The organism is Streptomyces sp. NBC_00885 (genome assembly GCF_045207475.1).
GTDB lineage: Bacteria > Actinomycetota > Actinomycetes > Streptomycetales > Streptomycetaceae > Streptomyces.
On the sequence record NZ_CP108796.1, the window covers coordinates 3739328 to 3854670 of the forward strand.

Sequence of the window (115343 nt, forward strand, 5' to 3'; positions counted from 1 at the left end):
TGCGGGTCGGTTGGCTTCGACCCGTTGTCGCAAGGTAGGCGGGCACCAGGCGCCTGCTGCCGCGTCGGCTCGTCATGCCGGTGTGCCGGAGTCCCGGGCCTGTGAGGTCATGACCTTGTCCCCGAGGGTCGCGACCTGGATCTGCATGTGGTGCGCGACGATCCCCATGTCGACCTCCCGCTCGGCGAACACGGCGAGGACGGTGTTCTCGCCTGCCGGCATCGCGAATACGAAGCCCGATGTCGTGTCGATGACGATCTGTCGCAGCTGGGTGCCTGCATCAGCCGACAGCGAGATGGCCACCGTGCGGGCCGCGCCCTGGAGAGCGGACATCATCGCCGAAGCGCCCTCCCTGGCCTCCCGGCCAAGACTCGGGGAGGCGCCTTGGACCAAGCCGTCGGCAGACAGCACGAGTGCGTGAACGATCTTCGGCAGGACGAGAAGAGGCTCCAGCACCCAGGACATGTCCTTGCTCACGGGGCGCTTGGCGGTAGTCATTGGTGAGTCCCTTCACTGTGGTCGAGGTGGACGGCTGCGCGGCCCGACGCAGTGCCGGCCTGGAAGGCGCTCCACGTCGCCTCCGCCTCCTCCGGCGTACGCGCGGGCTCCGGTGGAGCCGCGGGGGCATCAGCGGTGGGTTGGGGATGACGTCGGCGACGGCGAGGCAATTCGCCGTCAGCCGTATCGGCTGCGGGCTGTGGAGCTTGAAGCGGGGTCCCGGCGGCCGCCGGAGCGGCTGTACGAGGCAGCGGCGCCATCGCTGACATGGGATGGGCCTGCTCATCGAGCAGCGTCAGCAGATGGGCGGGGATGAACACGACGGCGCGTACCCCGCCATACGGTGCTGGCTTGTCGACGGATACGGAGAAGCTGTACTTCTGCGTCAAGCGGCCGATGGTGGCGAACCCGGACCGCGGTGGGTCACCGAGCGTCGTCAGCAGAATGGCCTGCTGCCCGGTCAGCAGGCGGGTGGCGAACTCGACCTCGTCCGGGTGCATGCCCACCCCGGCGTCATCGATGACGACACACACCCCGGCCTGGACCTGGTGGAGGCTGACGTCGATGGACAACGAGCCGTGGGAATGGTGGACGGCGTTGGCGAGAAGCTCGGCCACGGCGATCGCGACGGGCTCAACGGCTCGGGCCACCACGGCGACCGGATTGGTCAGCTGACTGGTGACCTGGACCCGGTGGTAGCCGCGGATGCGGGACTGGGCGCCGATGACAACGTCACCCAGATGCGAATCCGCCCGGGTCAACCCTGGCCACGCCCCGCACAGCACGCCGGTCGCCTGAATACGACGCAAGTTCTGCTCGTTGAGATGATCCAGCTCAAGGAGCTCTCCCGCGATGTCCGGGCTGTCGTAGTGGTGCTGCATCGCGGCGATCTTCGACTGGATCTGGTAGCTCTGAGCCTGGATGACCGTGGTTGCACCCCGCATGACGGTCTGCGCTGCCTCGTCCACACGCTGCCGCTCAGCAGCGACGGCCTGGGCCAACTGGTCCATGACGCCCCGATGAGCCACGTCGATCCCCGTACCGGCGAACGCAGGGTGAAGGAGACCGGGAATCGGGATATGTCGGTGAGCAAGGTGAGTGACCAGGGCGGGCAGCCGGTCCTGGACCAGATGCTGGGTCTCCTCTTCCAGCGCCAGTCGGCGGTCCTCCAGACGCGCCTGCCGCTGGAGGGCGGTGTTGCGTTCCCGCCGCAGACTCACTGCCAAGCGGCGGGCTCGGACGAGGAGCGGTGCAGCGACGAGAGTGGAGGCGGTCGCACCCACGGCCAGGACCGTGGGGAGTGCGTCCGGTATCGAGCTCATCAAGGGTCCTCAGTAGGGGGAAGGGAGTACAGGGGCCGCGTGCAGCGCGGAGGCAGGACGGGCGTCGCGTTGGGCTTCTGCCTCAGCGACTTGTCTAGAATTTGATCCCGCTGATCATTCGGGCCACGCTCGTCGTCGCCTCCGAGATCGTCGGCGCGATCGACGAGCTGGCCAGGTAGAAGCCCAGGAGGAGACACACGATCGCTGGCCCCGGCTTCAAGGACTTGCTCCGGATCAGCACGACGACGATGACGGCGAGAAGTACGACCGCGGAGATGCTCAGCGACATCAGGCCACCCTGCTTCCGCAGAAGACCGCATACCTTGCAGATCGTGCGAGGGCGAGATGATGGTGGAGATCGGCGCTGTCGGTGACGTCGTATGCAACTTCAGGCGGCAGCAGCCATACGCGACAGCAGTTGCTTCGAGACCCCTGCTGCCAGGGCGGGTCACATTCCACCGTGCTGGGCCGGCACGACGTCTGAGGAGCCTGCCACCGCTGGGCTGTGTGTGCCTCGACCGGGATGTGAATGCGCAGATGGGCCAGACAGCACGCCGCAGGGCCAACCATCCGCTCGGTCCTGCGTATTTCCTCCAGCGCGCGGAGGCCAATGCCGAGTCCTGCCTGCACGACGTCCACATTTCGAAGGTGCAGGAGCCCGTCGAAGTGTGGGTGCTCCAAAAGCTGTAAGTTCCAGGGCAATTCGGTGCCTGCGAGGGACATGAGGGCTCCGTGGAAGGACTGCGGGAACGGGGCGTGAGGAGGTCTGGTCGGGCCAGGCGAGGGTGTTCTGGCGGCTCCGAGTTACGGGAGCGATGTGTTGATGGACTGAGTCCGTGCGGGCCCAGAATCAGCCGACGGATGGACTGCCGAGGATTGCGGGTCCGCCCTACGCGGATGCTGCCTCCGCTGGCCCCTGACGCTCTCGGCGCGCCTTGCTCAAAGCCCTTCGCAGTGCCGCGGGTTGGGTGAGCAACCTTGGGGTGCTGGGCAGCTTGTGCCAGTGAAGTCCGGGGGGTTCAGTCTTGTCCGCCTGCGGAACAAGGACGTGACACTTCGTCCCCAGGGCAACGGTTCCAGGCTCGGTCCAGTCCGCAGCGGTCCCCGAGGGTACGAGGAAGTAGAGACGGGGCTCCGGGCCTTCAGGCTCGAGAATTACAGGGCCGATCGGATCGCCGGCATCGGTGAGGATCTCCATCGCTCGGAGGCCGGTGGCCTCGACTGCGCGAATGGCGTCCCACCACATGCCTGTGGCACACAGGTCGGGTTCATCACCGATGGGCATCCATCGGGGCAGAGGGGCGGATGCTCTCGGGTCGGCATCGGGCATCATGCGAATGGTCTCCCCACAACTGGTTGTGAGAAGACCATTTCATTCTGCAAGCTCCGTGAGCGGACAGACTGTACGTGGGATTCCTCAGCGAAACCCCTTGACGTATCGTCAGGCCGTGGTAAATCCCGCCCAACTCCCGAACGTGGAAAGTTCGTTGGAGGGGTGCGTCTCCAGACGCAATAGGGCGGAGGTCGTCTCACGGACCGATGGATGGAACCTGACGTGATTCGGTGCCACCTTGCGCGCCCGCTGAAGGTCGGCGAAGGCTCCTGTCCTGTCCCCTACGGTGAGCTTCGCCGAAGCCACATCGATGAAGTGGTGGCTTGACCGTTCGCCAACGGTCACAGCAGGCGGCATCCACTCCCCGCCAGAGGAAGGCCCCCACTCTGCAAGCCGTGCCAGGGCCTGCTCCGTGTCGCCCATGTCGATCATCGCGTGCACTTCATGGATGCGGATGTTCGTCGGCCCGAAGGAGGTCTCGTAGGCGAGGGAATCGCGGTTGCCGGCGAACCTGGCCACATCTTTGGATTCCTGCAGGTAGGCATTGGCTCGGTCCGCGTTGTTCTCCCGCGCCTCCACCACGGCGAGCTTCAGGAGGAGAGCGCCGTCAACCGCGAGAGCGTCGTCGGTGAAGGAGCGTTCGGGCTGGAGCCGCTCCAGCTCCCCCCTCAGGGCCAGGAGCTTGCGGCGCGCGGGGGAGTAGGCGCCTTGGCGAAGCATGGCGCCCGCAACCAGGTAGCCGGCAGTGATCTGCATCAGAGGGTCACGTGAACGGTCGGCGGCCCACCGCACTCGCTCCAGCGCGGTATTGGACAGGTCATGGTGGCCCATCTTGTGCGCGAGAGAGTTCACGGCGCGGTAGGCGCGGGCCAGGTGCCAGAAGGCCTTGGTCTGATCACCGTTGCGACCCTCGAGAGCGAGGTGCGTCAACTCAGTGATGATGGGCGGCAAGAGCGGCCCCATGGGGGCATAGCGTGCGTCTCGCCGCAGGGCGGATACCTGGTCGACCTCGGAGGCGAGGACGGGGAGGGAGCGCGGCCTGATCTCCGCCTCGTCGGGGGTGTCGTAGCAGAGCATGATCCGCCGCAGCTCGGGGATTACGGCGTGGACGCCGTCCTCGGCCTCGGGTTCGCCGTAGTACGGCTGCCCTGTGAGTACTTCGGGGCCGAAGTGCAGTGCCTTCGCGAGCGCCAGGATCAGCGATGGCGAAGCCTTCCGCGCGCCAGACTCCAACTTTTGGAGGTAGCTGGGTGATATTGCAACCTTCTGTGCCAGTTGGGCGGCAGAGAGCTTCCGTGTCCTGCGAGCGATACGGAGACGGTCTCCCAGCGTCAGGTTTTCACTCATCGGTGGATCGGTCCCTTCGCGATGAAGCACTCGGATCAGAGTACGGATAATGTCTGAGCCTGCGCCCCTGGTCGCCAACTGTTAACAGTGCCGATGGCATCGCGACCGCGGCGTGAAGCTGTAGAACGGGCCGGAGATTCCCCGCGGCTCCCCCTAAGGCCTCTGACCGGGTGGCTGAAGTGCGGCATATTGTGACGATGCGGGCGTAGGGTGAGTAGGAGTATCGCTCTCTGGTCAAGAGGTGCGCGACGAACTACCTACGGACAGATTGTCCGCGTGGTTCTTTCAGGTGCTTGAAACCCGTGTTTGCCCCTCGGTTGCAGACGGTAGCCAAGTGCCTGCATCACATCATCGACAGGTGTGGAACCACGTACTCTCGCGGCCACAGGGCGCTGCCGCCCTTGTCGAAGGCAAGGAGTCAGGAGTGGCTGAAGCCGAACGGTCCCTCGTGCTGTGGGACATCGACCGCACGCTGCTGTACGTCGGCGAGATCGATCGGCAGGTCTACCGCGAGACCTTTGCAGAGATCGTCGGGTACCCGGTCGAGCATCTGCCGGCCCCCGGCACGGGCGTCACGATGCCCCTGGCTATCCGTGCGATGCTCATGGACAACGGCGTTCCTGAAGGCCGGGTGCCGGAGCTGCTGCCTCTCATGATCGAGCTTCTGCCGAAGCGACTGGCTGCGCACACGGCAGACCTTCGGCAACAGGGAAAGCTCATGCCAGGAGCTGTCGCTGCTCTGAGGGCGGTACGGGACCGGGCAGATCTCGTACCGACCGTGGTCACCGGAAATCTCAAGGCAAACGCCGTGTTGAAGCTCGGAGCCTTCGACCTCGAGTCGTTCGTGGATACCGAGATCGGCGGGTACGCGTCCGATGACTACCATCGCCCTTCACTCGTCGGCATCGCGCAGAAGAGAGCACAGGCCAAGTACGGCGTCTCCTTCGGCCACTCCAACTCAGTGATCATCGGAGACTCGTTGGAAGATGTACGTACCGGCAGGGACGGAGGCGACGTCCCCGTCATCGGCATCGCATCCGGTACCACGTCAGCAGCGGAACTCGAACGAGCCGGCGCGGACGTCGTTCTTCGGACTCTGGAAGACGTTGAGGGGCTGGAGACCGCGATCACGGAGCTCCTCTCCTAACCGGTGGCAGTCACCAGCTGGACGATCTCCTGAGCGCAGCCCCACGACAGCGTGACGCCGGAACCGCCATGGCCGTAGTTGTGGAGCACCGGGACTCCATCACCGCGGCTGTCTGCCTCGACTCGCACCGCGGAGCGTGTTGGCCGTGCTCCGACTCGGGACGCGACGACAGGAGCCTTCGCCAGCCGAGGTTCGACTGCTGCGCACCGCTCGACGATCGCCCTTGCCGCGACGGGATCCTCCCGGAGACTCGCCTCGCCGTCGATCGCTGTGCCCCCGAGAACCACCGTCTCGCCGTGCGGGTAAATGCAGACGAGATCGGGCGACAGACCCGTGTCCTCGGAGAAGAACTCCGTGATGCCGGGATTCTTCACGACCACGTGCTCGCCGCGAATTGGTCGCACACTGTCATCCGCGGCGAGCTCGCCAGCGCCCAGCCCGGCGCAGTTCACGATCACGGACCCGTCGTCGATCTCGTCGAGCGAACTGACGAACTGCCGCTGCATCGTGCCTCCTGCCTCCCGGAACCGCTGCAGCAGGTACTGGAGGTAGACGGGCATGTCGATGAGAGGAACCGTGAAGCGATAGCCGCCCTCGAACCCGGTCGGCAGTTCGCCAGGAGAGCACTTACGGAAGTCGGGCAGCAAAGTGCTCCACTCCGGGGCGGTCACCGCGTTCCGGGCAGCTTCGACGCCGCTGACCATCCGAACGCCGGTCGCAGGGTCGCCTGACAGCCCTCGAAAGACGTCGAGAGAGACAAGGCTCCACCGACGCACCTTCGACCACGGTTCAACCAGGTAAGGGCCCCACATTGCGCCCGCGGCCACCGACGTCGGGCCGGGAATCTCTGCTGCCACCAGGTGTACGGGCAAGCCTGCTTCGAGGAGTGCCACCCCTGTCGTCAGGCCCGTGACGCCTCCGCCAACAATGACGATCTTGCCGGTTGTGGTCATGCTCCGACCGTATCCGGAGGCCCCGCGGCCGAACCCGCGTATTTCGCCAGTTGCTCCTCGAGCTCGGGCAGGAGAGTGCCGACGTGTGGGTTTCTCTGCTTGCGACGCAGTTCGACAGCCAGTTGCCGAAGGAGCGCGGCACTCCGGGGCGAGCGCACGGTCGCGAGCCTGGAAGCAGCCGTTCTGGCGATGTCGCAGGCCCGTTCCAGTTCGCCTGAGGCGCTGTACCCCAGGGCGAGCCATGCCCCTTCGAAGAGCGCCCTGCGTTGGCTTGGGTCTCCTCTCTCTGCGCCGTGCGCTCCTGTCTCCAGAAGTGCCTCTCCCCGGCGCACGAAACTCCGACCGACGGAGCGGCCTCCCTGGTACAGAGCAGAGCGACCCAAGCCGATCAACGAGTATCCAGCCTGGCACTCCAGGTGGTTGGGAGTCAGGAAGTACATCCACCGGGGCTCGAGTTCGGTATCCGACCGCTGCTCGATCAACTCACGGGCCAGTCCGCTTGTCCGCTCGAAGTCCACGCTACGGCCGGCCGTCGCATACCCGTGGGCCAGGCGCGAGAGCACCGAAGCACGCACACCCGCGGTCCCTCCCTCGCTCGCGCGACGGGCGGCCTCGCCCAGGGCGATCGCGTCGGCAGGATGCTGGCGGGTAGCCGCCTGGAAGGACATGTCGGCCAGGATGTGGGCGCACAGCGCACGGTCGTTGACCTGGTGAGCAGCGCGCAGTGCGGTGACGAAGTACCGCTGAGCGAGACCGTGGTCTGCCGAGTCGAAGGCCATCCAACCGGCGAGCTGTCCGATCTCGGCCAAGGCGCGAATGAGTCGCGTGGTGGCTGTGTCCGAGTGAGCACCTTCGTGTAGCAGGAGACCGACTGCTCTGAACTGGGCTCCGACGTAGGGAAGATGACGAGCACCGCCGTTCTCGTCGTCGAGAAGCTGCAGCAGGGGGAGGTTCTGCTCGACCTGGGTGACGAGCGGGTCTGCATGTCCTTCGTCGGCGATTCTCGGGCCGAACGCCCCGCGGCCGGCCGTTCCGTCCAGGTAGTGGGAAACCGCAGCGAGCAGTCCGGACCCCGAGATGGCCAGAAAGCGGCGTCGATCGAGCAACCCACCGAGCACCCAGTCCTCCACAATGCGACCGAGCCCTTGGACGTTCCAGGAGTGTCCCAGGCTCGCATCTGCGGCTATAAACATGGGCGCATCTGCTGCTTTGCCCTGCCAGAGCTGTTCGACGGAGATGACGCGGCCCCTTTCCTGCGACAGGACGTACGCCGCCATCGCCGGCAGGGGAGAACGAGGAACGCCCCCCGCGTCCCGCCAGTGGTACGGCGCGGACTCGGCGACGGTCCCCACCCCGAACACGCGGTTCAGCTTGCGTGCAAGCAACTTGGGGGTCCAGCCGAGTTCGTCCAGACAGACCGACAGGACCTCGTTGCGCCTCTCGGGTGCCTTCGGCATGCCGTACCACTCCTGGACTGTCCTACTCGCGGTCCGTACCTCGCGCTCAGGCATTCCCAGGCTTCACCAAGATCGTGCAACACCCTTGCTAGTTGACCCAGTTGACCGATCTATCGCCTCCTCTGGCCACCGGTGTGTCCGGTGTTCTGGAAGTCGAGCGGGTCGACCGTCGGGGCCCAGGACTGAGGAGCGTGTCGTGAAAGCTCGGGCCCAGGAACGGAAGCGCCGCGGGGATGGCCAAGGTACGTCTCGATCGATCCCTGCTGACGTAAATCCACCGCCCGAAAACGTCCGCGTCCGTCAACTCGCCATCAGACAAACCCTGTTGACGTCAAGGGTCCGTCGTCGAATTCCTACGGACAGTTTGTCCGCTCGCCGCGCTCGCCCAGTGGAATCGTCTCTTCACGCTCCGTCGCACAGAGCTTCCGATGGACCACACCACGCACACGCGATCCAGGCAACTCCCCCTGCCCTAGCCACCGCTCCCGCACTGGAGGCGTCCCCTCATGGCAGCCCATCAACCCAGTTCACAGCGCGTGATTCACGTTCCGACCGGCGATGCGATCCCCCTCCAGCGGCAAAGCAGCACAGGGGAAGTCGTCAGGCCGGCGTTAGGCACGACTCAGCCGAAGATCGCCGTCGCGCTGCATGACGGCTACTACGGCTGCACGTCGGGCACGGGCTTCAGCAACCGCGCGTTCCTCGACGTACTCACGCGGACACTGCCCCCGGGACGCCTCCTGATCACGCCCGTTCACATTCCACGCTCCGACCCCAGCTACGACCCGGCATGGGTGGCGGAGACGGAGAGGATCGTGCAGCGAGCCGAGGCCGAGGTCGTTCCGGTTCCAGGCGGTCGCGCGGCGACTGCTGCCGTCGCAGGCTGCGAATCCCTGTGTGAGCGCGTGATGGAAGTCGCTCGGGACCGCCTTGCTCGTACGCCTATGGCTCAACTGATCGGCCTGGACATCCCCTTCCTCGGTCTCGGGCTGCATCGAGGCACCGACGATCCGTTCGGTCTCCTTCTCGTGCCCCGGTCAACGAGCGAACTCGCCTCGCCCGAGGACCGACGGCGTATCCGCTGGGAACACAGGGGGCTGGCCACAGGTGTGAGCGGCGGCGCGCGCGTCGCTGCCATCTCGCACCACATGCGCGGCCACCTTGAGCAGGTCTACGACGTCCCGCGGCACGCAGTCGTCGACCTCCCCAACGGCCTGCTCCTGAGTGACCACGAAGACCTCCCCTTTGCTCCGCTGCCGCCACGAGCCAGAGCGGGCTTCCTGCTGGCCATGGGCCGGGCAGTGGAGTGCAAGGGCTTCGAAGACCTGCTGGAAGCCCTCCGCCTCCTCGATGTGCAGGGGACACGGCTGCCGCACCTTGTGCTGGCAGCCACGACGCACACGGAAGATCTCACCGACTACCAGCGACAGCTCCAGGCGATGGTCCGTGACTACGCGATCGACGCAACGTTTCTGCCGCGGTTCTCGCCCCTGTACCGCTCGTGGCTGCGCAGCCCAGCTCTCCGTGCCGTGGTGGTGCCCTCCCGTGCCGAGCCGTTCGGGAGGATCCCTCTCGAAGCATTCGCCTCGGGGGCGGCGCCGGTGATCGCGACGCGGGCGGGCGGACTCACGGAGACCGTCGTCGACGGGGTAACCGGATTCACGGCAGAGGCCCGTGACCCCATGGACCTCGCTCGTGCGGTCAGCCAGGCCCTTCACATCAGCAGCGGAGAGCGTGAGCAGATGCGTGCTCGCAGCAGGGCTCTGCTCATGGCGCGGCACGACTACGAGGCCACGATCCGCTCCTACCTGCGCCAGTACACCCCTTGGGCAATGGCCCTCAGCGCCGCTGAGAGGAGTTGAGCGTGACAACCACCGTGCTTGTCTCCCTCAACTCGCCGTACGGCTTCTGGCAGTTCTCCAACCGACATGCGGAACAACTACGGTCCGCGTTCCCCAGCGTCCGCTTCCGCCTCGCCGAGGAGCACGACGTCCCTGTCGAGATCCACGCCGCAGATGTCTATTTCGGCTGGGCCTTCGACACGGAATGGCTGAAACCCCCGACACGGCTGCGCTGGACGGCCACCCCGTCCGCCGGCGTCGATCACTGGCCGGTGGCCACGCTCCAAGCTGCGGGCATCATGCTCACCCGCGGGTACGGCTACCACGGTCAACCGATGACAGAGCACGCGATCGGCCTGCTCCTCGGCTTCTCGCGTGGCCTGTTCGAGAGCAGCAGACTTCAAATCCGGTCCGTCTGGTGGAAGGACGACCTCGCCGGCAGCTTCTTTGACCTGTACGGACAAACCCTCACGATCGTCGGCTGCGGCTGTGTCGGCATCCGCCTCGCCGAGGTCGCACAGGCCCTCGGCATGCACGTCATCGGCGTGCGACGCGAACCCCCTCGCTCCGAACCCGGCGGGATCGAATGGGTGCCTGCGCATCGTGTTCACGAAGCACTCCCGCGCTCGCGCGCCGTCGTCAACCTGCTCCCCGCAACCGAGAAGACGCGCGGGTTCTTCGATGAGACCACCTTCAAGGCATGCGGTCCTGGGGCGGTCTTCATCAACCTTGGGCGGGCCAGCACCGTCGACCATGACGCGCTCCTGGGCGCACTCGACAGAGGCCATCTCGCCGGCGCCGCCCTCGACGTCCAGCCGCACAAGCCGCCTGCGCTCGACGATCGGCTCCGCCATCATCCGCGGATCGTGCTCACGCCGAAGAGCGCGGTCTTCAGCCACGCGTACATGGACCAGGCGGTCGCCTTCTTCCGCGACAACTTTCGGCTTTTCCTGGCTGACCAGCCCCTCAACGGCGCTGTCACCCCAAGCAACGGAGGGTCACATGACCACTGAGCGGCATCTGTCCAAGGCCGACCTGTTGCGGCAGTTCGCCGAGACCGGCCGGAACCACCCCTACCTGGCGTTCACCCTGAATTCGATCTGCAATCTCGACTGCGTCTTCTGTAAGCCGCGGTGCATGCCCGACTACGGACACAAGGACAAGACGCTCACCGTCTCCGACTACGCGGGCATCGCGAACGAAGCCGGGCTCTGGGGCATCCGCAAGGCGCACTGCTCGGGCGGCGAGCCGACACTGCGCGCGGACATCATCGACATCATCGGGGCGCTCTCCGACGGACTCGGCGACAACGCGACCGTCGGTATGACCAGCCACGGCAACCTGCGCCGCGGCCTGACCGTGGACGCGCTGCACGATGCCGGGCTCACGTACCTGAACATTAGCCTGCACAGCCTTGATCCCTCACGATCCTCCGAGATCATGGGCGGCGGCGATCCGCGCGTCTCCCGTGCCACGATCGACCGAGCACTCGAACTCGGCCTCAAGGTCAAGATCAACTGCGTGCTTCAGCGGTCCTACCTGGACGACGCCTTTGATGTCGCCGAACTCGCCAAGCAACTCCCCATTGCCGTCCGGCTGATCGAGCTGCAGCGCATCGGACCGGCGGAGGCGCTGTTCCCCACCGAGTTCGTGCCCGAAGCGGAGGTCCGCGAACACCTCCACACCTGGTTCGAGAAGGCCGGCGAGATCTCCCGAACCGAGCTGGGCGTGCGAAGCCCGGGACGATACCTGCAGCCGCCCGGCTGGGCCGGCTCCATCGGGTTCATCTCCAACTCCTCCTGCGCCACCTGCTCCGACGCCAACCGCATCAAGATCACACCCACCGGCATCGCCCGGCCCTGCATCCTCCACAACCGCGACATCCCCCTGAAACCTGGCTTTATTCACCAGTAGTGCCGTCGGTTGTTCACGGGTTTGGGAGGCACCCAGATCCACGGTCGGGTGATGTTCACGAGTTTTGACAGCGCTGAGGTACTTGCCAGGGCAGCATCGGGATGCTCCTGGTGAAAGGTCCTGGTCATGCCGCAGATGTCCAAGGTCGAGCTGTACGCGGCGATCCGGCGTGATCACCGTGCCGGCATGAAGATGCGCGAGCTTGAGCGCAAGTACAACGTGTCGTGGCGGACCGTGAAGAAGGCCGTGGACTCGGTCTGGCCAGAGCCGAGGAAGAAGCTGCCGCCGCGGCCGACCGCGCTGGATCCGTACAAGCCGGTGATCGACGAGATGCTGCTGACAGACCTCGACGCACCGCGCAAGCAGCGCCACACGATCACCCGGATCTTCCACCGGCTCGTCGAGGAGCACAGCGCCGACGTGTCCTACCAGATGGTCCGACGCTACGTCTCCGACCGGAAGCCGGAGATCCTCGCGGCCTCGGGCAAGGCTCCGGTGGAAGCGTTCGTGCCGCAGACCCACCTGCCGGGCCACGAGGCGGAGGTCGACTTCGGCGACGTGACGGTGCGCCTGGCCGGCGAGCTGGTGACCTGTTACCTGTTCTCGCTTCGCCTGTCCTACTCCGGCAAGGCCGTCCACCGGGTCTTCGCCTCCTGCGGTCAGGAAGCCTTCTTCGAAGGACACGTGCACGCGCTTCGCACGCTGGGCGGTGTTCCCCGGACCAAGATCCGCTACGACAACCTGAAGTCGGCCGTCGCCCAGGTGCTGGGACTGAGTCGGGCCCGGGTGGAGACCGACCGGTGGATCGCTTTCCGCTCGCACTTCAACATCGAGAGCTTCTACTGCCGCCCCGGCATCGAAGGCGCCCATGAGAAAGGCGGCGTCGAAGGAATGATCGGCTACTTCCGCCGCAACCACTTCACGCCGGTTCCGGAAGTCGACTCCCTGGCCGAGCTGAACGAGATGGTCGACCAGTGGGACCTGCATGACGGGCGCCGGAGGATCGGCTCGCGGCCTCGGACCGTTGACGAGTACTTCGCCGTCGAGCAGCCGCTGCTGATGCCGTTGCCTCAGGAGCCCTTCGAGACGGGCCGGCTGTTCACGCCGCGGGTTGACCGCTACAGCCAGATCAATGTCCGGACCAATCGCTACTCGGTCCCGACCCGCCTGATCGGCAAGCGGGTGCGGGTCGTTCTGCACGCCTCTCACCTGGTGGTTTACGACCGGAACGTGGAAGTTGCCCGGCACGAGAGGCTGATCGCGAAGGGCGGCTGCCGCCTGGACCTGGACCACTACCTTGAAGCCCTTATCCGCAAGCCCGGCGCGTTCCCCGGTGCCACGGCCCTCGAACAGGCCCGGTCAGCGGGCAAATTCACTCCGGTCCACGACGCCTGGTGGGCCCAGGCCCGCAAGATCCACGGCGAGCGGGACGGCACTCGGGCGCTGATCGAGGTCCTGCTGTTGAACCGGCACCTCTCCCACGAACACGTCGTCGCGGGCCTGGCTACCGCCCTGCGGGCCGGCGCCCTGACCGCCGACGCTGTCGCACTGGAGGCCCGCAAGGCTGCTCAGGCGGAGGACGAGCCGATCGTGGGTTCCTCCGTCCCGGGGCTGCCCGGCGAGACGCCGGCGACCGTTACGTCGTTGCACGAGTGGCGCCTCGCACACCTCCCGCCGGACACCCGACCGATGCCGTCGGTGACCCCCTATGACCAACTGCTCCGACGCCGCCGCACCAGCGGCGGCGACCGCCATGAGGGAGAAGCACAGTGACCACTCTGCCCCGCCAGCGAGGCTTGACCGAGCAGGCCGCCGACGCCGCGATCGACACCGCCTGCCGCCTGCTGCGGCTCCCGTCGATCCGCAACGAGTTCAACGAGATCGCCGACCGGGCGGTCAAGGACCAGATGACCTACCGCGGCTTCCTCGCCGAACTGCTGATGACCGAGTGCGACGACCGGGCCCGTCGCCGTTCGGAACGGCGAATCAAGGCAGCCGGCTTCCCGCGGGAGAAGTCCCTGCGTGCCTTCGACTTCGATGCCAACCCGAACATCGACGCCGCTACGATCCACACGCTGGCCAGCTGTGAATGGATCAAGAAGAGCCAGCCCCTCTGCCTGATCGGCGACTCCGGAACCGGCAAGTCGCACATGCTCATCGCCCTGGGCACCGAGGCGGCCATGAAGGGCTACCGCGTCCGTTACACGCTCGCCACGAAGCTGGTGAACGAGCTGGTCGAGGCCGCCGACGAGAAGCAGCTGAACAAGACCATTGCCCGCTACGGCCGCGTCGACCTGCTCTGCATCGACGAACTCGGCTACATGGAGCTCGACCGCCACGGCGCCGAACTCCTCTTCCAAGTGCTGACCGAGCGCGAGGAGAAGAACAGCGTCGCCATCGCCTCCAACGAGTCGTTCGGCGGCTGGACCAAGACCTTTACCGATCCACGCCTCTGTGCGGCCATCGTCGACCGCCTCACGTTCAACGGCACGATCATCGAGACCGGCACCGACTCCTACCGACTCGCCAGCACGCGCGCACGCACTGAGCATGCCGAGGCTGGCTGATCTCGTTCCGAAGCTCCGGGCGAGAATCAAGGCCAAGACCGCTGACGAAGGTGAGAAGGCCGTGAGGCACGCGTTGAACCTATGGCGTCAAGAACTCGGAGAAGTTCCCGACTCGGTCTGGCAACAGACCGAACTCCGCGTGCTGATCCTTGCCGACAACGGACTCACGGCCCTCCCACCGGAGATCGAACGACTGCACCGACTGACGACCCTGGACCTGGGCCACAACGCGCTCACGTCGATTCCCGACGAGCTGGGCAGGCTGACGGAGCTCAGCGACTGCCTCTACTTGCACGACAACCAACTGTCACGGATTCCGGACGCCGTGGGAAGGCTGACCAGGCTGCGATACCTCAACATCGGCGAGAACTCGCTCACGACCCTCCCCGAGGCCATAGGGGGGATGACCAGCCTCATCGAGTTCAGGGCACAGCACAACCGGCTGACCACGTTGCCCGACTCCATCGGCCGGCTCCGCAACCTGCGTGAGCTCTGGCTCCGAGGAAACACGATCGAGCATCTCCCGCCGTCAACTGCTGAACTGCACGAACTTCGTCACCTGGACCTGCGCGAGAACTCCGTGGCGGAGCTGCCGCCGTCACTGGCCAGCCTGCCGCGGCTGCGTCAGATCGACCTGCGGACCAACCGCCTCAGCCACTTGCCGGGCTGGCTCACTCTGCTTCCATCGCTGGAGAAGCTCGATCTGCGATGGAACGACATCGATCCGTCCCTCCCGCTGCTGACCGAACTCGAGCGACGGGGATGCGTCGTCTTGGCATGAGCAAGACGACACGCGATCTCACAGCAGTGCCGTCATTTCTCGTGAACATCCACGAGCAGGTTGATCATCAAGTGCTGCTGAAACTCGCCGACAAACGCTGCTGCTGAAGATGAACGAAGCCAGAAACCACACCTCGCGGACGGCACCATGGCCGACGCCTATGCCCACCTCTTCCGCGCCATGCTCGAACGCAACAGCAACGAAGCCTGGCAGGGCTTCCACTACGTCGACTACGACCTGCGCTGGGACCGACTCGAGCGGCCGCAAGGCGTGCCCGTCCTTCCCCTGCTGCCCGTGGCCAGCAGTACGGGCGGGGGCTGCTCGCTTCGCCGACCCGGAGGGGAGACCGAGTGACCACGGTCCGCCCCACCTCGTCGTACACGCAGCTCGGCGTCGTCTACGCCGAGCAGATGGCCACCCAAGGTGTCGCAGCAAGCATGCTCACGCACAAGTGGCAGGCCGGCGACCTCATCGCACCGCACTCGGACATCGACATCCGCGTCATCCTCGACCGAGCCCCCGACTCGTGGTGGGAGTGGAACGAGCAGCTGGCCGCTGCCCATCACCAGGCGGTACTCCTGGACCCGACCCACAGCCGACTGCTTGAACATCCGCCCGGATTCGCGTTCACCGCCAGTGAACTCGACCGGAACCTCGTCTCGCCGGCTGAAATCTCCACCTGGAGCCTGGCCACAGGCAACGCGACCACGCTCCAGCGGTGGAAGTCCCGTGCGCAGATGATGCCGTGGAGCCGTGCGGACGAGAGGTTCTATCGCGGGATCCTCGACGCACGGATCGGAGGCCGCTACGAGCTCGACAAGGACAGTACCGACAACGTCCACCACGACCTCGACGGCTACCGAAGGCACTGCGTCGCCTGGCACTACGTGGCGCCGTGCTGGTTCGCGTCCGCAGCCCTCGCCACGCGTACCCGCTGCCCCGGAAAGACCGCAGCCCTCAACCAGTGGCATCCCGGCGAACTCGAATCCCATGCTGAGGAGTTCCTCCGCTTGTCCACTGCCACCTCAGATCCAAGTCCTTCTCCCGCTCAGGTACTGCGTACAGCCCACGTCACTGTGGACGCCGTGCTCCGCCGCACACCGCCCCCCAGGCCGCTGCCCGAACCGCCGGGCACGAACACGGCAGCCTGGACCACCGCCGCGGGCATGCTCCGCGTACGCGTCGCGCGCTGGATCTACTACCTGACCCCTCCACCCGAGGCCGCGACCGGATACCTGATCGCCCGCGAGGAGAAGGAACTCCGCTCGGCACGGAAGACCCTGACCCGCCTCGCCGAACGAACCTCCGGTGATGACGCGCTGCTCCTGAAGGCCATGACGGCACTCCTGCCGCCAGGCCCGACCACGGCAAGCGCCCTTCGCGACCTTCTCGCCCTATGGAGTCGTCAGCGATCCGTCGTCGAAGACTTCCTTTCCGCCCACTCCGCGTGACCAAAGGGGGCTTTCCCATGGCGTCGTCCTCCGTGCTGCCCGTTACGCAAAGGACTCTCAAGACCGCGAAGATCAAGATCACAACCAAGTGCAACCGCCGCTGCGACTTCTGCATCTTCGCCGAAGGCGGCCAGGGCGAGAACATGCCGCTGGACACGTTCAATCAGGTCCTCGACCGCCTTGAGCAGATCCCATTCCGGCAGCTGCACATCAACGGCGGCGAACCCACCGTCCACCGCGACTTCGGCCAGCTCAGCAGCCTGGCGCGTGACCATTTCCCCGACCAGATCATGGTGCTCGGCTCCAACGCGATCACCCTGGCCCGCAACGAGCGCCTCCTCGAGGCGACCCTCGCGCACTACGACCAGGTCCTCATCGGCTGCGACGAAGAACACGACAACTACGACGAAGTCCACGCCATCGTCCCCGTACTTCGTGAAGCCGGAAAGACGGTCGTCATCAACAGCGTGCTGGAGGCCATCGCCCCGGACCGCCTCCAGGAGCTGGCCGAGCTGTGCGGCGAGCACGGAGCCATCCACGTCACCAACCACGTCCACCACATCGACGTCGGCCAGCCGGCCAACGCTCTCGGCGGGCTCTGCGACCGCAACGTCGACCAACACCTCATGATCGAGGTCGACGGCGACTGCTACCGGTGCTTCAACGCCATGGCCAAGAACGACAGCGAGTTCACAGTCTGGGACGACGACTTCGCCACCAAGGTCTTCGCGCCGCGCCGCAAGCACTACGACTTCTGCCTGAAGTGCCACGAGTACAAGGACTCGGGTCTCCAGGTCGTCCCCGCTCCCGCCGTCCCCGCCCGACGCACGGCTTCTGTCTGACCATCCTCGGCCCGGAGGTCCCCATGTCCGCAGTGCTCGGCCTGAACTTCCATCACGACACTTCCGCCTGCCTCATCGTCGACGGGCGTATCTACGCCGCCGAGGAGGAGCGATGGAGCGGCATCAAGCACAACCGCGCCACACGCAAGGGCATCCTCACCACCCCCACCCACGCCCTCGACTGGTGCCTCGAATCCGCTGGCGTCGCCCTCGACGACATCGACCACGTGTGGACCCCGTCCATGCGGCCCGCCCCCCGACACGGATCGTGGGCATCCGCAGAACAGGCAGAACTCGCCGCCATGCTTCCAGGGGCGCTCGGGAAGCGACTGAAACTGATCTCCCACCACACAGCGCACGTGCTCTCCGGCTACCTGCTCTCCGGTGAAGAACGCGCAGCCGGGCTTGTGATCGACGCGGGTGGTTCCGCCCTCGGCGCGGACATCGCCACCGGGCGCGAACGGATCACCGGCTACTCCCTGAGCCCGGACAGCATCGACCGCATCCACCAGGTCATACCGACCATCGCCCCCGGCCCTTCCGGGCCCGCGCGCACCCACCCTTCACTCGGCCACTTCTACCGCAACCTCGCGCTGCGAGTGATCCCGCCGGGCAACGAGGCCGAGGGCAGCATGATGGCCCTGGCGGCATTCGGCGACCCGGACCGCTACTACAAGGAACTCCGCGACCTCGTCCATCTCGGTGACGCCGGGCATGTGCACATCGCGGCACCGTGGGGCTCATACAACCCCGACGCCCCACTGCAGGTCGAAGACGCCGTGTGGACCGCGCAGTCCGCCGACTCGAAGCCGCTGGACGCGCGCGCTGACCTGGCCGCGGCGGCACAGCGGGTCTTCGCCGAAGCAGTCGTTCACGTGGCCCGCTACCTGCGGCATCTCACGGCTGCCCGCACCCTGGTCTTCTCCGGCGGCTGCGCGCTGAACTCCCACCTCAACGGGACGCTCGCCGAAGAATCCGGCTTCGAGAACCTATTCGTCGCCCCAGCTCCACACGACGCCGGCACCGCGGTCGGCGCCGCCCTCTACGCCTGGAACTACGTCCTCGGGCAACCCCTCCTGCCGACACCTGAGGACGCCGACTGGGGCCCGCTCCCCGGCACCCTGCCCAGTGGCGCCCTTGCGCGCGGCTACCGCAGCGTGTCCGGCCTCGGCGACCGACTAGTCCCCACGGTCGCCTCGCTCCTCGCGGACCACCACATCGTCGGTTGGGTACAGGGCGGTATGGAGTTCGGGCCGAGGGCCCTCGGCCACCGCTCGATCCTCGCCCACCCCGGCAAGGAAGCCACGAAGACCCGGCTGAACGCCCTCAAGCAGCGAGCCGACTTCCGCCCGCTGGCGCCGTTGGCGCTCGCCGAGGAAGCCGGCGCCTGGTTCCTCGGAAACGCCGACCCGTTCATGAACCGCGTTGTACGTGCCCGGCACTGCAAGTACGACCGCATGCCCGCGGTGGTCCACCAAGACGGAACCGCCCGCCTGCAGACCGTGAGCCGCAGCCACTCGGGAGTCCGCCCGCTCCTGGAGGAGTTCCACCGGCTCACCGGCGTGCCCGTGCTCCTCAACACCTCCCTGAACTTCAAGGGGATCCCCATCCTCCGCACCGCCGAACAGGCCGTTGACGCCGCGGTCCAGCTCGGCCTCGACGCCCTGGCTGTCGAGGACACGCTGGTCCTAGCCCCGCACGTGCAGATCGACACAGTCCTGTCGGCCGCTTCCGGAACGGATCGCACATGACCAACACCTCCGCCGTGACGGACGAACTCGGCTTCAAGGACTGGCCGGAGCCCGAACGCGAGCGAGGCCGGCACGCCACGGCCCTCGCCGTAACGATCTACGCCGGTCATGTCCGAGACCAGGGCACGCCCTACATCAAGCACCCGCTGCGCGTCGTAACCATCCTGAGGAACGAACTCGGCGTCGCCGACCCCGACTTGCTCATCCTCGGCCTGCTGCACGACGCCTTGGAGATCTCCCCGTCGGCTGCGCCCCTCATCGAATCCGGCCTGGGCAGAGCCTTCGCACAGCGGCTGCGTTCCATGACCCCCGACCACCGGCTGGAGCGGCGCCCCAAGCAGCCCCAAGACGCAGACGCCTGGCACAGCAAGATCCAGGCCCTCGGGCCGGAAGAGCTGCTCGTCCGGCTCGCCGACCGCATCGACAACCTGCGCGACCTGCGGCACTCGCCGGACCCAGCCCGCCGGGCACGCTTCCTCGGCAGCCTGACCCGCACCTACCTGCCGCTCGCTGCGGAGTCCCGCGACATGAGTGCGCCACTGCGGGCTGCGTGCGAGTTGCTCACTGCCGAGCATCAGCAGCATGCGGAGGCGGAGGCGGCCACATGAAACCGGTCATCCACTCCATGTCGCCACAAGGCCGCACCGGAGGCCGGGTCTATCTCCGCATGATCCACGAGGTCACCGCCGACCGGATCGACTGGCGTACGGTGCCGGACTACAAACGGACCTACGCCGTCCGCCGAGGACGGAAGCTGCGCCATCTCGCCCGCCTCGGACCTCACATCCGCGACCTCAGGGCCGAGCCGGGCACGTTCCTCTGGGACGACCTCAGCATCCTGCTGTTCACGCCAGAAATGCGGGCCCGGACCGTCTTCGTCTTCCACCACTACGAACCGCTGCAGTTCGACTCCTGGCCGCTCGAACCGCTGCTGTGGCGCAGACTCTTCGCGGTCCTGGCCCAATGCCGCGCGGTCGTGTGTGTCGCCCCGTCCTGGGCGGCCTTCCTCCGGGCCCGCGGTGTGCGCAACGTCCAGGTGATCTACAACGCCTTCGACCTCACCGAGATCGACAAGGTACGCACCATGGACCCAGCCGACTGCAAGGCCCAGTTTGGTCTCCCAAGAGACGAGATCTCTGTGTACGCCGGCAAAGCCGTGCACTGGAAGGGCATCGACACGGTTGCCGCCGCTATCGAGGGCACGCCTGGACTCCACCTCGTGACGACCGGCAGTAACACCGTCGGCTCCCCGGGGCGCCACTTCGACCTGCCGCGCCCTCAGTACCTCGAGCTGCTGCGGGCCTGCGACGTCGGGGTCTTCACACCGCGTATGAAGGAAGGGTGGAGCCGGTGCGCCGCAGAGGCGCTGCTCCTCGGTGTGCCCTGCCTCATCCAGCCCATCGCCGGACTCGGTGACCTCGCGAACCTCAGCACACAGCCGTCCCCGGATCTGCATCGGCTGGCCCAACAGATACGGGAGCGGGCGGACACACCACCGGACGAGTCGAAGGCCGTGTACGAGACGCTGGCCCGCTTTGACACGACGTACTTCCGCGATGCCTGGTCCCGCCTCCTCACACCGGCGACGGGACCTTGATCACGATCCGGTCAGCCAGCGAGCTTCGCCAGGGCCGCGTCGATCCGGGCCAGCGTGCGGTCCTTGCCGAGGATCTCCAGGGACTCGAAGAGGGGCAGGCCGACCGTGCGGCCCGTGACGGCGACGCGGACCGGGGCCTGGGCCTTGCCCAGCTTCAGGCTGTGCTCCTCGCCGGCGGCCAGGACCGCCTCCTTGAGGGAGTCGGGGCTGGTCCAGTCGGCCGTCTCCAGCTTGGCGCGGGCTGTGGCCAGGAGGGCCGCCGGGTCGCCCTTCATCGCCTTGGTCCAGGACGCCTCGTCCTCCACCGGCTCCTTCAGGAACAGGAAGTCGACGTTGGCCGTGATGTCCGACAGGACGGCCACGCGGGTCTGGGCATGCGGGGCGATCGCCTCCCAGGCGGCCTGGTCGAAGTCCTCGGGCGCCCAGTTGGCGTACGGGGCGCGCAGCCACGGCTCGCAGGCCTCGATGAACTTCTCCACCGGCAGCGCGCGGATGTACTCGCCGTTGAACGCGGACAGCTTTTTGATGTCGAAGAAGGCCGGGGAGGTGTTCACGTCCTCGACGCGGAACTTCTGCTCCAGCTCCTCGTACGGGAGGAGCTCGACGTCGTCGCCGGGGCCCCAGCCGAGCAGCATCAGATAGTTGGCCATCGCCTCGGGCAGGTAGCCCTCGGCGAGGTAGTCCTCAAGGGCAACCTTGTCGCGGCGCTTGGACAGCTTCTGCCGCTTCTCGTTCACGATCACCGGCAGGTGCGCCCATACCGGGGGCTTCGCGCCGAGTGCCTCCCACAGCAGCTGCTGCTTCGGCGTGTTCGACAGGTGCTCGTCACCGCGGATGACCAGGGTGATCCCCTCGTCGAGGTCGTCGACGACGTTGGCGATCAGGAAGACCGGAGAGCCGTCGCCGCGGGCGATGACGAAGTCCTCGATCGCCGAGTTCGGGAAGGACGGCTCACCGCGGACCAGGTCCACGACGACCGTCTCGCCCTCGGTGGGCGTACTGAACCGCAGCGCCCGGCCCTCCACGTACTCGAGGCCCCGGTCCCGGCAGAATCCGTCGTAGCCGAGGTGCTGCGAGCCGGTCCGCTCCTGCACCTGTTCACGGGTGCAGTCGCAGTAGTACGCGCGGCCCTGCGCGTGGAGTTGCTGGGCGGCCTCGCGGTGCCGGTCGGCGTTCTGCGACTGGAAGTAGGGGCCCTCGAACGCGGGATCGTCCTTGGAGATCCCGATGGACGCGAGCGCGCTGATGATCCCGTCGATCCATTCGGGCTTGTTGCGTGCCGCGTCGGTGTCCTCGATACGCAGGACGAACTTGCCCCCCGACTGTCGTGCGACGGCCCAGTTGTAGAGAGCCGACCGGGCCCCGCCAACGTGGAACATTCCGGTCGGAGAAGGGGCGAAACGCACGCGCGTGGAGGCTGTAGACATGCGCGCAAGCCTACCGATTCCCACCGGGTACTCGACCGCACCTTTTCGATCTGTCGGCGTGAAACTACGGACTGCGACCTGCGGCTGGGTGGGACAAGAGCCGGAAGGCTCGTCGAGCACGACACCACCTATATCAACGGGCCTCTGCGGCCAGAAACCTTAGCCCTGGAAGACGCCGCGCAATCGCACAACGCCGAGTTCCAGCCGTGGCGTGAAAGGACGTCTCGGCAGCACCAGCCCGTACTCCGACAATGCCGAGCAGGACGACAGACGAGGGGGGCGTTTGATGCCGAATAGGAAGAGGCGTCGTACGAAAGTGCAGCGCCGACGCGAGATCCGCCGGAAAACAGGTCTGACTGCAGGAGGTGTCGCAGCCGCGCTCTTCGTCCTGTGGGAGTACCCGTGGCTCTTCCTCGGCAGCGTTGGTGCAGTGGCGGTCGGCGTTATGGGCTGGCTCGTCCTGCAGGCGCACCGACGCGAACGCGATGGCGACAGAGCCTGGCGCGCAAAGGACCGCCGCATGGACCTGGAGCGTTCCATGACCGTCATCGACGACATGAGCTGGCAAGACTTCGAGCACTACGTAGCCGAACTCTGTCGGCGCGACGGCTGCACCAACGTCACAGTGGTCGGTGGCTCGGGAGACCTCGCCGCGGATATCCTCGGCCAGATGCCGGATGGCCGGCGCCTCGTAGTCCAGGTGAAGCACTACGCGGCCCACCGGACCGTGCCCAGCGACGACATGCAGAAGTTCGTTGGAATGGCGTTCGCAGAGCACCACGCGGATGTCGCTCTCTTCGTCGCCACCTGCGAGTACGGCAAGGCCGCACGGCAACTCGCCACCAAGCACAACATCGTCGCCTTGAACCGGAACCTTTTCGGCTCCTGGAACAGCGGAGCACCGCTCAGCTCGCTACTTCCGCTGAGCGGTGCTGGCGGTGGAACCCGAAGCAGGCGGCGTACGAACCCCACACCCTGAGCTGCCTCCGCCCATCGAGCACGCCCAGAGAGGGTGCTCGGTATCTACGTCACGTTGACGTGCTCCGGGCAATCATCATAGAAGTACAGCAGTTCACGGATCCAGCAGAGTCGATCGGAGGCAAGCGACCATGCACGTTCCTCTCCATCGCACAGCGCACATCAAGCCACTCCGCTTCGACTGTCGAAGCGCAACGCGGTGAAACCACAGCCTTCGAACACCTCGACGAGCATCGCGATAGGGCTGCTCGTCTTCGGTTGCGGAACTTTGCTGATCAACTCCCTCTTCGGCGTCTGGATAGCCTTCAGCGTGACCACCACCGTTGCCATCGGCCTCGGCCTGGGGGGTGGAGATTCAACACCGGCGAACCGAACAACAAGAGCGTGAAATCAGGGAGTGGAAACGCATCCTGTGGGAGGAGTGGGGCTACCGACGTGACTGAGCCCAGCACCACCACAGCGGCGAAGGCCGCCGCGCCCCTGGGGACCCGCTCTGACTGCTGGCTTCCCGCCGAGGAGGGAGGACTTCTCGCCGGCGACCCGGAGGCCTTCCCAGCCACACCTCCACCCAGCCTCCATGACCCCAGGGCGATCGCCGCACACGACTGGTCTGCCTTCGAAGCCATCGCCGAGATGAAGAACCACTGGGACCGCCCCGGCTGGACTGACACCACCCGCGCCTACTACTGGATGATCACCTTCCCTGGCCCCTCCGCTCTCGCTGACCTCGCTCAACGATGCAAGCACGACCTGCGGCACCTCGCCCTCGACCCGATCGAGCAAGACGGTCTGCACCTCACGATGGGCCGCATCGGGCTTACCTCCGACATCACCCACAGGCAGCTCGACGGCCTAGCCGCGAACGCCGCAGACCTCATGGGATCAGCCTTCACCCTTCAAGCAGTTCCCCTGACCGCGTCACGAGGTGCTATCCGCTTCACCGTCGCTCCGTGGCATCCACTGATCGCCATGCACGCCGCACTGTCCACTGCTGGCGTGCGGAGCGGGATCCCGATGGGGAAGCCGACTTCGAGCCTGCGCCCTCATATCGGCATCGGCTACTTCAACCGCCCCACGCCCGCCGCCCCCGTCCGAGACGCCATCCGGCCCCTGCGCAGACTCGCTGCAGTGGATGTCCTGGTTCATCAGGTCCGCCTTGTCGAACTACGCCGAGAATCGCGCACCTACAGGTGGCAGACGGTCCACTCAGTGAGCTTCTTCAGGCCGATCACCGATCGGGTGATGGACGGCGGTGCGTGACGGACGAAGCTCCCGGGCTGTTGATCGAGATGTCTGACGTCTCAACCCATGAGGCTGAGGGTCTCGTTGGTTGCCTTTCCTGCCGCACTCGACCTGCCGCATGCGCTGGTGGAGTGGGTCGCGATGCTCATCGTCACCCGCGAGGGCGACCGCCGCTGCAAGCTGCGTCCGTTCCAGCACGATGGTGGTGCTGGTGTACCTGCGCGAGCACTCTGTACGGGCGGGACACCGACGGTCACCTGCCGGAGTCAGTGACGTGGCCTGAACAAATTCACCGACTCCGTGCGTTGCCCTGCGCTCCCCTCTCGTTGCCGTTCCACGGCCGCTCCACCGGAGCCCGCTTGGCCGCGGAGCGTTCGCGGTCGGGCCTCGGGCCGGTGTGCGGGGTGCCCCAGGGAGTTGCGCAGCCGGATGCCGTTGAAACCGAGGGTGCTAGAGGTGACGGTCTCCCAGTACGGCCACAGGACGTCCAGAACCCGCAGTTGGATGCCGGCCTCGGCGTGCAGGGCAAGGAGATCGCCGACGTGTTCGGGCGGACCCAGCGGCTCGACGGGTTCCTCCGCGACGTGAGCGCGTGGGGTGGGCTCCCCGATAGGGCGGAAGGGCGTGGAGTCGAATCGGTAGGCGTAGAGGCGAACGTTTCGAATCTCGTCCAACCAGTCGTACTCGATCGCGTGTACTCGATTGCCCCCGCCCGGGCCGATGATCCGCTCGCGGTCTGACGGGGACGTGTCGGGTGTCACCCATGCCATGGCCCGGGGGCACTGCTTCGGGAACCAGTAGTCGGGGGCACGGACGGCGTCGACGGCCCAGACGAAGGACCCCGGATCTTTCGACGTCGGGGAAACGCGTGGGACGAAGCGGGTGATCGTGGGATCCTCGGAGAAGTGCAGTACCTGTCCAGGCTCTGGCCGCATCGGGACATCCCTCTCGGTATATGGCGTGCGTGTGCAAAGAACCAGGCAGCGAGCCTTCGGCGGGGCGGTCGTCGATCACGCCGTGCCCTCCGCCTCAGCCGCCCGGGGGTCCCCTTCGAACCGAGTCTCGCACGCAATATCGTGCTCCGTGACTGGGCAGAGGAGACGGGTCCGGAGCACCTGAAGTGACCCCCATGTCCGCATTTCTGGTGGAATCCGTCCGCCTCGCAGCAGGGGCATGACTGTCCTCTACGCTGCCGGCATGATTCGCGCAGTGGTGTTCGATGTCGGTGAGTGCCTGGTAGACGAGACCCGCGAGTACGGCACGTGGGCCGACTGGCTCGACGTACCGCGCCACACCTTCGCAGCCGTGTTCGGCGCCGTCATCGCTCAAGGCCGCGACTACCGGGAGACGTTTCAAGAGTTCCGGCCCGGCTTCGACCTATACGAAGAGCGCGAGAAGCGCGCCCAGGCAGGCAAGCCTGAATGGTTCGGCGAGGACGATCTCTACTCCGACGTGCGGCCCGCACTAGCCTCGCTGCGACGGGCCGGTCTGTGGCTCGGTATCGCCGGGAACCAGACAGTACGAGCCGGTGGTCTGCTGCGCGAACTATTCACCGGCGACGTCGACCTGATCAGCACCTCAGCCCAATGGGGAGTCTCCAAGCCAGACCCGGAGTTCTTCGTGCGCGTGGCTGAGGCAGCGCCTTTCGAAGTCAACGCGATCCTCTACGTCGGGGATCGACTCGACAACGACATCCGTCCTGCCGTTGAGGCCGGGATGAAGACGGCGCTGGTTCGCCGAGGACCGTGGGGCACCATCCAGCAGGACGCCCCCGACGCTGACCGGCTGCCGGCCTTGCGAATCGACAGCCTCTCCGAACTCGTCAAGGGGATCGCAAAGTTCAACGCGTCAGCGTGCTGAGGTGCACTCAGCCGTGGGTCTGCCTCTGAGGTCCCGTACGTATCGCGCGTTCCACGATGTGGTGAGTGGGCGCGCATGCCGCACTCGTTCCATGCTCGTCGCGCACTACGTCATCATGAGGTAGTCGAGTGTGAGTCCAGCCTTCCCTCAACGTCTTCAGTCTGGAGTTGAGCGACGGCAGCGTTGGTAGACGTGCCAGGCCGTCGCTTCGCTGATGCCGAACGCGGCTCCGAGCTGGGCGTACGTGGCCCCACTCTGCTCACGCATCTGCACTAGATCGGCTTCCTGTTCAACGTTGAGTGCGTACCGTCCGCCCCGACCGGCGGCCGGCACAGGGGGAGGATCGGTGAGGTGGCGCCAAGTCGCGCCCTGTACGGCCGCCCGAACCGTCGCGTACTCCAGACGAAACTTGTCAGCGAGCGATCGCAACGAAGCGCCATTGGCATGGGCACGCCGCATCTCTGACACTGTTACCGCAGTCAGAAGGACCCCGGGGCGGCGTTGCCGCCCCGGGGACTCCTCAGACGCCATTTCATCGACATGCGCCCAGGTAACACCACGGATCGCATCGTGAACGGTGTTGTAAGGGAGGTCGCTTCTCGTTGCGAGATAGCGCACAGACGAGCCACCGGCGTGCTCGCGCCTCAACCTACGCACATTATCCTCGTCCAGCACGGTAGGGCTGGGCTGATCGGGATCAGCAGGCTGAGCCCGACTGATCGGCGGTGGGTCGTTCACCTGCCGCCAGGTAGCGCCATAGACCGCCTTCGACAGCACCCTATTGCTCACACCGATCGCACGCGCAAGACGATCTACTGAAGCCCCATCTCGTACCTGACGCCGGGCATCACGTACCAGATCTGCCGTGAGCACCCTCCGACGGCCAAGGTGGGCCCGCCCTGAGGCATGTGGCGACACGAAAACACTCCCCATCCTCAATGCCTGAGCAGAGTTACGCAGGCAGCCGCGGTTGAGTCAGCTCAGTGGTCCACCACATTCAGCTCGGCAGCTATGGCCAACTCGTCATCATTCTCGCTGTACGCGTCAAATGCCAGACACCATAGGCCGCCTGATGCTCCCCGATGCCGGAATTTGAGCAAGCGGTCCTGATAGATCAACGCCGACAGGGAGACGTTTCGTATGCGTCCAGTGGTGCATCTTGTGGGTTGTGGAACACGCCCTACCGGGGATCTCCCCGACTTCGCGTCCGCGCTGCGGGCGGCCGGATGGGATCCATGCATCGTCCCCAGCCCGGTGGGGCGGCGATTCCTGGACATTGACCGTGCCAAACAGTGCTCTGGGCAGGCGGTGCGCTGGGACTTCGACCCAGATGACCCGGTGGCACTACCGCAGGCAGACGCGGTCGTTGTCGCACCGGCAACGTTCAACACGATCACCAAGCTCGCCGCGGGTATCGCGGACACTCTGGCCCTCGCGGTGACTGCCGAGGCTGTAGGGGCTCAGGTCCCGGTGGTCGTGGTGCCGTGGACGAACTCCAGCTTGGCGGGCCATCCGCTGTACGAACCTGCCCTGCAGTCCCTGCGCGAGTGGGGTGTGCGCATACTGCCAGCCGATCAATCTGATCCCTTCCCGTGGAAGTCACTGCGCGGCGTACTCAGGCGCATCCACTATGACCTCGTTCACGCGGCAGCAGACAGCACGACTTCCTCATAGGCGGGTCGGGACAGTTGCGCAGCAACTCCCAGCACGCAGGGCCCCTTCCGCTCCTGATGCGGAAGGGGCCCAACCTCACGAAGACCCCCCGGCCCCGAATGAACCACCCAGGCACGGCACGAGACCCGAGTTCGAGTCAGCCCAGTTCCCTCAGCAGTGACTCGGCCACAGCGGCCATTGTGTCGGTCTGCGGCCCTGGAGTACCTGTTCGCTTGAACGCTCTCGCAGTGTTGGCGCACAGCAGCAGGCGGGAGAGGCGTCCGGTTCGGGTGGACAGGACCTCGTCGAAGAGGGACAGCACTCGCTCGGCGAGATGCGGCACGGGCAGTGACGCGGTCCACAGGCAGGCGGCGTCCCAACCGACAGGGCCCATGCCCCAGCTCTCCCAGTCCAGGATGCCGAGCGAGGGACCGCAAAGGTTGGCGTAGCCGAGGTCGCCGTGAGCGCAGGCCCAGTCGGTGATCGTGGTGTCGACTTCGTCGCCGTACACCTCCTGGATGCGGGAGGTGAGGTGCGTCTGGCTCATGGACACCCGGTCGGTGGTGTGGCCGGCCAGGCTGGCGAGGGCGGTGTGCAGGTCGCTCCACCACTGATCGGGCAGGTAGGGATCGGCGCCGATATCTCCGGATGACGAGAGTGCGCCGCCGTCCATGCGCGTCATCTCATCGACGCGCCAGATGACCTCTCTCCTCAGGTCTGTCCAGGAGGCGGCGGCGAACCACTCGGGGCGGGGCACGCCCGTGATGGCGGCTGCTGCTTCGAAGCCCGTCCATGCCTGGGTGTTGAACTTGTCGGGACGACGCCATGCGAGGCGTACCCAGGTCCCGGTGTCGGTGGGAAATCCGGCGCTGCCGTTGTACTTGCTGTAGTGGCCGTCTTGGCGCTTGAGCTGCCGTCCCAGTCGTCGCTCGGTACTGTCCAGGACGTCGTCGATCGGTACGGTGGACAGGTCGTCCAAGGAGGGCTGCACTCGGGGTCCTTTCCCGCTCTGGCTCACTGGTGCACCGTAGCCCTCTGGCGCAGCAGCGTCCGATACTGCTGCACCGTCTCGGTGTTGGCCGCCAGCGTGCTTGCATGGACGGCATCGGCGAGGTGGTCGAGCCGGGAGGTCCCGACGGCCAGCCGTGACACCTCGGGGACCGCGAAGGCCGCCCCGATCGCCGCCTGCAGTGGTGTGGCCTCCTGGCCGGTGGCCAGGAAGAGCGAGGTGTCGACCTTGGCCCACACCGGGTCGGTGGTGCTGCCGCCGAAGGGTGCCATACCCCACACGTCCTGTGCACCCGATCGTGCGGCCAGCTCCTCGCCGGCGTCGAGTACGCCGCTGGGCACCGCGAGTCCGGCCCGGATCATCACCGTGTCCGGCCGGGGCGCGCCCCGTTCGGCTTCGAGGAGGGGGCGCGGATCCCAGCTGGAGATGCCCCAGGCGCGGCACAGCCCCTCGTCCTTGAGCTCGGCCAGGAGCGCGCAGGCGTCGGCGAAGCCGTCGGGTGAGCACTCCGCGTTGTGCAACAGCACGGTGTCCGGGACTGCGCCAAGAGCCTCAGTCGTCCGCTCCACGGCCTGCCGCAGCCGCTTGGGATCCACGTCGTGGCCGTCGGGGAAGTACCCCACCTTCGTGGAGATGGTGAAGCTCGGCAGCAGGTCCGCGGCGGCCCTGGCCAGGGCCCGGTGTGCGCCGAAGCAGTGGTAATTGAACGCAGTGTCCAAGGCCGTCACGCCAAGGTTGAGGGCTCCTTCGAGAAGTTCACGGGTGGCACGAGCCCGGTATAGGCCCAGGACGATTCGTCGGTCAGCGGTGCGCACAGCCCCTCCTCGATGAGATGCCTGGCCAGCGTCGTAAGGTCCTTTCCGCCGTTCACGAGGCGGACCGGGTGTCCGGACAGCAGCGCGCGAAGCTCAGGCTCGGCCCGCTCGTGGAACGTCAGCCGCTTGCCTCCCGCGATCACCTGCACAGTGCTGTCCGAGGATGTGATCACCGGCTCGAACTCAGTGACGGCCGCCACCGTGTCCGCGCGGCCGAACGTCGGGATGAACGGCATGTGCCGGGCCGACGGAGTGTTCGCCCGCAACTGGTCCAGGTAACGCTCGGGGGTGTACTCGCTGGCGAGTAAGGCCAGCTTCTTGGTGAGCAGCGTGCCAGCGACGGTGTCTTCGCTGCGCTCCAGGTCCGTGCGGAAGTCCGTGTCGGCGCGTGCTGCGTCGGACAGGAAGTTGGCCCAGGTCACGCCGGTGCGCTTGGTAATGCCGAAGGTCACGTGCAGAGAGTGGCCTTCGTTTCCGGAGCCGATCCGGGTCGCGGTGTGCCAGAAGCCGCGGGGTATGTGCATGACGTCCCCGGCCTGCATGGTCCCCTTCCACAGGACCTCCTCCGGCTGGGTCAGGTTCCGTTCGGCGTCCCGGTACATCGGCGCAGGCCGCGAAGGTCCGCGGACCTCCCAGGACTTCTCGCCGGAGAGCTGGACGGCGATCACGTCGTGGTCGTCCCAGTGCAGATGGAAGCCGTCGGTGTCGCCGACGGCCAGATAGGCGTTGGCGGAGGCCAGTTCGCCCGACCACCAGCCCAGGGCACGGCAGGCGACTTCCAGCGTCGGGTCGAAGAAGTCCACATGGTCGAGGACCACCGTCCCGCCGCCGTTGAGGATGCGGCCGAGGGCTGCCATGTCGGCCTGCTGCACGGCCTGCCTGCGCCGGTTGACGGCTGTGGACAGGAACGTCGACGGGTGTACCTCGTCGCCCTCGGCGTAGCAGCGCAGTTGCGGGTTGGCCAGGTGACGGCGCTGGATGATCTCCAGCAGTCGGTAGGGGGTCATCAGCCGGGTGATCAGGTCCGTATCCGCGAGGTGCCCGCGGACGAACCGGGTGCCCATGGCGCCCGGCCCGTCCCAGCCGAGCGCCTTCTCGATACCGGTGACGAGCCGGTGCTCCATGGTTTTCTCCTTACTGCTTGGGGAGGTTCCGGTCGCGGTTGTCACCGTCATCGCCCGCGCTGTTCTGCGAGCTGGTGATGTCGGAACGCTCCGCCTCGCTGCGATCGTGTGCTGTGGCGAGGTCCTCGACCGCGAGCAGCAGGCCGACATTGCTGCCGGTGCGCTCCTCGCCCTTGGGCTTCTTGGCGCTCTTCACTCGGTTCTCCCTTCGATTAGGCCCCGCGGGCGCGGGGCGTCGGATTGCGCAGTGGGTGGACGCGGAGTCGGGCGCATCCGTAGTGCCTGTGGTGCGACAGCTCCTCACCGGTCAGGCGACGGATGCTGAGGAACTGCCCTACGCCGCCTGCGGCCCGACCTCGGGCGGCGAGTCATGCCCCGGCCAGCCAAGGCCGGTGGGCTGCGGCCGGTACGTCGTCTCGGCCCGATGGCTGGGGAGAAACGGCTGCATCACGCGGTGGACGTACGGTCCGGATCGCGCTGCGAAGTAACGGCGCAGGACAGCCGCACGCAGGAGTGGGGGCGGTTTCGGTACCGCGATCTCGGCCCACACGCGTTTGCCGCGCTCGACGTGTTGCCAGCCAGTACGGGCGGCGAGAGCACCGACGAGCCCCATGCCCCGGCCGTGCTCCTCCTCCACACCGGCCTCGTGTGCCAGCGGGGCATCACTGCTGGTATCGAGGACCTCGATCAGGAGGCGACCGGGCTGGTGATACAGCGAAATGGTCACCGCCCCGGTGGTGTGGACGACCGCGTTGGTGACCAGTTCGGATGCCACAACACCGACGGTGCAGGCAGTGTCGTCGTCCAGGGGGACGCCCCACGCCCGGGTCTTCTCAACGATCGCACGGCGGGCAGCAGGAACCTCGCTGCTGGTGCCCGTGATGTCGAAGCGGGTGACGAGCGTAGGCATGGCGGACGCCTCCGAAAAACGGACGAGGACGGCCCCGTCCCCGACGGGGGTCACGGGGGCGGGACCGCCGATCTGGCAGCCAGCCGGAGTAGGAACGCTGCGGTTCTCTCGCTCCGGGCCGGCAGAACGTAAGCCAACGCCCTGACCCGGGCTCCATGTGACTCCAGCCAGTGACTCCAAGATGGAGTCACCGCGTCCTCATGGGTCATAACCTCGAATGACGCTATGAGGGGGCAGTTTTGATGGGCCGACAGCAGCAGGATCTACGCGAGGTCGTCGTCGGGCTGCTCGGTGATCCACGCCTGCTTGCCGCGTGTGCGGAGCGCGACATGGGGGCCCTGTTCAGGCTGCTCAACCACCGCGGCGTCAGCACCCGCCGCATCGCGGCAGCGGTGGACATTACGCAGGGGCGGCTCTACGACTACATGAACGGCAAGAGCCGCGTGGAGAAGCTTTCGGTTTTCGAGCAGATCGCCGACGCCCTCCACGTTCCCGGCCACCTGCTCGGGCTCGCGCGCCGCTCGTGGGAACCCCAAGCCCCGACACCGCAGAAGTCTGTGGAGACACCGCCCAACGGTGACGACCTGGCCGCCATGGATGCGTTCCGCAATGCAGACCGGCAAGCGGGCGGCGGCCGTCTGTACGGAGCACTCGTCCGCCATCTGCACAACGACGTTGGACCGCGGCTCGTAGATGCCCGCTCTGGTCTTCAGATCTTCGCGGCTGCCGCGGCATTCACCGAGATGGCCGGCTGGATGGCACACGACACAGGACACGATGAACTCGCTCAGCAGCACTTCGACCGTGCCCTGCCTCTCGCCCGTACCTCGGGCGACCTCACCTTGGCGGCCAACATCACAGCGAGCAGCAGCCATCTCGCCCTCCAGACAGGTGATCCGGCCCAGGCGACGCACTTGGCTCGGACTGGCCTCGAAAATGTGGCCCACGGCCCGAGCATCCCGTCGTTGACCGCAAGGCTGCACACCATGCACGCCCGGGCCCTCGCCGCCACGCAGCAGCACGACCCCGCGGTGCGCGCACTCGACACGGCCCACACGGTTCTCGGAACATCGGTGGAGGCAGAACACCCGTGGATCAGCCCTTTCGACGCCGCCGCGCTCGCGAGTGAAGCCGCCCTGGTCATGCGGGACCTGGAAAGGTGCGACGAGGCGCTCGCCCATGCGGAGCAGGCAATCAGTCTCCGGGAGAACGACCGGGCACGGTCACTGGCACTGAGCCGCATCACCCTCGTCGGCATCCACGTCCACCGCGCCGACCTCGACGCCGCCGTCCACTTCGGACTCACGCTGCTGACGACGAGCCCCAACCTCAGCTCCATCCGAGTCGTCCACCAGCTCGACGAACTGCGCGGCATGCTGGAGCCTCACCGGGGATACCCACCCGTGCGGGACTTCCTGGCTCGATTCGATGACGCGGCACGGGCCAGAATGCTGTTGCTGGCCGACATCATCACGCCCCACAGCGGAGGCACCCTTCCATGAGGCCCACACCCGCAGACCCCGCCGCCTGGAACGCCTACCTGGCCGAGGGCAACGCCACCCAGGCCCGCAAGCGCGTCTCCGCCGATGTCGTGCTGCGCGACGGCCAAGGCCACGTGCTGCTGGTGAACCCCACGTACAAGCCCGCATGGGATCTGCCAGGCGGCATGGTCGAGGCCAACGAACCCCCCGAGGACGCAGCAGTCCGAGAACTGAAGGAGGAGCTGGGACTCCACGTCACCCTGCAGCGGGAGTTGGTCGTGGACTGGGTGGGGCCGCACGGGCCATGGGACGACCAGCTAGCGTTCATCTTCGACGGCGGCATCATCGACGAAGAAGCGGCTGGCACGCTGCGGCCGCAGGACGAAGAGCTTGCCGAGCTCGCGTTCTTCTCCCCCACGGAAGCCGGAACACTGTTGCGGCCACGGCTTACCCGCCGCTTCGAAGCAGCCCTCGCCGCCCTCGCAGACGGGCGGCCACGCTACCTCCGCAACGGCGCCTCCCCCTGGTAGCCCTGCCACGTCCCCGTCCGTATCTCTTCACCGCTTTCTGTAAGTTGTCGAAGCGAATCACCGATACTGGCCCCCCGTGGCATCGGCTGGGGCCCGCCACAACTTGGGGGCGCTTCCAAGTAGCCTTTAGCGCATGACCAGTTCACACTCTGCTCGGTACCCCGGAGAGGCGTTCGCTCGCCCAAGCTATCGGCTGCACACGCTTGGATGGCGAGCGTTCGAGGATCTCGCATTGGCCATCATGAGAGAGATCCTGGGGCCGACCGTGGTGAGTTTCGCCGAGGGCGGAGACGGTGGACGTGATGGCGCCTTCTACGGTGATTGGGAGCCGGATACCAAGGCGCCAATGCCCTTCGGGGGCCCGGGTGCCAGCCGCCTGACAGGGCCTTTCGTCATTCAATGCAAGTTTGTTCAGAACGAGTCGGACACGCTGAAACCATCGGATGTTTCCGGTGAAGTGAAGAAAGTCAGCAAACTGGTCGCAGATGGAATCTGCTCAACCTACGTTCTCATGACTAATGCACGCGTCACAGCAGGCAGCGAGAGAGTGATGCGTGACATGTTTCAGGCCGCCGGAGCCAAGCACGCCCTCGTGCTGAGCGGGACCTGGATACAGGAAATGATAACTAGCAGCGTGAGCCTGCGCAGAAATATCCCGCGAGTATATGGGCTGGGTGACCTGACTCAGATCCTTGACGAAAGACGATACAGTCAAGCCCACGCCTTCCTGTCACACCTAGGTGACGAGAGTCTGGCCACATTCGCACGAACCAAATTTTACGCACAGGCCATGGACTATCTGGATAATCGCGGATTCACCATCCTGGTCGGTGGAGCGGGTTCCGGAAAGTCGATCAGTGCAGCCGCTCTCGCTATGGGCATAGTGGATGCTTATGGCAGCGCCGCCATTAAGGTTGACGCACCTGAAGAATTCAAGGACTCATGGAACCCGCAAGAGCCAGACCAGCTCTTCTGGGTTGACGACGCGTTTGGCGTCTACAGGTTCGATGCCCGGTCTACCGAGAAGTGGGTTCGCAACTACGGGCTGATGCAAACTGCAATCAAGAACGGTGCACGTTTCATCTTCACTAGCCGCGACTACATCCTCGAAGCCGCACGATACGAGTTCAAGGGAACCGCAAGGGAACTCCTCGACTGCCACGTGGACCTGTCCCCCCATGACCTGACACTGAGGGAAAGGGAGCAGATTATCTACAATCACCTGCGGTACGGAGACCAGCCCAAGAGTTTCCTCACAGAAATCAAGGACCACCTACCTGCCGCAGCCCGCTCCACATCCTTCACCCCCGAACAAGCCAGAAGGCTGGGAAGCACACACCTATCATCCGGACTTGAAAGTGGGTCAGAGCGGCAGCTGCTGGACTTCTTCGAGAATCCCATCGACCATCTCTGTGAGGTACTCAGAGGACTGGATCAAGATTCACTATCCGCGTTGTGCCTGGTGTACATGGCCGGCGGAGGACTGAAGTCACCCCTCGCCTTCACCTCGCGGGAAGTAGAAGTACTGGATCTCGTAGGGGGAACCAAGGCCGGAGTGACTCAGGCCCTTAGCCGCTGGAAAGACTCATTCCTCCTCAGAGTTAACACTCGGACAAGCCCGCAGTGGAAGTTCTACCACCCCAGTCTGGCGCACGCCCTCGCAAAACACATCGGCCAGAATGCCGAGTTGGTCGAGATCTTCATCTCCGGACTGACCGAGAGGGCACTGTTCACCATTGTCGACTGCGGAGGCCAAAAAGATGTTTCCCGTGAGACCGTCACGATCCCGGAGGTGTGCTACGACCTCCTCATCAACCGGATCTCGGAACTTCAGGACAGTCATCTTCTGTGCGAGTCGCCTGGCTTTGTAGAGTTCCTCTCCTCATGCTGCAGTGAAGTCTTCCTGCTGAGGCTGGCAGAGTTGAGAGGGAGCATCGTCGGCAAGTTCACCAATACCGGCACGCTTCGCTTCGGGGCAAGCGGCATCAAGCTCTTGGCGCGCCTTTACAGAGCAGGGCTGCTCTCGGAAGAGGAACGGAGGTCTGCCGTTTCCAAAATCATAGAGAGCGCCGCATCCATCCCCGATCTCGAAGTCGACTTCGATTGGGCTGAAACCTCCGCAACTGCCGAGCTTGCCACCGTCGATGAATACCGAGAACTCCGAGAGGGAGTCTTCCGCGCAGTCATCCCCGAACTGGCGGATGTGATAGAAGATCCGGGGAGCACCATTGAATGGGAATCAGAAGAAGACTGGCTCCAGGTTACGCAACACTACGAGGCCGCGGTGCGCGCATACCGCAGCGCCTACGAGGATCACCCGGACGCATCCGCTGAGCTCGAGTACACCGAAGACGTACTCCGCACTTACCTGTACTCATCTCCTATGTGCGGTGGGGGCTTCGATGAGGAGGAGAGCGAAGCGGCAGACGACGACACTGGGAGCCGGAGCATCTTCGATGACCTGGACTCCGTCTAGGCACGCAGGGCGGTCCCACATCACGAGGGAGAAGTCCGCCATCCACAGGCTGTGTGGATGGCGGGCGCTGCCGGGGACAGACCAGCCCAGGCTTGTAGACGTCGATGCCCCTTGCCGGCAGCCGGTCGCCTTCCCGCGAAACCGCCAATCTTGCGGGCGCCCACCGTTACCCTCCGCTTGTCACCCAGTTGTGCAAGGGCGTGAGCAAGGTGCAGCAGGCATGGAACAGCGACCGCAGACTGACCGCGATCAGCCGCACGAGCCTCTCTGTGCCTGCCAGACAGGCTGTGATCGACAGGCAGGTATTCCCCGGACGTTTCGTCCTTGACTACGGCTGCGGCCGCGGTGGCGACGTGCGGACCCTTCAGCAACTGGACTGCCGGGCCGTTGGTTGGGATCCGTTCTACCTACCTGAGACGAGGCTGGAGCCCGCGGACGTTGTTCTTCTTACCTACGTCCTCAACGTCATCGAGGATCCACAGGAGCGGCGAAAGACGCTGAAGGCAGCATGGAACCTGGCCGGAACAGTCCTGGTTGCCTCAGCACGACTGACGTGGGAGAAGTCGAAGGTCCGGGGTGAGGCGTTCGGTGACGGCCTGCTCACCAGCCGGCAGACGTTCCAACACCTCTTCGGGGCGAGCGAACTACGCAACTACGTCGAAGAAGTAACGGGCGTACGGACTGTCTCCGCAGCGCCAGGAATTGTCTATGCCTTCAAGGACGAGAGAGCGCGGCTGAGCTACCTCGCTCAACGGATCGTTCCCGACGCAGAGTGGCTCGCCTCCGAGGACACGACCTCGGCGATCGCCGCAGTTGTCGACCACGTGGAACGGCGTGGACGCCTTCCCCGCATGGAGGAAGTGCCCCAGCCGATGGCCGAACTCCTCGGCCATCTACGCCCCAATGAACTGCGCCGCCTAGTTCGGGACTCCGCCGACCAGGCCAAGACCGAGGAGGGCGGCAAGCGGACCACGCTCAATACGCTGCTCTTCCTGGCCGTCGAGCTCTTCAACGGCCGCGGGCCCTTCAGCAGCCTCCCCCTCAGTGTCCAACTCGACGTCCGCGCCTTCTTCTCCTCCTACAAGGAAGCCTGCCAGCGATCCGACCGGCTGCTGCTCAAGCTGCGTGACGACACGTACATCCGCGGCGCCATGAACGCCTCCGCAGTTGGGAAGCTGACCCCTACCGCCTTGTACGTCCACCAGCGAGCTATCGAACGTATGCCCACCGTGCTACGCCTCTACGAGCACTGCGCTTCGATCGCCGCCGGCCGCCCGCAACAATGGACCCTGACCAAGCTCCGCCACCAGGGCCGGGCGGTGAGCTGGCTGGACTACCCGGAATTCGACACCGACCCACATCCAAGGACGCTGTCCTCGTACCAAGTGGACTTGAAAACGCTGGAGACGTCCTTCACCTCGTACGCCGAATCCCTGAACAGGCCTCTACTCCATCGCAAGCACGAGTTCCTGGCCCCAGATGATCCTGACGTCGAGCGGTACAAGCGACTGACGGCCGCAGAGATGAAGGCGGGACTGTACGAGCACCCTCACCTCATTGGCACGGAGAACGGCTGGGAAACCGAGCTCAACCGCTGCGGCCGTGAGCTTCGCGGCCATCGATTAGTTCGGCGTGCCGAAAGCTGAGAGGTCACGCGGGATCCGGTTGCATCTGCACGATCATGTCTGCCAGCTCATCAGCGTCCAAGTCGGCAGCCTGGCTTGGGAACCAGGACAGCCGGAGTCCGTTCGATGCCAATTCCTCCGGCAGGCCCATAGCCGTGAGCACGTGACTAGGCGTGTATGAGGCGCTCGTGCATGCGGACCCAGTCGCGACGGCGACGTGCTCCTTCAGCCGAACGATGAGCGCCTCGGCGTCGACACCGTCGAACGACAGGTTGAGGATGTGCGGGACCACGTGGTCTTGATCGCCGTGGATGTGGAAGCGAGTCTTTGCCAACGCGTCCAAGATGCGGGTGCGGAGCTCCGCCGCGCTCCTGCTCCACTGCGCGTGGTCCTTCTGGAAAATCTTCGCCGCTTCGGCAAGCCCCATGATCAGCGGCACCGCCAGCGTTCCCGGCCGCAGCCCTCGCTCCTGACCACCACCGAACATGATCGGCTGGAGAGGCAGCTCATCAAAGCCCCGGTCGCGGGCAATCAACATCCCCACCCCCTTCGGGGCACCGATCTTGTGGCCACTGACACTGATCAAATCGATGGGCGCAGTCAGATCCTGCGGTAGCTTCCCATAACCCTGCGCCGCGTCTACATGGAAGAAGGTCTGAGTCTCTCCCAGCCGTTCGGCGAGCTCGACCACGGGCTGGACGACACCGGTCTCGTTGTTGACGTGCATCAGAGAGACGAGGAGCGTGTCCGGGCGCAGTCGGCCCATCACCGCATCTACAGACACGCGACCGGACAGGCCAGGCTCGATAAAGTCGACCTCGAAGCCACGGGACTGAAGATGCTGTAGCGGCTCGATGACTGCCTTGTGCTCGATGGCCGACGTGATGATGTGACGCCGACCACTCTGCTCGCCGCGGGAAGCGAGACCGAGCAACGCGATGTTGTTGCTCTCAGTAGCCCCACTCGTGAAGATCAACTCGTCTGGGTCGGCGTCGAAGGTACCGGCCAGGTACTGGCGCGCCTGCTGCACTGCCCGCTTCGCGCGGCTGCCGTATCCATGGGTACGACTGCCCGCGTTGCCGAAATCTTCGGTCATCCAATGCAGGACGACTTCCGCCACGCGCGGGTCCACGCGCGTGGTCGCTGCCGCGTCGAGATACGTCACCACTAGCCCCACCAGACCTCTGTGCGTTAATCCAGCACACCGTGTACGTCTAATACCTGACGTACGATACCGTTGCGTAGGTGGGATCACCGTCACCTTCGCAGCTCGCTGACACCGCCACGTCCTCCGGTTTTGAGTACATCTTCCCAGCCATCCGGGGCGTCCAGGCGGGGCGCGAGTTCTACGTGTCCATGTGTCCGCTCCGGCTCATCCCGAAGATCTTCCTCTTCGACGAAGATGAGCTCGCGCCTGAAGTCCGCGCCCAACGAGTATTGAACAAGGGCCGATTGCCGGCCCTCACTCGGTACATTGTGGACAACCCCGACGATTACGTCTTCAGTGCTCTCACTGCCTCCGTCGATGGAGAGATGCACTTCGAGGGCATCTCTGACAGCGGGGTCGGGATGCGCGCCGGCCAGATCCGAATCCCGATGGCTGCCCGCTTCCTCATCAACGACGGGCAGCACCGTCGGGCAGCGATCGAGCAGGCCCTCAAGGAGAACCCCGACCTCGGTGAAGAAACCATCGCCGTGGTCTTCTTCCACGACTCTGGCCTCGCCCGCTGTCAGCAGATGTTCGCTGACCTCAACCGCCACGCAGTGCGTCCGCCCCGCTCGATCGGCGTGCTCTACGACCACCGCGACGACCTGGCGATCATTGCCCGGCTCCTCGCAATGAGATGTCCCGTCTTCAAGGGGCACGTGGAGATGGAGAGCAGCACCCTCGCCCAGCGGTCCCGCAAACTCTTCACTCTCAGCTCCGTTTACTACGCCACTCAGTCCCTCCTTCAAGGGCTGGAGATTAAGAAGGAGAAGGCGCAGGAGCTTGCCGAGCACTTCTGGGAAGCCGTTGACGAAGTCATTCCTGAATGGGACCTGGTACGTCGCCGAGAGCTGGCAGCGGCCGAGGTACGCAAGGACTACATCCACACCCATGGCATCGCCCTCCACGCCATCGGCCGGATCGGCAACACCCTTCTCCGGAGTTCCGAAGCTCCCAAGGTGTGGAAGCCGAAGCTGATTCGATTGAAGTCAGTTGACTGGACCCGAACCAACACGGACTGGGAGGGACGCGCGCTCATCGGCGGACGCGTGTCGAAGAGCCACCAGAACCTGACCTTGACGGTGAACTATCTCCGACAGCACATGAAGCTCCGGCTGAGCCCCGAAGAGCAGCGTGTTGAAGACGCATACCTACGAGGAGACGCATGAGCACCTTGACACGGACCGCTCCCTTCCAGGGGCGGCGCCTCTCTGACGTCGTGAACGAGCTGACGGAGGAGGTCCGCGAGCTCTATACGGCGGACGAGGTGCCCTGGGTCATCGGCTACAGCGGCGGCAAGGACTCCACGGCCGTCCTCCAGCTGGTGTGGCTTGCGCTGAAAGATCTGCCGGTCGAGCAGCGCACCAAGCCGGTGCACGTGATCAGCACCGACACCCTGGTGGAGAACCCGGTGGTCGCGGCCTGGGTCTCGCGGTCACTGGAAACCATGGGGAAGGCGGCGCAAGAGCAGCAGCTCCCCATCGAGCCGCACCGGTTGACGCCGAAAGTTGAGGACACCTTCTGGGTAAACCTGATCGGCCGTGGCTACCCTGCGCCCCGCCCGAAGTTTCGCTGGTGCACGGAGCGAATGAAAATTAGGCCCTCAAATACCTTCATCCGCAAGGTCGTTCGTCGCCACGGGGAGGCCATCCTCGTACTCGGTATCCGCAAGGCGGAGAGTCAGGCTCGTGCCCGCGCTATGGCCAAGCATGAGAAGGGCCGTGTGCGGGACCGGCTCTCACCCAACGGCAATCTGCCCAACTCCCTTGTTTACAGCCCAGTCGAAGACTGGACCAATGACGAGGTCTGGATGTTCCTCATGCAGCAGTCCAACCCTTGGGGCCATAAGAACAAGGACCTGCTGACCATGTACCAGGGCGCGTCCAGCGATTCCGAGTGCCCCCTGGTCGTAGATGACACCACGCCGTCATGCGGCGACAGCCGATTCGGCTGCTGGACTTGCACCCTCGTGGACCAAGACAAGTCGATGGCTGCCATGGTCAACAACGACCGGGAGAAGAAGTGGATGGAGCCTCTCCTCAAGCTCCGAGACGATCTCGACGACGTGTCGAAGGAGAAGGAAACCCGCGACTTCCGGCGCATGGACGGTCGGGTCCAGCTCTTCAACGACCGAGTCATCCCAGGGCCTTACACCCAGGCTGCGCGTGAAATGTGGCTCCGCAAGTTGCTTGAGGCTCAGGCGATCGTGCGGAAGAAGGCTCCGGACGACATGAGCAACATCGAGCTCATCACGATGGAAGAACTTCATGAGATCCGCCGGCTCTGGGTCTTCAAGAAGCATGAAGTGGAGGACTCTCTCCCCAAGATCTACGAAGAGACTACGGGAGAAAAATTCCCCGGAAAGCCGCTGGATGAACAACTCGTCATCCGCGCTGGCGAGATCGAGCTCCTACGGGAAATCTGCGGCGATGACGAAATCCACTTCACGATGGTGCGTGAACTTCTAGCTGTTGAGCGAGAGTATCGAACCAAGTCGCGGCGCTCCGGTCTCTTTGAGGCCCTTCAGAAGGTGATCGAGAAGGGATTTTACGAAGACGAGCAAGACGCACTCGACTTCGCCAAGCGCAAGCGAGAGGCCCTTCAAGGCGACACTCAGACGGAACTAAAGAATGAGCCCCAGGTCCTGACGCTAGACGAAAAGACGAACGACGATGCTCCTGCATAACATCACCCTTCGCGACTTCGGCGCGTACCAAGGTGAACAGCGACTCGACCTGCGCACAGAGCCTGGGCGTCCCATCGTCCTGATCGGCGGATTGAACGGCTGCGGCAAGACGACACTGCTCGACGCCATCCAATTGGTCCTGTACGGGCCCAAGGCAGACTGCAGCGGCCGAGGAAACCGCGCATATCATGACTACCTTCAGCAGTGCATCAACAGGAAAGCCGACCCGGCCGCGGGGGCATCGATCGCCCTGGAGTTCTCCGTCAACGCGGAGGACAAAGAACGCGACTACAGGGTGGTCAGGAATTGGTACATCAGTGGCAAGACCGTGAAGGAAATCCTCACCGTCTTGGTTGACGGTGAATTCAACCGCACCGTCACGGACGGATGGGCAGATCACGTCGAGACCATCCTCCCCATCGATGTGGCCTCTCTCTTCTTCTTCGATGGTGAAAAGGTCGAGTCACTCGCTGATCCTGAGCGTGCAGCCAAGGTAATCGAATCCGCGATCCAGTCCCTGCTCGGGGTGAGCGCGATGGAACGGACCCGGAACGACCTCAAGGCTCTCCAGAACCGCCAGCGGCTCTCCGAGGAAAATCAAGAGACCATCGACAAGATCCGTATGCAGGAGCAGGAACTGGCGCAAGCCACTCAGGCTGCCGCAGACGCCACCCTGCGGGTCGGTGGCTTCAGATCGCAGCTGGACGTCTGCAAGAAGGACCTCAACACAGTTGAGCAGGCCTTCGCGCGGGCCGGGGGTAGGGAGTTCGAGCGCAGCAAGGAACTTGAAGCCCAGCGCGATCGCATCGCTGAGCAGGCTAAGGCCACAAACAAGGCTCTCGTTGCCCTCGCTGAAGGTTCGCTCCCTCTCCTGCTGCTCCAGGAACAGCTCGTGGGAGTGAAGCAGCAAGCAAAGCTTGAGAAGGAAGCAGACGATGCCGCCCGGGTCGTCGATGTCCTGGAGCAGCGAGACGAATGGCTGCTCAACCAGCTCACGGACTCACTGTCCGCAGAGGCACGTAAGGCGCTCAAGAGGAAGCTGACTAGCGAGCGAAAGAAGCGCGCGGCCGCGGCGGACCTTAAGCAGAGCCTCGGCCTCCCGCACGATGCGCTGATGCAGTTCTCGGCTCTAGAGCAGGCTCTGGCCAGTGACACGGCTCGGGCACGTGAACTGTTGCAGGAAGCCTCAGACGTGGCAGAGGCGTTGGAATCGGCAGACCGGCAGTTCGCCGCGGTCCCTGACGAAGTGCTCATCAAGGACCTTGTAGACAAGCGCAGGGCGGCCTTGGAGAGAGTCACGGTCGCGCAGGCACAGGTGCACCGTGGTGAGGCGCTAGAGGCAGAGGCAGCAGCGCGCCGTGACCGGGTGGCCGCGGAGCTGAAACGAGCACAGCGAGATCGCGCAGTAGCCGAGTGGCGCTCTGAGTGGCTCGAACGAGTCATCAAGTACTCAGACAAGAGCCGCGGCACCCTGGGAAAGCTCCGGGGTGCTCTCCTCGACCGTCACACCGAGAACGTGGAAGTCGCGGTCCTCAGGAGCTTCAACACCCTCATGCGCAAGCAGGGACTTGTCCGGGACATTCAGATTGACACGGACAAGTTCACCCTCTTGCTGACCAACTCCGATGGGGAAGCTATCGACCCCGGCAGGCTCAGTGCTGGCGAGCGGCAACTCCTTGCTGTGTCGCTGCTGTGGGGCTTGGCCCAGGTTGCGGTCAACCGCCTGCCCAGCATCATCGACACCCCGCTCGGGCGACTGGACAGTCGACACCGCCAGCATCTCGTGGACCGTTACTTCCCCAAGGCAGGTCGCCAGGTACTGCTGCTGTCCACGGACGAGGAGATCGACGAGCACCTGTTCAACTGCCTGAAGCCCCACCTCGCTCACACGTACACCCTCGTTCACGACGACAAGAACCTCACCACCACCGTCGAACCCGGCTACTGGTGGACCGAGGGAGCCCAGCATGTCGCTTGAGACAATCCGCCTCTCCCAGACCGCCAGAGACCAACTTGTGTGGCTCAAGCGCCATACAGGAATCACTCATTGGAACGTGCTGTGCCGGTGGGCGCTCGCACTCTCCCTGCGGGACGGTTCAACTCCGCTGGTGAAGGAGATCGTCACCGATTCGAACGTCGAGATGTCCTGGAAGACTTTCGCGGGAGCGCATGGCGACATCTACCTCGCCCTCCTGAAGCAACGGTGCATCGCTGACGGAGAAGAACCCACCGATGATGCTGTACTGCGAACACTCCTCGTCCATATTCACCGCGGTGTCGGCTTTCTTCATGGCCGACCCGACCTGAGGAGTATCAGCGACTTCGTGAAGCTCGCTGTGGCATAGCAGACGAGGGCCCGGCGGAGACGACAGCCTGTCTCCGCCGGGCCCTCATGGTTCAACGAGCCGTCAGCTGACCTCAGAGGACGTCCTTGATCTTCGTCAGGTACTGCTCGGTGAAGCTGCCCCACCACTTCCGCAGCTCCTTGTACTGATCGACCGGCGTCTCGTGCATCGACTCGGCCTTCGCATAGGCCACCAGGAGCAGCGTGATCGCTTCGATGGCTCGACGCGCCGTGGCGGACACGTTGGGGCCGGTGCCCGTGCCCCCCTCCTTCGACAGCAGCTGCAGGGGCTCGTACATCTCCTGGTAGAAAAGGTGGCGCTGGTTCAGCCGGATGATCGTCTGGTCCTTGAGGTGCGTGAGCTGGAAGAGATCATCCCCGGGCACGTCCACGGTCTCGATGACGAACGGAAGATCCTTGATCTCCTGCACGTAGGCGGCCTTCTCCTCTTCCGTCGTGCTCCTTCCCGCGTCCTTCGCCAGGTTCTCGTACTCCCTTTCCTGCTGGGCCGGCGTGGGGACCTGCTTGACTCGCGCCTTCGGCATCGTGCGGTCCGCGTCCTTGAGGGCCTTAGTGATGGGGGCGTGCTCGCCGGACTTCACCGCGTCATCGCGGTTGACCTCGCCCCACACGCGGTCGATCTCGTCACGCGCCTTCGGGATGATGCTCTCAGCGATGCTCCGCAGGGTCCTGCGGAGCTCATCAGCCGGAACCGCGCCGCGCTTCACGTTGCGAACGCCCATCATGCGGTCGAGCTCCGGGGTGAAGTAGACCTCGAAGCCGATGTACCGGTCCTTGGTCTGCACCCCGGAGGGAAAGAGCTTGGCTACGGGGGTGTAGCTGATCTCGCGCTCAAGCCGCATGAAGCTGATGGCGCCCTCGTTGTCCGGGATCCGCAGCCTCTTGGCGAAGGCATCGCCGCCGGCGCCCTTGAAGCGCAGGACCTCGGGCGGCGCCAGGGCGATGACGACGCGGATCTTGTGATCGGTCCCCTGGACCTTGACCTCTTCGTTGAAGAAGACCTGACCGTGGAAGTGCCGGGCCTCAGCGCGTGATTCGCCACTGGTACGTGCAAGTTCCTCGGTGAGCACCTGGTCGGCCCAGGTGCCCTTCCGCAGGAAGGTCGGGTCGTGGGGCCTCAAGTCCGTGTGGTCGACGGTGATCCGGATGCCCCCGCTCAAGAACCCCCTGAAGATCCGGGCCAGTTCCTTGTTCATCTCGTTGCGAATGTGGTCCGGGGTACTCCGGCCGTGACCGTCGGAGACGCGGTCGATCTTCGACCACGTCACCATGGTGCCCGAGCCTTCCGGGAAGTAGACCTCAAGATGGGCGGGGAGCGGCTCGTCATCGGGGGGGTAGATCCCGACCTTGTCGCCGCGCTTCTCCGCCTCGATGCCCTCTTCGAGGTCGAAGAACACGTGCCTGATCTGCTCGCTCCCCTCGACTCGGGACCAGGCGTCGATGCGCATGCCGACGCTGAGACCTGCGAGCTTCGCGCCGACGCCGAACTTCCCGATCGTCTTCTCGGACATGAACCTCTTGGAGAAGCCGAGCTGCAGGTAGTGCTGCAGCGTCTCGTCGTCCATGCCCTCACCGTCATCGATGAAGGAGACTTGCGTGAGGGTCTTCTTGCGGCTCTTCATCGCCTCTTCGGTGATGATCTGGATGTGATTCGCGCGGGCTTCGACGCTGTTGTCGATCACCTCACCAACGGCGGAGGGGAAGTTGTGGCCGGACTCTCGGAGGCTCAGGAGGGCCTGTCCGGAGAGGACGACCGGGATGATGTTCAAGTCGGCGGTGGTCATGCTGTGCTCCTGGGGTCAGAGTGGCGTGGTCGAGGCAGCGCCCGGCTCAAGGCGCGTGCGATGGCTGCTTCGGTGCAAAAGGGGCAGCGGCGGCCCGTTCCGGCGGGGCTCGCGGGGTGGATCTGGTTCCTGACCGAGCGGCCTGCGGATCTGTATTGGTGGTACCAATAGGACTCGATCGCGTAGGCCTGGTGGGAGTTCCGGGCCGGCGCGACGACGAAGTGGGTCGCGCGCCCGCGCAGTGGATGACGGGATAACCTCTGGCGGAGGCAGGTATCCGACCGCCCCACGTACAGGGGGCGGGCACCTTGATGCTCGTGCTCCATCAGTAGATACGCCCCGATGGTCCCGGTCGGGATCTGCATGTTCACGACGCTTCGTGTGAACCGGAGAGCGACACTGGACGTGCCCTCGTACGGCTCAGCAACCCGGACGGGGACGTTGCTCGATGTCCTCATGCGGTACCACTGATCAGCGCCCGGGCGTGGATACGGAGGGCGCGCCGGACACGCTCAACCGTGGCCACAGACACGCCAGTCTGCCTGGCAGAGTCAGGGACGGTCGCCATGTCGAGCATGCCCTGGAGGCAGCCAGGACCATGAGGGCCAAGCGCCGCGGCGAAAGCTGTCAGCTCCCGAATGGTTTCGGTGGCGAGGGCACGCGCCTCGGGGGTGTCGTACGTGACCATCTCGGCTACGGGCGAACCGTCCGCTGCGGTGGTGGACACACGGCGGCGAGCTGCGTCGGCAAGAGGCCGACAAGCGGCACTCCGGCGGGCGTTGGCCTCCGAGCGGCGGATCGTACGCCGTGCGTCCCGGATGACGTTCCGGCACAGCAGGTCGGGGTCTTCGGCCACACGCCTGTGGCCCAGTGCGAGGTTCAGAGCGGTGTCGAGAACGTCGAGGTACTCGCCGTCCCACGCCCTCGCCTTGTTCTTCCTGTACAGACGGCACATCGCATCGACGCGCACGTCGTTGTTCTGGAGCATCAATGCCCCTCCCCGGGTGCCCGGCTGCTATAGGCCGGACCCACTCAGTTGTGACCCGCTCGCCCTTTGGCCGTCGTCGCCTTACGGTCGACTTCGGCATGAGCAGGCTTTGAAACTGTAGAGCCCGCCACCGACAGTCGGTGGTGGAACGCTCACACCACCTAGGGGACAGCCCAACGGCACATCCCCTCACGGGAGTTACCCAGGCAACCACGTGATTGCGGTCGACGCAGGTCAAGGGCTGGACGGGCAGCAGGCTTGGAAGACTTGCGGTGCAGAGCTGTCCCCACCAGGTAGCGTTGGGGGCATCTTGGATCATGCCCTCTGGAGGCCCCTGCGTGAACGCTAAGACGATCACCTACACGTACCCAGCCCACATCACGCAGCAGACTCCGTCGGGCAAGCCCCTGGTCTTCTTCGCCGCGCCGGCCACGCAGATTGATCAGTGGGTCGGTGTGCCTCAGCGCAGTCGTCTTGATGATGAGGAGACCATCGGTTTCCAGCGGCAGGAGAGCAAGTCAAGGATCCGAGAGCTGTCCAGCTTCTATCACGATGAGCGCAACATCGTGCAGAACCCACTCCTGGCAGCTCCGCAGAGCGACACCTCTGTCACCTTCAAGGCGCTCGACGGGACTCCCGAGTTCGGCACGCTGGAGATCGTGAGCGAGGACTTCAGCGACACGTCCTTGATGGAGCTGATGTCCCGGGTAGTCGCACGCCTCGAGTCTCGTATGCCGGAGCTCAAAGAAGCCACACTGGACCAGGAACGCCTCTCGTCGATCATAGATCGGGCGCGGAAAGAGCACGGACTCGATGCCGTTGGGGACGAGGAAGACGATGACGAAGAGGCGGCAGCGGAGGAGGCTGGTAACGGTGATTACGCAGATGCGGCCAGCGTACTGCTGACCGACGAGACCCACCTGATCGACTTCTACACCGAGCTCAAGGGACGCATCAAGGTACTCGAAGCCTTGGACGCGGATGTGAAGCCGAAGAAGATCCTCGGGTTCGACCGGGAAGCGATGATCAGCTATCTCAAGCCGATCATGCTCGTCGATGGTCAGCACCGCCTGAAGGGCGCCGTGTTGGCCGCGGCGAGCCGCGCTGAGAGCCAGGACGGAGAGGCGTTCCTCCTGGAGGCGGCGGAGAACGGTCAGGACCCGGCTCAGGCCAAAGCCGACTTCATCGCGGCACACGCTCGGCGACTGCCCGTCTCCCTCCTGCTCGACCCCAGCCCGAGCGAACACGTCTTCCAGTTTGTCGTCGTGAACCAGAAGGCCACGCCGATGGGCAAGGCGCTGCTGGGCACGATCGTGTCGACGAGCTTGAGCAAGGACGAGCTGGACCCGGTAGCACAGCGACTCAAGGACGCCGGCATCAAGCTGGACGACTCTCAGGCCATCGCCTACCTCACGCGTGCGGAAGAGAGCCCGTTCAAGAACTTCGTGCAGACCGGCATCGCGGGAGACAACAGGACCCTGCTGCAGTGGCCGGTCCTCAAGGGTCTCGTAGGGATCTTCCGCGAGCTGTCCGGAGGCAAGCTCTACGGGCAGAAGACCGACTGGTCCAGGATTTGGGGTAAGTACCACCTCGACGAAAGCTCGTTCGTCGCAGACTTCGACACTCACGACGAAAAGGTCGCGGCATGGGCCAGGCCTGACGGACCGTGGCGGGATGTCTTCACCAGGTTCTACTCGAACATCAGGGAGAAGTTCGGCGCCGACGACCCAGAGGCAAAGAACGCCTGGGGAACGACACGCAGCAACCTGTACAACAAGATCAGCCTCACGATCCTGGCGGCTGACTACTTTGAATTCCTGCGCATGCAGAAGAAGACACTGAACAGCCTCGACGATGTCGACTCCACGATGGAGGCCTGGCTAACCGACGTCAATCCGGCGTACTTTAATCGGCTTTGGAACGTCGAGAAGAAGGACACCCCCCTTATCCGGAGGACCTGGAGCCGACTCTGGTACGACTACCGGAGGAACCCCGAGTCCCTGCCCAAGGAGGGCGAGTACAACCCTGCTGCTGGGGCGTGATGCAGCCTCAGGAGGTCGGCGAGTTCTTCGCCGAGATCAAAAAAGCCTTGGACAGCAACTGGTCGGACGAGGCTCTCAAATCTCTCTCCACGTACACGGTGCCAGAGGTCGTATCGGGAAATCATGGATGGCTACTGCGTGGAGACCTGTCAACCGTCTGGGGTCGATGGTTCATCGAGAGTCTCGTCGATCTAGCGCCGTACGAGCTGGATACCGAACTGAGTATCGGGCACCTCCATGCACCCATACTCGATTACTTCAACGCCCTTAGCCCGCAAGTCCCCCTGGACGAACGGAAGAAGTACGCACGCGTGCTGACGAAATTTGCTTGGCAGTTGGTCTCCGCCAGGAGGAGGCGGAAGCGATCCGCGATCGGACTCGCCACACGCGAAGAGCTGTGGGCCATGGGCCAGCCAGAACCTCGCTGCTACCTTTGCGGTTACCTGTTCGGGGATCACGCGCGAGACAAGTTCCTCGGTATCGCCCGAGATGAGCCGCCAACCCCGCCGCTGGTTGACTTCACGCGTCCCCGAGGCATACGCGCCAGTCAGCTTTGCATCGAGGTGGATCACGTAATCCCCGTGGCAGAAGGCGGAAAGACGGCCGTTGAGAATCTGCGTCTTGCCTGTGGCTGGTGCAACTCCGTGAAGAACAGATACACGAACATCTACGACACGATTCCCTGGTCTGCCGGGATATTCGACCATCAGGCTCTGGGCCCTGTGACGCAGCCCCAGCCGCTTTGGGTGTTGCGGACCGTAGCTACTCGTAGAAGGTGCGAATTCCCTGACGGTTGCACGGCGAAGATCGAGGACAGTGAACTCTTTGCCGGTCCACGAAACACCAACGGTGCGCTTACTCCGGTCAATCTGGCCGTATTCTGTGAACACCACGATCCTTGGCGCCTCGACAGGTGGATCGGCCCCAAACGTCTTACCGCCTCTCTTGCAATCTAGGGGCTCCGAACGGGCGAGTGATTCAGGCTGACGGCCGCTCCCATCGTTAACCCGATAGGGAGCGGCTCGAGTTCGCCCCGGCCCTACCGGTAGCGGCGCGCGGGCGTCAGCCGCGTCACCGCCAGCGCCGCATTCCACTCCTCCCCGTTCTTGGGATCATCCGGGGCGGGGGCCTGGCGGACCTGATCGATCTGCCGCTCGATGCCGCGCAAGTTCTCCTGCAGATCCATGGTCACCACGCCATCGACGGTGACCTTCAGCGGATCCGCGAGCAGCTTCGCTCGCCGCTCGCCGAGCACCTCCAGCGCGACCGCCCGCACCGACCGCAGCCGGAAGTAGCGGGCCTCCAGGTCGGCAGCGTCGGCGTCCGGGCCGAGCTGCGCGCGCAGCCATGACCGCTGGAACTCGTCCATCGGGTTCACATTCCTCAGCACGGAGCACGGCCCGGAGCCAGACGGGGGTAGCTGGCTCCGGGCCGTACGAGCGGTCATCTTACGAAGCGGACGAGCGGGACCGCCGTGGCTGCGGCTTCTTTGGGCCGCCCCCGCCGGCCTCCCCCTGCTCCTGGTCCGGCTCGGGATGGCCCGCGGTCGGGTCCGGCTCGCCGACCGAGACCGGCTCCGGATCGGCCTCCTCCTCGTCTCCGTCCGGGGGCACGTCCCAGGCATCTGGGTTCGTGACCAGGGCGGCGATCTCCGGGTCCGGGGACTCGCAGGGCAGCAGGATCAGCTCCTCCCGCGTGGAAGGGTCCTGTACGTACACGGCAGCGATCAGGTGCGGCATCACAGCACCTTCGCCACGATGTGCGCGTCCGGGGTGTGCAGGACCGGCATGCCGACCGCGGCGCCCTTGGTGTAGATCTGCACCGGGTCATCCTGAACACCGCGGGTGATGATGATGCCGGGCGCGTCCTCCTGGATGATCTCCGGGTTTGTTCCGCGCGAGAGGACCAGGGCCTCGGACGTCACGCCGAGCTGGGTCTGTCCCCACTTCTCGCGGTCCGGCGGCACCAGAATCCACAGGTCCTCGGGCAGTACCTTGCGGGGCTTGCCGTCCACCCGCACCTGCGCCTTGTAGAACGTGATCGGCGGCAGGCTGTAGTTGCCGCGTACCACGTTGATTTGCTGCGGGGTGAGCGTCGCCGTCGGCGTGGTCGAGGGGTTCACCGACCCGTAGTACGCCGCCCGGTAGGCGTTGTTCGCCGCCAGGTACGAGAACGCCTTCCTCGAGGACACGACCAGCTCCGGTTCCGGAGCGCCGATGTCGTCCAGGTGCTGGATCCACCGCAGCTCGTCCGCGATCGGATCGGAGGCCGGATCGGACCACGGGCGGGCGGCGACCGGCATGTTCTCGGCGGGGACGTTCCAGTCGACCTCCAGTGTCAGGCCGTTCTCCTGCACCAGCGAGAACTTGCCGTCCGCCAGGACGTCTCCGGCCGCCAGCTCCAGCCGGGAGCGGATCGCCTCGACGTGCCGCTCGACGTCGTCATACAGCAGCTCGATCAGCCGGTCCTGGTCCGAGCCGTGCGACGCCTCCAGCAGGATCTGCTCCTGCTCGGACACGATGAGCTTCTGGCCCAGCGCGGGCAGCGCGCCCTCACGGGAGGTCTGCCACGCCTCACGCGTCGCGAACGGCACCGAGGCGTTGAACGCCCGGTACTTCGCGACGTTCACATACCGGCCCGAGTCCTTGGTCCGCCACTTGACCTCCCGCAGCTCCAGCGTCGGGAAGATCGTCTGGGTGAGCAGGAAGTCCTTCGGCGACGGGATCGCCCTCGCGAACGTCGTCAGGTCTACGACCGAGACGTCCTTCAACAGGTCCTGAATAGTCATCGCTCAGGCCCCGCTCACACGAAGCGGATCTGCGCAGCGCGCGGGTGCCACGTCAGCTGCGACAGGTCAATGCCGCCCGGCACCTTCGACGCCTTCACAGCGCCGTGCCACAGCAGCGCCGCCGGTACCCGCGTCTGGCCCGGAGCGAACGGTGCCTCGGCGACCACGAAGCCGCGCAGGACCTGACGGCCGCAGTGCGCCTCCGGGTCATACGGGCCCCACAGCTTCGACTCGGCGACCTTGCCGACCGGCACACCGGAGAACACCCGCCCGTACGGGTCGCAGCCGTCACCGCACTGGTAGTGCACGCCCTCGGTGAACAGCGAAAGGTCGAGGGTGATCGTGTCGGTCGAGTCCGTGCCGTGCAGGGCCGTCAGCCACTCGCGGTTGGCGGTCACGTACTCGGACGTCGTAACAGGCTGAATGGTCACGCTGTGTCTCCATGGACGAATGCGGTTGCTTTCCGCACACCGCCCGTGGGGGCGATGTCGTCCACGAAGTTGCGGGGGCGTGGTCCCCCAACTGCTCTGGTATCAGCGGGCGTCGTTGAACTCGGCGGGCTGTACGAGACCCCGTCGACGCGCCATTTCCAGGCCGGCTGAACCCGGCCGACTCACCGGCGTCTTCCGCTGCGGGCCCCGCCCGGCCGGAGCACCGTCCGGGGCCGACGGCGCCTGCATCCGCACATCACCGAACAGCTCGGGTCGCCGCGACCGCAGCGCCTCCGCAGCAGCCGAGACCTGCGCCTCGTCCGCGTCCTCGTCATCGGTCGCCAGCAGCCGTTCCGCGTCCACGAGGTCATCGCCCGACGCCCCCAGCGATACCAGGGCCGCCCGACGCAGAGCCGCACGTTCCCGCTCGGCTGCCAGCTCCTCGCGCCGAGCTGCCTGCAACTCCCGTTCTGAAGCGGCCTGTTCGCGGCGCTCCACCTCCGACAGTGCGGCCTGTTCCGCATCCCTCTGTACGGTGACGAACTCCGTCAGCGCCTTGGGTGTATCAAATCCCAGGGTCGACAACAGGCGCTTGACTGCGGCGCGTTCACCCTGCGCCTTCTCGCGGGTGAGCATCTTCCCCAGACGGTCCTGGGTCACCGTCACCTGCTGCTCCTGGCCGCTAACGTCGGCGTCGTCCAGGTGCTCGTTCGACTCGTCGTCGGGCGAGGCTCCGCAGACGGGAAAGATGGGCCGCCCATCACGGCGATACCCAACAGGGTGCCGAGGCGGCAGGGGCCGGACCATACAACTCCTCCTGGTGCGCGCCCCCGCGCTGCCGATCAGTGTAGCCACCAGCGCCGACACCGCCACCGGGGCCGTGTCCGACCGTCACGCGAGGATGACGAACGAACCAGCCGGGAGGCATTCCGCATGACACTCGACCCGTACACCGCTGTCGGTCTGATCCCTGAGATCACCGAAATCCGGCACCGCGACGACATCACCACCAACCTCGAACACCTGCATCAACTCGCCCGCACAACAGTCGCCATGGGCGGCCTGGACCTTCCCGTGAAGCTCCTCGTCCTGCCCGAAGGCTCCCTCCAGGGCTTCACCGACGAGATCCACGACCTCGACCACGCCACCTACGCGCGCACCTGCGCCATCGACATCCCCGGCCCCGAAACCGACGAACTCGGATCCTGGGCACGCGAATTCGGCGTCCACATCATGGCGCAGGCCAAGGCCCGTCACCCCGAATTCCCAGACCGGTACTTCAACGTCGGCTTCGTCATCGACCCCGCGGGCGAAGTCATCCTGCGCCACCACAAGCTCACGCCGCTGCCACCCATCGAGCACAGCGTCAGCCCGCACGACGTCCTCGACCAGTGGACCGAGCTCTACGGACGCACCCTCGACGCGTTCTGGCCCGTCGCCGACACCCCGATCGGGCGACTCGGCGTCATGATGGCCAACGAAGCCTCCTACCCGGAGAACGCCCGCGGCCTGGCCCTCAACGGCTGCGAGATCGCCTACCGGACCTCGTTCCCCCTGCCTGGCGTCGCTTCCGGCGCGTTCGAGATCCAAAACCGGGGCCGCGCCCTCGACAACACCATGTACGTCCTCGCCCCCAACCCCGCGGTCTACAACGGCAGCGACGGCCAGCGCGTGGACTTCTTCGGCGGCCAGTCCATGATCGTCAACCACCTCGGCCACATCGTCGGCCGCCTCACACACGGCGGCGTCGCCACCTTCGTCACTGCGACCATCGACCTCGCCGCCCTCCGCCGCCAGCGCACCGCCTCCGCGTGGACGAACTGGACCAAGGACCTGCGCACCGAGCTGTACCGCCTCCAGTACGACCAGCCCATCTACCCCAGCAACCTCTACGCCTACCGCGCCCCGTTCCATCACGCCCAGTACCGCCAGCAGGTCACCGAACCACAGATCGAGCTGATGCGCACCCGAGGCACCTGGCGATAATCTCCGCTCTCGCACGCACCCCAGCCGCCCCATCAGCGGCCCGCCGATACAGGCTCCGGCACCCGCTCCTTCTCCCTTTCGGCCGCAACGCCGCTCTTCGCCGCTGGATCGCTCCCGCCCTCGGGCTTCTCCTCATCCGGCTCCCCGCGACGGGCAGCGGCCTCCGCCATCCGCGCCGCCGCCTCTTGCTCGGCCTTCGCCCGGATGCGCCTGACCTCCTGCGACGCGTCGTCGATCGGGTAGCCCGCATCCATCAGCATCGCCACCGCCGTCTCCAACGACAGCACCCCCGCCCCGTACGCCTGGACGACCTCCTCCAGCACTGCGGCCCGGTCCGTCGGGGTGTGCGGCGCCCACGCCAGCCGCGCCGAGAACGACTCCCCGGCTGTCCACGCCTCAGCCCGCCCAGCCTGGAAGAGACGCTGCGCCATCTTGAACAGCAGACGGTACTTGTGCTCCCTGGCCAGCCGCATCGCCCCCACGAGAGCGTCCAACGGAGCGAGCGCCAGCTTGAAGGCGTACCCCGAAGGCACCTCCGACGCATCCATCGTCCCCAACCCGGCGGCCGTCACCCGAGAGTTCGACGCGATCCGGTCCAACAGGTGCTCCACCCGCGACCGCAGCTCAGCCAGCTGAGGCGACGTGTCGAGCGCGTCCATGCGCCCGCTGTCGCCGAGCTGCCACACCGCGCCGGCCTCCACCTTCAGATGCTCGGGCTTGCCCGTCGACCGGTCCACTGGCAGCCTCGCCCCGGCCAACCCGATGATCGGCGTGCCCGTCGTCGCAGAGGCGGCCGAACTGTCCGAGTCTGTGGCCGCCAGCTCGTCCAGGCCCTGAAGCACACGCGCAATCGCCGAGCGCCCCCAGTGCTCACCGCCGTCCGGAATACTGTTCGTGATGTGGATGACCGGCACGAAGTCGATCATCAGATCTAGGCGGTCCAGTTCCGTACCGTCCGGCCTCACCCGGAACACGGCCTTGTCCATCGGCAGCCGGTCCAGACTCTCCCCGCGTTTCAAGTCCTCCAGCAGCCACTCGGCATCCGTCAGGTAGCACGTCATCTTCGACGGCCGCCCGGGCTCCCACGGGTACTGCCGCACCACACTCTCGTCGTCCTCGGAGATCGGGCCCAGCTCGTACGTCACCCGCCGCACCCTGGCCTTCAGCCCCGTGTCCGGATCCTCCGGCAGCTCCCACGCCAGGTGCACCCGCGAAGGAAAGTCCTGGTCCTGCTCGTCGTCCCACTGCGGGAAGAAGAACCCCGGATCGTAGACCCGCAGCGTCGGCCGCTGCTTCTCCTGATTCCACGCCAGCACATACACACTGTCACCCAGCAGCACGGCGTTGCGCTCCGCCTGCTGCACCCGCAGGCTCAGCAGCTCCTTCTCAGCCCACTTCCGCAACCGCTCCTGCGCAGCAGCGGCCTCCGTCGCACCCGGCTCCGGCGCTTCCTCGTCCGCGTGCTCCGCGCCCGTCACCGAGATCTGCTGGTCCGACCCGAGCAGATAGCCCAGCGCCGTGTCGACCAGGTTCGCCGCGTCCCCCAACTCTCGCCGCTCCAGCGCCGCTTCGTCCCCCGCAGCCGCCGACAACTGTCCGGCCTGATTGTTGTCGTACGCCGCCAGCACTTTGTACGCCGCCAGTCGGCGCAGCTCATGCGGCGGAAGCCACGACGCCGCGAGCTCAGGAAACGCCCGATTCCCAGGGCGGCCGGCGTCGGCCATGACCGGCTTGTACGACAACCACGACCAAGCGTCGATCACGAATTGACGCAGGCTCACATCCACTCCAAGGAGGTCGGCCCCGCGCCGCCAGTCACCCTAGCCGCCGACCGTCAAGCCCCGGCACGTCGCCCGCGCCCAACACTGGCTACCCGCCCGGCGCCGACAGGTGCCTCACCCGCAAGTTCTGGTGGAAGTCCCAGTTCTGCACCTTGGAACCGTCTCACCAACTACCGTTCCAGCAGGAACGATCAAGCAAGCCGACGGGATGAGGGGGCCATGGACAGCGACGCTCGGGCAAAGTGGATCAAGGCCGAGGTGAACAGGCTCGCCGGCATCGCTCAGGACAGGTACCTAGCGGCCAACCAGGCCATCGCCGAGGCCGTCCGCGAGGGCGATGCCCACACCCCGTTCAGGTTCGGCCAGGCAGCGGCGAATCAATACGTCGATGCGCTGTGGGAGCGGACCAAGACATACGTGAGCACCGGCACCGAGGGTACGTACGTCATCGGTGACGACCGACTCCCTGACACCGCAGACCCCGCTACCGCCCTCCAGGCCCTCGTGGACCTGGTGAAGCCGCCCGTGCCCTACAGGGGGGAGGACTTCCCTATGGACCGTGCGTTCCACGAGATCGAGATGCAGGCGTACGAAGACTGGAAGGCCGCCTGCCGGGACGTCCTGGCCAAGGAGCTTCAGACGGCCTGAATCCCCGCCCGACCGCAGCGTCCGACCGTGCCCCGCTCATCGGCGACCAGACAGTCGCTGGTCATCCCCACCACGCGGAGGCGGCATCGTCGGATCCAGGAACAGATCCCACAACGCCCACACCGCCGAGTCCAACAAATCCGGCGAATCCTCCGTCTCTCCCTGGCCGACGAACGTCGTCATCTGCTCCTCCAGCTCTGCGAACACCCGCGCTGAACCCACATGGTGCACACGGGCCTGCTCATACAGCTGCGCCGCCGGAGCAGCGCGCGCCCGCTTCCCTCGCGTTGCATGAACGATTCGCCAGTTCACCGTCGGATCAACCTGCTCCAGCAACGCGGGCAGATAGTCCCCGCCGTTGTTCGCCTCGATGACCACGCAGTCCGCCCGGTGCTCGTGGTACAGCGTCGCGGCCCGCTTCATGGCCTGCGTCGGCGTGTGCCGATCCTGCTCCGCGTGGAGCAGATACCCGCGCGGCCGGTCGTCCCCGAACATCGATTCAATCGCGTAGCCGAGCCCGGCCACGGTGAAGGCCGTCATGTCTGCGTTCTCGTGCGACTTCGTGGCCGGATCCACTGCGACCACCAGGCGCTGCATGTCCGGCAGGTGCTCCGGCCTTGCCCGGAAGCCCTCGACCTCCAGCATCCAGCCCTGCCACAGCGCACCCTCCACGTCCTCGAGGAGCTCACCCGACAGCTCCTGCCGACCGAGCCGCGTACCCGCGTACTCCTCCTCCAGCTCCGCGCGGGCTGCAGCCGACAGGTTCGCGTCGTTCTCCCGCATGTGTCCGCGCGTGAGCACCACCCGCGGCTGCTCGCCGCCTTCGCGGGCCTTCTTCTCCTGCGACCGGCCGCGCTCGACGAGCCGCTTCACATGCGGCATCGGCTTCGGCGTCGTGGAGATGACCACCTGCGGGGTGTCCGCCTCGCGCAGGCAGAACCACAGCATGTCGTAGACCTCTTGCGCGGTGTGCCGCGACCAGGCCGCGTACTCGTCGCACCAGGCTTTGTCGAAGGCCCAGCCGCGCAGGTTGTCCGGCGTCTCCGCACCGAACCCACGGATCAGCGTGCCGTTCTTCAACCGGAGCGTCGTCTCACCCAGCGACGAGTTGTACTTCGCGACCTCCTCGGGCGGGAACACCGACAGCAGACCGGACTTCGGGGAGTCGAAGCAGATGTCACGGACCAGCGTGGCGTTCTTCGCCACCACCGCGATCTGCAACCCCGGCGTCTTCGCCCACTCCCGCACCGCCTCAGCAGCCGTCCGGCTCTTGCCCCATCCACGGCCGGTGAGCAGCATCCACACCGTCCACAGCCACGACGGCTGACGCTGCGCCGCACGGGCATGGTGATGCAGCCACCCCTCATGAGGCAGCCCGTCACAATCGGTCCGCTCGCACGCCCACCGGCGCGCCGACAGCTCGTCGGCGCGCACCAGCGCATTCACCTCGGCCCTCAGCTGCTCCAGGCTCAACATGCCCGGATCAGCGAGCCCTTCGATCGCCTGCCTCTTCGCCCAACCTCGGCTCACTGATCAGCCTCTGCCAGCCGCCGCTCCAGCTCACGGCGCAGCTGATCCATACGGCTACGACGCTCCTCATCGGTGAGCGACCCCAGATCCTGACCATCCCCACCGTCCTGCTCACCAGCACCGGCCGGTTCCTCACCAGCTGCCCGACGCTCGATCTCCGCCGCGACCTGGAAGAAGCGAAGGAGTTCCCCCGGGGACAGCTCCCTTGGGTCCAGCGACTGAAGCCGAGCGACCGCCTTACCCAGGAACGCCTGGGCGAGCTTCGCGTGCCGACGGGCAATGTCCCGGCGCGCCTGGTGCTGCTCAGCGAGAAACACCCGGTCCTGCTCCCGGTCGTACGCCGACGCACGCATCACCCACGCGAAAGCCTTGGACCAGCGCCCCAGCAGGGAACGCGACTTATCCAACTGCCGTGCCGCTTTCGTCACACTCCGCGTAGGGCCGAGATCGCGATACACGGCGAACGCCTCGAACGCCTGGACGGACTCCCCACCCTGCCGCTCCCAGGGCTCCACGGGGCTCTCAGCCACCGCTCACCTCCCGGCCAACGGCCCGTCTACGGCGTCCCGCCGGCGAGAACGTCCAGGGCACGCCACGGCTCGGCCTCCGGCACACTGCCGTCCTTCACCAGACGATCAATCGCCGCCCGGACCGCGGCCGCCGTCTCCACCGGGACCTCGCGCACACCGAACACCGTCTCCAGCGGCGCGGTTCCCTTGCGGTGCGCCTCACCAGAGGCGGCGTCGAACCATCCCTCGGCCAGCTCGCCCAGGTGCCGCTCGAACACAGCGAGGATCACGCCCAGGGCTGTGGCCGAGTTGCCGATCTTGTACGCGGCCCGCGACGTCTCCAGCGCATCGAGCACCGGCTCGTACTGCTCCAGAGCCGCCACCCACCGCTGATCTGCCGAACCCGTGGCCCGTGCGGCGTCGAAGGCGGCCTCGGCGCGCTCCAGCTCATCGGGCAGGAACATCAGCTGGACCGACGCGAAGTCGAGGTTTGCCTCGCCCAGGCTGGAGACGTCCACCTTCTCCAGCAGCTCCAACGTCTTATCGTCCAGACCCGTGTACTGCCGCCACTCCACCGACTCCAGCTCGTCGTACAGCTCCTTGAGGATCGCCGGATCGTCCTGGCCCACAATGGCGTTGTGGGAGAGCTGGAGCGCGATCTGCCGCTGGCGGGGCAGCAGCTCGTCTATCTGCATCCACCAGATCGTGGACAGGCCGGCCTCGATCGCCGCGAGCGTCCGGTGGTTGCCGGACAGCACGATCCGCCGCCCGCTCTCGGTGTCGTTCCACACCAGCGGCGTTGAGGTCAGGTGCCCGTCGCGCTTGATGTTCGCGACCAGTCGCCGGAACTGCTCGTGCGGCAGGAACCGGGCGTTGACATCCAGCAGCGTCAGCGTGCGCGGGTCGCCTTCCACCATCTGCGGCGGGGCGAGCGGCGTCGTCTCATCCATGATCAGGCTCCTGCCTTCGGTGTCGTGTCTCGGGCGCCCCACCGCTTCGCCCATTTCTCCAGGGCTTCGGCGAGCGTGTGCTCACCGATCGCGCCCCGGTACTGGAGCTGGAACTTCCAGCCGTCCTCGTTCGACGGGCTGCGCTTGGTCAGCCGCATCAGCCCGCGGTACTTCATCGACACCGGGTTGTTGCTGAACGCGGTGGTGGCTACCGCCCGGATGCGCCGGGAGAACGCGCGCTGGCACAGCCGCTGCGCCTCGCTGCTGGTAGCGGCGAGGACGATGAGCTTCGACAGCCGGGCGTAGTCGGTCGGTGCGACGGCGAAGTCCGAGAGCACGTAGGCCTCGTCGGGAACGAAGGTGCTCGGAGCCATCGCGAAGACACCCAGGACCCTGCCCGCGCCGTCCTTCACCGCGACCGCCAGGTTCGCCGCACCGGGTGCAATGCGCGGGTTGAGGTACCGGGAACGCAGCGCGTTGAACTGGCCCGGCTTGAGCAACGCCAGCGAGAGGGGCCCGACCAGTTCCTCGCCGCGCCGCAGCCGGGGAGCCGTGACCGGCTCGATGGGCTGTCGGGGAGCGACGATCCGCGTCGGTGCCTTGGAGGCGTAGACGTAGAAGGGAGCGGCACGCGGGGTGGCCTTGATGACACCGCGCAGGTACTGGTGCAGCTCCGGCACATCGTGGTTGGAAGCGGTCAGCCAGTACGGCCGGTCGGTGATCGCGCCGAGGACGTCGACCACGTCGGCGTCGGACAGGGGCTCGTACTCGGGGGCGTCCCAGGTGAAGTGCTCGTTCAGCGGCTCGTACAGCTTCTCGTACCCGCCGCCGTAGAAGGGAGGGAAGCTGCACACCGGGGCGTCGCTGGGCACCTTCTGGAGCCACGAGCGCACGTCTTCCACCTGGTAAGAGGCCAGCTCCAAGTCTGAGGCGTTCAACCGCTCGACGGTCTCTGCGTACTTGACCTTCCACTGGTTCCGGTAGGAGCGCACCACCCGTTCGTGCCACAGCCCGTCACGGCCGACGCTCGCCAGGAAGCGCGTGCCCAGCATCATCGTGGCGACCGTGCCAATGCCGTCGTCCAATGAGTCGGCGAGCCAGCTGAGTTGTTCCGCGCTCTCCTCGCGGAGGCGGATGCCCATGGGCTGGCGAGTGAGCCAACGGCCAACGGCGGTGGTGTAGATGGACACGTCGCTGGAATGGAGGGCGAAGCCCATGCCGGCCAAGCTGCGTTCGATGGTGAAGTTGCCGCAGCACGGTATGTAGACCGGGCCGCGGGGCCAACTGCTGGCAGTCTCACGCACGATGGCGCGCATGGGGCCCGGAATGGTGCCCTGGAACATCTCTCTCGCCTCCTGCGAAACGACAACGCCCGGCCTGGCGGGTGCCGGGCCGGGCGTTGTGCTGGAACCTAACACAAGGAGCACATAGCCCCTTGAAATCATGTCACCTATTACGAGGGAGCGGTTACAGCTCTCACATCAAGGCTTCCTGCTCGTACTGGTCAGCCATGGGGGACAGCTCCCGCACCTCGTCGCCCGTGGTGTCTTTCCACCAGGAGGCGAAGGTCCTCCGGTGACACCACAGGGTCGGCTTGGACAAGTCTTCGAAGCAGAGCAGAACCAGCCTGTGATCGGTCTCCGCTTCCGCGATCTCCCTCAGCCGCTCCGCGATCCGTGCAGCGCCGAGCCGATCGAGATCCGCCCGGTACGCCTTGGTGAACTCCGGCTCGGGCCAGGAAAGATAGTCCCTTCGCGGCGCAAGCTCCCGCATCGCGTGAGTGAGGGAGTAGGGGAGCTTGAAGCGGGGAGCGCCCAGCGTGATGCGTACCGGCACCCCCTGCGGGAGCTGGTATGCCTGATAGCGGTTGGTGAACAGGGTTAGCACGCAGCTGTTCCTTTCGTGCTGCTCAGCGACCGGGCACGCCCGCCGGCGGGGGCCCGGATTTCCTTCGGTGCCATCCGCTCGGACCCGAGCGGGCCCGAGCGGCACCGGGCCCACAGGGAGGACTCCCCCTGCGGGCCCGGCTTGACCGACGACGCCGGCCGGTCTGATTGGCACGCCAGATCGGCTACGCCTCTTACTTGCAGGGGGACGTGAAGGCGGTGGGGGCCGCGAGTTGTACGACGACATCGAAGGCCACCGGCCCGCCCTCACAGTCGGCCGTGACGCGGAGGACCCGGTTGGTCTCGTTGGAGTAGTGAGAGGCCGTGATCTCCTCCACGTCGACGACGAGTTCCGAGGCCGGGCCCGGTACGAGCTCCCTCGATTCCGCCAGGATGTGCGAGAGGTGGCCGACGAGTTGACGAATTGCCGGGTGGGCTGACTTCATCCCCCAGTCCACGTACTCCGACCTCACCTGATGGATGCCAACGGATTCCAGTTTCACGTTTTCCGCCATTTACCCGTTCCTAGCTTTGAGAGGATTTCCCTTTCCGTACTTATATCTTAATGGAATTCACCGACCTGGTACATATTTCACCGGAATTGATTTCCCGAATTCCGTCAGCGGGAATTATGCACTTTGAACGCCGCGCCCCGTGCTGAGGAGTCACAGACACAGAGAGCGCGGCCGGGTTTCCCCGGCCGCGCCCTTTTGCTGTGCAGAGAATGAGGGAGGGGACCAGGCTGTGCCGCGCCCCCTCCGCCATCTCACTTCGCCGCTGCGGCTTCCGTCTCCTTGCCCGCATCTGCGGTGGGCTCCGCCTTCTTCTGGGCGGGGACCCTGCGGGCCGGGCTCTTAGCCGCCGCACCGGACCGCCGCGCAGGTGCCGCGGGCTTGGCCGCCGCCTTCTTCGCGACCGGCCTCGGCTTGACCTCAGCCTCCGGCTTGGCCTCCTGCTTGGCCTCGCCCCCCTGCTTCACCTTGGCCTCCTGCTGAACTTCCAACGCCTTCTTGTTGAAGTCGTCCGCCATGGCCCGCTGGATGCCCTGCGCCTTGCTGAGGAGGTTCCGGACCATCTGCACCTGACTGTAGAGCTTGCCGACCACCCGCACGTGGCGGGTCAGGTCGTCGCCGAGGATGACTGCCAGATCCTCCGGCTTCCGCTTCGCCAGGTCCTCAAGGAGGGGAAGCAGGACCTCTTCCGCCTTGCCCAGCCCGTCTTTGGCCTGCGCCTTTGCCTTCTTGCGCTTCTCCGTCTCCTCGGCGTTCGGAGCGGTTTCGCTGGTCAAGGTGGTCTGCTGCTCCATCATCTTGAGCGCGTTGGCGAAGTGCTGGGCCTCGGCCTCGGAGTCGAAGTCGCCGCGCACGTAGCGGCTGGCGGCGACCATCTGGTTGCCGGGGTTGAGCTGGGCGATGTGCCAGGCAAGGTTGTTCTTGATCTCACCCCGGTCAACCATCTCGGCGACCTCCTTGCGCAGGGTGAGCAGGCCGAGCCGCCACTTGATCGCCGTCTCCGTCTTGCCGAACTGCTTGGCGATCTTCAGGGGCTCCCACCCTGCGGACTTGAGGTCCGCGTACGCTCCGGCCTCCTCCATGATCGTCATGTCGGCGCGGCCGACGTTCTCGGCGATACCGAGGACGTAGGCCTTCTCGTCGTCGGTGTCTTCGAGGACGTTCGCCGGGATGACGGTCAGGCCGGCAGCCTTGCAGGCCCGCCACCGGCGCTCGCCCGCGATCAGCATGTAGGGGGTGTCGCCGTCCTCAACGGGCCGGACGACGACCGGCTGAAGGAGGCCGTTCTCCTCGATGCTGCCCTTCAGCTCCTTGTGCTTGTCCTCGTCGAAGAACTTGCGGGGCTGCCCGGGGTTGGCGGCGATCTGGTCAATCTGGAGGTCTGCGAACATTATTCCCGCGCCTTTCTAATTCTGGAAAACCGTTCCTTTGGGGCTTTCCCTTTGTTCTTACACTTATATCTTAATCTCAAATACCGCCAATTCAAGGGTTAATTCCTTTTAATTTCAGGAATTCAATTCCGAGAATTCAAAGGCGAATACCGTGCGCCCGGGACTGGAGGCGAAGGGCATGCGGATACGAGTGAGCCCGTCGCGGCATTACGCCGCGACGGGCTCTGCTCCCATCACGCACCCCAACGGCCGCACCGAGACGGCCAGCTCCTCGCGGGCGGGGCGCGGGGGGTCGGCCACCCGCGAGGAGCAGGGAAGGACGCCGCTCTCGCGACGCTGCCGGCTCGGGGTCCTGCGGCTGCTGTACCCGCACCGGCACACCCGAACGTACAACACGACTTCAAAAATGTCATCTATCTAGAAGGATGCGGGCGCGGCCACGCCCGACAGCTCAAGAGCCGTCATCATCCTGCGCACTCGGGTCCTGTTTCCGTCGACGCATCAGGGCTTGCCACTCCAACACCTTGCGCGCATCGTCAAGCGCCGCCGGCCCCGCTCCGCTCCGGAGCACCCGCGGGGGTTCCTGCGCCCACTCGGCGATCCGCCCCTCATCAACTTCGGGCACAACTTCGGACATGCGATTCCTCCCGTGAACAGCGCGCGCCGCCGCCACCGCCCGCCCAGATACGACTCTCTCGGCACGCCCGTCTCAAGGCAGGCGCGGGAGCGCACCGGTGCCGCCCCGCACCAGTCAACTCTCCCTGAAAAACTGTCAGATGAACCCTATAACCGCTCCGACCTGCGATGTACTGTGGAGGGAAGAGCGATTGTTACCGGCCAGTCATCTGCGGCGAGCATACGACACGGTCAGAGAAGACGGATATGGCAGACCTTCACAAACGGAGCGAACAACTCAGCCTGCGTGCGAAGTTGCTCGTTCTGCTGCGCCTGCGCCGAGACCCGGACGGGTTCACCCCCAGCGCGCGGGACGTCTCCGTGGCAACCACCCTCGAAGGCCAGCGCAAGCCGCGCCTCTCGCACGCTCAGGTCAACAGCCTGATGAACGGCACCAGTAGCAACCCCACGTCATCTACGGTCGCCGCTCTCGCTCAGGCCCTCGACGCCCCGGCCGCGTTCCTGCTTCCCGGGGCGGAGTGGGACGACCTCGCGGCGCTCACGGTGTACCGGGAGCGTCCCGAAGTCCGCGAAGTCCTACGTTTAATGCAGGGCCTTGAGGTGCAGGACATTCTAGAAATCTGCACGATGCTCCGGGAGAAACGTCGTCGCGCGGGACTGTCCGACGACGTCCCCGCGATCCCCCCACCTCCCCCTGGCGTAGACCAGCCCCGCGACGGGCGGCCACGCCGACTGAGCCTGGAAGAGGCCGCTGAGAGGGCAGCGGACTACTTGGAAGGACGCTGAACCTCTTGGACGGCCCCATCTTCGGCCTGTGTGCCGTGCTCACCTCGCTTACCGCGGCGATATGCCTGCGCTGTGCGTATGAGCGTCGCCACAAGTCCACCTATCGCGTATCGCGGCGAGCACATCTATCCGCATCGGTGGCCTGCTTCCTCGGCTCACTGCTGGCGATCCCCACGGTCGCCGACGCAGTTGACCGCTTCGCCGCTGCCAACGAGGTGTCCTCCCTCGCGGCGGACGTGGCGGCGGTCATCTTCACCGCGAGCCTCCAGATCATGATCATCGACTGGGAGTACTCCACGGCCCAACGCGCCGGCATCGCCCTGCGCATCGTGTTCGTGTGCGTGGTCGCCGGGCTCCTGGTCTGGCAGTTCCGCCGCGCCGACACCGTCCACCACGACCTGTCAACCGCGTACGCGCGCAGCGACGAGGTGCGGCTCTATCTCTTGACGTACCTCGGGGCCGCAGCCGCCGCAGGTACGGAAGTCAGCCTCCGCTCAGGCAGACTCGCCCGCGCTGTCTGGCGGCAAGGGCGACCTGCGGCTACCGGACTCGCCGTCGCGTCGGCGGGGGCCACCTTCGGTGTCCTCTACGCCCTCAGCCGGGGCGGATACCTGATCGCGTACGAACAGGGCCACGCCTGGCCGTTGAGACTGGAAAACGCCATCAGCCCCGTCTTGGCGGGGCTCTGTATCGGGTGTGTGGCCGTCGGACTCACCATGACCACGATCAGCAGCAACATCAGCCCACGGAGCGTGGGCAACAAGGTCTAGGAGACAGACTCCGTAGTCGCCGCTGCAACCCCCCACTGACGCCACCGCAGTCCCACCCTGTCAGCGTCCACGGTGCGAGAGCCCCTGGACGCGGCCGGGTACACGGCCACCTGCTCCAGCATGAGGACCAGCACGCCCCTCTTGGCCTTCATCGGCGCATGCTTCCACCACCGCACGAGGTCCGGGACATCACCCACAGGCACGTGCTTGACCTGCTCCAGCAAACGCGCCTGCGCTTCACCCTCGCGGACCAGCTTCTTGAGCTCCTGGTCAGCCGAACGGAACGTCTTGAGCGTCATGTCCGGCGACCGCGCGTAGTCCTCTCCCAGCTTCTTCTGCCGACGGCGCGCAGCGGCAGCCTCCTTGCGCAGGACGGCAGCCTGGGCCAGCACTTCATCTCGCGCCCGGCCAATGAGTGCGCTGACTTCCGGCTTGGCCAACTCCGCCAGCACATGTTCCGCCACGTACGTCTCAAGCAGGTCAGCCATGATCCGGACCTTGCCACACCCGCCGGGATGCTGCGCCGTACTCGGCGAACACCGGTAGCCGCGGGTGCCAGCGGCCGTGGGCGATGACCCCAGCGTGCATGCACACAGGCCGCAGACACCGATCGGACCCGGGATCAAGTACTCACGCTGCTCGGCCCGTCGTTTGTCCGGGTCATTGACGCGGCGCATAGCGCGGATGGCCTCGAAGTCCCCCCGAGAGACGATCACAGGGCCGCCCGTCTCAACGAGCTTTCCGTTCTCGTCCTCCTCCAGGCCGGCAATGGCCGGGTGATCGAGAACAGAGGCGAGCACCGCCGGCCTCCACTGGCCACCGCGCGTAGTGCGATGACCCTCGGCGTTCACCCACTCCACGATGGCGTCGTAACTCTGCTTGAGCAGACGCCGGGAGGCGGCGGCCCGCAGGACCTCCGCCTCACTTTCGCGGACCCGTCGGTACGCCATGTCCTCAAAGCCGTACAGCCTTGCCATCGTCCTTGCCCTCCCGCCGACCCCCTGACCCGTACTAATTTACCCGAGATAGGTCACACTGTTGTAGAAACAAATGAACACCTCATACCTGTGCATCGCACTTAATCGATCACGTACGCCACCTCGGCTCCACACCTCGGCTCCGCGCCGAGCAGCTTCCACAGCTCGGCCGTCGGCACCCGGACCGTGCCGCCCAGCGCGAGCGTCCGAACGGGAAAATCCCCAGTACGGATCAGCTCGTACGCCTTGTCGCGGCCAATCCCCAGAGCACGTCCGGCAGTCGTCACATTGACAGTGGCCGGGAGAGCCAACAGCTCCTCCAGACCCATCGCCCCGGCCGAAGCCGGCCCGCCCGCTTCCTGAGCAGTCATGTCGCTGGTCGCAATCTCCCCCGCGCCAACTTGAAGGTGACTTTACAACGCCCCAGCAAGATGAAGAAAGATCACGCCAGACACGGACGGATACGTAGGCACAATCACGACCGGCTGTGAGCCAGCGACAGCAAGGGGCCAGATGCGCTCGCCGAATCTCTACCGGCGATGCCAGTGCAAGGGGCCGCTCACCGACAAGGCGGGCAGCCCATCCTCAACGAGGACGGGAGCCACAGATCCGAGCGGATCACCGCGCTCGACCCCGAGGATCTTCCACAGCTCCGCCGTCGGCACCCGCACCTGGTTCCCCAGAGTCAACGTCTCAACCGGGAACTCGCCACTGCTGATGAGCGCGTACGCCTTGTTGCGGCCGATCCCCAACGCTCGTGCAGCAGTTACGACGTTCACCGTTGCCGGAAGCCCTAGAAGCTCCTCCAGGCCCATCGCCCCGGACTCACCGGAAGCCTTGGCCTCAACACTTCGTGCCGCCATCTCAGTTGCCGCGCAATCTCCCCCGCGCCAGCTAACACCGCAGCATACGGCACTGTCCGACAGCCCCAACAAGATGGAGAAGGATCTTGCAACTCCACGCAGACCAAGATCCACACCATCCGCACGATCGCTGGCAACCAGCCAGCCGCCCAGGGGAGCCCCGTGTTCAAGGACAAGACCTATCAGCGGTGCGCTTGCAAAGGCCCACTCACCGACAAGGCAGGCAAACCCATCCTCAACGAGGATGGCACCCGAAAGATCGGCTACCTGGAAAAGCGATGCCCCAAGCTCAAGCGGCGCGACCACGGCTCCTGGTACTACTCCATCGAGATCCCCACCGGCCCGGGCGGCAAGCGCCGGCACCCCAAAAAGGGCGGATTCAAGACCCAGGACCAAGCCGCCGCCGCAGCAGCCAAGGTCTACCGGGACGCACAGGCGGGAGTCGACGTCCTGTCCGACGAGACCGTCGGCGAGTACCTGCGCCGCTGGCTCGACAACCAGCACGACCTCAAGGCCACCACCAGGAACGGCTACGAGGACTACCTCCGCCTGTACTTCACCCCTCACCTCGGGCACATCAAACTCCGCGAGCTACGCCCCCGCCACATCGAGGAGATGTTCACCGCCATCCAGGCCGAGAACCGGGTGAAGGAGAACAACCAGGAGGCGGCCCAACTCGCCCGCGAAGCCGAGAAGAAGGCAGGCGCAGCCTGGCGCGACGCCATCGCCCCTCGCGACCCGCAGCTCAGGAAAACCTGGAACGAGGCCAAGGCAGCGTTGAAGGCCGCCCACGCGCGCCCGCGCCGTCAGACCGGTCCCGCGACACAGCACCGCATCAAGATGGGCCTCAGTTCAGCACTCGAAGATGCCCGTAAGCGCCGGATGGTCACCGACAACTGGGCGGCCCTGGTCCGGACGCCTCGCATACGCAAGGCCAAAGCACTGGAGTGGACCGCCACCCGCGTAGAGGCATGGCGCAACACCGGCAAGAAGCCCTCTCCTGTCATGGTCTGGACCCCCGAGCAGACCGGCACCTTCCTCGACTCCGTGGTGTACGACCGGCTCTACGTCCTATGGGTCATTATCGCTTTCCTCGGCCTGCGCCGCGGGGAAGCGTGCGCCCTTCCCTGGTCCGAAGTAGAACTCGACGCCGGCGTCATTCACATCACGGAGGAGATCGTCACCGTCGCGTACGAGCCGCACTCGGACACCCCGAAGTCCGACAACATCCGCGACATCGCACTGGATGAGGACACAGTCGCCCTTCTGCGGTGGTGGCGCGTCCTCCAGGAAGCCGAGAAGAACGAGTGGCTCGAGACCACGGGCGAATGGACCGAAAGCGGCCGGGTCTTCACCCTTGAGGACGGTACGGAGTACCACCCGCAGTTCTTCTCGGACCGCTTCGAGCGGCTCTACAAGAAGGTCGACCTGCCGCCGATCCGGCTTCATGACCTACGGCACGGCTCAGCAACGCTCGCCCTGCGCGCTGGTGTAGCCATGGTCGCCGTCCAGCGCAGGCTCGGGCACTCCTCGATCCGCGTCACCTCGGACATCTACACCACCGTCCTGGCAGAGGTCGAGCGCGAGGCCGCCGAAGCGACCGTCTCCGTCGTCCCTCGCGCACGCAAGCGCGTGATCCCACAGCCCACAGCCGAGAACGAGAGCACGACACAAGAGGAGCAGCAGGACGAGCCGGAGGAGGAGCTGGGCAGCGGGCACAGCGACGACGCCCGGGATGTTCCCGACCAGGACGCCGCCTGACGGCAGGTTCCCAGGGCGTTCCCATTTGCTCACGCAGGCGACGAGGAAGGCCCCTCCGAGATCAACTCGGAGGGGCCTTCCTCGGTCAAGGAAAAGCAAAAGCCCCAGGTCACGGCGAGTGAGTCCTGAGGCTTCTACAGAGCCGCCTTCGGGATTCGAACCCGAGACCTACGCATTACGAGTGCGTTGCTCTGGCCAACTGAGCTAAGGCGGCAAGCTGCGGATATACGCGTCCTGACGAAGACACGTTCGCATCAGCAGCGGCGCCAAGTCTACAGGGTTGTTTTGGGTGCCCCGAACCACCCTCGGACCACCCTCGGACCACGTCCGGTCGGTTCAGCTGCAGCGCTTGTTGTCCGGCGGAACCGTGCCTTCCAGCAGGTAGGTGTTGATCGCCGTGTCGATGCAGTCGCTGCCCCGCCCGTACGCCGTGTGGCCGTCGCCCTCGTACGTCAGAAGGCTCCCCGAGGACAGCTGCGCGGCCAGCCCCTGTGCCCACTTGTAGGGGGTGGCCGGGTCCCGGGTGGTGCCGACGACCACGATCGGGGCCGCGCCCTTCGCCTCGATGCGGTGCGGTGCGCCGGTCGCGCGGGTGGGCCAGTACGCGCAGTTCAGCGAGGCCCAGGCAAAGCCCCTGCCGAAGACCGGTGAGGCCTTCTCGAACTCCGGAAGCGCTGACTGCACGGCCCCGGGGGTGGTGAAGGCGGGCGGCGAATCGAGGCAGTTCACGGCCGCGTTGGCGTACATCAGGTTCGCGTACGTGCCGTCGCTCTCGCGCTCGTAGTAGCTGTCGGCCAGCGCGAGCAGCGCAGCTCCGTCCCCGGCCATGGCGGTCGTGAGGGCCTCGCGGAGCTGGGGCCAGGCGGCCTCGTCGTACATCGCGGCGATCACGCCCGTCGTGGCCAGCGACTCACCGAGTTTGCGGCTCTCCCCCGTCTCGGCGGGCTTGGCGTCGAGCGCGGTGAAGAAGGCCTTGAGCCGGAGCGAGGCGTCCGCGGCGGAGGTGTCGCCGAGCGGGCAGTCCTTCTGCTTGACGCAGTCCGCGGCGAAGGACTGGAACGCGGTCTCGAAGCCCGCGGTCTGGTCCCGGTTCATCTCGCGGGACGGCAGTGACGGGTCCATCGCCCCGTCCAGTACGAGACGGCCGACACGGTCGGGGAACAGCTCGGCGTACGTCGCGCCGAGGAAGGTGCCGTACGAGGCCCCGACGTACGACAGCTTCTCGTCGCCCAGCACAGCGCGCAGGATGTCCATGTCGCGGGCCGCCTCGACGGTGGAGACATGGGGCAGGACCTCGCCGGAACGCCGCTTGCAGCCCGCCGCGAAGTCCTTCAGCGAGGTCGAGAGCCGGGCGGTCTCGGCGGCGTCGTCCGGGGTCTGGTCGACCTGGGTGTACGTGTCCATCTCCTTGCCGGAGAGGCATTCGACGGGCTCGCTGCGGGCGACACCGCGCGGGTCGATCGCGACCATGTCGTACCGGGCGCGGACGGGCGCCGGGTAGCCGATACCCGCGTACCCCTGCAGATAGTCGACCGCCGAGCCGCCTGGGCCACCCGGGTTGACCTGCAGCGTGCCGAGGCGCTTACCGGGGCCGGTGGCCTTCTTGCGGGCGACGGCCAGCTTGATGGAGTCGCCGCCGGGGGCGGCGTAGTCCAGCGGAGCCTTCATCGTGGCGCAGTCGAAGCCCTCGACACCACACGGTCGCCACTTCAACTGCTGCTCGTAGTACGGCTTGAGAGCGGCGGCCGGGGCGGCCCGGCCCGGTGCGGCGGAAGCGGAGGCGCCTGACGACGAACTCCCGCCAGTACAGCCGGAGATCAGCAGACCGGCAGTGGCCAGCGCGAGGGCGGAAGTACGAAACAGGCGCCTGGTGTCCATCCTCGGAGCGTAGCCGCAGGGTGCGGGCCATGCCTGCCGGTGCCCGTACGGGTGAGCCGGTCAACACCGGCGCGGCCGCTCAGCCCGCGCGCAGAGCCACCGCCATCGCCTCGACAGCCAGCAGGGGGGCGACATTGCTGTCCAGCGCCTGACGACAGGCGACCACCGCCTCTATCCGGCGCAGCGTGCCCTCGGGGGTCGAAGCGCGGGCGATCCGGTCGAGAGCATCCCGTACGTCCAGATTGGCGAGCGCGACCTCGGAGCCCATCTGGAGGGCGAGCACATCGCGGTAGAAGCCCGTCAGATCGGTCAGCGCGAGATCCAGGCTGTCGCGCTGCGAACGCGTCTTGCGGCGCTTCTGCCTGTCCTCGAGCTCCTTCATCGCCCCCGCGGTCCCCCGCGGCATCCGCCCCCCGGCCGATGCGCCGAGAGCCGCCTTCAGATCCTCGGTCTCCTTCACGTCGACCTCCTCAGCCACCTGATTGGCGTCCTCGGCGGCGGCGTCGATCAGCTCCTGGGCGGCCTTGAGGCAGCCGCCGATGTCCTCGACGCGCAACGGCATCTTCAGCACGGTCGCCCGGCGGGCCCGGGCCCGCTCGTCCGTCGCCAGACGGCGGGCCCGGCCGATGTGCCCCTGGGTGGCGCGGGCCGCGGCCATGGCGACATCGGGCTCGATCCCGTCACGCCGGATCAGTACGTCGGCCACAGCCTCGACGGGTGGCGTACGAAGCGTGAGATGGCGGCAGCGGGAACGGATCGTCGGCAGCACATCCTCGATGGACGGCGCACAGAGCAGCCAGACGGTGCGGGGGGCCGGTTCCTCGACGGCCTTCAACAGGACATTGCCCGCGCCCTCCGTAAGCCGGTCGGCGTCCTCCAGGATGATCACCTGCCAGCGCCCGCCGGCCGGGGAGAGCTGCGCGCGGCGGACGAGCTCGCGGGTGTCCTTGACGCCGATGGAGAGCAGGTCCGTACGAATCACCTCGACGTCGGCGTGCGTACCGACAAGGGTGGTGTGGCAGCCGTCGCAGAACCCACAGCCGGGCTCCCCGCCTAGGGCACGGTCGGGACTCGTGCACTGCAGGGCCGCGGCGAACGCCCGAGCGGCGGTGGACCGCCCGGAACCGGGCGGACCGGTGAACAGCCAGGCGTGTGTCATCTTGGACGCGTCCGGCGGCCGCTCACGGCGGGCTTCGGCGGTGACGCGGGCGTCGGCGTCCCGGGCGGCGGCGGCGAGCTGCGCGTGGACGCGCTCCTGGCCGACGACGTCGTCCCATACGGCCATGGGCCGTCACCCGCCTTTCTTGCGTGGGTCTCCATTGTGGGGGAGAGGTCTGACAGCAGGGTGCGGCCTGGGGTGTCTCCCCCACCCCGCCCCTTCCCGAAACCGGGGGCAAGCCCCCAGGCCCGAGGGGGAAGGGGGCTGGGGCCCCCACACCCCGATGCGCCAGCTTCGCGGCGCGAGCTGAACGCCGCGCGGCGAAGGGCACGAGCCGGGCACCCGCACCCCCCGCCGTCGGCTTCGCCACGCGGGGGCCCACAAGCGGTCACCCCGCAAGCGCCCCCATGGGGTGGCGTCGGGACGTAGAGCGTGATGTGTGGCGCGGTGACGCCCGTACCCCGGTGCAGACCGGAGACGCGCCGTAAATATCAGCGCCTCCCCCGGCGGCCGTCCCCCTCGTCGTCCTCGTGCGGGCCCAGCAGTTCGTCCGCCAGTGTCGGGAGGTCGTCCAGTGGCGTTTCCTCCGCCCAGTCCGAGCGGCGGCGCGGGCGGCCCGAGCTCGGGTCGACCTGGGGGAGCTCACGCGTGCGCTCGTCCGGGGCCGCGCCCACGTCCCGTACCGGAGGGAGCACGGCCGTCTCGTCCGCGTCACGTACCGGAGGAAGCACCGCGGTCTCGTCCACGTCCGCCGGGACCTTCGGGAGCAGCGCCGTCTCATCGACCACCGGCCCCGGCGTCGGCGTCGTGACCTCCTGCGTCACCGCGTCCGGCTGCGCGACCACCGGGGTGGGCACCGTCACCTCCGTAGGCGAGGGCGCGGCCGCTGCTGCCTCCGCCTCGGCCTGCCTCCGCGCCTCCTCGGCCCTGAGCAGTGCCTCCTCCGCCTTGCGCTGCTTCTCGAGGCGCCGTTCCTCCGCCTCCGCCCGCAGCCGGGCCTCCTCCTCCGCCTGCCGGCGAAGCCGTTCCTCTTCCTCCCGGCGCGCCTTCTCCTCGGCCAGTCGTCGCGCCCGCTCCTCGTCGGCGAGCCGCCGTGCTTCCTCGGCCCGCTGCCGGGCCTCCTCCGCCTGCCGTTCGGCTTCGCGCTGCCGCGCCTCCTCCAGCTCGCGGCGCTTGCGCTCCTCCTCCTCCGCGCGGAGTTTGGCGAGCTGTTCCTGCCGCTCGCGTTCGATCCGCTCTTGTTCCGCCTTGCGCGCGGCCTCTTCCTCGGCCCTGCGCCTGGCTTCCTCCTCGGCCGCCCTGCGCGCCTCCGCCTGGGCCTTCACCTCAGCCTCGGACAGCGGCAGCATCTGGTCGAGCCGGTGCCGTACGACCGTGGTGACCGATCCGGACTCCTGCCCGGCGTCCACCACCAGATACCGGCCCGGGTCCGCCGCCGCCAGTGTCAGGAATCCGGCCCGCACCCGCCGGTGGAACTCCGCCGGCTCCGACTCCAGCCGGTCCGGCGCCTCGGTGAAGCGCTCCCTCGCCGCCTCCGGGGAGACGTCGAGCAGCACCGTCAGATGCGGTACGAGTCCGTCCGTGGCCCACCGGTTGATACGGGCGATCTCGGTCGGGGAAAGGTCGCGGCCGGCGCCCTGGTAGGCGACCGACGAGTCGATGTAGCGGTCGGAGATGACGATCGCGCCGCGCTCCAGCGCGGGCCGCACGACGGAATCGACGTGCTCGGCACGGTCGGCGGCGTACAGCAGCGCCTCGGCGCGGTTCGAGAGCCCCGCCGAGGACACGTCGAGCAGGATCGACCGCAGCCGCTTCCCTATCGGCGTGGCGCCCGGCTCACGCGTCACGACAACCTCGTGGCCCTTGGCCCGGATCCACTCCGCGAGCACCTCGACCTGCGTGGACTTCCCGGCCCCGTCGCCGCCCTCTATCGCGATGAAGAACCCGGTCGGGGACGGTGCCTGCGCCGGGTCGGCCCCGCCGCGCAGGGCGTCGCCGAGGTCCCGCCGCAGCGGAACACCGGACCGGTCGTCCGTCTTGGCGAGCACCACGGCCGCGACAGGCAGCAGCAGCGCGCCGACGAGCATCAGCGTGAACGCCGCGCCGCTGTGTGCGAAGACGAAGTCCCCGCTCGCGAGCCGGTGCGGCCCGATCGCTGCGGCGAGCAGCGGAGCCGCCAGCGCGCCGAGCGCGATGGCGACCCGTACGACCGCCTGGAGGTGCTCGGTGATCCGGGGCCGCCGGAAGTCCTCGGCCTCCTGGTCGATCAGCGCGTGCCCGGTGCTCGCCGCGACACCGGCCGCGAGTCCCGCGAGCAGCGCGATGAACAGCACGCTCGCCGTGTCGGGCACCAGGCCCATCGCGAGCAGCGCGATGCCGGTGACGGCGAGCGCGATGGCGAGCAGCCGACGGCGCGAGAGCGTGGGCAGTACGGCGCCGGCGCCGCGGATTCCGACACCGGTGCCGCCGGTCAGCGCGAGCACGAGCAGCGCGAAGGCGGCGGGCCCGCCGCCCAGGTCATAGGCGTGCAGTACGGAGACGGCCACGGCGGATGCGATCCCGCCGGCGACCGACCCGCAGGCGAGGACGAACAGCGGTATGGCGCCCGTACGCCCCCTGTCCAGGCCGTTGCCGGTCGACGGACGGCGCAGCCCTTCGAGCGGCGAACGCGGCCGCGGGGTCTGCGAGCCGGGCAGCTCCACGAAGTACAGCGTCGAGATGGACGCGGCGAAGAGACCGGCCGCGACATACGAACCGAGAGCCGCCTGGTGCAGCGAGAACCAGTCGATGCCCGAGCCGAGCAGATTTCCGATCAGCGTGGCCACGAGCAGGACCGCGGCACCGGCGGGGATGACGGCGAAGCCCGTACGCAGCCAGAGCCTGCGCAGCGCGTCGAGATGGTCCGGCAGCGGGCGCACGGCAGCGCCCTCGAGCGGCGGAGCGGGGAGCAGCGCGGGAGCGGCGCCGTCGCGGGCAACCGTCCAGAAGCGTTCGGCGACGCCCGCGACAAAGACGGTGATCAGCAGGATGGCCGGGGCGTTGTCCGGGGTCCAGTCGATCCACAGCGGCGCGACGACGAAGAGCGCGAGCCGCAGCCCGTCCGCCCCGATCATGGTCCAGCGCCGGTCGAGCGGCCCCTTGGGCGAGGTGAGAGTGGTCAGCGGGCCGAGCAGTACTGCGCCGAAGAGCAGCGTGGCCAGCACCCGCGCACCGAGCACGGCGGCGACGGCGAAGGCCGCTCCGCGATAGCCCTCCCCGAAGGTGCCCGCCAGGACCGAGGCCTGCAGCGTCAGCAGGAGGAGGACAAGGAGGGCGACGGAGTCACCGATCCCGCCCACGACCTGTGCGTTCCACAACCGCCTGAGCGGGGGAAAGCGCAGCAGGGCACGCACCGCGCGTTCACGGGAATCCACGCCAAGTGCGTCGGTTGCGTCGGAGTCTGAGGCAGTCTCTGAGGCGGTGCTCACGACCGCCTGCTGCTCGGCTGGCTGCTCGGCTCGCGTCATCCGCCCAGCCTATCCGGAGCGCACCGCTCCCCGGAGGCCTGTCCGAACATACGGGCGCTTTGTACGGAGGGTGCGATACCTCCCGTTCGAAGCGCCCGCAGGCAAACCGCTACTCGTCCGCCGACGCCTTCGTCGAGGCCTTCGCCGTCGCGGTCGTCTTCTTCGCCGCGGCGGCCGATGTCGTCTTCTTCGCGGCGGTCTTCTTGGCCACCGTCTTCTTGGCGACGGTCTTCTTCGCCGCGGCCTTCTTCGCGGGTGCCTTCTTGGCCGGAGCCTTCTTCGCCGTCTTCTTGGCGGGCCCCTTGGCCCGCTTCTCGGCGAGCAGCTCGTAGCCGCGCTCCGGCGTGATGTCCTCGACGCTGTCGCCCGTGCGCAGCGTCGCGTTCGTCTCCCCGTCGGTGACGTACGGACCGAAGCGCCCGTCCTTGACCACCACCGGCCGCTCGCTGACCGGGTCCGTGCCGAGCTCCTTCAGCGGCGGCTTGGCCGCGGCGCGCCCGCGCTGCTTGGGCTGCGCGTAGATCGCCAGCGCCTCGTCCAGCGTGATGTTGAAGAGCTGGTCCTCGGTCTCCAGGGAGCGCGAGTCCGTGCCCTTCTTCAGATACGGGCCGTACCGGCCGTTCTGCGCGGTGATCTCGACGCCGTCCGCGTCCTTGCCCACCACACGCGGCAGGGACATCAGCTTGAGGGCGTCGTCGAGCGTGACGGTGTCCAGGGACATCGACTTGAAGAGCGAGGCCGTGCGCGGCTTGACCGCGTTCTTGCCGGTCTTCGGGGTGCCCTCGGGAAGGATCTCCGTGACGTACGGACCGTAGCGGCCGTCCTTGGCGACGATCTGGTTGCCGCTCACCGGGTCGGCGCCCAGCTCGAAGTCGCCGCTCGGCTTGGCCAGCAGCTCTTCCGCGTACTCCACGGTGAGCTCGTCGGGAGCGAGCTCGTCGGGCACGTCGGCGCGCTGGTGGCCCTCCGCGTCCTTCTCGCCGCGCTCGATGTACGGGCCGTACCGGCCAACGCGCAGCATGACGCCCTCGCCGACCGGGAAGCTGGAGATCTCCCGCGCGTCGATCGCGCCGAGGTCCGTCACCAGCTCCTTCAGGCCACCGAGGTGGTCCCAGTCGCCGTTGCCCGCGCCGGAGGCGGCGCCCCTGTCGTCGCCCTCGCCGAAGTAGAAAGCCTTCAGCCACGGCACGGCCTGCGCCTCGCCGCGCGCGATGCGGTCGAGGTCGTCCTCCATCTTCGCGGTGAAGTCGTAGTCGACGAGCCGGCCGAAGTGCTTCTCCAGCAGATTGACCACGGCGAAGCTCAGGAAGGAGGGCACGAGCGCCGTCCCCTTCTTGAACACATAGCCGCGGTCGAGAATCGTGCCGATGATCGACGCGTACGTCGAGGGGCGGCCGATCTCGCGCTCTTCCAGCTCCTTGACCAGCGAGGCCTCGGTGTAGCGGGCCGGCGGCTTGGTCGCGTGGCCGTCCACCGAGATCTCCTCGGCGGACAGGGCGTCGCCCTCGGAGACCTGCGGGAGGCGCCGCTCACGGTCGTCGAGCTCGGCGTTCGGGTCGTCGGCGCCCTCCACGTAGGCCTTCATGAAGCCGTGGAAGGTGATCGTCTTGCCGGACGCGGTGAACTCGGCGTCCCGGCCGTCGGCAGCGCGGCCGCCGATCCGGACGGTGACGCTGTTACCGACCGCGTCCTTCATCTGAGAGGCGACGGTCCGCTTCCAGATCAGCTCGTAGAGCTTGAACTGGTCGCCGGTCAGACCTGTCTCGGCCGGAGTGCGGAAACGATCACCCGAAGGGCGAATCGCCTCGTGCGCCTCCTGCGCGTTCTTGACCTTCCCGGCGTACACACGCGGCTTGTCCGGCAGATAGTTGGCGCCGTACAGCTGCGTGACCTGCGCCCTGGCCGCCGAGATGGCGGTGTCGGACAGCGTCGTGGAGTCCGTACGCATATAGGTGATGAAGCCGTTCTCGTACAGCTTCTGCGCGACCTGCATGGTGGCCTTGGCCCCGAAGCCCAGCTTGCGGGAGGCCTCCTGCTGCAGCGTCGTCGTACGGAAGGGTGCGTACGGAGAGCGGCGGTACGGCTTCGACTCGACGGCCCGGATCGCGAACGACGCATCGGCCAGCGCGGCGGCGAGCGCCCGGGCGTTCGCCTCGTCGAGGTGGAGCACCTGGGCGGACTTGAGCTGCCCGTCCGAGCCGAAGTCGCGGCCCTGGGCCACACGCTGCCCGTCGACGGTGTTCAGCCGGGCCGTGAGGACGGAGGGGTCGGAGGCGTCCCCGGCGCGGCCGGTGGAGAAAGTGCCGGTCAGGTCCCAGTACTCGGCGGAGCGGAAGGCGATGCGCTCGCGCTCACGCTCGACGACGAGACGGGTGGCGACGGACTGCACACGGCCGGCGGACAGCCGCGGCATGACCTTCTTCCACAGGACCGGCGAGACCTCGTAGCCGTAGAGACGGTCGAGGATACGGCGGGTTTCCTGGGCGTCGACCATGCGCGTGTTGAGCTCGCGGGGGTTCTCGACGGCCTCGCGGATCGCGTCCTTGGTGATCTCGTGGAAGACCATGCGGTGGACGGGGACCTTGGGCTTGAGGACCTCGAGCAGGTGCCAGGCGATCGCCTCGCCCTCGCGGTCCTCATCGGTGGCGAGGAAGAGTTCGTCGGACTGGGCGAGCTGTTCCTTGAGCTTCCTGACCTGGGCCTTCTTGTCGGCGTTGACGACATAGATCGGCTGGAAGTCGTTGTCGACATCGACACCGAGGCGGCGCACCTCGCCGGTGTACTTCTCCGGCACCTCGGCGGCGCCATTGGGGAGGTCGCGGATGTGCCCGACGCTCGCCTCGACGACATAGCCGGGGCCGAGGTAGCCCTTGATCGTCTTCGCCTTGGCAGGCGACTCGACGATCACGAGTCGGCGGCCGCCCTGTGCGGTCTCGCTGGTCGGGGACAACTTCGCTCTTCTCTCCGGTCGACGCTCTGTGGGCGCTCACGGCTGCACGGCACTGGGTGCGGCACGGCTGTGACGCTGCTGTCGCTGCGGAGTGTGACGGTACAACCCGCCCCCGTGTCAAACGGCAAAAGCCCGCAACGGCCACTCGAACGGTAACCCGAGTCCGGCCATTCCTGCCGCCCCGGAGCGGCACGACGGCGCTTCGGCGCCCAGATGCCCCCAGATCAGACGCGGCCGAGGCACCAGAGACCGAGGGCGAGGAACCCCGCGCCGAACAGGGCGGCGAGCACAGCGGCCGTGGCGGGACTCACTCCGTGCGCGACCGGCGCCCGGTGGCGCACACGCGCTCCCGTCCACAGCAGCAGCCCGGCCCCGAACAGCGTGAACGCCGTCCCCGCGAAGATCGCCGGCCCGCTCTCCATGCCCGTACCCGGTCCTTCCCTGAAGCCGAGGTCTCCCCGAGGCCGAGGCTGGCACCTCCGGGCGACAGGGGTGCGAATTCCGGGTGAACGCCGCTTTGGTTCACCCACCCGGAGGCCGACCCTCCTCTTCTTCTGTTTGATGTTGGCCGGTTTCACCTCATGGACGGACCGGTTCCAGAAAACCTTCCTCGACCAGCAGCCGCAGCGCCTGCGGGGTGCGATCACGCAGCACCACCGGATCCTCGTCGAGCAGCTGGGCGATCGCGTCCAGAATCCGTCCTGCACTGAGCGTCCCGTCGCACACCCCGGCGAAGCCCGCGCCGACCGTGTCGACCTTGGTGGCGCGCCGCATGCCGCGGTTCTGACGCAGCACCACATGCTCCGGGTCCTCCGCGCCCGGCAGCCCGACCTGCTCCTGCACGACCTCCGCGGCCAGCGTGAAGTGACCGGCGAGCAGCGCCGCGTCGTCATGCGTACGCAGATAGTCCTGCCGCTCGAAGTGCGCCTGCACGCCGGCGCCGAGCGGCTGCTCGACAGGGTGCGGCCACTCCTCGGCGACGATCGAAGGGCGCTCGGAACCGGACTTCCTGAGCGTGATCCAGCCGAAGCCGACGGCCTTGGTCTTACGAGCCTCGAACTCGTCCAGCCACGCCTCGTACCGCGCGGCGTACTGAGCGGGGTCGCTGCGGTGGTCGCCGCTGTCCCGCAGCCACAGTTCGGCGTACTGCGTCACGTCCTGGACCTCGCGCTGGACGATCCAGGCGTCACAGCCGCGCGGCACCCATGAGCGCAGGCGCTCCTGCCACTCCTCCCCCTCCACGTGCTGCCAGTTGGCGAGGAACTGGGCGTATCCCCCGTCGTTCAGCCTGTCCCCCGCCTGCTGAACGAGCGAACGGCACAGATCGTCCCCGCCCATCCCGCCGTCCCGGTAGGTCAGCCGGGCACCGGGGGAGATGACGAACGGAGGGTTGGACACGATCAGGTCGAATGTGTCGTTGTGGACCGGCTCGTAGAGCGAACCCTCGCGCAGATCGGCCTCCGGAGCTGCAGAGAGCGCCAGCGTGAGCCGCGCGAAGTGCAGGGCACGCGGGTTCAGATCGGTGGCCGTCACCCGGATCGCGTGCTGGGTTGCGTGCAGCGCCTGAATGCCGGAGCCGGTGCCCAGGTCGAGCGCGGAGGACACCGGCGTACGAACGGTGATCCCGGCGAGCGTGGTGGACGCCCCGCCGACACCGAGAACGACTCCCTCGCCCTGGCCGCTCGCACCACCCGCGCCGCCGACCGCGCAGCCCAGATCGGAGACGATGAACCAGTCCTGGCCCTCGGGGCCGCCGTACGGCCTCACATCGACCGTGGCGCGTACGTCCTCGCCGTCCTGCACCACCCAGCCGTCGGCGAGGCACTCGTCGAGCGGCAGGGCTGCCCGCGCCCGCCCGGAGGCGACGGAGCGCTGGAGCAGAAACAGCTGTACGAGGGTGTCGAGGACGCCGTCCCCGCGGGTGACCCGCAGGGCCGGCACCGTCTCACTGCGGGCGAGCGCGGCGTAGGCGGGAGCGCCGAGCAGGTCGAGCAGTCCGTCGGCGGTGAAGTCGGCGGCGAGGAGGGCTTCGCGCAGCCGGGGCGAGCGGTCGGGCGAAGGAAGGCCTGGGGCAGGGCTGGTCGTACTCACCCGCCCATTGTGGCGGCCGACACTGACAAACGCCGCACGGCCGGGCCCCCTTCTTGCCCGCTGCCTCCTACACCTCGCCCGGCTTTGCTGCCGAGACCGTCACCGAGGGCTTCGGCGCGGCCTTCGCCGGTGCCTTCGACGAAGCCGGGGCGGAGGGGGAGTCCGAGCCGGAACCGCCCGCGGGGGGACTCGAGACCTTCACCGTCCGGCAGCCGGGCTCCTTCGCCATCGCCTTGCCCAGGTCACCGGACTGCAGCTTCTTCACCGCGTCCTGCTTCATCTTCTCGATCTTCGCCAGACCGTCGGCGACGCCCTGCAGCCCGTCCGCGAACTTCTGCTGGTCCTTGGCGTTGAGCCCGTCGACCTCCTTCTTCAGAGCGAGGTAGGCCTTGGCCGTCGCCTGGAGTTCGGCGACCGCGTCCTGCTGGACCTTCGCACCGTCGTCGATGGGCGGCGTTCCGCCTGCCTTGACCGCGGTGGCGAGTGAGTTGTTCACATCGGCGAGGTCCTGGAAGGCCTTCGAGTCGGCGGCCTGGATGTCGGCGGGCTTGCCGTCCGCCGCCGTCGAGATGATGGCCTGCTCGGCGTTGGCCCGCTTCTTGATCTGCGGCTGCGCCTGGTCGCAGAACGTCTTGGCCCAGTCGTTCACCTTGTTGTCGCCGTCGTCGTCGGAGCAGCCCGACAGCGCCAGTACCAGTACCGCGCCGCCGGACAGTGCGGCCGCAAGCTTCTTGTTCACCGGATTGGTCCCTTCCAAGGCTCTCGGCCCCGGAACATACACGCCAGATGGGGGACAACCGCGTGTCGTATGTCCGCTCTGACACCTATTGAAGCCATTTGCACCAAGAGAGACAAGGCTCACGACGGCGCACAAACGGGCGGGCGGCACGTCAATACGCGCCGCCCGCCCGCCTCTTGAGCAGGTGTTACGAAACCACCGCAGGATCAGGTGACTTCGCGCTCCGCTCCGCATGGTTGTCTTCGTCACCGACGGCGATGCCGCGCCGCTTGGAGATGTACACCGCGCCGGTGATGACGAGGATCGCGAGCACCGCCACCAGCGCCCTGATGCCGGCGCTGGAGTCGTCCCCGTAGCTGAACTGGATCACCGCGGGCGCAATCAGCAGCGCCACCAGGTTCATCACCTTCAGCAGCGGGTTGATCGCCGGTCCCGCGGTGTCCTTGAACGGGTCGCCGACGGTGTCACCGATGACGGTGGCGGCGTGGGCGTCGCTGCCCTTGCCGCCGTGGTGTCCGTCCTCGACGAGTTTCTTGGCGTTGTCCCACGCGCCACCGGAGTTGGCGAGGAAGACGGCCATCAGCGTGCCGGTGCCGATCGCGCCCGCCAGGAAGGAGCCGAGGGCCCCCACCCCGAGCGAGAAGCCGACGGCGATCGGGGTCAGTACGGCGAGCAGACCCGGTGTGGCCAGCTCGCGCAGCGCGTCCTTGGTGCAGATGTCGACGACGCGCCCGTACTCCGGCTGCTCGCTGTAGTCCATGATCCCGGGGTGCTCGCGGAACTGCCGCCGCACCTCGTAGACGACCGCGCCCGCCGAACGGGACACTGCGCTGATCGCGAGACCCGAGAAGAGGAAGACGACCGCGGCGCCGAGGATCAGGCCCACCAGATTGTTGGGCTGCGAGATGTCCATCACGAGGTTCATCGGAGCGCCCTCACCGACCGTCTCGCCGACGTCCCTGGCCGCGGTCGCGATGGCGTCGCGATACGAGCCGAAGAGCGCTGACGCGGCCAGGACGGCCGTGGCGATGGCGATTCCCTTGGTGATGGCCTTGGTGGTGTTGCCGACAGCGTCGAGGTCGGTGAGCACCTGGGCGCCCGCGCCCGTGACGTCGCCGGACATCTCGGCGATGCCCTGGGCGTTGTCGGAGACGGGTCCGAAGGTGTCCATGGCGACGATGACGCCGACCGTGGTGAGCAGACCGGTACCGGCCAGAGCCACCGCGAACAGGGCGAGCATGATCGACGTACCGCCGAGCAGGAACGCCCCGTACACACCGAGACCGATCAACAGCGCGGTGTAGACGGCGGATTCCAGACCGATGGAGATACCCGCCAGCACAACGGTCGCGGGTCCCGTCAGCGAGGACTTGCCGATGTCCCTGACGGGACGCCGGGTGGTCTCGGTGAAGTACCCGGTCAGCTGCTGGATCAGGGCCGCGAGCACGATGCCGATGGCCACGGCGACGAGCGCCAGAATCCGCGGGTCTCCGGGATGCGACTTGATCGCGGCCTCGGTGACACCGTCCAACTCTGCGTACGTGGACGGCAGATAGATGAACACCGCCGCGGCCACCATGCCGAGCGAGATCAGCGCGGAGATGAAGAATCCGCGGTTGATGGCAGTCATCCCGCTGCGGTCGGCGCGCCGCGGGGCGACCGCGAAGATGCCGATCATCGCGGTGACCACGCCGATCGCCGGGACGATCAGCGGAAAGGCGAGTCCGGCGTCGCCGAATGCCGCCTTGCCGAGGATGAGCGCCGCGACGAGCGTGACCGCGTACGACTCGAAGAGGTCGGCCGCCATACCGGCACAGTCACCGACGTTGTCGCCCACGTTGTCGGCGATGGTGGCGGCGTTGCGCGGGTCGTCCTCCGGGATGCCCTGCTCGACCTTGCCGACCAGGTCGGCGCCGACGTCGGCGGCCTTGGTGAAGATGCCGCCGCCGACACGCATGAACATGGCGATCAACGCGGCGCCGAGGCCGAAGCCCTCGAGCACCTTGGGCGCGTCGGCCGCGTAGACGAGAACGACGCAGGAGGCACCGAGCAGGCCGAGGCCCACCGTGAACATGCCGACCACGCCTCCCGTCCGGAAAGCGATCTTCATGGCCTTGTGCGAGACGGCCGTCAGATCCTTTTCCGGCTCGCCCTCCGCCGGTGTCGCTTCACGCGCGGCCGCCGCCACGCGCACATTTGCTCGTACTGCCAGACGCATGCCGATGTATCCGGTGGCCGCCGAGAAGAGCGCACCCACCAGGAAGAACACCGAGCGTCCGCCACGCTGTGACCAGTCGTCTGCGGGAAGAAGCATCAGCAGGAAGAACACCACGACGGCGAAGACGCCGAGGGTGCGCAACTGCCGGGCCAGATAGGCATTCGCGCCCTCCTGCACGGCTGCCGCGATCTTCTTCATGGAATCAGTGCCCTCGCCGGCGGCCAGCACCTGGCGCGTCAGCACCTGGGCGACGATCAGTGCCGCCACCGCGACCGCGGCGATGACGATAACGATCAGCCGGTTGCTGTCGGTGAGTACCGCGGCTGCGAGAGAAGTGGGGTGGTCGGTCAGTTCTGGGATGAAGAGCCCCGCCATTCGTCCTCCTTGACGCTCAGAGCTCAAGATGTGGACGGATTGTAGGTAGCGGAACCTGATCAAAACAGGGCGCGGCAATTGGAATTGACCTTCACTTGCTCCTCAGCAAATGATCGGGTCCCGAAACGCCCCCCGAAAGAGGTAATGGGGCAAAGGCATTGACGCGCGTTGAATGATCTAGAGAAATGGAAAGAGGCCCTGCTCAGCAGGGCCTCTTTCCAAAGAAAACGATCAATGCGCCGACAGTTCGGCACCGTTTTCGATCATCCGCGATCAGGGCACGACGGTGACGGGCGTCGTCGGCCAACTCATCCGGATCACGCCCCCCTCCTCGGTGGACGTGACCTCCACGTCGTCGACGAGACCGCTGATGACGGCGAGACCCATCTCGTCCTCGCCCTCGGAGTCCAGGTCCTCGTCCGTGGCGTCGCGGGCTCCTGGGGCCCCGGAGGACCCCTCGGCGCCCGCGCTCGGGACCTCGTCCCCGACCTCGATGGAGAAAGCCTTCTCCTCCTCGGTCAGCACGACCCTGACAGGGGCCGTGATGCCATGGCTGCGGTGCAGCCCGACCGCACGGCTGCACGCCTCGCCGACCGCGAGACGGACCTCGTCCAGCACGGCCTCGTCGACCCCTGCCCGGCGAGCCACGGCAGCGGCCACCAGACGGGCGGTCCTGACATGCTCAGGCTGGGCGCTGAAGCGGAGTTCAACGGTGGCCATGCAATCCCCCTCGGACGTACGGGCGTGCATCTCAGGGGACCGGGCTGGATGCCCGGTGCCCCTCACTTCTTCCGGAAGTCTGCGGCCGACCGTCAGTCGGTGGCCGCGACAGCTTCGTCGACCGTGGTGTGAATGGGGAACACCTTGGTCAGACCCGTGATCCGGAAGATCTTGAGAATGCGCTCCTGGTTGCAGACCAGGCGCAGCGAGCCCTCATGCGCGCGAACGCGCTTCAGGCCACCCACGAGCACGCCGAGGCCGGTGGAGTCGAGGAAGTCCACGCCCTCCATGTCGACAACCAGGTGGTAGCTGCCGTCGTTCACCAACTCGACCAACTGCTCGCGCAGCTTGGGCGCGGTATACACATCAATCTCGCCACCGACCTCGACGACCGTACGGTCGCCACCAGGGCCGGACACATTGCGAGTCGACAGGGACAGGTCCACGGATCCTCCAGCACCTTGCTATCGAGCGGCCGCCCCCTCAGGTCTCCCCGGCGGAGCCGGAGACGGTCGCCAGCCGCGATGGCATTCAATCACTTACCAGCAGCCATGCACGACGCCTTGGGACCATTGTCCGTCACGCCGGTGACACACTCGGTGCCGATGGCCAAGAATCACCGTCCCAGACGACCCGCCGAGAGCGGGGACAACCGCCTCTCCCCGGCTACGGTCCTCGACCGGCTCGCCGCGGGGGCGAGCCGTGCCGCGCGCATCACTCATACGGAGCACTTGCCCCCTAGGCCGGGCCGCCATGCAGTCTGGCCCGACCGCATCCGCCCGGAAGTGATCAACGCCATTCAGCAGGCGGGGATCGGCCATCCGTGGGCCCACCAGGCCGCCGCCGCCGAGCACGCCCTAGACGGCGAATCCGTGGTGATCGCCACCGGCACCGCCTCGGGCAAGTCCCTGGCCTACCTGGCCCCCGTGCTCACCACCCTCCTCGACGGCGCCGACGCCCCCAATGGACGCGGTGCCACGGCCCTCTACCTGGCCCCGACCAAAGCTCTGGCCGCCGACCAGTGCCGCGCCGTGAAAGAACTCGCCGCGCCGCTCGGCAACCGGGTGCGTCCCGCCGTCTACGACGGCGACACGCCGGTCGAGGAACGCGAGTGGGTCCGGCAGTACGCCACGTACGTCCTGACCAACCCGGACATGCTGCATCGCGGAATACTTCCCTCACACCCCCGCTGGTCCTCCTTCCTGCGCTCGCTGCGCTATGTCGTCATCGACGAGTGCCACACCTACCGGGGCGTCTTCGGCTCCCATGTCGCCCAGGTGCTGCGCCGCCTTCGCCGCGTATGCGCCCGCTACGGTGCGAACCCGGTCTTCCTCCTCGCATCCGCCACCGCCGCGGAACCTTCTCTGGCCGCCGGCCGCCTCACCGGCCTGCCCGTCCAGGAGGTGGCCGACGATGCCTCGCCGCGCGGTGAACTCGTCTTCGCCCTCTGGGAGCCCCCGCTCACCGAGCTGCACGGCGAGAAGGGCGCACCGGTGCGCCGCACTGCCACCGCCGAGACCGCGGACCTGCTCACCGACCTGACCGTCCAGGGCGTCCGCTCCGTCGCCTTCGTACGCTCCCGGCGCGGCGCCGAGCTGATCTCTGTCATCGCCAAGGAACGCCTCGCCGAGGTGGACCGCTCGCTGCCCGCGCGTGTCGCCGCCTACCGGGGCGGCTACCTCCCCGAGGAGCGCCGTGCCCTGGAGCGGGCACTGCACTCCGGCGAGCTCCTCGGCCTCGCCGCCACCACCGCCCTCGAGCTCGGCGTCGACGTCTCAGGCCTCGATGCCGTGATCATCGCCGGATACCCCGGTACACGGGCCTCGCTCTGGCAGCAGGCCGGTCGCGCGGGCCGCTCGGGCCAGGGCGCCCTGGCCGTGCTCGTCGCCCGGGACGATCCGCTGGACACCTACCTCATCCACCACCCCGAGGCGCTGTTCCAGCAGCCGGTGGAGTCCACGGTCCTCGACCCCGACAATCCGTACGTCCTCGCCCCCCATCTGTGTGCTGCCGCCGCCGAGCTTCCCCTCACGGACGCCGACCTTGAGCTCTTCGGCCCTGCGACCGGCGAGCTCATGCCCCAGCTGGAGGCCGCCAAGCTGCTCCGGCGCCGGGCCTCCGGCTGGCACTGGACCCGCCGGGAGCGGGCCGCCGACCTCACCGACATCCGGGGCGAGGGCGGCCGCCCTGTCCAGATCGTGGAGGCCGCCACCGGCCGGCTGCTGGGCACGGTCGACGAATCGGCCGCCCACACCTCGGTCCACGACGGGGCCGTCCATCTCCACCAGGGCCGTACGTACCTGGTGAAACACCTGGACCTGGAGGACTCGGCCGCCCTCGTCGAGGAGGCCGACCCGCCGTACTCCACCACCGCCCGCGACACCACCTCCATCTCCGTACTCGAAACCGACACCGAGATCCCGTGGGGCGACGGACGCCTCTGCTACGGCTCCGTCGAGGTCACCAACCAGGTCGTCTCCTTCCTGCGCCGCAAACTCATCACCGGTGAGGTGCTCGGCGAGACCAAACTCGATCTTCCGCCCCGCACCCTGCGCACCCGCGCGGTGTGGTGGACGGTCACCGAGGACCAGCTGGACGCCGCCCGGGTCAACCCGGAGCAGCTGGGCGGCGCCCTGCACGCCGCCGAGCACGCCTCCATCGGGATGCTGCCGCTCTTCGCCACCTGCGACCGCTGGGACATCGGTGGCGTCTCGGTGCCGCTCCACCCGGACACCCTTCTGCCGACCGTCTTCGTGTACGACGGCCATCCGGGTGGTGCGGGCTTCGCCGAGCGGGCCTTCCACACCGCCCGTGAGTGGCTGACGGCCACGCGTGAGGCGATCGCGTCCTGCGAGTGCGAGGCGGGCTGCCCCTCCTGCATCCAGTCCCCGAAGTGCGGCAACGGCAACGACCCGCTGCACAAGCGCGGCGCGGTCCGCCTCCTCACGGAACTGCTGCGGGACGCCCCTGCGGCGCAGGAGGCCCCGCCCGCGACCTGACCGCCGGGGCGTACGGGCCGAAGCGGGCCTGCGCCGTCACGTCGGCGATCTCACCCCGCACCGCACAGCGCACCACTGTGGCACCCTGCGCCCGGGCCACCTCGGCCGCCTCCGCGCAGGCGGTCGCCGTGCCCCGCAGAGCCTGATCGGCGGCCGCCAACGCGGCCAAGTCGGCTGCGGAGCCGGCGCGATGGCGGGCGACCACGGCCTGCCCCATGGCGAGGACGACGGCGAAGACGGCACACAGCACGGTGGCCGCCATGGCCACCCACACGGTCGCGGAACCCCGGTCCCGGTCCCGGTCCTGGTCCTGGCCTCGGCGTCGCCGGTTCCGGTTCATGAGGCGACCTCCTGGCCCGCGGCGTCCTCCGCGAACGCAGCCGCCTCCGCGCTGAGCGTCAAAGCCAGGGCACCCGGGCCCGGGGCCTTCGCCTCGACCCGGACGCGCCACAGGTCACCCGTCCGCCCCAGCGTGACGCTGGCGCCACTGGGAGCCGCCGAACGGGCGGCGGCCAGCGTGGCCGCCCGAGGCTCGGACCGGGCGGCGGCGCGCGCCCCGGCCCGGGCCGCGTCCACGCACTGCATCTGCGCGGACGCGGCCATCAGCGCCCAGACCAGGGCCATGGCGAAGACCACCAGGGCGGGCAGCGCCACGGCCGCCTCCGCCGTCACGGACCCCCTGTCGGCTACCTCAGAACTGCGCATCAAGCGCCTTCCCGATCACCGACTGGAGCGCCCCCGAGACGGCCCCGCTCGTGACGACCTTGTACAGAACGGCGGCGAAGGCGCACGCCGCGATCGTCCCCATGGCGTACTCGGACGTGGTCATGCCCGCGTCCTTGCGCCTCGTGTCCTTACGCATCCTGCGCGCCAGCCCGTGAAGCCATCCCCGTACCGGATTCCACATGTCAACCCCCAAGAGTTCTCGTTCAGTTGCACACCTGCGTGTGCTCAGTTGCCGTTCAGCAGTCCGTCCGCCAGGCCGATCACGACCGGGGCCACGCCCACCGCGAGGAAGGCGGGCAGGAAGCACAGCCCGACCGGGGCCGTGATCAGGACCTGCGCCTTGTGGCCTCGTTGTGCGACCGCCCGCGCCCGGTCCGCCCGGAAGCGCTCGGCCAGCCGGGACACCGGCACCGCGGCCGGAGCCCCGGTCGAGTCGGCTCGCTCCAGGCAGCGGCCCAGCGCCTCCGCTCCCGGTATACGCCCGAACCACCCCCACGCCCGCGCCGGCTCACCTCCGAGCCGCAACTCCGCTGCTGCCCGCGCCAGCCGCTCGCCGACCGGCCCGCCCAGCGACTCCCCGACCGCCTCCGCCGCCTCGCGGGGCCCCGCCCCGGCCGAGATACAGGCAGCCAGGAGGTCCGCGGCAAGCGGCAGTTGGCGGCTTGCCTCCTGGTCCTCGGCTCCCGCGGCCGGCTTACGGCGCCGCTGCCAGCGCGATAACCCATACGCCCCGCCGAGCCCGACGACGCAGCCGGTCACCCCGCCGACGAGGACACAGCCGGTGATCAACGCACCCGACGGTGCAGCCCAACGCCTCGTCCAGGCCCCGTACTCCGGCCGCCGTCGCTGCCGCTCGCGCTCCACCCTCAACAGCGCCTGGATCCGCCTGCGCACGGCGCGCCGACGCCGCCTTGCTGCGATCGTGAAGGCCAGGAAGGCCACTGCGGCCACCACACACACCAATACCCCCAGCCTGTGGACGGCGTCCGCGGTCACGGCTCGCCTCCCTGGCGCACGATCCGCCCTGCCCAGCAGAGACCCGCTGTCTCCAGCAAGCCGCCGACAACCAGGCACATCAGGCCCGCCGGGGTGTGCAGCAGAACCCGCAGGGGGTCGGCGCCCAGCGCCCAGCCCATCCCGAGACCCGCCAGCGGAAGCAGGGCGAGCAGCCCGATGGTGGACCACGCACCTGCCAACTGGGTTTTCAGATCGGCTTGTTGGTCCCGCTCCGCGCGTAAGGCCGACTCCAGCCGGTCGAGCCCGGCGGCCAGACCCGCACCGCTGTCCACGGCCACCCGCCAACAGGCAGCGACTCCCGCAAGCCCATCCGCACCCGGCTCCCGCGCCGCCTCCCGCAGCGCCTGGGGAACGTCGCCCCCGAAGCGCGCGGCCGCGAGTACCCCGGCTTCCGCATCGCCCAGCACCCCGGTGGACCTCGCGGCGAACAGCAGCGCCTGCCCCGGCTGGAGCCCCGCGCGCAGTTCGCCGGCCACCGCGCCGCAGAGGGTGACCACTCCCTCGGCCCGTCGTTCCTGCTCGCGCCTCAGCTCCCGGGCCCGCAGTCGCCGCCTCACCAGCGGCACCGCCACCGCCCCCGCGATCAGCGGCAGCACCGACTCACCCAGCACGGCGAGGACAAGGGCAACGGGCAGGCACAGCCACTCCCGCCGCAGCCGGACCCGCGGCAGCACCCCCTTCCCCGCCCACCACGGCGCGGCCTTCACGTCGCCGCCGCCCGCCAGCAGCAACCGCGCCCGCCTGAGCCCCTGTTCCCGCCCGACCGCCAGCCACGCAGCAGCCCCCGCACACACCGCTGCCGCGTACACCTGCGCGCCGGCCATCACAGAGCACCTCCGATCAGCGACCGCAGCCGCTCCCAGCCCCGCCCGTATGCGAATGCCTCCGCGCCCCACCGCAGTGCGGGCACGGTCACCACCAGCCCCGCCGCGTCCCGGTCCAGGACATGCACCTCGGCGACCCGCCGCTGCCCGCCCCTGTCCCGTACGAGATGGATCACCACGGCGAGAGCAGCCGCCAACTGGCTGTGCAGCGCCGCCCGGTCGAGCCCCGCCGCCGTCCCGAGGGCCTCCAGGCGGGCCGGTACATCCGCAGCGGCGTTGGCATGGACGGTCCCGCAACCGCCCTCGTGCCCGGTGTTGAGCGCGGCCAGCAGTTCGGTGACCTCCGCGCCGCGCACCTCCCCGACGACCAGCCGGTCGGGCCGCATCCGCAGCGCCTGGCGCACCAGGTCCCGCAGCGTCACCCGGCCCGCGCCCTCCTGGTTCGCCGTACGCGACTCCAGCCGGACCACATGCGGGTGTTCGGGTCTGAGCTCCGCCGAGTCCTCGGCCAGCACGATCCGCTCGCGCTCCCCCACGAGGCCGAGCAGACTCGACAGCAAGGTCGTCTTGCCCGATCCGGTCCCGCCGCTGATCAGGAAGGAGAGGCGGGCATCGATCAGTGCCCTCAACACCCGGTCCCCGCCGGGCGGTACCGTCCCTGCCGCGACGAGCTCCCCCACGGAGAACGCCCGGGGCCTGACGACCCGCAGCGACAGACACGTCGAGCCGACCGCCACCGGCGGGATCACGGCATGCATGCGGGTCCCGTCCGGCAGCCGGGCATCCACCCATGGCCGGGCGTCGTCGAGGCGCCTCTCCGCCACCGCCGCGAGCCGCTGCGCCAGCCTGCGCACCGAGGCCGTGTCGGCGAAGGTCACTCCCGTGAGCTCAAGTCCACGGCCCCGGTCCACCCACACCCGGTCGGGCGCGGACACAAGGACGTCCGTCACGGATGGATCGGCCAGCAGTGGCTCCAGGGGGCCCGTCCCGACCAGTTCGCACCGTAACTCCTCGGTGCCGCCGAGCACTTCGGCGTCCCCCAGCAGCCTTCCCTGGGCCCTCAGCGCGGCGGCCACACGTGCCGGTGTGGGCTCGGCGCCGCTCGCCGCGAGCCGCTGCCGCACGGCGTCCAGCAGTCCGGTGCTCATGAGACCCCGCCACCCGTCAGCGCGCGATCCCAGAAGGCGGCGCAGAACCTGGCCAGCGGCCCGCGCGGCCCGCCCGGTGGAGCCCCCGAGTCCTGTGCGGCCAACAGGCCGGCCTCCGAGGGCAGTTCACCCGCCAACGGCAGTCCCAGGGCCTGCGCGACCCACTGCTCGTCCAGACCCGCCGCGAACGGCCCGCGCACCACCACGCGCAGGTCCTGGAGCACCATGCCCACCGTCGACGCCACGCGATTCGCGGCAGCCACCGCCCGCAACTCGCCCGGCACCACCAGCAGTCCGAGATCCAGCTGAGCCAAGGCCTCCGCCACGCCTTCGTCCACCCGGCGCGGCAGATCCACGACCACCACCCCGCCGCGCCTGCGTGCCGCGGCCAGCACCGACCGCATCGCCTCCGGCGGAATGACCACCGAGTCGCCCCTGTCCCAGCTGAGCACCCGCAGGTCATGCAGCTCGGGCAGCGACTCCTCCAGCGCCCCGCCGGCGACCCGTCCCTTGGAAGCCGCGAAATCCGGCCACCGCCTGCCTTCCGCCTGCTCTCCGCCGAGCAGCACGTCGATCCCCCCGCCGAGCGAAGCGCGCAGGTTCCAGGATTCCGGAACGCTTTGAAGCTTGAACCCGCACGTCCTGCCGCATCTGAGCGGCGATGCCGGTCGGGTTCCCGGCGATCCGAGCGGCACGTCGACTCGCCGGGGCCGCAGGATGGCCGACGTCAGGGACCAGTGCGACGACGTTCTCCTGCAAGTCAGACAGCGCTAGCAACCACCGCCCAGCCGGCCGGGCAGCGACGGCTGCCGGGAAGGAGTGCGCAACGCGTTCTTGCAGTCTGAGAATCTTGGTAATAAAATCACCGCCATGCTCAGACCTGAGGATGCACGGCTCATCACGGAGGCCATCACGCCTCTTGCCGCACCGCTCCACGAGGCCCTGGAGGAAGGTCGGCAGAACGCGCACGATCACTATGATCGACACGATATGAAGGATCGGCGCTTCCTCAAGGGCCGCACCGACCTGACGCGCGACCACGCGCTCGCGTACTTACTGAAACAGGATCTCGTCGGCTGGAAGCCTTCCCGCAGAGGCGGCGGGCGCATCCATCTTTCGCGAAACGCAATGTCCATTCGCCTGCTGCACCGCTCACCATTCGGTGACGCTGTGCCTCCACCAGGCAAGAACCGGGCCCGCATAAATTACTATCGGAACCCGGCACCTGATCTCATCGGGGTAGAAGCAAGCCATCTGCTGGCTGTATGGGACGTCGACACAAAAGGCGAGATAGTCATCCGAGTCGTGCGCCCGACGAAAACCTTCAGGGCGGGCGCAATTTCGACATCGGACTACGACCTACTCTTGCCACGTAGCGCAGAGGATCTCTCTAAACTTGAGTTCCTCTCAAGCGACGAAGAGATCGATCTGGGTTTCCTGTTCGAAGACGACGAAGAACAAGAAGAAGGCGAAAAGGGAAGTGCTTGATACCGGTGCGCGACTACGCACCCTCCGCATGCTCATGGGCTTGACCCAAAAAGAACTTGAGGGCATCGCCGGGGTGACGCAGTCGATGATCTCCGGAATCGAAAGGGGAGACAAGACTGCCAGCGAGGAAACTTTGCAGGCAGTCGCCAACGCCACAGGTACTCCGTATAGCTTCTTCCTCGTGGACCCGGATGATCTCCCGACGGACACACTGCACTTCCGCAAGAAGGCCAGCGCACCGGCCAAGGAGGTTGACCGAGTCAAAGCCACAGCGCGAGAGGCCTATCGCGTGGCGGCCCAGCTCATCGCAGAGACACGCATGCGGCGTCTCCCACTCCCGCGGGCGGAAGGGGAGATCGACGATGCAAGCATCGAGACACTGGCCGCGGAAACGCGGGACGCCCTCGGGGTTGCCCGTGACGGAATTCTGAAGCATGTCATTCGAACCTGCGAGCGGGCCGGAATTCCCGTCGTTCCTCTAATTCTCGTTGACGGGGCTGGAGAACAAGAAGATGTAGCGATCGGGCACTCCGGCGTCTCATGCTGGAGAGGGGTAGCCGATCCTCACCTGATCGCCTATTTCGGCACCGACGCTGGAGACCGTCAACGTTTCACGGTTGCCCACGAATTGGGACACCTCGTGCTGCACCCAGCGCGACGCACAATCTCAGCGAAGCAGGCAGAGGCAGAGGCTCACAGGTTTGCCGGCGCCTTCCTCATTCCAGACGAGCAGGCGCGCGAGACTCTGAGCGGAAACTTCACCCTTCGGAATCTAGCCGTCCTGAAATCCAACTGGGGAATTTCCATGCAAGCGCTGATCGAGAGGGCATTCGGCCTGGGCCTCATCGACAGCACTCGTCGATCTAGTCTCTATCGGCAAATGGCCACGAACCAGTGGCGGTCTCGGGAACCTGTCACGGTGCATCCGGAGCAACCAGCTCTTATGCGCATGATGATGACCCGCCGGTTCGGCGCATCACCATCGTTGCGCCATGCCGCAGAAGACCTCGGGTTGCATCCTGTTCTTATGCGGTCGCTTGTGCCCGGGACCTCCCTGAGTCCGGGGGCGGCTGGCGGCGAAGTGGTGAGCCTGCGCGATCGGCGCCGAGGCCTTCAGCGCGCGTAGGCCCGCCCGGACGTCATTTGTGGATCTTCGAGTGCTCACAGATCATCTGGGCAGCTTCGCTGTGCGCTCGGGGTGGGCGGCGGAGATGTAGCGCATGGCGGTGGTGTCGCTGATGCCGAACAGCCGCATGAGGCGGAGAGGGTCGGCGGAGATCTTGGCCTCGTGCAGGATGCGGTCCTGCCGAAGTTCTGAGAGTGAGAGTTTCACCTGTTGGACGGCTCGCTTGAGCATGGTGGTGGTGATGGGCGGGTGGTCGGGATCCATCGCAGTCTGCTGGCTGACCAGCAGATAGGGGCTGGTGGAGCCGGGCCAGCGGCGGTGCCGTTCGGCGGTCCATTCGGCGGCGAGCCGGTGGGTGAACTCTTCGAGGTAGACGGTGTGGCGCCGAAGCCCTCGGCGGACGATGAGGCGGCCCTTGGAGAGGCTGAGGTCCTCGGTCAGCAGGTGACAGACTTCGTGGCCGGGCAGGCCGTGGACGGCCACAAGGGCCAGGACGAGCCGTGCGGCGGCGCTGGTCGCGTGGTCCAGCAGGCCGGCCAGGACATCGGAGGGGATGGATGGCGGGAGGGTCTTGACGGCGCCGACGACCACGCCCCGGGTCGGGTTCTGGAAGACCAGCTGTTCCTGTCGCAGGGCCCGGAAGAGACTCCGGAGGGCGCCGTGGCGGTAGCGGGCCGCGTAGCCCTGGTGGTCGCCGACGGCTTTCTTGACGTCGTCGTGGGAAATCTCCCGCAGGCTGGTGAGACCGTCGGCAATCCAGTCCTCCAGGACCGACTGGAAGCCGGAGAAATAGCGGCGGATGCTGCCGTAGCCGCGGGCTTCGTGTTCGCGTCGGCCCTGACCACGCAAGACAGTGACCCAGGCCCGCACTTCTGTCGCGATCTGCTCCGGCAGCTTGGCCAGGGCCTGTTCGATCCACTCCAGGTCCCGGTCGCGATGGAGGTCGGGATCTTCGACGAGCATGCCGCGGGACTTGAGGAACTGGCAGACCCGCTTGGCCGACAAGTTCACGTCCTGGCGGGAGAGTTCGACCACGTCGGCCTCCAGGACGGGGGCGTCAGCGCCGAGCCAGGACAGCAGGATGGTCAAGGTCCGCCCGTTCACCACCCGCTGGTTCATGTCCCACTGCTGGTCGCGCATCATGGTCGTGAACTCGTCGGCCAGGCGCCGGGCGGACTCAGTCATCTCTGGCAGTGACTCGACGCGCCGGTCGAGGTTCAGCAGTGACGTCCAGTCCCTGCGTGTCGTGAACAGCACTTCCTGGCCCGGAACGGCCAGCTGGGGAACCAACGGGCTGCGGGCCGCCCGCCGTTCGTCGATCCGCCGGGCGCGTTCGATGTGGTCGCTCGACGGCTTGTAGCCGAGCTGGCCCCTGGGTATCCACAGACCTGCGGCAAGCGGGTCAGCAATCCACAGCTGTGTGAACGGCTCCGCTTCGGCGTCCGGGCCGTGCAGGTAGACGTGGAGGCAGCAGCCGCGGCAACGGCCGCCCTTCAGCGGCAGTCCCTCGCGGTGGCAACGTTCACACCGTCCGGCCGGCCGCTTGTGCTTGCCGTGCCAACCCTGACACGCGGTGCAGCGTTGCCGCCGGACACCACTCAGCCAGGCGTCGCAGTCCCGGCAGGACCGTGGGGTGGGAGGCGGCGGGGGCGGTGGGGTTCCGACGTAGCCGGTCTTCGGAGGCCGCCTCCGCCGCGGCGGCGCGGGTATCTGCCTCGTCCGCAGCATGCCTGCCCGGCTCAGGATCTTGCCGACCGCGGTCCAGAAGTTCGGCAGCTCATCGAGTGCTTCCTCGGGCACCAGGTCGTGCCCCTCAGCGTCCCGGATGGCCAGGGCCAGGTGGATCATCTCCGCGATCTTGCGCACCCAGCCATCGCTCAGGCTGTACTCGCGGGCGAACACGGCTGCCTCGGCGACGGCCGCCTCGTAGCCCTCCAAAGGCCGGGCGAGGACGCGCCGGGCGGTGTCGATCGATAGCGACGTGCGTTTCATCGGGAACAGTGCCTGCTGGCCGCGGACGGTCGGCGGCAGCACCGCCGGGTCGTCGCGGTCGATTGCGTCGCTGGCCGCCCACTTCTGCTTCCACCGGATCATCTCGCGCCGGCCGCCGTTCTTCGACTTCTTCAGCGGCATCGCGTTGGGCACGGCCATGCCGTTGAAGATCAGCAGCAGTTGACGGGCCCGTGCACCGGCGTTGTCCGGATCCATGACCCATTCGACGTCGTCGTCGAGCCGGACCGCCTGCAAACACGGGCGGCAGATCCCTTCGCGGCCGACGTGCGTCTCGTGCCGACAGCGGCGGCAAACGGCCCACTCGCGGCCTGTCAGCCAGTGCTGGCAGCCGTGGCAGTGATGCTGGGAGGCCAGCGCTCCCCAGCCCCAGCACCCCGCGCACTGCGCGAAGAACGAAACCCTCCTCCCCATCGCGGCTCAGTTCGGCGGAAGCGAGCGCGGTCCGCGCTGCTGGCCGCTTCGCGGGCTGGGCCGCACCGGCCCCGATCCCATCCCCTCAGCCCCGACGGCCTTCTGGCCATGCTCCGGCGGCGCCAGGGCCGCGTCCAGCGGCTCTGCCTGAAGCAGGTCGCCGACCGTGCAGTTCAGGGCCGTGCAGATCTTGTCCAGGTCGTCCAGCCGGACGGAGATGGGGGTGCCGCCCCACATCGCCGCGACCTTGCTCAGCGACGGGTTGAACCCGACCTCCTTGAACGCCGCCAGCACCTCGGTCGGCCTCCACAGATCGCGCTGTGCGGCCACCATCCGCAGGTTCCACTTCACCGCAGGTTCCCCTTGTCCATCACCAGTCGCTGAGCCGCCTCGGCGCTGGCGGCAAGGTTCGCATGTTCCGGATCGGCGTGGGCGGTCGCCATGTACCGAAGTGTCGTGGTTGCCCAGTCATGCCCGAGGACCTTCTGGACCTCCCAAAGAGACATGCCACGCTCATAGTTGTGGGTCGCGCATGCGTGACGCAGGAGGTGGGGGAAGAGGTCGGTGACCGGGCCGGTCAGGTAGGCGGCCGCCGCGTCGTGTAGATGCTTGCGGAACGTCGAAGGGACGATCGCGGGGGCTATCGGCAGGTTCAGCGCGGCTATCGCCTTGGGCTTGCGTTCCGAAGGCCAGAGCGGGGCCCTCGGGTGGTCGGCGTCGTCACCGAACTCCCCGCGGATCTCCTCGATGTACCACCACAGGAGATCGCGGCCCTCCTGGAAGAGGTATGCCTCCCTCGGCCGCGGCCCAGAGCCGCGAGCGGCCTTGCCGAGGACCGTGAAGCGGCCCCACTGCCCGTGCTCCCAGTTGATGTCGCCGAGGCAGACGCCGCAGAGCTCGGCCGCCCGCACCCCGGACAGGTAGGCGATCTTCGTCATCACATAGTCGCGGCAGGCCACCAGGTACTTCCGGTGGCTCGCCAGGTCCTCACGCCAGCGGGCGAAGAACTCCTTCGTGGCGGTCTGCGACGGCGGTATGCGCAGTCCGAAGTCGCCGCGGTGTTGTGGGCGGTTGAACGGATCGATCGGCGACTCCACGTTCGCCCCGAACCGCCGCAGGATCTCGCCCCCGTACCGCTGTTCGAGGAAGGCGAAGTAGCCGTCGATCCGGTTGATCTTCTGCCGCTGCGTCGAATGCGCGCGCTTGCCCGGCCCGGCGAAGTACTTGTCGACCTCCCTTGGGGTCAGCTGCCAGGGCACCGTGCCGTAGTAGTCGCAGATCTCGATCACGGGCTTGATCAGGGCATCCAGTGTCGACATGGCGAGCCCGGCGGCGTCCCGCGCCCACTGGTACTCGGAGAGCGTGTCGATGAAGAAGCTCTCCTCGTCCTGCACGGACACCCTCGCCTGCTGCCGGCGCTGGAGGGTGACCACGTCCGCCAGCCCGGTGTCTACCGACACCGCGGCGAGGTCTGCCTCCGGCGACGTGGGCTCGGCGGAGCGTACGAGGGTGAGCACGCGACTTTCGGAATCTGCCACGTTGCGTGAGATTACTGGAGTCACATGTGAATTTGCAGGAGAACTCCTGAAATCCTGGAGATCCCCGAATCGGGAGATCGCGGCCCGATGACCTGCTGAGATGCAGCTTCGTACGCTCCAGAGGCCTCGGGGGAACCTGCGCGTACTCCAATAGGGTCGCCGTCGACGAGCATGGTGCGCTGCCCGGTCCTCGCCGCGGTCACCGCCAGCGCGCAGGCCAGCGTGGATGCCCCGGCCCCGCCCCGGCCGCCGATCACCCCCACAGTGAGCGCCTGCCGTCCGACCCCCTCGACCACATCGGCGATACGGTCGACGAGCCAGCTCTCGGCATCGGGCAGCCGCAGCACGCAGTCGGCCCCGATCTCGACCGCCCGCCGCCAGACGTCCGGGTCATCCTGATCGCGTCCGACCAGAAGCACACCGCGTCTGCGCGCCGCACCACGACAGCGAGCGGCAGCGTCGTCGCCGACGAGGACCAGCGGCGCCCCCTCCCAGCTTCCTCTCCGCTCCGGCACCGAGTGATGGACGTCCGGCTCGGCCCCCGCCGCGGCACACAACCGCAGCAGATCGTCGAGCAGTTCCATGTCCTCGGTGACGATCAGCGGCCCGTCCCGCCGCCCTTCGACGGCCGGCGGCCGTGTGGACGTGATGGATCCAGCCACGTTCTCCACCCCCTGATTACTTCGATCTCGCTTCATGCCGAGATCTGCGATTCCTCCGGTCCGCGAACTGCGCGGCTGGAATCACCGTGCAGCGCACCGGGAAATCGTGTGGATCTTGCTGAAAAGCTGTGGACAACTAGCCACTTGTGAATATCTCGCTCACTGATACCGGTGACTGCCGGGAGCAGCACTTCCACTACGCACAGTGACCGTGCAGAGTGATGGAAGGCCGTCGACGGCACGGCTCGCACGAGGGAGAACGATCACCATGGATCACAGCAGCGGGACGAAAAGGCGTCCGGACATGCGACGACCCCCGCCGGGGGGGAGAGCGGGGGTCGTCTCTCCGGCCGACTCGGGGGGGGAGGAGCCGGACCGGGTTAGCACGGTCGCGAACGATCCGTGACTTCCATGGTGTACCCGAGAGCCTTCTCAGGCAAACCCACGCGCCCGAGCGTACGCCGAATGGCGGGCACCTATGCTCAGGCTCGTGGAAAACCACTCCTTGCCGCGCACAGCCGCCTTCTTCGACCTGGACAAGACGGTCATTGCGAAGTCTTCGACGTTGACCTTCAGCAAGTCCTTCTACCAAGGCGGGCTGATCAACCGTCGCGCCGTACTGCGTACCGCCTATACCCAGTTCGTCTTTCTCGCCGGCGGTGCCGACCACGACCAGATGGAGCGGATGCGCCAGTACCTCTCGGCGCTCTGCAAAGGCTGGAACGTCCAGCAGGTCAAGGAGATCGTCGCCGAGACGCTCCATGACCTGATCGACCCGATCATCTACGACGAGGCCGCGTCCCTCATCGAGGAGCACCACACCGCGGGCCGCGACGTCGTCATCGTCTCCACCTCCGGCGCCGAGGTGGTCGAGCCGATCGGCGAGCTGCTCGGCGCCGACCGGGTGGTGGCCACCCGCATGGTGGTCGGCGACGACGGCTGCTTCACCGGGGAGGTGGAGTACTACGCATACGGGCCGACCAAAGCCGAAGCGGTAAAGGAGCTCGCCGCCTCGGAGGGGTACGACCTGGCGCGCTGTTACGCCTACAGCGACTCGGCGACGGACGTCCCGATGCTCTCCTCCGTCGGCCATCCCTATGCAGTGAACCCGGACCGGGCACTGCGCCGGGAGGCGACCGCGCGCGGCTGGCCGATTCTCGTTTTCAACCGTCCGGTCCGCCTCAAACAGCGGCTGCCTGCCCTGTCGATGCCGCCGCGTCCGGCCCTGGTCGCGGCGGCTGCGGTGGGGGCGGCGGCCGCAACCGCCGGGCTCGTCTGGTACGCCAGCCGGCGACGCAATGCCGCGGCTCAGATTGCCACTGCCGCCGCTGTGTAGATATACGTCCGTGTTTGAACCTAAAAGTAAAGATGTGCAGCTAGGGGTTCCGCTTCCCCTCGCGCTGGAGTACAAATGAATCAACGGCCCGCGAGACCAAGGACATCCGAAAGGATCACCTTTAACGCATGAAGGCCCACGGACCGAAGCATGAAAACTGAGCACCCACGCGACGTCGACCCGTCGATTACGGGCCAGCCGCACCAGGTGACGGGCAGAAGTTCCCGACCTGATGGGCAATATATCGAGGACGCTTGGTAACTCGGCGGACATGCCAGCGGCGGTACCAATTCCGGTACCGCCGCAACCCTGTTCGGGGCTCTTTCAGGAACTCATCCGGCCACAGTTCACGCAGCGCCGCGCTGCAATGCCTCACACACGGCCGTCGACTCCCTGACCCCGAGTTCCACCGCACACCCGCAGTGCGCGATCCACGCGGCCATCCCGTCCGGCGTGCCCGACAGATACCCCTCGAATGCGGCGACGTACGCCGCCCGGCCCTGCTCGGCGTGACCGACTTCGGCGGGGCAGATCGCCTTCGGGTCAAGCCCGCTGCCGATCAGCACGATGCGCTCGGCGGCCCGCGCGACGAGACCGTTGTACGTACCGAACGGGCGCAGAGCCAGCAGCTCTCCGTGGACCACGGAAGCGGTGACCAGAGCCGGGGCGGAGCTGCCCGCGATGATCAGTTCGGCCAGTCCGTCGAGTCGGCCGGTCACCTCGTCCGCATCCGGAAGCGGGGCCTCGATCAGCGGCTCCTCAACTCCCTCGCCCGCGAGGCGCGGCCTGCCCACCGTGGCGTCGTCACCGGCGCCGCTCGCCGCGACCAGATGCAGCCGGGCGAGCACACGCAGCGGCGACTGCCGCCAGATGGACAGGAGTTGACCCGCCTCGGCGGTCAGCCGCAGGGCCGCACCCACCGTGCGCGCCTCGGGCTCGACGCCGAAGTCGGTCCGCCTGCGGACCTCTTCCAGCGCCCAGTCCGCACCGGACAGCGCGGCGGAAGCCCGAGCTCCGCGCAGCGCCGCCTCCGACGTGACCTCGGTACTGCGCCGGCGCATCACCCGGTGACCGTAGACCCGGTCGACGGCTTTGCGTACGGAGTCCACGGAGTCGGCGACGCCCGGCAGGGAGCCGAGGGTGGCGAGGGGGTCGACCGACGAGGCATTCGTACTCATAGGTAGCGAGGCTACGCGCCCCCGGCCCACGTCCCACCTTGGAGTGGTCTTCTTCACGCAGTTTGACCACGTCATGCGATCGACCCACTACCCTAGGTGAACATGAAGATCGCTTTCGTAGGGAAGGGCGGCAGCGGCAAGACGACGCTGTCCTCGCTCTTCATCCGCCACCTTGCCGCCAATGAAGCCCCCGTCGTCGCGGTGGACGCCGACATCAATCAGCATCTGGGGGCCGCGCTCGGGCTCGATGAGGCAGAGGCCGCCGCGCTGCCCGCGATGGGCGCGCATCTGTCGCTGATCAAGGACTATCTACGGGGCTCCAACCCCCGGATCACCTCTGCCGAGACGATGATCAAGACCACGCCCCCGGGGGAGGGCTCGCGACTGCTGCGTGTCTGCGAGGACAACCCGGTCTATGACGCCTGCGCGGTCAGCGTGCGCCTCGACGACGGGGACATCAGGCTGATGGCCACGGGTCCCTTCACCGAGTCGGATCTCGGGGTGTCCTGCTATCACTCCAAGGTCGGCGCGGTCGAGCTCTGCCTCAATCACCTGGTCGACGGTCCCGAGGAGTATGTGGTCGTCGACATGACTGCGGGGTCGGACTCCTTCGCCTCCGGGATGTTCACCCGCTTCGACATGACGTTTCTGGTGGCCGAGCCGACGCGCAAGGGGGTCTCGGTCTACCGCCAGTACAAGGAGTACGCACAGGACTTCGGCGTCGCCCTGAAGGTCGTCGGCAACAAGGTGCAGGGTCCGGACGACGTCGACTTCCTGCGCGACGAGGTCGGCGAGGACCTGCTGGTGACCGTCGGGCACTCCGGCTGGGTACGTGCGATGGAGAAGGGACGGCCGCCCCGCTTCGACCAGCTGGAGGCCGAGAACCGCATGTCGCTGCAGGCCTTGCAGAACGCCGCGGAGGACTCGTACGAAGACCGCGACTGGGAGCGCTACACCCGCCAGATGGTGCACTTCCACCTGAGGAACGCGGAGAGCTGGGGGAACGCGAAGACAGGAGCCGACCTTGCGGCGCAGGTCGACGGGGCCTTCGTGCTGGCCGAGCCTGCCGCCGTACCTCAGCCCGGCTGAGGAGATGCCCCCGGCGTCGAACGGCGCCAGGGGCGCCCAAGGAGGAAGTGCGGGGCCCGATGTCAGTGGGGCTCAGCCTGCTTTGCCTTGATTGAGCCCGGTGCGCCCGCCGGCTGGGTGGCGAGGAAGGCCGCCCAGCCGTTCATCGGGGCCTGGCCGACCTGGAGCGTGCGGAGCTTCCGCAAGACCTCGGGGTCCTGCGCGTCCAGCCAGTCGGCCAGTTGCCGGAAGGACACGCACTTCACGTCCCGCTTCACACAGACCGTCGCGATCGTCTCCTCGACCGCGCGCATATATGTGCCGCCGTTCCAGGATTCGAAGTGGTTGCCGATGATCAGCGGCGCGCGGTTGCCGTTGTAGGCGCGGTCGAAGGCCTTCACCAGCCCGTCCCGCATCTGATTGCCCCAGTACTCGTACTTCGAGGGGTCGCCCTTGACCGTCCCGGACTGATTGACCATGAAGTTGTAGTCCATGGACAAGGTCTCGAACGCCCGGCCGGGGACGGGGACCATTTGCAGGGAGAGGTCCCACAGACCGAGGTCCTTCTTGGGCCAGACCTGGTCGTTGATGCCGCTGGTGTCATAGCGGAAGCCCAGCTCGGCGGCGGCGCGCACAAAGTTCGTGCGGCCTTCGAGGCAGGGGGTCCGGGCGCCGATGAGCTCCTTGTCGTAGTCGAAGGGCAGCGGCTGCTCGCCCTCCAGGCCCGCGTTGGTCCGCCAGTTCTTCACGAATGACTTGGCCTGGCTGATCTCGCTCTTCCACTCGTCGACGGACCACTGGCCGACACCCCCCTCATTGCCGCAGAAGTGGCCGTTGAAGTGGGTGCCCACCTCGTTGCCGTCCTGCCAGGCGCCGCTCAGCTGACGCACGGTGTCACGGATGCCCTGGGTGTCGTTGAAGCCGATGTCTGAGCGGCCGGGTGAGTGCTGGGGCGGGTCGTAGAGGTTCGCCTTCTCCTCCGGCAGCAGATAGACGCCGCTGAGGAAGTAGGTCATGGTCGCGTCGTACTTCCTGCCGACCTTGCGGAAGTGCGAGAAGAGTTTCTGGCTGTCCTCGCCGGCCCCGTCCCAGGAGAACACCACGAACTGCGGCGGTTGCTGCCCCGGCTTCAGGCGCCGCGCTTTGAGGAGACCGGACTGGGGTCCGGTGAACGCGGTGGATCCGTCGCCGATGAGGCGTACCGCGCTCTTGGGAGCCGGGGCGCCCTTCCTCGCTGCGTGGGCACCCTGCTTGGCGGCGGCGGAGCCGTCAGCCGCGTCCAGTACGGAACAGCCGGCGAGTTCTGCGATCAGCACCGTGGCGACTACCCCAACGGCGATCCTCCTCGTGGCGGCCTTCATCCGCCCACCCACTTTCTTATGCCTATATGCCTGTACGACGCATTGCCCATGGCGCCGTCAAGCTCGCATCGCGGTGGGTGGGGGAAGGGTGCGACGAGCCGCGTTCAAAGTACTAATCACCAGAACGGGTGAAATGCTGCCCCATTTGCCCCGAAAATAATGCCGCAGTCTTTACTCTGCATTACGATCCATTTACCGAGAGTTGAGAATCCCGCCGCTGCACGCCGTGACCCACGGCCGCGTCCCCACATTCCGCGACCGCGCTGCCCCGGAGGAGACGGGAACCATGTCTGCCTGCGCCCCCACTCGCACCGAAGGCCCCTTCCGCAAAACCCGAAAGCCCCGCACAACCCGAAAATCCCGACAGTCCCGAAAGAGCAAGGACCGCCCGCCCCACCGTTTCCGCATCGCGGGCGCCGATCTGTCCGCCTCGATCTCCGTCTTTCTGATCGCGCTGCCGCTCTCGCTCGGCATCGCGCTCGCCACCGGCGCCCCCCTCCAGGCCGGGCTGGTGGCCGCTGCCGTCGGCGGAATCGTCGCCGGCCGGCTCGGCGGAGCGCCGCTTCAGGTCAGCGGTCCCGCCGCCGGGCTGACCGTCGTCACCGCCGATCTGATCCAGCAGTACGGCTGGCGCACCACCTGCGCCATCACCGTCCTCGCCGGAATCGCCCAACTCGGGCTGGCCGCCCTGCGGGTGGCCCGCTCCGCTCTCGCCGTCAGCCCGGCGATCGTGCACGGCATGCTGGCCGGCATCGGCGTCACGATCGCCCTCGCACAACTCCATATCGTCCTCGGCGCCACCCCGCAGAGCTCCGCGATCGACAATGTCCGGTCCCTTCCGGCCCAGTTGGCCAACGTCCACCCGGCCGCGCTGTCGGCCAGCCTTCTGACCATTGCCGTACTGCTGGTGTGGGCGCGGATTCCCGGGCACGTGGGGCGAGTCGTACGGAAGATCCCGGCCGCACTCGCCGCAGTGGCAGGAGCGACCACGTTCGCCGTGGTCGCGGGGCTGAGCCTGCCGCGCGTCGATCTGCCGTCCTGGAGCAGCCATGCCCTGCCCGAGCTGCCCCAAGGGCCGGTACTCGGCATCCTCGCCGCCGTCCTCACCATCACCCTGGTGGCCAGCGTGGAATCGCTCCTGTCGGCGGTTGCCGTCGACAACCTGGTGTCTGCGCGCAAGGAGCCGGGCGACCGCATTCCGCGCGCCCGTCTCGACCGTGAGCTGGCGGGGCAGGGGGCTGCGAATGTCGTCGCCGGTGCGCTCGGCGGGCTGCCCGTCACCGGGGTCGCCGTCCGCAGCGCCGCCAATGTGTCCGCAGGCGCGGTGAGCCGGAACGCCACGATGCTGCACGGTCTGTGGATCACGGTCGCCGCACTCCTGCTGGTGCCCGTGCTCGATCTGATCCCGCTGGGCGCGCTGGCGGCGCTGGTGATGGTCGTGGGCGTACAGATGGTCAGCATCACGCATCTGCGCAGCGTGCGGCGGAACCGGGAGATCCTCGTGTACGCGGTGACGCTGGCGTCGGTCGTGCTCGCGGGCGTACTGGAAGGTGTGGCCATCGGAATCGCCGTGGCCGTCGCGGTGGCTCTGCGCCGGCTGACCCGGACCCGGATCACCACGGACGAGCGGGAGGGGGTCCACCTGGTGCGGGCGCGTGGCCAGTTGACGTTTCTGGCCGTGCCGCGGCTGAGCCGGACGCTGGGTCAGGTGCCCCAAGGAGCCCATTGTGTCGTCGAGTTGGACGGCTCCTTCATGGACCATGCGGCGTACGAGGCGCTGCACGGCTGGCAGGCCTCGCACGTCGCGCAGGGCGGGACGGTGGAGTTCACCGGCCGGGCCGGGGGGCGGATCAGCGAGTCGGCCTCCGAGACGCACGGTTGCTGCCGCCCCTGGACTCCCTGGCGCAATCATCACTGCAGCGACGGCCGCCCCCGGCAGGCGTACGCGCATCAACTGGCCAGCGGACTCAGCTCGTTCCAGCGCAATACGGCCCCGCTCGTGCGCGACGAGCTGGCGCGGCTGGCGCGCGAGGGGCAGCGCCCCTCGCAGCTCTTCCTCACATGCGCCGACTCCCGGCTGGTCACCAGCATGATCACAGCCAGTGGGCCGGGCGATCTGTTCACCGTACGCAATGTGGGAAATCTGGTTCCGCTGCCCGGGGCGGAGAGCAGCGACGATTCGGTGGCCGCGGCCATCGAGTACGCCGTCGATGTGCTGGAGGTCGACTCGATCACCATCTGCGGCCACTCCGGCTGCGGCGCGATGCAGGCGCTGCTGAACGGACCGCCCGCAAGCGTCCAGACCCCTCTGCGGCGCTGGCTGCGGCACGGGCAGCCGAGCCTTGAGCGGATGAGGAGCAGGCACCGTTCCTGGGCGAGGATCTCCGGGCGGATGCCCACCGACGCGGTGGAGCAGCTGTGTCTGACCAATGTGGTCCAGCAGTTGGAGCATCTGCGCGCCCACGAATCGGTGGCCAGGCGGCTCGCCGAAGGGACGCTGGAGCTGCACGGCATGTACTTCCATGTCGGCGAGGCTCAGGCGTATCTCCTCGCGAGCAGCGACGAGCACGAGATCGACGAGGTCTTCGACCGGGTCGCACCTGCTCCTTCGGCGCTGCAGGAGTTGCGCGCCTGAACCGCTCGTCGGCCCCGTACGTGAGACCGTATGGCCCCTCTTTCCCGCCGCCCGGGGAGGAGGGGCCACCCATTGTTTCACCACAGGCTCAATAGGTCTAAACCAATTTCCGGATGGCTCTTGTCACCTGGCCCTCTGGCTGATGAGCTATGGCTTGGGACACATAGGCACATAGGACGCCCTGGGAAAGGGAGATGTCGTGAGTAACGAAAGCCTGGCCAACCTGCTCAAGGAAGAGCGGCGGTTCGCACCGCCGGCGGAGCTGGCCGCGCACGCCAACGTGACGGCGGAGGCGTACGAGCAGGCCGAGGCTGACAGGCTTGGCTTCTGGGCCGAGCAGGCGAGGCGGCTCAGCTGGGCCACCGAACCGACCGAGACCCTCGACTGGTCCAACCCGCCCTTCGCGAAGTGGTTCGCGGACGGCACGCTGAACGTCGCGTACAACTGCGTGGACCGCCATGTCGAAGCGGGCAACGGCGACCGGGTCGCCATCCACTTCGAGGGCGAGCCCGGCGACAGCCGCGCGATCACCTACGCCGAGCTCAAGGACGAGGTCAGCCGCGCCGCGAACGCGTTGACCGAGCTCGGCGTCAGCAAGGGCGACCGCGTCGCCGTCTACATGCCGATGATCCCCGAGACGGTCGTGGCGATGCTGGCCTGCGCCCGCATCGGCGCCGCGCACTCGGTGGTCTTCGGCGGCTTCTCGGCCGACGCGCTCGCGACCCGTATCCAGGACGCCGACGCCAAGGTCGTCATCACGGCCGACGGCGGCTACCGGCGCGGCAAGCCGGCCGCACTCAAGCCGGCCGTGGACGACGCGATCGACCGCGTCGACAACGTCGAGCACGTCCTCGTGGTGCGCCGAACCGGCCAAGACGTCGCCTGGACCGAGGGCCGCGACGCGTGGTGGCACGAGCTCGTCGAGCGCCAGTCCGCCGAGCACACACCCGAGGCCTTCGACGCCGAGCACCCGCTGTTCATCCTCTACACCTCGGGTACGACGGGTAAGCCGAAGGGCATCCTGCACACCTCCGGCGGCTACCTCACCCAGGCGGCGTACACCCACCACGCCGTCTTCGACCTCAAGCCGGAGACGGACGTGTACTGGTGCACGGCCGACGTCGGCTGGGTGACCGGCCACTCGTACATCGCGTACGGGCCGCTCGCCAACGGCGCGACCCAGGTCATGTACGAGGGCACGCCCGACACGCCGCACCAGGGCCGCTTCTGGGAGATCGTGCAGAAGTACGGCGTCACCATCCTGTACACGGCGCCGACCGCGATCCGCACGTTCATGAAGTGGGGAGACGACATCCCCGCCAAGTTCGACCTGTCCTCGCTGCGGGTGCTCGGATCGGTCGGCGAACCGATCAACCCGGAGGCCTGGATGTGGTACCGGGAGCACATCGGCGGCAACCGCTGCCCGATCGTGGACACCTGGTGGCAGACCGAGACCGGCGCCATGATGATCAGCCCCCTGCCCGGCGTCACCGCCACCAAGCCCGGCTCCGCCCAGCGCGCCCTGCCCGGCATCGCGGCCACCGTCGTCGACGACGAGGCCAACGAGGTTCCGGACGGAGGCGGCGGCTACCTGGTGCTGACCGAGCCGTGGCCGTCGATGCTCCGCACCATCTGGGGCGACGACCAGCGCTTCATCGACACGTACTGGTCGCGCTTCGCGGGCAAGTACTTCGCGGGCGACGGCGCCAAGAAGGACGACGACGGCGACATCTGGCTGCTGGGGCGCGTCGATGACGTGATGCTCGTGTCCGGGCACAACATCTCGACGACCGAGGTGGAGTCGGCGCTGGTCTCGCACCCGAAGGTCGCCGAGGCGGCGGTCGTCGGCGCCGCGGACGAGACGACGGGTCAGGCCATCGTGGCGTTCGTGATCCTGCGGGGTACGGCGAGCGAGGACGAGAACCTGGTGAACGACCTGCGCAACCACGTCGGCGCGACGCTCGGGCCGATCGCCAAGCCGAAGCGCGTACTGCCGGTGGCGGAGCTGCCGAAGACCCGCTCGGGCAAGATCATGCGGCGACTGCTGCGGGATGTCGCGGAGAACCGGCAGCTGGGCGATGTCACGACACTCACGGACTCGTCGGTGATGGACCTGATCCAGACGAAGCTGCCCACGGCGGCGAGCGAGGACTGATCCAGGGGCCTGGGGGAGGGTCCGGCCGCGTGTGGCCGGACCCTCCCCTCGTGTCCGTGCCGGGGCGGGCCCGGACGCCCCCGGACGCGGTGACTCCGTGCCGCGGGCTCTCGCAACCGCCCCTGACAGCGCGACGCGTGTCCTATATGCCCCTTAAAGTGAGCCTCACCGGATACGCCCTTGCGCTCTTAGGTAAACTAAGGACCGCGTCAATGACGCAGCAAGAAAACCTAGGTGCGCCGGGAAGTCTGGTCGGCATGTGCTCTGCCCTGCCCACCCGACCGGAGGTCCCCCGACGTGGCCGCGCCCACCTCCACCCCCCGCAAGTTCCTCGGACGTCTCTCCCTCCCCGAGCGGACATTCGTCGCGGACGCACTGCGGGCCGAGACCGTGGGCGGTGTCCTTCTTCTCGTCGCCGCCGTCGCCGCACTCATCTGGGCCAACACCCCCCTGGGTGACAGCTATGAGTCCGTACGCGACTTCCACATAGGCCCCTCCGCCCTCGGCCTCGATCTCTCGATCGAGCACTGGGCCGCCGACGGACTGCTCGCCCTCTTCTTCTTCGTCGCCGGGATCGAGCTCAAGCGGGAACTCGTGGCCGGGGAGCTGCGTGAACCCAAGGCCGCCGCGCTGCCCGTGATCGCCGCGGTCTGCGGGATGGCCATGCCCGCGCTCGTCTATCTCGTCGTCACCACCGCCGGCGGCGGTTCCACCGAGGGCTGGGCCGTACCGACCGCCACCGACATCGCTTTCGCGCTCGCCGTCCTCGCGGTCATCGGCACCTCGCTGCCCTCCGCGCTGCGCGCGTTCCTGCTCACCCTCGCCGTCGTCGACGATCTCTTCGCGATCCTGATCATCGCCGTCTTCTTCACCGACGAGCTGAACTTCGCGGCGCTGGGCGGTGCCGTCGTCGGCCTCGGTGTCTTCTGGCTGCTCCTGCACAAGGGCGTGCGCGGCTGGTACGTGTACGTCCCGATGGCCCTCGTCATCTGGGGGCTGACGTACAACAGCGGCATCCACGCCACCATCGCCGGTGTCTCCATGGGCCTGATGCTGCGCTGCACCAGGCGCGAGGGGGAGGAGCACTCCCCCGCCGAGCACATCGAGCACCTGGTACGGCCGCTCTCCGCGGGACTCGCCGTACCGCTGTTCGCGCTCTTCTCCGCGGGAGTGGTCGTCTCCGGCGACCTGCTCACCGACGTCTTCACCAAGCCGGAACCCCTCGGCGTCGTCCTCGGCCTGGTGGTCGGCAAGACCCTCGGCATCTTCGGCGGCACCTGGCTCGCCGCCCGCTTCACCCGGGCGGAGCTCAATGAGGATCTGGCCTGGCCGGACGTCTTCGCCGTCGCCGCGCTCGCCGGAATCGGCTTCACCGTCTCCCTTCTCATCGCCGAACTCGCCTTCGCGGGCAGCCCGGTACTCACCGAGGAGGTCAAGGCCGCCGTCCTCATGGGCTCCCTGATCGCCGCCGTGTTCGCCGCGATTCTGCTCAAATTGCGCGTACGGAAGTACAACGCGCTCGTCGAGGCGGAGGAACGCGACGATGACCAGGACGGCATCCCGGACATCTATGAACAGGACAACCCGGAATACCACCTTCGGATGGCTGCGATCTATGAGGAGAAGGCCGCGGAGCACCGTCGCAAGGCCGAACTGGCGGGGGCGTCGCACGAGGGCGGCGACGGTCCGGCATGATCTGACATCGGAACTGAGATCGGAACTGACATCGGATCCGCCGATGAGGAGAGGGAGTCAGCGATGAGCGACCCCGGCAACACCGCGGCGAACGTCGTCGGCGCCGAGCGCAGTCTCGGCCAGCTGGTCGCCTCGGCGACCGCCGAGATGTCCGCGCTCGTGCACGACGAGATCGCCCTGGCCAAGGCGGAACTGCGGCAGGACGTCATGCGGGGCGTGATGGGCGGTGTGGCCTTCACCGTCGCAGGAGTGTTCGTGCTCTTCTCGCTGCCGGTGCTGAGCTTCGCGGCGGTGTACGGGATCCACAATCTGGGTCTCGGCCTGGCGTGGTCGTTCCTGATCGTGGGCGGTGCGTATCTGCTGCTCGCGGCGCTGCTCGCGCTGCTGGCCGTGGCCAAGTTCAAAAAGGTCAAGCCGCCGGAGAAGACCATCGCGTCGGCCAAACAGACGGCCGCCGTACTGCAGGGCGTCAAGCCGCACACCCGCCCGGCGCAGGACAAGGTCGCGGCCTGAGGACCACGGTCGCGGGGCCGTGAGCACCGGCGGAGCATCCCCTGGGTCCCGCCCGTCGCTCCCCCTCGGGTGGGCATGGCGACCGAGGGGTGCTCGGGTGTGGCACGCTCGTCTGCATGACGGCCCCTGATACCGGTTCTGGAAGCCCCGTACGCATCGATGGTCCCTGGACTCATCGCGACGTGGCGGCCAATGGTGCGCGCTTCCATATCGCCGAGATGGGCGATGGGCCGCTGGTGTTGCTGCTGCACGGCTTTCCGCAGTTCTGGTGGACCTGGCGGCATCAGCTGACCGCGCTCGCCGACGCCGGGTTCCGGGCAGTTGCGATGGATTTGCGGGGAGTGGGCGGAAGCGACCGTACGCCGCGGGGTTACGACCCCGCGAACCTCGCGCTCGACATCACCGGCGTGGTGCGCTCGCTCGGCGAGCCGGACGCGGCGCTGGTGGGCCACGACCTCGGCGGCTATCTGGCGTGGACCGCGGCGGTGATGCGGCCCAAGCTGGTGCGCCGGCTCGCGGTCTCCTCGATGCCGCACCCCCGGCGCTGGCGGTCGGCGATGCTCTCCGACTTCTCGCAGAGCCGGGCGGGCTCGTACATCTGGGGCTTCCAGCGGCCGTGGATTCCGGAGCGTCAGCTCGTCGCGGACGACGCGGCCTTGGTGGGCCGGCTCATCCAGGACTGGTCCGGGCCGCAACTGCCGGAGGAGGACGCGATCGACGTCTACCGGCGGGCGATGAGCATCCCGTCGACGGCGCACTGCTCGATCGAGCCGTACCGGTGGATGGTGCGGTCGATGGCGCGGCCGGACGGGATCCAGTTCAACCGCCGGATGAAACGCCCGGTGCGGGTCCCGACGCTGCATCTGCACGGGTCGCTGGACCCGGCGATGCGGACGCGCAGCGCGGCGGGCTCGGGCGAGTACGTGGAAGCGCCGTACCGCTGGCGACTGTTCGACGGCCTCGGCCACTTTCCGCACGAGGAGGATCCGGCGGGGTTCTCCAAGGAGCTCATCGCCTGGCTCAAGGACCCGGAACCCGACCGCTAGCCCGGCGGGTGGCTCTGCACCCACATCCCTGAACGCTTGTACGACGAACAGCCAATTGCCCGGCGCATAGGCCAATTGGCCGCCCCGGGCGCGGTTACCGACCATGGGGCACGGGCACACGTCGGTGTATGGGCTGGACGTACGACTACGGTGACGCAGCACGCAACCGCCGCTCGGCCAATGGGCCGGTCACCCGCGAGAGGGGTGGCTCCCAAGGTGAGGGCCATGAGCATCCCGGGCAGGGGATCGGCATTCCACGCATCCTGCGGCGCCGGGCCCGATGGGTCTCGGCGCGGCTGCGGCATACCCGCGGCTGACGGTCCAGGCGGCTCAGGGCCGGCCCGTACGGCTCCTCGTACGGCCTAACGCCGTCCCGCACAGAACCCCGTACGGCTGAGGGCTACAGCGCGCACCCCTGGCTGTCGACCTGCTGGTTCGCGGTCAGGCCGAACGAGATGTCCTCGCGGATCTCGTCGACCGACAGCGCGTATCCGGTGTTCGGGTCGTCCAGCGAACGGGCGAAGATCACGCCGTACACCCTGCCGTCGGGCGTGAGCAGCGGGCCGCCGGAGTTGCCCTGACGGACCGTCGTGAACAGCGAGTAGACATCACGGCGCACCGTGCCGCGGTGGTAGATGTCCGGGCCGTTGGCGTTGATCCGGCCGCGGACACGGGCCGAGCGCACGTCGTACGAGCCGTTCTCCGGGAAGCCCGCGACGATCGCGCTGTTGCCGCTGCGGGCGTCGGTGTCGGCGAACTGGAGCGGCCGCGCCTTCAGATCGGGCACGTCCAGTACGGCGATGTCGCGCTGCCAGTCGTAGAGCACGACCTTCGCGTCGTACAGCTTGCCCTCGCCGCCGATCTGGACGGTCGGCTCGTCGACGCCGCCGACGACATGGGCATTGGTCATCACGCGGCGGTCGGAGAAGACGAAGCCCGTGCCTTCGAGCACCTTGCCGCAGCTCTGGGCCGTGCCGACGACCTTGACGATGGACCGCTGGGCGCGTGCGGCCACCGGGCTGCCCGCGAGCGCCGGGTCGGGCGCCTGGACCTCCGTGATGGGCTCGTTCGAGAACGGGCTGAAGACCTGCGGGAAGCCGTTCTGCGCGAGAACGGAGGAAAAGTCCGTGAACCAGGTGTTGGCCTGACTGGGCATCACCCGGGAGACCCCGAGCAGCACCTTGGAGCTGCGGACCTCCTTGCCGAGCGTCGGCAGGGCGGTCCCGGCGAGTGCGGAACCGATCAGCCACGCGACCAGCAGCATCGCCACGACGTTGACCAGCGCGCCCCCGGTCGCGTCCAGGGCACGCGCGGGCGTCCAGGTGATGTACCGGCGGAGTTTGTTGCCGAGGTGCGTGGTGAAGGCCTGCCCCACCGAGGCGCAGACGATCACGATGACGACGGCCACGACCGCTGCTGTGGTGGACACGTCGGAATCGTTCGTCAGCTGGCCCCAGAGCACGGGCAGCAGATACACGGCGACGAGACCGCCACCGAGGAAACCGATCACCGAAAGGATGCCGACGACGAAACCCTGTCGGTAGCCGACGATCGCGAACCACACGGCGGCGACCAGCAACAGAATGTCCAGCACGTTCACCGTCATTTGCCTCGCAGATTCGTCGGCGCCTGCTCCGTCCGGCTGGAGCGGCTGGGGTTCAGCCTGTCATGAGCGCCAGTCGAGCGGGACCTGCTTGGCGCGGTCCCATGGTCGTTCCCATCCGGCGAAATGCAGAATGCGGTCGATCACACCCGCGGTAAAACCCCAGACCAGAGCCCCCTCGACCATAAAGGCCGGACCGCTGTGTCCGCTCGGGTGCACGGCCGTCGCACGGTTGGCCGGGTCCGTGAGATCCACCACGGGCACGGTGAAGACCCGGGCGGTCTCGGCGGGGTCGACCGCTCCGACCGGGCTCGGGGTGCGCCACCATCCCAGTACGGGCGTGACGACGAAACTGCTCACCGGGATGTAGAGCTTGGGCAGCACGCCGAAGATCTGGACGCCCGCCGGGTCGAGGCCGGTCTCCTCCTCGGCCTCGCGCAGCGCGGCGCGCAGTGGCCCGGTGGTGGCCGGATCGCCGTCCTCGGGATCGAGCGCACCGCCGGGGAAGGAGGGCTGCCCGGGATGGGAGCGCAGGCTCCCGGCACGCTCCATGAGCAGCAGCTCGGGCCCCTTGTCGCCCTCGCCGAGCAGGATCAGGACGGCGGACTGCCGGCCGCGGCCGCTCTCGGGCGGCAGAAAACGGCTGAGCTGCTCGGGCTCGACGGTGTCCGCGGCACGCACGACGGGGTCGAGCCATGCGGGCAGACCGTCGGTGGTGACGACCACCTCGTGGTCGTAGTTCTGCTCGTACGTCTCTTCTCCTGCGCGCATCATCGGCACCCCTCGTTCACAACGCCTCGGGGCGCGTGGATGGTTCCGTCGCTCCGTCTCAGGGACGTCACCCGCCCGCCCCGAGCGGCGGGGCCGGCTTGCCCGGGTAGTCCGGGGGCGGGTTGAGGCGCTGGCCGGGCTGGCCGCCCTTCTCGTACTTGAGCAGCTTCTTCGCCTTCTCGGGGTCCGTCTCGCCCTCTCCGTACGCCGGGCACAGGTGTGCGATCGGGCAGACGCCGCAGGCGGGCTTGCGGGCGTGGCACATACGGCGGCCGTGGAAGATCACCCGGTGCGAGAGCATCGTCCACTCGCTCTTGGGGAAGATCGCGGCCATCTCCGCCTCGATCTTCACCGGGTCCTCCTGCTCGGTGAGCTTCCAGCGGCGCACAAGGCGCTGGAAGTGGGTGTCGACGGTGATGCCGGGCACTCCGAACGCATTGCCGAGGACGACGAACGCCGTCTTGCGGCCCACTCCCGGCAGTTTCACCAGGTCGTCGAGGCGGCCGGGGACCTTGCCGCCGAAGTCGTCACGGATCGCGGCCGCGAGGCCCATGATCGACTTGGTCTTGGCCCGGAAGAACCCTGTCGGGCGGATGAGCTCCTCGACCTCCTCCGGATTCGCGGCGGCGAGGTCCTCGGGCCTCGGGTACTTCGCGAAGAGCGCGGGCGTGGTCTGGTTCACCCGCAGGTCCGTCGTCTGGGCGGACAGGACCGTGGCGACGAGCAGCTCGAAGGGGTTGGTGAAGTCCAGCTCCGGGTGGGCGTACGGATAGACCTCGGCGAGCTCCCGATTGATCCGGCGCGCGCGGCGGACCATGGCCAGCCGCGATTCCAGTTTGGGCGATTTGCCCGTTCTCTTAGGGCCGAGCGAGGGTTGTTCGCCCACAGCGGAATTCTGCTTTCCGGACACGCTCCCAGCCCCCTTGGCCTGCGCTCTCACCGGCGAATTGGACACCCGGTCAGCCTACGGGCCGGCACTGACATCCGCCCCGGTCACAGCCAATCAGGACCCAATCGGGCCCCTGCCGCACGAACAGGCGCTCCAGTGCGTCAGACTTGGTGTGATTGATCGCACGGTTTTACGGCCAGGGATCCGACCTGCGCCCGCACCTCGGGTGCGCGGTCCGGCATCATGGGCCACGGTCCCTGAGCAGGTCGACAAGGAGAGAACACGTGGACGACGTTC

The 115343-nt window shown here is 67.2% G+C and carries 102 protein-coding genes, 1 tRNA gene and 3 pseudogenes (1 of these 106 cut by a window edge); 46 read left to right on the plus strand and 60 right to left on the minus strand.

The window, feature by feature from the left end; all coding sequences use genetic code 11:
* Window positions 1-72 precede the first annotated feature (72 nt).
* From OHA61_RS16845 to OHA61_RS16855, 3 genes are all read right to left on the minus strand, one after another.
* The gene (locus OHA61_RS16845; RefSeq protein WP_406303702.1) at window positions 73-498 is read right to left on the minus strand and encodes a roadblock/LC7 domain-containing protein; all 426 of its coding nucleotides are present in this window, start codon (window positions 496-498) and stop codon (window positions 73-75) included.
* Window positions 495-1820: an ATP-binding protein gene (locus OHA61_RS16850; RefSeq protein ID WP_406303703.1), complete on the minus strand. Its 1326-nt coding sequence runs from the start codon at window positions 1818-1820 to the stop codon at window positions 495-497. The genes OHA61_RS16845 and OHA61_RS16850 overlap by 4 nt, the downstream gene beginning before the upstream one ends.
* A gap of 94 nt (window positions 1821-1914) precedes the next feature.
* The gene (locus OHA61_RS16855) at window positions 1915-2109 is read right to left on the minus strand and encodes a hypothetical protein (RefSeq protein ID WP_406303704.1); all 195 of its coding nucleotides are present in this window, start codon (window positions 2107-2109) and stop codon (window positions 1915-1917) included.
* A 248-nt stretch (window positions 2110-2357) separates the two neighbouring features.
* Between OHA61_RS16855 and OHA61_RS16860 the strand changes: the two genes are divergently transcribed.
* Complete coding sequence (locus OHA61_RS16860; RefSeq protein ID WP_406303705.1) at window positions 2358-2510, plus strand: hypothetical protein; 153 nt, start codon at window positions 2358-2360, stop codon at window positions 2508-2510.
* A 751-nt stretch (window positions 2511-3261) separates the two neighbouring features.
* Here OHA61_RS16860 and OHA61_RS16865 read toward each other — a convergent pair.
* Window positions 3262-4500, minus strand: a complete 1239-nt coding sequence (locus OHA61_RS16865) for a helix-turn-helix domain-containing protein (RefSeq protein WP_406303706.1) — start codon at window positions 4498-4500, stop codon at window positions 3262-3264.
* 424 nt (window positions 4501-4924) lie between these two features.
* Between OHA61_RS16865 and OHA61_RS16870 the strand changes: the two genes are divergently transcribed.
* Window positions 4925-5647 carry an HAD family hydrolase gene (locus tag OHA61_RS16870; RefSeq protein WP_406303707.1) on the plus strand — a complete coding sequence of 241 codons (723 nt, stop codon included), beginning with the start codon at window positions 4925-4927 and terminating at the stop codon, window positions 5645-5647.
* Here the strand turns inward: OHA61_RS16870 and OHA61_RS16875 are convergent.
* Window positions 5644-6600 carry an FAD-dependent oxidoreductase gene (locus OHA61_RS16875; RefSeq protein ID WP_406303708.1) on the minus strand — a complete coding sequence of 319 codons (957 nt, stop codon included), beginning with the start codon at window positions 6598-6600 and terminating at the stop codon, window positions 5644-5646. The two genes, OHA61_RS16870 and OHA61_RS16875, sit on opposite strands and share 4 nt — an antisense overlap.
* Window positions 6597-8057 (minus strand): carph-isopro domain-containing protein, encoded by a 1461-nt coding sequence (locus OHA61_RS16880; protein ID WP_406303709.1) that lies wholly within the window; start codon window positions 8055-8057, stop codon window positions 6597-6599. Before OHA61_RS16880 ends, OHA61_RS16875 begins: the two co-directional genes overlap by 4 nt.
* Window positions 8058-8593: 536 nt before the next feature.
* Between OHA61_RS16880 and OHA61_RS16885 the strand changes: the two genes are divergently transcribed.
* The 12 genes from OHA61_RS16885 to OHA61_RS16940 all read left to right on the plus strand — a co-directional run bounded on the left by OHA61_RS16885 (window position 8594) and on the right by OHA61_RS16940 (window position 20801).
* Window positions 8594-9919, plus strand: coding sequence for a glycosyltransferase family 4 protein (locus OHA61_RS16885; RefSeq protein ID WP_406303710.1), 1326 nt, complete (start codon window positions 8594-8596; stop codon window positions 9917-9919).
* Between the two features lie 2 nt (window positions 9920-9921).
* On the plus strand, window positions 9922-10911 hold the full coding sequence (locus OHA61_RS16890) for a D-2-hydroxyacid dehydrogenase (RefSeq protein ID WP_406303711.1): 990 nt from the start codon (window positions 9922-9924) through the stop codon (window positions 10909-10911).
* Complete coding sequence (locus tag OHA61_RS16895) at window positions 10901-11812, plus strand: radical SAM protein (RefSeq protein ID WP_406303712.1); 912 nt, start codon at window positions 10901-10903, stop codon at window positions 11810-11812. Before OHA61_RS16890 ends, OHA61_RS16895 begins: the two co-directional genes overlap by 11 nt.
* A 135-nt stretch (window positions 11813-11947) precedes the next feature.
* Entirely contained in the window at window positions 11948-13585 is a 1638-nt protein-coding gene (istA, locus tag OHA61_RS16900) for an IS21 family transposase (protein WP_406307239.1), read from the plus strand.
* Complete coding sequence (gene istB, locus OHA61_RS16905) at window positions 13582-14379, plus strand: IS21-like element helper ATPase IstB (protein ID WP_406301087.1); 798 nt, start codon at window positions 13582-13584, stop codon at window positions 14377-14379. The genes istA and istB overlap by 4 nt, the downstream gene beginning before the upstream one ends.
* A gap of 61 nt (window positions 14380-14440) precedes the next feature.
* Window positions 14441-15160 (plus strand): leucine-rich repeat domain-containing protein, encoded by a 720-nt coding sequence (locus OHA61_RS16910; RefSeq protein WP_406301088.1) that lies wholly within the window; start codon window positions 14441-14443, stop codon window positions 15158-15160.
* A 147-nt stretch (window positions 15161-15307) separates the two neighbouring features.
* Entirely contained in the window at window positions 15308-15514 is a 207-nt protein-coding gene (locus tag OHA61_RS16915) for a hypothetical protein (RefSeq protein WP_406303713.1), read from the plus strand.
* On the plus strand, window positions 15511-16611 hold the full coding sequence (locus OHA61_RS16920; protein WP_406303714.1) for a hypothetical protein: 1101 nt from the start codon (window positions 15511-15513) through the stop codon (window positions 16609-16611). Before OHA61_RS16915 ends, OHA61_RS16920 begins: the two co-directional genes overlap by 4 nt.
* A 17-nt stretch (window positions 16612-16628) precedes the next feature.
* A complete protein-coding gene (locus OHA61_RS16925) occupies window positions 16629-17453 on the plus strand; it encodes a radical SAM protein (protein WP_406303715.1) in 825 nt (274 codons plus the stop codon).
* A gap of 23 nt (window positions 17454-17476) precedes the next feature.
* Window positions 17477-19204, plus strand: a complete 1728-nt coding sequence (locus tag OHA61_RS16930) for a carbamoyltransferase C-terminal domain-containing protein (protein ID WP_406303716.1) — start codon at window positions 17477-17479, stop codon at window positions 19202-19204.
* Entirely contained in the window at window positions 19201-19812 is a 612-nt protein-coding gene (locus tag OHA61_RS16935) for an HD domain-containing protein (protein ID WP_406303717.1), read from the plus strand. The genes OHA61_RS16930 and OHA61_RS16935 overlap by 4 nt, the downstream gene beginning before the upstream one ends.
* On the plus strand, window positions 19809-20801 hold the full coding sequence (locus OHA61_RS16940; protein WP_406303718.1) for a glycosyltransferase: 993 nt from the start codon (window positions 19809-19811) through the stop codon (window positions 20799-20801). The genes OHA61_RS16935 and OHA61_RS16940 overlap by 4 nt, the downstream gene beginning before the upstream one ends.
* Window positions 20802-20812: 11 nt before the next feature.
* Here OHA61_RS16940 and gltX read toward each other — a convergent pair whose 3' ends face one another.
* The gene (gene gltX / locus OHA61_RS16945) at window positions 20813-22180 is read right to left on the minus strand and encodes a glutamate--tRNA ligase (RefSeq protein ID WP_406307383.1); all 1368 of its coding nucleotides are present in this window, start codon (window positions 22178-22180) and stop codon (window positions 20813-20815) included.
* Window positions 22181-22544: 364 nt separating this feature from the next.
* Between gltX and OHA61_RS16950 the strand changes: the two genes are divergently transcribed.
* A complete protein-coding gene (locus tag OHA61_RS16950) occupies window positions 22545-23207 on the plus strand; it encodes a restriction endonuclease (protein WP_406303719.1) in 663 nt (220 codons plus the stop codon).
* Window positions 23208-23368: 161 nt separating this feature from the next.
* On the opposite strand, the gene OHA61_RS16955 is transcribed toward OHA61_RS16950, so the two are convergent.
* Window positions 23369-23536 (minus strand): hypothetical protein, encoded by a 168-nt coding sequence (locus OHA61_RS16955; protein WP_406303720.1) that lies wholly within the window; start codon window positions 23534-23536, stop codon window positions 23369-23371.
* A gap of 105 nt (window positions 23537-23641) precedes the next feature.
* On the opposite strand from OHA61_RS16955, the gene OHA61_RS16960 reads away from it, so the two are divergent.
* Window positions 23642-24466 (plus strand): 2'-5' RNA ligase family protein, encoded by an 825-nt coding sequence (locus OHA61_RS16960; RefSeq protein ID WP_406303721.1) that lies wholly within the window; start codon window positions 23642-23644, stop codon window positions 24464-24466.
* 66 nt (window positions 24467-24532) lie between these two features.
* Window positions 24533-24689, plus strand: a pseudogene (locus tag OHA61_RS16965) (IS5/IS1182 family transposase); the annotation flags it as partial.
* A 25-nt stretch (window positions 24690-24714) separates the two neighbouring features.
* Here OHA61_RS16965 and OHA61_RS16970 read toward each other — a convergent pair.
* Window positions 24715-25383 carry a DUF6886 family protein gene (locus OHA61_RS16970; protein ID WP_406303722.1) on the minus strand — a complete coding sequence of 223 codons (669 nt, stop codon included), beginning with the start codon at window positions 25381-25383 and terminating at the stop codon, window positions 24715-24717.
* Window positions 25384-25645: 262 nt separating this feature from the next.
* Here OHA61_RS16970 and OHA61_RS16975 point away from each other — a divergent pair, with 262 nt between their 5' ends.
* The gene (locus tag OHA61_RS16975; protein WP_406303723.1) at window positions 25646-26308 is read left to right on the plus strand and encodes an HAD family hydrolase; all 663 of its coding nucleotides are present in this window, start codon (window positions 25646-25648) and stop codon (window positions 26306-26308) included.
* 1140 nt (window positions 26309-27448) lie between these two features.
* Window positions 27449-27982, plus strand: a complete 534-nt coding sequence (locus tag OHA61_RS16980) for a flavoprotein (RefSeq protein ID WP_406303724.1) — start codon at window positions 27449-27451, stop codon at window positions 27980-27982.
* A 136-nt stretch (window positions 27983-28118) separates the two neighbouring features.
* Here OHA61_RS16980 and OHA61_RS16985 read toward each other — a convergent pair whose 3' ends face one another.
* The 5 genes from OHA61_RS16985 to OHA61_RS17005 all read right to left on the minus strand — a co-directional run bounded on the left by OHA61_RS16985 (window position 28119) and on the right by OHA61_RS17005 (window position 31819).
* On the minus strand, window positions 28119-28952 hold the full coding sequence (locus OHA61_RS16985; protein WP_406303725.1) for an aminoglycoside phosphotransferase: 834 nt from the start codon (window positions 28950-28952) through the stop codon (window positions 28119-28121).
* Window positions 28953-28975: 23 nt separating this feature from the next.
* Window positions 28976-29698 (minus strand): aldo/keto reductase, encoded by a 723-nt coding sequence (locus OHA61_RS16990; protein WP_406303726.1) that lies wholly within the window; start codon window positions 29696-29698, stop codon window positions 28976-28978.
* Entirely contained in the window at window positions 29695-30909 is a 1215-nt protein-coding gene (locus OHA61_RS16995) for a JmjC domain-containing protein (RefSeq protein WP_406303727.1), read from the minus strand. Before OHA61_RS16995 ends, OHA61_RS16990 begins: the two co-directional genes overlap by 4 nt.
* A gap of 10 nt (window positions 30910-30919) precedes the next feature.
* On the minus strand, window positions 30920-31105 hold the full coding sequence (locus OHA61_RS17000; RefSeq protein WP_406303728.1) for a hypothetical protein: 186 nt from the start codon (window positions 31103-31105) through the stop codon (window positions 30920-30922).
* A 138-nt stretch (window positions 31106-31243) separates the two neighbouring features.
* Window positions 31244-31819, minus strand: coding sequence for an ATP-binding protein (locus OHA61_RS17005; protein ID WP_406303729.1), 576 nt, complete (start codon window positions 31817-31819; stop codon window positions 31244-31246).
* 242 nt (window positions 31820-32061) lie between these two features.
* On the opposite strand from OHA61_RS17005, the gene OHA61_RS17010 reads away from it, so the two are divergent.
* The 4 genes from OHA61_RS17010 to OHA61_RS17025 all read left to right on the plus strand — a co-directional run bounded on the left by OHA61_RS17010 (window position 32062) and on the right by OHA61_RS17025 (window position 37952).
* Entirely contained in the window at window positions 32062-33321 is a 1260-nt protein-coding gene (locus OHA61_RS17010) for a helix-turn-helix domain-containing protein (RefSeq protein WP_406303730.1), read from the plus strand.
* Window positions 33318-33830, plus strand: a complete 513-nt coding sequence (locus OHA61_RS17015; RefSeq protein ID WP_406303731.1) for an NUDIX domain-containing protein — start codon at window positions 33318-33320, stop codon at window positions 33828-33830. The genes OHA61_RS17010 and OHA61_RS17015 overlap by 4 nt, the downstream gene beginning before the upstream one ends.
* Window positions 33831-33963: 133 nt before the next feature.
* The gene (locus tag OHA61_RS17020) at window positions 33964-36306 is read left to right on the plus strand and encodes a hypothetical protein (RefSeq protein ID WP_406303732.1); all 2343 of its coding nucleotides are present in this window, start codon (window positions 33964-33966) and stop codon (window positions 36304-36306) included.
* Between the two features lie 209 nt (window positions 36307-36515).
* Window positions 36516-37952, plus strand: coding sequence for a DNA phosphorothioation-associated putative methyltransferase (locus OHA61_RS17025; RefSeq protein ID WP_406307384.1), 1437 nt, complete (start codon window positions 36516-36518; stop codon window positions 37950-37952).
* A 4-nt stretch (window positions 37953-37956) separates the two neighbouring features.
* Here OHA61_RS17025 and dndA read toward each other — a convergent pair whose 3' ends face one another.
* A complete protein-coding gene (dndA, locus tag OHA61_RS17030; RefSeq protein ID WP_406303733.1) occupies window positions 37957-39096 on the minus strand; it encodes a cysteine desulfurase DndA in 1140 nt (379 codons plus the stop codon).
* 80 nt (window positions 39097-39176) lie between these two features.
* On the opposite strand from dndA, the gene dndB reads away from it, so the two are divergent.
* The 4 genes from dndB to dndE are packed head-to-tail and all read left to right on the plus strand — an operon-like array spanning window position 39177 to window position 44169.
* Entirely contained in the window at window positions 39177-40307 is a 1131-nt protein-coding gene (gene dndB, locus OHA61_RS17035) for a DNA sulfur modification protein DndB (protein ID WP_406303734.1), read from the plus strand.
* The gene (gene dndC, locus OHA61_RS17040; RefSeq protein ID WP_406303735.1) at window positions 40304-41824 is read left to right on the plus strand and encodes a DNA phosphorothioation system sulfurtransferase DndC; all 1521 of its coding nucleotides are present in this window, start codon (window positions 40304-40306) and stop codon (window positions 41822-41824) included. Before dndB ends, dndC begins: the two co-directional genes overlap by 4 nt.
* Complete coding sequence (gene dndD, locus OHA61_RS17045; protein ID WP_406303736.1) at window positions 41811-43802, plus strand: DNA sulfur modification protein DndD; 1992 nt, start codon at window positions 41811-41813, stop codon at window positions 43800-43802. The genes dndC and dndD overlap by 14 nt, the downstream gene beginning before the upstream one ends.
* Window positions 43792-44169 (plus strand): DNA sulfur modification protein DndE, encoded by a 378-nt coding sequence (gene dndE / locus OHA61_RS17050; protein ID WP_406303737.1) that lies wholly within the window; start codon window positions 43792-43794, stop codon window positions 44167-44169. Before dndD ends, dndE begins: the two co-directional genes overlap by 11 nt.
* A gap of 73 nt (window positions 44170-44242) precedes the next feature.
* Here the strand turns inward: dndE and OHA61_RS17055 are convergent, their stop codons facing one another.
* Together OHA61_RS17055 and OHA61_RS17060 are read right to left on the minus strand one after the other, a co-directional pair.
* Window positions 44243-45973, minus strand: coding sequence for an ATP-binding protein (locus OHA61_RS17055; RefSeq protein ID WP_406303738.1), 1731 nt, complete (start codon window positions 45971-45973; stop codon window positions 44243-44245).
* 454 nt (window positions 45974-46427) lie between these two features.
* The gene (locus OHA61_RS17060) at window positions 46428-46961 is read right to left on the minus strand and encodes a hypothetical protein (RefSeq protein WP_406303739.1); all 534 of its coding nucleotides are present in this window, start codon (window positions 46959-46961) and stop codon (window positions 46428-46430) included.
* 338 nt (window positions 46962-47299) lie between these two features.
* Between OHA61_RS17060 and OHA61_RS17065 the strand changes: the two genes are divergently transcribed.
* Both OHA61_RS17065 and OHA61_RS17070 read left to right on the plus strand, forming a co-directional pair.
* On the plus strand, window positions 47300-49003 hold the full coding sequence (locus tag OHA61_RS17065) for a hypothetical protein (protein ID WP_406303740.1): 1704 nt from the start codon (window positions 47300-47302) through the stop codon (window positions 49001-49003).
* Window positions 49003-49959 carry an HNH endonuclease gene (locus OHA61_RS17070; RefSeq protein WP_406307385.1) on the plus strand — a complete coding sequence of 319 codons (957 nt, stop codon included), beginning with the start codon at window positions 49003-49005 and terminating at the stop codon, window positions 49957-49959. Before OHA61_RS17065 ends, OHA61_RS17070 begins: the two co-directional genes overlap by 1 nt.
* An 83-nt stretch (window positions 49960-50042) precedes the next feature.
* Here OHA61_RS17070 and OHA61_RS17075 read toward each other — a convergent pair whose 3' ends face one another.
* The 5 genes from OHA61_RS17075 to OHA61_RS17095 all read right to left on the minus strand — a co-directional run bounded on the left by OHA61_RS17075 (window position 50043) and on the right by OHA61_RS17095 (window position 52888).
* Window positions 50043-50372 (minus strand): hypothetical protein, encoded by a 330-nt coding sequence (locus OHA61_RS17075; protein ID WP_406303741.1) that lies wholly within the window; start codon window positions 50370-50372, stop codon window positions 50043-50045.
* 79 nt (window positions 50373-50451) lie between these two features.
* Complete coding sequence (locus OHA61_RS17080) at window positions 50452-50742, minus strand: hypothetical protein (RefSeq protein ID WP_406303742.1); 291 nt, start codon at window positions 50740-50742, stop codon at window positions 50452-50454.
* Window positions 50742-51791, minus strand: a complete 1050-nt coding sequence (locus OHA61_RS17085) for a major capsid protein (RefSeq protein ID WP_406303743.1) — start codon at window positions 51789-51791, stop codon at window positions 50742-50744. Before OHA61_RS17085 ends, OHA61_RS17080 begins: the two co-directional genes overlap by 1 nt.
* Before the next feature lie 14 nt (window positions 51792-51805).
* Complete coding sequence (locus tag OHA61_RS17090; protein ID WP_406303744.1) at window positions 51806-52222, minus strand: head decoration protein; 417 nt, start codon at window positions 52220-52222, stop codon at window positions 51806-51808.
* Between the two features lie 102 nt (window positions 52223-52324).
* Window positions 52325-52888, minus strand: coding sequence for a hypothetical protein (locus OHA61_RS17095; RefSeq protein WP_406303745.1), 564 nt, complete (start codon window positions 52886-52888; stop codon window positions 52325-52327).
* Between the two features lie 267 nt (window positions 52889-53155).
* Here OHA61_RS17095 and OHA61_RS17100 point away from each other — a divergent pair, with 267 nt between their 5' ends.
* The gene (locus tag OHA61_RS17100) at window positions 53156-54208 is read left to right on the plus strand and encodes a nitrilase-related carbon-nitrogen hydrolase (protein WP_406303746.1); all 1053 of its coding nucleotides are present in this window, start codon (window positions 53156-53158) and stop codon (window positions 54206-54208) included.
* Window positions 54209-54240: 32 nt separating this feature from the next.
* Here OHA61_RS17100 and OHA61_RS17105 read toward each other — a convergent pair whose 3' ends face one another.
* Entirely contained in the window at window positions 54241-55989 is a 1749-nt protein-coding gene (locus OHA61_RS17105; RefSeq protein WP_406303747.1) for a hypothetical protein, read from the minus strand.
* Between the two features lie 219 nt (window positions 55990-56208).
* On the opposite strand from OHA61_RS17105, the gene OHA61_RS17110 reads away from it, so the two are divergent.
* A complete protein-coding gene (locus OHA61_RS17110; RefSeq protein WP_406303748.1) occupies window positions 56209-56637 on the plus strand; it encodes a hypothetical protein in 429 nt (142 codons plus the stop codon).
* A gap of 36 nt (window positions 56638-56673) precedes the next feature.
* Here the strand turns inward: OHA61_RS17110 and OHA61_RS17115 are convergent, their stop codons facing one another.
* The 7 genes from OHA61_RS17115 to OHA61_RS17145 form a co-directional block, all read right to left on the minus strand.
* Entirely contained in the window at window positions 56674-58113 is a 1440-nt protein-coding gene (locus tag OHA61_RS17115) for a terminase large subunit domain-containing protein (RefSeq protein WP_406303749.1), read from the minus strand.
* Between the two features lie 50 nt (window positions 58114-58163).
* Window positions 58164-58697 (minus strand): hypothetical protein, encoded by a 534-nt coding sequence (locus tag OHA61_RS17120; protein ID WP_406303750.1) that lies wholly within the window; start codon window positions 58695-58697, stop codon window positions 58164-58166.
* Window positions 58698-58723: 26 nt separating this feature from the next.
* Window positions 58724-59626: a ParB N-terminal domain-containing protein gene (locus OHA61_RS17125; RefSeq protein ID WP_406303751.1), complete on the minus strand. Its 903-nt coding sequence runs from the start codon at window positions 59624-59626 to the stop codon at window positions 58724-58726.
* 2 nt (window positions 59627-59628) lie between these two features.
* The gene (locus OHA61_RS17130; RefSeq protein WP_406303752.1) at window positions 59629-60969 is read right to left on the minus strand and encodes a hypothetical protein; all 1341 of its coding nucleotides are present in this window, start codon (window positions 60967-60969) and stop codon (window positions 59629-59631) included.
* A 133-nt stretch (window positions 60970-61102) separates the two neighbouring features.
* Complete coding sequence (locus OHA61_RS17135) at window positions 61103-61513, minus strand: DUF488 family protein (RefSeq protein ID WP_406303753.1); 411 nt, start codon at window positions 61511-61513, stop codon at window positions 61103-61105.
* A gap of 193 nt (window positions 61514-61706) precedes the next feature.
* Window positions 61707-62027 carry a hypothetical protein gene (locus tag OHA61_RS17140; RefSeq protein ID WP_406303754.1) on the minus strand — a complete coding sequence of 107 codons (321 nt, stop codon included), beginning with the start codon at window positions 62025-62027 and terminating at the stop codon, window positions 61707-61709.
* 251 nt (window positions 62028-62278) lie between these two features.
* Window positions 62279-63415 carry a ParB/RepB/Spo0J family partition protein gene (locus tag OHA61_RS17145; RefSeq protein ID WP_406303755.1) on the minus strand — a complete coding sequence of 379 codons (1137 nt, stop codon included), beginning with the start codon at window positions 63413-63415 and terminating at the stop codon, window positions 62279-62281.
* Window positions 63416-64297: 882 nt separating this feature from the next.
* On the opposite strand from OHA61_RS17145, the gene OHA61_RS17150 reads away from it, so the two are divergent.
* The gene (locus OHA61_RS17150; RefSeq protein ID WP_406303756.1) at window positions 64298-64837 is read left to right on the plus strand and encodes a hypothetical protein; all 540 of its coding nucleotides are present in this window, start codon (window positions 64298-64300) and stop codon (window positions 64835-64837) included.
* Between the two features lie 5 nt (window positions 64838-64842).
* Window positions 64843-65607 (plus strand): hypothetical protein, encoded by a 765-nt coding sequence (locus OHA61_RS17155; protein WP_406303757.1) that lies wholly within the window; start codon window positions 64843-64845, stop codon window positions 65605-65607.
* Here the strand turns inward: OHA61_RS17155 and OHA61_RS17160 are convergent.
* The 3 genes from OHA61_RS17160 to OHA61_RS17170 all read right to left on the minus strand — a co-directional run bounded on the left by OHA61_RS17160 (window position 65604) and on the right by OHA61_RS17170 (window position 67447).
* Window positions 65604-66584: a recombinase family protein gene (locus tag OHA61_RS17160; protein ID WP_406303758.1), complete on the minus strand. Its 981-nt coding sequence runs from the start codon at window positions 66582-66584 to the stop codon at window positions 65604-65606. The genes OHA61_RS17155 and OHA61_RS17160 overlap by 4 nt on opposite strands.
* 101 nt (window positions 66585-66685) lie before the next feature.
* Complete coding sequence (locus OHA61_RS17165; RefSeq protein WP_406303759.1) at window positions 66686-66955, minus strand: DNA-binding protein; 270 nt, start codon at window positions 66953-66955, stop codon at window positions 66686-66688.
* A gap of 159 nt (window positions 66956-67114) precedes the next feature.
* On the minus strand, window positions 67115-67447 hold the full coding sequence (locus OHA61_RS17170) for a helix-turn-helix domain-containing protein (protein WP_406303760.1): 333 nt from the start codon (window positions 67445-67447) through the stop codon (window positions 67115-67117).
* A 162-nt stretch (window positions 67448-67609) separates the two neighbouring features.
* Here OHA61_RS17170 and OHA61_RS17175 point away from each other — a divergent pair, with 162 nt between their 5' ends.
* Window positions 67610-69208, plus strand: coding sequence for a tyrosine-type recombinase/integrase (locus OHA61_RS17175; RefSeq protein ID WP_406303761.1), 1599 nt, complete (start codon window positions 67610-67612; stop codon window positions 69206-69208).
* A 140-nt stretch (window positions 69209-69348) separates the two neighbouring features.
* Here OHA61_RS17175 and OHA61_RS17180 read toward each other — a convergent pair.
* The 11 genes from OHA61_RS17180 to OHA61_RS17230 form a co-directional block, all read right to left on the minus strand.
* Window positions 69349-69422: transfer RNA gene (locus OHA61_RS17180), tRNA-Thr, on the minus strand.
* Window positions 69423-69544: 122 nt separating this feature from the next.
* The gene (locus OHA61_RS17185) at window positions 69545-71086 is read right to left on the minus strand and encodes an alpha/beta hydrolase (RefSeq protein ID WP_406303762.1); all 1542 of its coding nucleotides are present in this window, start codon (window positions 71084-71086) and stop codon (window positions 69545-69547) included.
* 79 nt (window positions 71087-71165) lie between these two features.
* Window positions 71166-72371: a DNA polymerase III subunit delta' gene (locus OHA61_RS17190; protein ID WP_406303763.1), complete on the minus strand. Its 1206-nt coding sequence runs from the start codon at window positions 72369-72371 to the stop codon at window positions 71166-71168.
* 365 nt (window positions 72372-72736) lie between these two features.
* Entirely contained in the window at window positions 72737-75751 is a 3015-nt protein-coding gene (gene tmk, locus OHA61_RS17195) for a dTMP kinase (protein ID WP_406303764.1), read from the minus strand.
* A 109-nt stretch (window positions 75752-75860) separates the two neighbouring features.
* Window positions 75861-78701, minus strand: a complete 2841-nt coding sequence (gene topA, locus OHA61_RS17200) for a type I DNA topoisomerase (RefSeq protein WP_406303765.1) — start codon at window positions 78699-78701, stop codon at window positions 75861-75863.
* Between the two features lie 224 nt (window positions 78702-78925).
* Complete coding sequence (locus OHA61_RS17205; protein ID WP_406303766.1) at window positions 78926-79123, minus strand: hypothetical protein; 198 nt, start codon at window positions 79121-79123, stop codon at window positions 78926-78928.
* A gap of 157 nt (window positions 79124-79280) precedes the next feature.
* Window positions 79281-80792 (minus strand): methyltransferase, encoded by a 1512-nt coding sequence (locus OHA61_RS17210; RefSeq protein ID WP_406303767.1) that lies wholly within the window; start codon window positions 80790-80792, stop codon window positions 79281-79283.
* 67 nt (window positions 80793-80859) lie between these two features.
* Window positions 80860-81531 (minus strand): small secreted protein, encoded by a 672-nt coding sequence (locus OHA61_RS17215; RefSeq protein WP_406303768.1) that lies wholly within the window; start codon window positions 81529-81531, stop codon window positions 80860-80862.
* 187 nt (window positions 81532-81718) lie between these two features.
* The gene (locus OHA61_RS17220) at window positions 81719-84124 is read right to left on the minus strand and encodes a sodium-translocating pyrophosphatase (protein WP_406303769.1); all 2406 of its coding nucleotides are present in this window, start codon (window positions 84122-84124) and stop codon (window positions 81719-81721) included.
* 273 nt (window positions 84125-84397) lie between these two features.
* Window positions 84398-84844: an ATP-binding protein gene (locus tag OHA61_RS17225; RefSeq protein ID WP_266479825.1), complete on the minus strand. Its 447-nt coding sequence runs from the start codon at window positions 84842-84844 to the stop codon at window positions 84398-84400.
* A gap of 92 nt (window positions 84845-84936) precedes the next feature.
* Entirely contained in the window at window positions 84937-85290 is a 354-nt protein-coding gene (locus tag OHA61_RS17230; protein ID WP_003967428.1) for an STAS domain-containing protein, read from the minus strand.
* Window positions 85291-85368: 78 nt separating this feature from the next.
* Here OHA61_RS17230 and OHA61_RS17235 point away from each other — a divergent pair, with 78 nt between their 5' ends.
* On the plus strand, window positions 85369-87843 hold the full coding sequence (locus OHA61_RS17235) for a DEAD/DEAH box helicase (RefSeq protein ID WP_406303770.1): 2475 nt from the start codon (window positions 85369-85371) through the stop codon (window positions 87841-87843).
* On the opposite strand, the gene OHA61_RS17240 is transcribed toward OHA61_RS17235, so the two are convergent.
* The 7 genes and pseudogenes from OHA61_RS17240 to ssd (OHA61_RS17270) form a co-directional block, all read right to left on the minus strand.
* Entirely contained in the window at window positions 87788-88183 is a 396-nt protein-coding gene (locus OHA61_RS17240) for an Rv3654c family TadE-like protein (RefSeq protein ID WP_406303771.1), read from the minus strand. The two genes, OHA61_RS17235 and OHA61_RS17240, sit on opposite strands and share 56 nt — an antisense overlap.
* Entirely contained in the window at window positions 88180-88548 is a 369-nt protein-coding gene (locus OHA61_RS17245) for a TadE family type IV pilus minor pilin (protein WP_406303772.1), read from the minus strand. Before OHA61_RS17245 ends, OHA61_RS17240 begins: the two co-directional genes overlap by 4 nt.
* Complete coding sequence (locus OHA61_RS17250) at window positions 88535-88705, minus strand: DUF4244 domain-containing protein (RefSeq protein WP_361902990.1); 171 nt, start codon at window positions 88703-88705, stop codon at window positions 88535-88537. The genes OHA61_RS17245 and OHA61_RS17250 overlap by 14 nt, the downstream gene beginning before the upstream one ends.
* Window positions 88706-88794: 89 nt before the next feature.
* A complete protein-coding gene (locus OHA61_RS17255) occupies window positions 88795-89565 on the minus strand; it encodes a type II secretion system F family protein (RefSeq protein WP_406303773.1) in 771 nt (256 codons plus the stop codon).
* Window positions 89562-90410, minus strand: a complete 849-nt coding sequence (locus tag OHA61_RS17260; RefSeq protein ID WP_406303774.1) for a type II secretion system F family protein — start codon at window positions 90408-90410, stop codon at window positions 89562-89564. The genes OHA61_RS17255 and OHA61_RS17260 overlap by 4 nt, the downstream gene beginning before the upstream one ends.
* Window positions 90410-91558, minus strand: a complete 1149-nt coding sequence (locus OHA61_RS17265) for a TadA family conjugal transfer-associated ATPase (RefSeq protein ID WP_406303775.1) — start codon at window positions 91556-91558, stop codon at window positions 90410-90412. Before OHA61_RS17265 ends, OHA61_RS17260 begins: the two co-directional genes overlap by 1 nt.
* Window positions 91555-92145: pseudogene (ssd, locus tag OHA61_RS17270) on the minus strand (septum site-determining protein Ssd); the annotation flags it as partial. The gene OHA61_RS17265 and the pseudogene ssd (OHA61_RS17270), both read right to left, overlap by 4 nt.
* 283 nt (window positions 92146-92428) lie before the next feature.
* Here ssd (OHA61_RS17270) and OHA61_RS17275 point away from each other — a divergent pair.
* The gene (locus OHA61_RS17275) at window positions 92429-93046 is read left to right on the plus strand and encodes a hypothetical protein (protein WP_406303776.1); all 618 of its coding nucleotides are present in this window, start codon (window positions 92429-92431) and stop codon (window positions 93044-93046) included.
* Window positions 92955-94172, plus strand: a complete 1218-nt coding sequence (locus tag OHA61_RS17280; protein WP_406303777.1) for a helix-turn-helix domain-containing protein — start codon at window positions 92955-92957, stop codon at window positions 94170-94172. The genes OHA61_RS17275 and OHA61_RS17280 overlap by 92 nt, the downstream gene beginning before the upstream one ends.
* 42 nt (window positions 94173-94214) lie before the next feature.
* Here OHA61_RS17280 and OHA61_RS17285 read toward each other — a convergent pair whose 3' ends face one another.
* The 4 genes and pseudogenes from OHA61_RS17285 to ssd (OHA61_RS17300) form a co-directional block, all read right to left on the minus strand.
* Window positions 94215-96419, minus strand: a complete 2205-nt coding sequence (locus tag OHA61_RS17285) for a hypothetical protein (protein WP_406303778.1) — start codon at window positions 96417-96419, stop codon at window positions 94215-94217.
* A gap of 183 nt (window positions 96420-96602) precedes the next feature.
* Window positions 96603-96947: a helix-turn-helix domain-containing protein gene (locus OHA61_RS17290; RefSeq protein WP_406303779.1), complete on the minus strand. Its 345-nt coding sequence runs from the start codon at window positions 96945-96947 to the stop codon at window positions 96603-96605.
* The gene (locus OHA61_RS17295; protein WP_406307386.1) at window positions 96944-98113 is read right to left on the minus strand and encodes a tyrosine-type recombinase/integrase; all 1170 of its coding nucleotides are present in this window, start codon (window positions 98111-98113) and stop codon (window positions 96944-96946) included. Before OHA61_RS17295 ends, OHA61_RS17290 begins: the two co-directional genes overlap by 4 nt.
* Window positions 98114-98250: 137 nt before the next feature.
* Window positions 98251-98796, minus strand: a pseudogene (ssd, locus tag OHA61_RS17300) (septum site-determining protein Ssd); the annotation flags it as partial.
* A gap of 478 nt (window positions 98797-99274) precedes the next feature.
* On the opposite strand from ssd (OHA61_RS17300), the gene OHA61_RS17305 reads away from it, so the two are divergent.
* Window positions 99275-100132 (plus strand): HAD-IB family hydrolase, encoded by an 858-nt coding sequence (locus OHA61_RS17305; protein WP_324989814.1) that lies wholly within the window; start codon window positions 99275-99277, stop codon window positions 100130-100132.
* Window positions 100133-100479: 347 nt separating this feature from the next.
* Here the strand turns inward: OHA61_RS17305 and OHA61_RS17310 are convergent, their stop codons facing one another.
* Complete coding sequence (locus OHA61_RS17310; protein WP_406303780.1) at window positions 100480-101310, minus strand: oxidoreductase; 831 nt, start codon at window positions 101308-101310, stop codon at window positions 100480-100482.
* Window positions 101311-101412: 102 nt separating this feature from the next.
* Here OHA61_RS17310 and OHA61_RS17315 point away from each other — a divergent pair, with 102 nt between their 5' ends.
* The gene (locus OHA61_RS17315) at window positions 101413-102399 is read left to right on the plus strand and encodes an ATP-binding protein (protein WP_406303781.1); all 987 of its coding nucleotides are present in this window, start codon (window positions 101413-101415) and stop codon (window positions 102397-102399) included.
* Between the two features lie 62 nt (window positions 102400-102461).
* On the opposite strand, the gene OHA61_RS17320 is transcribed toward OHA61_RS17315, so the two are convergent.
* Entirely contained in the window at window positions 102462-103739 is a 1278-nt protein-coding gene (locus OHA61_RS17320; protein ID WP_406303782.1) for a hypothetical protein, read from the minus strand.
* Window positions 103740-104025: 286 nt separating this feature from the next.
* On the opposite strand from OHA61_RS17320, the gene OHA61_RS17325 reads away from it, so the two are divergent.
* The 6 genes from OHA61_RS17325 to OHA61_RS17350 all read left to right on the plus strand — a co-directional run bounded on the left by OHA61_RS17325 (window position 104026) and on the right by OHA61_RS17350 (window position 112100).
* On the plus strand, window positions 104026-106374 hold the full coding sequence (locus OHA61_RS17325; protein WP_406303783.1) for a bifunctional SulP family inorganic anion transporter/carbonic anhydrase: 2349 nt from the start codon (window positions 104026-104028) through the stop codon (window positions 106372-106374).
* Window positions 106375-106573: 199 nt separating this feature from the next.
* Entirely contained in the window at window positions 106574-108529 is a 1956-nt protein-coding gene (acs, locus tag OHA61_RS17330) for an acetate--CoA ligase (protein WP_406303784.1), read from the plus strand.
* A gap of 297 nt (window positions 108530-108826) precedes the next feature.
* A complete protein-coding gene (gene nhaA / locus OHA61_RS17335) occupies window positions 108827-110224 on the plus strand; it encodes a Na+/H+ antiporter NhaA (protein WP_406303785.1) in 1398 nt (465 codons plus the stop codon).
* 63 nt (window positions 110225-110287) lie between these two features.
* A complete protein-coding gene (locus OHA61_RS17340; RefSeq protein ID WP_406303786.1) occupies window positions 110288-110737 on the plus strand; it encodes a phage holin family protein in 450 nt (149 codons plus the stop codon).
* A 116-nt stretch (window positions 110738-110853) separates the two neighbouring features.
* The gene (locus tag OHA61_RS17345; protein ID WP_324975439.1) at window positions 110854-111783 is read left to right on the plus strand and encodes an alpha/beta hydrolase; all 930 of its coding nucleotides are present in this window, start codon (window positions 110854-110856) and stop codon (window positions 111781-111783) included.
* A 128-nt stretch (window positions 111784-111911) separates the two neighbouring features.
* Entirely contained in the window at window positions 111912-112100 is a 189-nt protein-coding gene (locus OHA61_RS17350; protein WP_324975437.1) for a hypothetical protein, read from the plus strand.
* A gap of 83 nt (window positions 112101-112183) precedes the next feature.
* On the opposite strand, the gene OHA61_RS17355 is transcribed toward OHA61_RS17350, so the two are convergent.
* The 3 genes from OHA61_RS17355 to nth form a co-directional block, all read right to left on the minus strand.
* Complete coding sequence (locus OHA61_RS17355) at window positions 112184-113383, minus strand: MarP family serine protease (RefSeq protein ID WP_266481616.1); 1200 nt, start codon at window positions 113381-113383, stop codon at window positions 112184-112186.
* Window positions 113384-113449: 66 nt separating this feature from the next.
* Window positions 113450-114160, minus strand: a complete 711-nt coding sequence (locus tag OHA61_RS17360) for a CoA pyrophosphatase (protein WP_328673346.1) — start codon at window positions 114158-114160, stop codon at window positions 113450-113452.
* A gap of 64 nt (window positions 114161-114224) precedes the next feature.
* Window positions 114225-115067, minus strand: coding sequence for an endonuclease III (gene nth, locus OHA61_RS17365; RefSeq protein WP_406303787.1), 843 nt, complete (start codon window positions 115065-115067; stop codon window positions 114225-114227).
* 263 nt (window positions 115068-115330) lie between these two features.
* Here nth and OHA61_RS17370 point away from each other — a divergent pair, with 263 nt between their 5' ends.
* Window positions 115331-115343, plus strand: the start of a protein-coding gene (locus tag OHA61_RS17370; protein WP_017947815.1) for a Crp/Fnr family transcriptional regulator. It continues 662 nt past the right edge of the window; the window shows 13 of its 675 coding nt (coding positions 1-13); its start codon is at window positions 115331-115333; its stop codon lies beyond the right edge, outside the window.

Coding starts and splice junctions, on each gene's coding strand:
- OHA61_RS16845 (WP_406303702.1), bottom strand. CDS start 498: ATGACTACCGCCAAGCGCCCCGTGAGCAAGGACATGTCCTGGGTGCTG.
- OHA61_RS16850 (WP_406303703.1), bottom strand. CDS start 1,820: ATGAGCTCGATACCGGACGCACTCCCCACGGTCCTGGCCGTGGGTGCG.
- OHA61_RS16855 (WP_406303704.1), bottom strand. CDS start 2,109: ATGTCGCTGAGCATCTCCGCGGTCGTACTTCTCGCCGTCATCGTCGTC.
- OHA61_RS16860 (WP_406303705.1), top strand. CDS start 2,358: ATGGGCCAGACAGCACGCCGCAGGGCCAACCATCCGCTCGGTCCTGCG.
- OHA61_RS16865 (WP_406303706.1), bottom strand. CDS start 4,500: ATGAGTGAAAACCTGACGCTGGGAGACCGTCTCCGTATCGCTCGCAGG.
- OHA61_RS16875 (WP_406303708.1), bottom strand. CDS start 6,600: ATGACCACAACCGGCAAGATCGTCATTGTTGGCGGAGGCGTCACGGGC.
- OHA61_RS16880 (WP_406303709.1), bottom strand. CDS start 8,057: ATGCCGAAGGCACCCGAGAGGCGCAACGAGGTCCTGTCGGTCTGTCTG.
- OHA61_RS16895 (WP_406303712.1), top strand. CDS start 10,901: ATGACCACTGAGCGGCATCTGTCCAAGGCCGACCTGTTGCGGCAGTTC.
- istA (WP_406307239.1), top strand. CDS start 11,948: ATGTCCAAGGTCGAGCTGTACGCGGCGATCCGGCGTGATCACCGTGCC.
- OHA61_RS16915 (WP_406303713.1), top strand. CDS start 15,308: ATGGCCGACGCCTATGCCCACCTCTTCCGCGCCATGCTCGAACGCAAC.
- OHA61_RS16925 (WP_406303715.1), top strand. CDS start 16,629: ATGGCGTCGTCCTCCGTGCTGCCCGTTACGCAAAGGACTCTCAAGACC.
- OHA61_RS16930 (WP_406303716.1), top strand. CDS start 17,477: ATGTCCGCAGTGCTCGGCCTGAACTTCCATCACGACACTTCCGCCTGC.
- OHA61_RS16935 (WP_406303717.1), top strand. CDS start 19,201: ATGACCAACACCTCCGCCGTGACGGACGAACTCGGCTTCAAGGACTGG.
- OHA61_RS16940 (WP_406303718.1), top strand. CDS start 19,809: ATGAAACCGGTCATCCACTCCATGTCGCCACAAGGCCGCACCGGAGGC.
- gltX (WP_406307383.1), bottom strand. CDS start 22,180: ATGTTCCACGTTGGCGGGGCCCGGTCGGCTCTCTACAACTGGGCCGTC.
- OHA61_RS16955 (WP_406303720.1), bottom strand. CDS start 23,536: ATGGCAACGGTGGTGGTCACGCTGAAGGCTATCCAGACGCCGAAGAGG.
- OHA61_RS16970 (WP_406303722.1), bottom strand. CDS start 25,383: ATGCGGCCAGAGCCTGGACAGGTACTGCACTTCTCCGAGGATCCCACG.
- OHA61_RS16975 (WP_406303723.1), top strand. CDS start 25,646: ATGATTCGCGCAGTGGTGTTCGATGTCGGTGAGTGCCTGGTAGACGAG.
- OHA61_RS16980 (WP_406303724.1), top strand. CDS start 27,449: ATGCGTCCAGTGGTGCATCTTGTGGGTTGTGGAACACGCCCTACCGGG.
- OHA61_RS16995 (WP_406303727.1), bottom strand. CDS start 30,909: ATGGAGCACCGGCTCGTCACCGGTATCGAGAAGGCGCTCGGCTGGGAC.
- OHA61_RS17005 (WP_406303729.1), bottom strand. CDS start 31,819: ATGCCTACGCTCGTCACCCGCTTCGACATCACGGGCACCAGCAGCGAG.
- OHA61_RS17010 (WP_406303730.1), top strand. CDS start 32,062: ATGGGCCGACAGCAGCAGGATCTACGCGAGGTCGTCGTCGGGCTGCTC.
- OHA61_RS17015 (WP_406303731.1), top strand. CDS start 33,318: ATGAGGCCCACACCCGCAGACCCCGCCGCCTGGAACGCCTACCTGGCC.
- OHA61_RS17020 (WP_406303732.1), top strand. CDS start 33,964: ATGACCAGTTCACACTCTGCTCGGTACCCCGGAGAGGCGTTCGCTCGC.
- dndC (WP_406303735.1), top strand. CDS start 40,304: ATGAGCACCTTGACACGGACCGCTCCCTTCCAGGGGCGGCGCCTCTCT.
- dndD (WP_406303736.1), top strand. CDS start 41,811: ATGCTCCTGCATAACATCACCCTTCGCGACTTCGGCGCGTACCAAGGT.
- dndE (WP_406303737.1), top strand. CDS start 43,792: ATGTCGCTTGAGACAATCCGCCTCTCCCAGACCGCCAGAGACCAACTT.
- OHA61_RS17055 (WP_406303738.1), bottom strand. CDS start 45,973: ATGACCACCGCCGACTTGAACATCATCCCGGTCGTCCTCTCCGGACAG.
- OHA61_RS17060 (WP_406303739.1), bottom strand. CDS start 46,961: ATGCTCCAGAACAACGACGTGCGCGTCGATGCGATGTGCCGTCTGTAC.
- OHA61_RS17070 (WP_406307385.1), top strand. CDS start 49,003: ATGCAGCCTCAGGAGGTCGGCGAGTTCTTCGCCGAGATCAAAAAAGCC.
- OHA61_RS17075 (WP_406303741.1), bottom strand. CDS start 50,372: ATGGACGAGTTCCAGCGGTCATGGCTGCGCGCGCAGCTCGGCCCGGAC.
- OHA61_RS17080 (WP_406303742.1), bottom strand. CDS start 50,742: ATGCCGCACCTGATCGCTGCCGTGTACGTACAGGACCCTTCCACGCGG.
- OHA61_RS17085 (WP_406303743.1), bottom strand. CDS start 51,791: ATGACTATTCAGGACCTGTTGAAGGACGTCTCGGTCGTAGACCTGACG.
- OHA61_RS17100 (WP_406303746.1), top strand. CDS start 53,156: ATGACACTCGACCCGTACACCGCTGTCGGTCTGATCCCTGAGATCACC.
- OHA61_RS17110 (WP_406303748.1), top strand. CDS start 56,209: ATGGACAGCGACGCTCGGGCAAAGTGGATCAAGGCCGAGGTGAACAGG.
- OHA61_RS17115 (WP_406303749.1), bottom strand. CDS start 58,113: ATGTTGAGCCTGGAGCAGCTGAGGGCCGAGGTGAATGCGCTGGTGCGC.
- OHA61_RS17125 (WP_406303751.1), bottom strand. CDS start 59,626: ATGGATGAGACGACGCCGCTCGCCCCGCCGCAGATGGTGGAAGGCGAC.
- OHA61_RS17130 (WP_406303752.1), bottom strand. CDS start 60,969: ATGTTCCAGGGCACCATTCCGGGCCCCATGCGCGCCATCGTGCGTGAG.
- OHA61_RS17140 (WP_406303754.1), bottom strand. CDS start 62,027: ATGGCGGAAAACGTGAAACTGGAATCCGTTGGCATCCATCAGGTGAGG.
- OHA61_RS17145 (WP_406303755.1), bottom strand. CDS start 63,415: ATGTTCGCAGACCTCCAGATTGACCAGATCGCCGCCAACCCCGGGCAG.
- OHA61_RS17150 (WP_406303756.1), top strand. CDS start 64,298: ATGGCAGACCTTCACAAACGGAGCGAACAACTCAGCCTGCGTGCGAAG.
- OHA61_RS17160 (WP_406303758.1), bottom strand. CDS start 66,584: ATGGCAAGGCTGTACGGCTTTGAGGACATGGCGTACCGACGGGTCCGC.
- OHA61_RS17165 (WP_406303759.1), bottom strand. CDS start 66,955: ATGACTGCTCAGGAAGCGGGCGGGCCGGCTTCGGCCGGGGCGATGGGT.
- OHA61_RS17170 (WP_406303760.1), bottom strand. CDS start 67,447: ATGGCGGCACGAAGTGTTGAGGCCAAGGCTTCCGGTGAGTCCGGGGCG.
- OHA61_RS17185 (WP_406303762.1), bottom strand. CDS start 71,086: ATGGACACCAGGCGCCTGTTTCGTACTTCCGCCCTCGCGCTGGCCACT.
- OHA61_RS17190 (WP_406303763.1), bottom strand. CDS start 72,371: ATGGCCGTATGGGACGACGTCGTCGGCCAGGAGCGCGTCCACGCGCAG.
- tmk (WP_406303764.1), bottom strand. CDS start 75,751: ATGACGCGAGCCGAGCAGCCAGCCGAGCAGCAGGCGGTCGTGAGCACC.
- OHA61_RS17205 (WP_406303766.1), bottom strand. CDS start 79,123: ATGGAGAGCGGGCCGGCGATCTTCGCGGGGACGGCGTTCACGCTGTTC.
- OHA61_RS17220 (WP_406303769.1), bottom strand. CDS start 84,124: ATGGCGGGGCTCTTCATCCCAGAACTGACCGACCACCCCACTTCTCTC.
- OHA61_RS17225 (WP_266479825.1), bottom strand. CDS start 84,844: ATGGCCACCGTTGAACTCCGCTTCAGCGCCCAGCCTGAGCATGTCAGG.
- OHA61_RS17235 (WP_406303770.1), top strand. CDS start 85,369: ATGGCATTCAATCACTTACCAGCAGCCATGCACGACGCCTTGGGACCA.
- OHA61_RS17240 (WP_406303771.1), bottom strand. CDS start 88,183: ATGAACCGGAACCGGCGACGCCGAGGCCAGGACCAGGACCGGGACCGG.
- OHA61_RS17245 (WP_406303772.1), bottom strand. CDS start 88,548: ATGCGCAGTTCTGAGGTAGCCGACAGGGGGTCCGTGACGGCGGAGGCG.
- OHA61_RS17250 (WP_361902990.1), bottom strand. CDS start 88,705: ATGCGTAAGGACACGAGGCGCAAGGACGCGGGCATGACCACGTCCGAG.
- OHA61_RS17260 (WP_406303774.1), bottom strand. CDS start 90,410: ATGGCCGGCGCGCAGGTGTACGCGGCAGCGGTGTGTGCGGGGGCTGCT.
- OHA61_RS17265 (WP_406303775.1), bottom strand. CDS start 91,558: ATGAGCACCGGACTGCTGGACGCCGTGCGGCAGCGGCTCGCGGCGAGC.
- OHA61_RS17275 (WP_406303776.1), top strand. CDS start 92,429: ATGCTCAGACCTGAGGATGCACGGCTCATCACGGAGGCCATCACGCCT.
- OHA61_RS17305 (WP_324989814.1), top strand. CDS start 99,275: ATGCTCAGGCTCGTGGAAAACCACTCCTTGCCGCGCACAGCCGCCTTC.
- OHA61_RS17310 (WP_406303780.1), bottom strand. CDS start 101,310: ATGAGTACGAATGCCTCGTCGGTCGACCCCCTCGCCACCCTCGGCTCC.
- OHA61_RS17315 (WP_406303781.1), top strand. CDS start 101,413: ATGAAGATCGCTTTCGTAGGGAAGGGCGGCAGCGGCAAGACGACGCTG.
- OHA61_RS17320 (WP_406303782.1), bottom strand. CDS start 103,739: ATGAAGGCCGCCACGAGGAGGATCGCCGTTGGGGTAGTCGCCACGGTG.
- OHA61_RS17325 (WP_406303783.1), top strand. CDS start 104,026: ATGTCTGCCTGCGCCCCCACTCGCACCGAAGGCCCCTTCCGCAAAACC.
- OHA61_RS17340 (WP_406303786.1), top strand. CDS start 110,288: ATGAGCGACCCCGGCAACACCGCGGCGAACGTCGTCGGCGCCGAGCGC.
- OHA61_RS17345 (WP_324975439.1), top strand. CDS start 110,854: ATGACGGCCCCTGATACCGGTTCTGGAAGCCCCGTACGCATCGATGGT.
- OHA61_RS17350 (WP_324975437.1), top strand. CDS start 111,912: ATGGGCTGGACGTACGACTACGGTGACGCAGCACGCAACCGCCGCTCG.
- OHA61_RS17360 (WP_328673346.1), bottom strand. CDS start 114,160: ATGATGCGCGCAGGAGAAGAGACGTACGAGCAGAACTACGACCACGAG.